Source organism: Streptomyces sp. NPDC057950 (genome assembly GCF_042887295.1).
GTDB classification, from domain to species: domain Bacteria; phylum Actinomycetota; class Actinomycetes; order Streptomycetales; family Streptomycetaceae; genus Streptomyces; species Streptomyces kaempferi.
On sequence record NZ_JBHVPP010000009.1, the window covers coordinates 1 to 90707 of the forward strand.

78 protein-coding genes and 2 pseudogenes are annotated in these 90707 nt (G+C 72.1%); 55 read left to right on the forward strand and 25 right to left on the reverse strand.

Annotated elements, in window-relative coordinates:
- Positions 1-339: 339 nt before the first annotated feature.
- Positions 340-1368 carry an aldo/keto reductase gene (locus ACFVTC_RS16435; RefSeq protein WP_390127427.1) on the reverse strand — a complete coding sequence of 343 codons (1029 nt, stop codon included), beginning with the start codon at positions 1366-1368 and terminating at the stop codon, positions 340-342.
- Between the two features lie 153 nt (positions 1369-1521).
- Between ACFVTC_RS16435 and ACFVTC_RS16440 the strand changes: the two genes are divergently transcribed.
- Complete coding sequence (locus tag ACFVTC_RS16440) at positions 1522-2193, forward strand: response regulator (protein ID WP_390127429.1); 672 nt, start codon at positions 1522-1524, stop codon at positions 2191-2193.
- Between the two features lie 44 nt (positions 2194-2237).
- Positions 2238-3410 (forward strand): cytochrome P450, encoded by a 1173-nt coding sequence (locus ACFVTC_RS16445; RefSeq protein WP_390127431.1) that lies wholly within the window; start codon positions 2238-2240, stop codon positions 3408-3410.
- Positions 3411-3589: 179 nt separating this feature from the next.
- Here ACFVTC_RS16445 and ACFVTC_RS16450 read toward each other — a convergent pair whose 3' ends face one another.
- The gene (locus ACFVTC_RS16450; protein WP_390127433.1) at positions 3590-4600 is read right to left on the reverse strand and encodes a Gfo/Idh/MocA family oxidoreductase; all 1011 of its coding nucleotides are present in this window, start codon (positions 4598-4600) and stop codon (positions 3590-3592) included.
- A gap of 128 nt (positions 4601-4728) precedes the next feature.
- Here ACFVTC_RS16450 and ACFVTC_RS16455 point away from each other — a divergent pair, with 128 nt between their 5' ends.
- From ACFVTC_RS16455 to ACFVTC_RS16495, 9 genes are all read left to right on the forward strand, one after another.
- The gene (locus ACFVTC_RS16455) at positions 4729-5466 is read left to right on the forward strand and encodes a GntR family transcriptional regulator (protein WP_390127865.1); all 738 of its coding nucleotides are present in this window, start codon (positions 4729-4731) and stop codon (positions 5464-5466) included.
- 264 nt (positions 5467-5730) lie between these two features.
- Positions 5731-6726, forward strand: a complete 996-nt coding sequence (locus tag ACFVTC_RS16460) for a sugar ABC transporter substrate-binding protein (protein WP_390127435.1) — start codon at positions 5731-5733, stop codon at positions 6724-6726.
- Between the two features lie 140 nt (positions 6727-6866).
- On the forward strand, positions 6867-7871 hold the full coding sequence (locus ACFVTC_RS16465) for a sugar ABC transporter substrate-binding protein (protein ID WP_390127436.1): 1005 nt from the start codon (positions 6867-6869) through the stop codon (positions 7869-7871).
- Entirely contained in the window at positions 7868-8923 is a 1056-nt protein-coding gene (locus ACFVTC_RS16470) for an ABC transporter permease (RefSeq protein ID WP_390127438.1), read from the forward strand. The genes ACFVTC_RS16465 and ACFVTC_RS16470 overlap by 4 nt, the downstream gene beginning before the upstream one ends.
- A complete protein-coding gene (locus ACFVTC_RS16475) occupies positions 8920-9738 on the forward strand; it encodes an ATP-binding cassette domain-containing protein (RefSeq protein ID WP_390127440.1) in 819 nt (272 codons plus the stop codon). Before ACFVTC_RS16470 ends, ACFVTC_RS16475 begins: the two co-directional genes overlap by 4 nt.
- Before the next feature lie 382 nt (positions 9739-10120).
- Complete coding sequence (locus tag ACFVTC_RS16480) at positions 10121-11266, forward strand: ROK family glucokinase (RefSeq protein WP_390127442.1); 1146 nt, start codon at positions 10121-10123, stop codon at positions 11264-11266.
- On the forward strand, positions 11263-11844 hold the full coding sequence (locus tag ACFVTC_RS16485) for a sugar kinase (RefSeq protein WP_390127444.1): 582 nt from the start codon (positions 11263-11265) through the stop codon (positions 11842-11844). The genes ACFVTC_RS16480 and ACFVTC_RS16485 overlap by 4 nt, the downstream gene beginning before the upstream one ends.
- A gap of 98 nt (positions 11845-11942) precedes the next feature.
- The gene (locus ACFVTC_RS16490; protein ID WP_390127445.1) at positions 11943-14885 is read left to right on the forward strand and encodes a DEAD/DEAH box helicase; all 2943 of its coding nucleotides are present in this window, start codon (positions 11943-11945) and stop codon (positions 14883-14885) included.
- On the forward strand, positions 14882-17461 hold the full coding sequence (locus ACFVTC_RS16495) for an SWIM zinc finger family protein (RefSeq protein ID WP_390127446.1): 2580 nt from the start codon (positions 14882-14884) through the stop codon (positions 17459-17461). Before ACFVTC_RS16490 ends, ACFVTC_RS16495 begins: the two co-directional genes overlap by 4 nt.
- A 54-nt stretch (positions 17462-17515) precedes the next feature.
- On the opposite strand, the gene ACFVTC_RS16500 is transcribed toward ACFVTC_RS16495, so the two are convergent.
- A complete protein-coding gene (locus ACFVTC_RS16500; RefSeq protein WP_390127448.1) occupies positions 17516-18403 on the reverse strand; it encodes a LysR family transcriptional regulator in 888 nt (295 codons plus the stop codon).
- A 55-nt stretch (positions 18404-18458) separates the two neighbouring features.
- Here ACFVTC_RS16500 and ACFVTC_RS16505 point away from each other — a divergent pair, with 55 nt between their 5' ends.
- The 6 genes from ACFVTC_RS16505 (at position 18459) to ACFVTC_RS16530 (ending at position 25127) form a co-directional block, all read left to right on the forward strand.
- A complete protein-coding gene (locus ACFVTC_RS16505; RefSeq protein ID WP_390127449.1) occupies positions 18459-19691 on the forward strand; it encodes a thiolase family protein in 1233 nt (410 codons plus the stop codon).
- Positions 19688-20356, forward strand: a complete 669-nt coding sequence (locus ACFVTC_RS16510) for a 3-oxoacid CoA-transferase subunit A (protein ID WP_390127451.1) — start codon at positions 19688-19690, stop codon at positions 20354-20356. The genes ACFVTC_RS16505 and ACFVTC_RS16510 overlap by 4 nt, the downstream gene beginning before the upstream one ends.
- Complete coding sequence (locus tag ACFVTC_RS16515) at positions 20353-21027, forward strand: 3-oxoacid CoA-transferase subunit B (RefSeq protein WP_390127453.1); 675 nt, start codon at positions 20353-20355, stop codon at positions 21025-21027. The genes ACFVTC_RS16510 and ACFVTC_RS16515 overlap by 4 nt, the downstream gene beginning before the upstream one ends.
- Positions 21028-21366: 339 nt before the next feature.
- Positions 21367-23160: an FAD-dependent oxidoreductase gene (locus tag ACFVTC_RS16520; protein WP_390127455.1), complete on the forward strand. Its 1794-nt coding sequence runs from the start codon at positions 21367-21369 to the stop codon at positions 23158-23160.
- A 6-nt stretch (positions 23161-23166) separates the two neighbouring features.
- Positions 23167-24222, forward strand: a complete 1056-nt coding sequence (locus tag ACFVTC_RS16525; RefSeq protein WP_390127457.1) for a maleylacetate reductase — start codon at positions 23167-23169, stop codon at positions 24220-24222.
- On the forward strand, positions 24219-25127 hold the full coding sequence (locus ACFVTC_RS16530) for a dioxygenase (RefSeq protein WP_390127459.1): 909 nt from the start codon (positions 24219-24221) through the stop codon (positions 25125-25127). Before ACFVTC_RS16525 ends, ACFVTC_RS16530 begins: the two co-directional genes overlap by 4 nt.
- 71 nt (positions 25128-25198) lie before the next feature.
- Here ACFVTC_RS16530 and ACFVTC_RS16535 read toward each other — a convergent pair whose 3' ends face one another.
- Positions 25199-26140 carry a helix-turn-helix domain-containing protein gene (locus tag ACFVTC_RS16535; protein ID WP_390127461.1) on the reverse strand — a complete coding sequence of 314 codons (942 nt, stop codon included), beginning with the start codon at positions 26138-26140 and terminating at the stop codon, positions 25199-25201.
- 235 nt (positions 26141-26375) lie between these two features.
- A complete protein-coding gene (locus ACFVTC_RS16540; RefSeq protein ID WP_390127463.1) occupies positions 26376-26891 on the reverse strand; it encodes a MarR family winged helix-turn-helix transcriptional regulator in 516 nt (171 codons plus the stop codon).
- A gap of 28 nt (positions 26892-26919) precedes the next feature.
- Between ACFVTC_RS16540 and ACFVTC_RS16545 the strand changes: the two are divergent.
- The 10 genes and pseudogenes from ACFVTC_RS16545 to ACFVTC_RS16590 form a co-directional block, all read left to right on the forward strand.
- Positions 26920-27441, forward strand: a pseudogene (locus tag ACFVTC_RS16545) (YceI family protein); the annotation flags it as partial.
- A 117-nt stretch (positions 27442-27558) separates the two neighbouring features.
- The gene (locus ACFVTC_RS16550; protein ID WP_390127867.1) at positions 27559-28122 is read left to right on the forward strand and encodes an NADPH-dependent FMN reductase; all 564 of its coding nucleotides are present in this window, start codon (positions 27559-27561) and stop codon (positions 28120-28122) included.
- Positions 28123-29294: 1172 nt separating this feature from the next.
- Entirely contained in the window at positions 29295-30593 is a 1299-nt protein-coding gene (gene pcaC, locus ACFVTC_RS16555) for a 4-carboxymuconolactone decarboxylase (protein WP_390127465.1), read from the forward strand.
- A gap of 67 nt (positions 30594-30660) precedes the next feature.
- Entirely contained in the window at positions 30661-31296 is a 636-nt protein-coding gene (locus tag ACFVTC_RS16560; RefSeq protein ID WP_390127467.1) for an MBL fold metallo-hydrolase, read from the forward strand.
- Between the two features lie 71 nt (positions 31297-31367).
- Positions 31368-32147: an exodeoxyribonuclease III gene (locus ACFVTC_RS16565; RefSeq protein ID WP_390127469.1), complete on the forward strand. Its 780-nt coding sequence runs from the start codon at positions 31368-31370 to the stop codon at positions 32145-32147.
- Positions 32148-32219: 72 nt separating this feature from the next.
- A complete protein-coding gene (locus ACFVTC_RS16570) occupies positions 32220-32660 on the forward strand; it encodes a DUF6278 family protein (protein WP_390127470.1) in 441 nt (146 codons plus the stop codon).
- Between the two features lie 158 nt (positions 32661-32818).
- Positions 32819-33562: an amino acid ABC transporter ATP-binding protein gene (locus ACFVTC_RS16575; RefSeq protein ID WP_329527760.1), complete on the forward strand. Its 744-nt coding sequence runs from the start codon at positions 32819-32821 to the stop codon at positions 33560-33562.
- A 16-nt stretch (positions 33563-33578) separates the two neighbouring features.
- Complete coding sequence (locus ACFVTC_RS16580; RefSeq protein ID WP_390127472.1) at positions 33579-34496, forward strand: glutamate ABC transporter substrate-binding protein; 918 nt, start codon at positions 33579-33581, stop codon at positions 34494-34496.
- An 11-nt stretch (positions 34497-34507) separates the two neighbouring features.
- A complete protein-coding gene (locus ACFVTC_RS16585) occupies positions 34508-35152 on the forward strand; it encodes an amino acid ABC transporter permease (RefSeq protein ID WP_329291371.1) in 645 nt (214 codons plus the stop codon).
- A 113-nt stretch (positions 35153-35265) separates the two neighbouring features.
- A complete protein-coding gene (locus ACFVTC_RS16590) occupies positions 35266-36033 on the forward strand; it encodes an amino acid ABC transporter permease (RefSeq protein WP_390127870.1) in 768 nt (255 codons plus the stop codon).
- A gap of 102 nt (positions 36034-36135) precedes the next feature.
- On the opposite strand, the gene ACFVTC_RS16595 is transcribed toward ACFVTC_RS16590, so the two are convergent.
- Positions 36136-37704, reverse strand: a complete 1569-nt coding sequence (locus tag ACFVTC_RS16595) for an alpha/beta fold hydrolase (RefSeq protein WP_390127474.1) — start codon at positions 37702-37704, stop codon at positions 36136-36138.
- A 115-nt stretch (positions 37705-37819) separates the two neighbouring features.
- Complete coding sequence (locus tag ACFVTC_RS16600) at positions 37820-38608, reverse strand: hypothetical protein (protein ID WP_390127476.1); 789 nt, start codon at positions 38606-38608, stop codon at positions 37820-37822.
- Positions 38609-38712: 104 nt separating this feature from the next.
- Between ACFVTC_RS16600 and ggt the strand changes: the two genes are divergently transcribed.
- Positions 38713-40533 carry a gamma-glutamyltransferase gene (gene ggt, locus ACFVTC_RS16605; RefSeq protein ID WP_390127478.1) on the forward strand — a complete coding sequence of 607 codons (1821 nt, stop codon included), beginning with the start codon at positions 38713-38715 and terminating at the stop codon, positions 40531-40533.
- A gap of 94 nt (positions 40534-40627) precedes the next feature.
- Here ggt and map read toward each other — a convergent pair whose 3' ends face one another.
- Positions 40628-41395, reverse strand: coding sequence for a type I methionyl aminopeptidase (map, locus tag ACFVTC_RS16610; protein WP_390127480.1), 768 nt, complete (start codon positions 41393-41395; stop codon positions 40628-40630).
- A gap of 32 nt (positions 41396-41427) precedes the next feature.
- Between map and ACFVTC_RS16615 the strand changes: the two genes are divergently transcribed.
- The 9 genes from ACFVTC_RS16615 (at position 41428) to ACFVTC_RS16655 (ending at position 53077) form a co-directional block, all read left to right on the forward strand.
- Positions 41428-41700 (forward strand): helix-turn-helix domain-containing protein, encoded by a 273-nt coding sequence (locus tag ACFVTC_RS16615; RefSeq protein WP_390127482.1) that lies wholly within the window; start codon positions 41428-41430, stop codon positions 41698-41700.
- 56 nt (positions 41701-41756) lie between these two features.
- A complete protein-coding gene (locus tag ACFVTC_RS16620) occupies positions 41757-43901 on the forward strand; it encodes a hypothetical protein (protein ID WP_390127484.1) in 2145 nt (714 codons plus the stop codon).
- A 180-nt stretch (positions 43902-44081) separates the two neighbouring features.
- Positions 44082-44924: a nitrilase-related carbon-nitrogen hydrolase gene (locus tag ACFVTC_RS16625; RefSeq protein ID WP_390127486.1), complete on the forward strand. Its 843-nt coding sequence runs from the start codon at positions 44082-44084 to the stop codon at positions 44922-44924.
- Positions 44867-46204 (forward strand): aspartate aminotransferase family protein, encoded by a 1338-nt coding sequence (locus tag ACFVTC_RS16630; protein ID WP_390127488.1) that lies wholly within the window; start codon positions 44867-44869, stop codon positions 46202-46204. Before ACFVTC_RS16625 ends, ACFVTC_RS16630 begins: the two co-directional genes overlap by 58 nt.
- 26 nt (positions 46205-46230) lie before the next feature.
- On the forward strand, positions 46231-47790 hold the full coding sequence (locus tag ACFVTC_RS16635) for a PucR family transcriptional regulator (RefSeq protein ID WP_390127490.1): 1560 nt from the start codon (positions 46231-46233) through the stop codon (positions 47788-47790).
- A gap of 145 nt (positions 47791-47935) precedes the next feature.
- Entirely contained in the window at positions 47936-48778 is an 843-nt protein-coding gene (locus ACFVTC_RS16640; RefSeq protein WP_390127492.1) for a nitrilase-related carbon-nitrogen hydrolase, read from the forward strand.
- Positions 48779-48926: 148 nt separating this feature from the next.
- Positions 48927-50327 (forward strand): dihydropyrimidinase, encoded by a 1401-nt coding sequence (gene hydA, locus ACFVTC_RS16645; RefSeq protein WP_390127494.1) that lies wholly within the window; start codon positions 48927-48929, stop codon positions 50325-50327.
- 18 nt (positions 50328-50345) lie between these two features.
- Positions 50346-51368 (forward strand): TIGR03842 family LLM class F420-dependent oxidoreductase, encoded by a 1023-nt coding sequence (locus ACFVTC_RS16650; protein ID WP_390127496.1) that lies wholly within the window; start codon positions 50346-50348, stop codon positions 51366-51368.
- 182 nt (positions 51369-51550) lie between these two features.
- On the forward strand, positions 51551-53077 hold the full coding sequence (locus tag ACFVTC_RS16655) for an NCS1 family nucleobase:cation symporter-1 (protein ID WP_390127497.1): 1527 nt from the start codon (positions 51551-51553) through the stop codon (positions 53075-53077).
- A 25-nt stretch (positions 53078-53102) separates the two neighbouring features.
- On the opposite strand, the gene ACFVTC_RS16660 is transcribed toward ACFVTC_RS16655, so the two are convergent.
- The 3 genes from ACFVTC_RS16660 to ACFVTC_RS16670 form a co-directional block, all read right to left on the reverse strand.
- Positions 53103-53774, reverse strand: a complete 672-nt coding sequence (locus ACFVTC_RS16660) for a hypothetical protein (RefSeq protein ID WP_390127498.1) — start codon at positions 53772-53774, stop codon at positions 53103-53105.
- Between the two features lie 121 nt (positions 53775-53895).
- Positions 53896-54729: a class I SAM-dependent methyltransferase gene (locus ACFVTC_RS16665; RefSeq protein ID WP_390127499.1), complete on the reverse strand. Its 834-nt coding sequence runs from the start codon at positions 54727-54729 to the stop codon at positions 53896-53898.
- A complete protein-coding gene (locus ACFVTC_RS16670) occupies positions 54726-55751 on the reverse strand; it encodes a carboxymuconolactone decarboxylase family protein (RefSeq protein ID WP_390127501.1) in 1026 nt (341 codons plus the stop codon). Before ACFVTC_RS16670 ends, ACFVTC_RS16665 begins: the two co-directional genes overlap by 4 nt.
- A gap of 211 nt (positions 55752-55962) precedes the next feature.
- Here ACFVTC_RS16670 and ACFVTC_RS16675 point away from each other — a divergent pair, with 211 nt between their 5' ends.
- The 3 genes from ACFVTC_RS16675 to ACFVTC_RS16685 are packed head-to-tail and all read left to right on the forward strand — an operon-like array spanning position 55963 to position 58339.
- Positions 55963-57075 carry a sensor histidine kinase gene (locus tag ACFVTC_RS16675; protein WP_390127503.1) on the forward strand — a complete coding sequence of 371 codons (1113 nt, stop codon included), beginning with the start codon at positions 55963-55965 and terminating at the stop codon, positions 57073-57075.
- The gene (locus tag ACFVTC_RS16680; RefSeq protein WP_390127505.1) at positions 57072-57764 is read left to right on the forward strand and encodes a response regulator; all 693 of its coding nucleotides are present in this window, start codon (positions 57072-57074) and stop codon (positions 57762-57764) included. Before ACFVTC_RS16675 ends, ACFVTC_RS16680 begins: the two co-directional genes overlap by 4 nt.
- Positions 57761-58339 carry a DUF4232 domain-containing protein gene (locus tag ACFVTC_RS16685; RefSeq protein WP_390127507.1) on the forward strand — a complete coding sequence of 193 codons (579 nt, stop codon included), beginning with the start codon at positions 57761-57763 and terminating at the stop codon, positions 58337-58339. The genes ACFVTC_RS16680 and ACFVTC_RS16685 overlap by 4 nt, the downstream gene beginning before the upstream one ends.
- A 112-nt stretch (positions 58340-58451) precedes the next feature.
- Here ACFVTC_RS16685 and ACFVTC_RS16690 read toward each other — a convergent pair whose 3' ends face one another.
- Positions 58452-59516 (reverse strand): biotin/lipoate A/B protein ligase family protein, encoded by a 1065-nt coding sequence (locus tag ACFVTC_RS16690; RefSeq protein WP_390127509.1) that lies wholly within the window; start codon positions 59514-59516, stop codon positions 58452-58454.
- Positions 59517-59691: 175 nt separating this feature from the next.
- Here ACFVTC_RS16690 and ACFVTC_RS16695 point away from each other — a divergent pair, with 175 nt between their 5' ends.
- The 6 genes from ACFVTC_RS16695 (at position 59692) to ACFVTC_RS16720 (ending at position 69161) form a co-directional block, all read left to right on the forward strand.
- On the forward strand, positions 59692-61512 hold the full coding sequence (locus tag ACFVTC_RS16695; protein ID WP_390127511.1) for a gamma-glutamyltransferase family protein: 1821 nt from the start codon (positions 59692-59694) through the stop codon (positions 61510-61512).
- Positions 61513-61666: 154 nt separating this feature from the next.
- A complete protein-coding gene (locus ACFVTC_RS16700; RefSeq protein ID WP_390127512.1) occupies positions 61667-62512 on the forward strand; it encodes an inositol monophosphatase family protein in 846 nt (281 codons plus the stop codon).
- 612 nt (positions 62513-63124) lie between these two features.
- Positions 63125-64891: an endonuclease/exonuclease/phosphatase family protein gene (locus tag ACFVTC_RS16705; protein WP_390127515.1), complete on the forward strand. Its 1767-nt coding sequence runs from the start codon at positions 63125-63127 to the stop codon at positions 64889-64891.
- Positions 64892-64920: 29 nt separating this feature from the next.
- Positions 64921-66891, forward strand: coding sequence for a phosphocholine-specific phospholipase C (locus tag ACFVTC_RS16710; protein ID WP_390127516.1), 1971 nt, complete (start codon positions 64921-64923; stop codon positions 66889-66891).
- 240 nt (positions 66892-67131) lie between these two features.
- Positions 67132-68541, forward strand: coding sequence for a phytoene desaturase family protein (locus tag ACFVTC_RS16715; RefSeq protein ID WP_390127873.1), 1410 nt, complete (start codon positions 67132-67134; stop codon positions 68539-68541).
- A 110-nt stretch (positions 68542-68651) separates the two neighbouring features.
- Entirely contained in the window at positions 68652-69161 is a 510-nt protein-coding gene (locus ACFVTC_RS16720; RefSeq protein ID WP_390127518.1) for an O-acetyl-ADP-ribose deacetylase, read from the forward strand.
- Between the two features lie 265 nt (positions 69162-69426).
- On the opposite strand, the gene ACFVTC_RS16725 is transcribed toward ACFVTC_RS16720, so the two are convergent.
- From ACFVTC_RS16725 to ACFVTC_RS16750, 6 genes are all read right to left on the reverse strand, one after another.
- Entirely contained in the window at positions 69427-71148 is a 1722-nt protein-coding gene (locus tag ACFVTC_RS16725; protein WP_390127520.1) for an MFS transporter, read from the reverse strand.
- Positions 71149-71181: 33 nt separating this feature from the next.
- Positions 71182-71637: a MarR family winged helix-turn-helix transcriptional regulator gene (locus tag ACFVTC_RS16730; protein ID WP_390127522.1), complete on the reverse strand. Its 456-nt coding sequence runs from the start codon at positions 71635-71637 to the stop codon at positions 71182-71184.
- 145 nt (positions 71638-71782) lie between these two features.
- Positions 71783-73642, reverse strand: coding sequence for a M1 family aminopeptidase (locus tag ACFVTC_RS16735; protein ID WP_390127524.1), 1860 nt, complete (start codon positions 73640-73642; stop codon positions 71783-71785).
- Between the two features lie 383 nt (positions 73643-74025).
- Positions 74026-74397 (reverse strand): YybH family protein, encoded by a 372-nt coding sequence (locus ACFVTC_RS16740; RefSeq protein ID WP_390127526.1) that lies wholly within the window; start codon positions 74395-74397, stop codon positions 74026-74028.
- A 37-nt stretch (positions 74398-74434) separates the two neighbouring features.
- Complete coding sequence (locus tag ACFVTC_RS16745) at positions 74435-75148, reverse strand: SDR family NAD(P)-dependent oxidoreductase (RefSeq protein WP_390127527.1); 714 nt, start codon at positions 75146-75148, stop codon at positions 74435-74437.
- A gap of 202 nt (positions 75149-75350) precedes the next feature.
- Positions 75351-76274, reverse strand: a complete 924-nt coding sequence (locus ACFVTC_RS16750) for a LysR family transcriptional regulator (RefSeq protein ID WP_390127529.1) — start codon at positions 76272-76274, stop codon at positions 75351-75353.
- A 233-nt stretch (positions 76275-76507) separates the two neighbouring features.
- Here ACFVTC_RS16750 and ACFVTC_RS16755 point away from each other — a divergent pair, with 233 nt between their 5' ends.
- Positions 76508-76810, forward strand: coding sequence for a muconolactone Delta-isomerase family protein (locus ACFVTC_RS16755; RefSeq protein WP_390127531.1), 303 nt, complete (start codon positions 76508-76510; stop codon positions 76808-76810).
- Between the two features lie 208 nt (positions 76811-77018).
- Positions 77019-77621, forward strand: a complete 603-nt coding sequence (locus ACFVTC_RS16760; protein WP_390127533.1) for a GPP34 family phosphoprotein — start codon at positions 77019-77021, stop codon at positions 77619-77621.
- A 107-nt stretch (positions 77622-77728) separates the two neighbouring features.
- Here ACFVTC_RS16760 and ACFVTC_RS16765 read toward each other — a convergent pair whose 3' ends face one another.
- Positions 77729-78349 carry a TetR/AcrR family transcriptional regulator gene (locus ACFVTC_RS16765; protein ID WP_390127534.1) on the reverse strand — a complete coding sequence of 207 codons (621 nt, stop codon included), beginning with the start codon at positions 78347-78349 and terminating at the stop codon, positions 77729-77731.
- 54 nt (positions 78350-78403) lie between these two features.
- Positions 78404-79765: a hypothetical protein gene (locus ACFVTC_RS16770; protein WP_390127876.1), complete on the reverse strand. Its 1362-nt coding sequence runs from the start codon at positions 79763-79765 to the stop codon at positions 78404-78406.
- Positions 79766-79914: 149 nt separating this feature from the next.
- Between ACFVTC_RS16770 and ACFVTC_RS16775 the strand changes: the two genes are divergently transcribed.
- Together ACFVTC_RS16775 and ACFVTC_RS16780 are read left to right on the forward strand one after the other, a co-directional pair.
- Positions 79915-81192, forward strand: coding sequence for a molybdopterin-dependent oxidoreductase (locus ACFVTC_RS16775; protein ID WP_390127536.1), 1278 nt, complete (start codon positions 79915-79917; stop codon positions 81190-81192).
- Entirely contained in the window at positions 81192-81686 is a 495-nt protein-coding gene (locus tag ACFVTC_RS16780; protein WP_390127538.1) for a hypothetical protein, read from the forward strand. Before ACFVTC_RS16775 ends, ACFVTC_RS16780 begins: the two co-directional genes overlap by 1 nt.
- 173 nt (positions 81687-81859) lie before the next feature.
- Here ACFVTC_RS16780 and ACFVTC_RS16785 read toward each other — a convergent pair.
- The 3 genes and pseudogenes from ACFVTC_RS16785 to ACFVTC_RS16795 all read right to left on the reverse strand — a co-directional run.
- Positions 81860-82726: pseudogene (locus ACFVTC_RS16785) on the reverse strand (class I SAM-dependent methyltransferase); the annotation flags it as partial.
- Positions 82723-83340 carry a DUF2064 domain-containing protein gene (locus ACFVTC_RS16790; protein WP_390127540.1) on the reverse strand — a complete coding sequence of 206 codons (618 nt, stop codon included), beginning with the start codon at positions 83338-83340 and terminating at the stop codon, positions 82723-82725. The gene ACFVTC_RS16790 and the pseudogene ACFVTC_RS16785, both read right to left, overlap by 4 nt.
- Positions 83337-84071 (reverse strand): glycosyltransferase family 2 protein, encoded by a 735-nt coding sequence (locus ACFVTC_RS16795; protein WP_329291417.1) that lies wholly within the window; start codon positions 84069-84071, stop codon positions 83337-83339. The genes ACFVTC_RS16790 and ACFVTC_RS16795 overlap by 4 nt, the downstream gene beginning before the upstream one ends.
- Before the next feature lie 104 nt (positions 84072-84175).
- On the opposite strand from ACFVTC_RS16795, the gene ACFVTC_RS16800 reads away from it, so the two are divergent.
- The 3 genes from ACFVTC_RS16800 (at position 84176) to ACFVTC_RS16810 (ending at position 87134) form a co-directional block, all read left to right on the forward strand.
- Complete coding sequence (locus ACFVTC_RS16800) at positions 84176-84949, forward strand: response regulator transcription factor (RefSeq protein ID WP_390127541.1); 774 nt, start codon at positions 84176-84178, stop codon at positions 84947-84949.
- A 1-nt stretch (position 84950) separates the two neighbouring features.
- Positions 84951-86078, forward strand: coding sequence for a sensor histidine kinase (locus tag ACFVTC_RS16805; RefSeq protein ID WP_390127543.1), 1128 nt, complete (start codon positions 84951-84953; stop codon positions 86076-86078).
- Between the two features lie 174 nt (positions 86079-86252).
- Positions 86253-87134, forward strand: a complete 882-nt coding sequence (locus ACFVTC_RS16810; RefSeq protein WP_390127545.1) for an alpha/beta fold hydrolase — start codon at positions 86253-86255, stop codon at positions 87132-87134.
- Between the two features lie 20 nt (positions 87135-87154).
- Here ACFVTC_RS16810 and ACFVTC_RS16815 read toward each other — a convergent pair whose 3' ends face one another.
- Together ACFVTC_RS16815 and ACFVTC_RS16820 are read right to left on the reverse strand one after the other, a co-directional pair.
- Positions 87155-88051 carry a M56 family metallopeptidase gene (locus ACFVTC_RS16815; protein WP_390127546.1) on the reverse strand — a complete coding sequence of 299 codons (897 nt, stop codon included), beginning with the start codon at positions 88049-88051 and terminating at the stop codon, positions 87155-87157.
- Positions 88048-88431: a BlaI/MecI/CopY family transcriptional regulator gene (locus tag ACFVTC_RS16820; protein WP_390127548.1), complete on the reverse strand. Its 384-nt coding sequence runs from the start codon at positions 88429-88431 to the stop codon at positions 88048-88050. The genes ACFVTC_RS16815 and ACFVTC_RS16820 overlap by 4 nt, the downstream gene beginning before the upstream one ends.
- Positions 88432-88597: 166 nt before the next feature.
- Here ACFVTC_RS16820 and ACFVTC_RS16825 point away from each other — a divergent pair, with 166 nt between their 5' ends.
- Both ACFVTC_RS16825 and ACFVTC_RS16830 read left to right on the forward strand, forming a co-directional pair.
- A complete protein-coding gene (locus tag ACFVTC_RS16825) occupies positions 88598-89506 on the forward strand; it encodes a YbhN family protein (protein ID WP_390127550.1) in 909 nt (302 codons plus the stop codon).
- Positions 89507-89592: 86 nt separating this feature from the next.
- Positions 89593-90426, forward strand: a complete 834-nt coding sequence (locus tag ACFVTC_RS16830; protein WP_390127552.1) for a hypothetical protein — start codon at positions 89593-89595, stop codon at positions 90424-90426.
- Positions 90427-90707 lie beyond the last annotated feature (281 nt).

The following is a 90707-nucleotide window of genomic DNA, read 5'->3' on the forward strand; positions in this document are numbered from 1 at the left end:
CGTGGGCCGGGTAAGGGAGCCGTTGCTCGATCCGGGCGTAAGCGACGGGCTGCGACGTACCGGCACGGCCCCTCGCGTGCGTCGCCGGGTGCGGGGGCGTGGTGGGTCGGGGCGGTGGCGCCCCTCGCGTGCGTCGCCGGGTGTGGGGGCGTGGTGGGTCGGGGCCCGGTCGGTTTCGGGCTGCGATGTACCGGCACTGCGCCTCGCGTGCGTCGTGGGGTGGTGGGCCGCGGGCCGGGTGGCTCGGTCCGGACGTGGTCGGGGGGACGTGACGGTACGGGCGGGGCGTGGGTGGGTTTGGGAGCCGCTCGCACCCGAAACGGGCAGCTCCCGGAGGTTTCAGCGCGTGCGGGGGATCACTCGGTGGCCGGCCGTTCCGTAAACCCATGTCGACGTCTCGTCGATGAAGTCGGTCGGGAACCCGGGGCGGAATCCGGTGACCTCCTCCAAGGTGGTGACCAGCTCCGCGGGCAGGGTCAGTTCGGTCGCGCCGAGGTTGTCGACGAGCTGGGTGACGTGACGGGCGCCCACGATGGGGTGGACGGCGGGGGAGCGGGCCATGGTCCAGGCGATGGCGACCTGGGCGGGAGAGGCGCCGAGTTCGTCGGCCGCAGTCCGGACGGCCTCGGCCACACTCCGCTCGAGTTCCCCGATCGCCTCCGGGGACAGCCGGGTCGCCGTGCCCGGGAGCACACCGCCCGGCCGGGTGTACTTGCCGGACAGGATGCCGTTCTGCAACGGACTCCACGCGGCGACGGACATGCCGAACGCCTCGGCCATCGGCAGGAGTTCACGCTCGGCGTCCCGGCTCAGCAGGCTGTACGGCACCTGGAGCGCGGCGAACGGCGACCAACCCCGCCACTCGGCGAGGGTGTTGGCGCGTGACACCACCCAGGCGGGGGCGTCCGAGATGCCCACGTACAGGACCTTCCCGGACCGTACGGCGTCGTCGAGCGCGCGCATCGTCTCCTCGACCGGGGTGTTCCGGTCCCAGATGTGCACCCAGTAGATGTCGATGTAGTCCGTTCCCAGCCGCCGCAGGCTCGTCTCCAGGGAGAGGGCGAGGTTCTTGCGGTGGTTCCCGGCGGCGTTCGGGTCCGCTCCGTCGCGGGAGATCGTGTACTTGGTGGACAGCACGAAGCGGTCGCGCCGCCCCTTGAGCAACTCGCCCACGATCTCTTCGCTGGCCCCGCCACGGTAGTTGACGGCGGTGTCGACCACGTTGCCGCCGGCCTCCGCGTACGCGTCGAGGATCCGCGCGCACTCCTCCTTCGGCGCGCCCACCCCGTCCTGCTCCCCGAACGTCATGGCGCCGAGGAACAGTTCGGAGACACGAAGGCCGGTCCGACCCAAGAGCCGATAGCGCACGGGGAAACTCCTCCGGAAGTCGGTCACACGCGTCACACGGTCGGCCGGCGTGGTGCGCCGGCCCCGGTCAACCGACCGTAGTCGCCGGACGTCGGCCGGGGGACGGAATCGTCACGCCGGACGCGCACCGGCGCGGTCACTACGGTAGGCACCATGAAAGCGATCCGACTGCTGCTGGTCGACGACGATCCGCTGGTGAGGGCCGGCCTGTCCTTCATGATGGGCGGCGCCGACGACATCGAGATCGTCGGCGAGGCCGCCGACGGCGGCGAGGTCGAGGCGCTCGTCGACCGCACCCGCCCGGACGTCGTCCTGATGGACATCCGGATGCCGACGGTCGACGGCCTCGCGGCCACCGAGCGGCTGCGCCGCCGTCAGGACGCCCCGCAGGTCGTGGTCCTCACCACCTTCCACGCCGACGAGCAGGTACTGCGGGCGCTGCGCGCGGGCGCCGCCGGGTTCGTCCTCAAGGACACCCCGCCGGCCGACATCGTCGACGCGGTACGCCGGGTCGCGGCCGGCGACCCGGTGCTGTCACCCACCGTCACCCGCCGGCTGATGGAGCAGGCGGCCGGCGACCTCGCCGACACCCGCCGCACCGCCGCCCGTGACCGGATCGCCGTCCTCAACGACCGTGAACGCGAGGTCGCCGTCGCCGTCGGCCGGGGCGCCTCCAACGCGGCGATCGCCGCCGAGTCGTACATGAGCGTCGCCACCGTCAAGACCCATGTCTCCCGCATCCTCGCCAAGCTCGGACTCAACAACCGCGTCCAGATCGCCCTGCTGACGTACGACGCCGGACTCCTGGAGGAGGACGGGCACTGAGCGCGGACCCCGCGCGTTGTTCGGGGCAACGGGAGGGTGGAGCCATGATCGATCTGGGTGAGTACGGCACGCGGTTCATGAAGGACCCCTATCCGGTGTACGCGGAGCTGCGCGAGCGGGGCCCCGTGCACTGGGTGCGCATGCCGGCCCCCGGGGCGTACGAGTGCTGGCTCGTCGTCGGGTACGAGGAGGCGCGCGCCGCCCTCGCCGACCCGAGACTGTCCAAGGACAGCACCAAGACGGGACTGACCTCTCTCGAGGACGAGCTGATGGGCCGCCATGTGCTCGTCACCGACCCGCCCGAGCACAGCCGGCTGCGCTCACTCGTCACGGGCGCGTTCACCATGCGCCGGGTGGCGGCGCTGCGCCCCCGCGTGCAGCAGATCACCGACGAGCTGCTGGAGGCGATGCTGCCCGCGGGGCGCGCGGACCTCGTGGACTCCTTCGCCTATCCGCTGCCGATCACCGTCATCTGCGAGCTGCTGGGGGTGCCCGACATCGACCGGGCGGCGTTCCGCAGGATGTCGAACGAGATCGTGACACCGACGGACGGCGTCGGCGAGTTCGCGGCCGTGAAGGAACTGGCCGGATATCTGGACGAGTTGATCGAGGACAAGCGCTGTACGGCCCCGGCCGGCGATCTGCTCGGCGACCTCATCCGCACCAGGGCGGAGGACGGCGACCGGCTCTCCCGCGCAGAGCTGCGCGGGATGGCGTTCATCCTGCTGGTCGCGGGCCATGAGACGACGGTCAACCTGATCACGAACGGGGTGCACACCCTGCTCGCCCACCCCGGCCAGCTCGCCGCCCTGCGCCGCGACATGACCCTGCTGGACGGGGCGGTGGAGGAGGTGCTGCGCTTCGAAGGACCGGTCGAGACGGCGACGTACCGCTACGCGGCGGAGCCGATGGAGATCGGCGGCCGGGCCATCGCGGTGGGCGACCCGGTGATGATCGGGCTCGACGCCGCCAACCGCGACGCGGCGCACTGCCCCGACCCGCACCGCTTCGACATCCGCCGCGCCCCGCGCGGCCATCTCGCCTTCGGGCACGGCGTCCACTACTGCCTGGGCGCGCCCCTGGCCCGGCTGGAGGCGCGGGTCGCGCTGCGCTCGCTGCTGGAGCGCTGCCCGGACCTCGCTCTCGACGGCCCCCCGGGCGAGCCGCTGCCCGGGATGCTGATGCGCGGTGTGCGCAGTCTGCCGGTGCGCTGGTGAGTGCTCCGGTCGTGGCCGGTGCGGCGGTGAGTGCCCGGGTCGTACAGGTGTGGTCCCGGCCCCGGCCCCGGAGCGGGGGCCGCCACTGGACGGTCCGGGTCAGGCACGGTCCGGGTCAGGCACGGTCCGGGTCCGGCACGGGACGGGGTGAGTACGGGACGGGGTGAGTGCGACCGGGCTCAGTCCCGGCCGGCCGGGATCTCCGCCAGCCGCACCGGGCGCCGTTCCAGCCGCGACAGCTCGCAGGCCTCCGCGATACGCAGCGCGTGCAGGGCCTCGCGCCCGTCGCACGGGTTGGCGCGTTCACCACGGACGACCTCGACGAACGCGCCGAGCTCGGCCTCGTACGCGGGGCCGAACCGTTCCAGGAATCCGGTCCAGGGCTTGTCGGCGGGCGGCGGCCCGGCCGGTTCGGTGGAGGTGATCGGCGTACGGTCGTCCAGGCCGACGCCGATCTGGTCCAGGTCGCCGGCCAGTTCCATGCGGATGTCGTAGCCCGCGCCGTTCATCCGGGTCGCGGTGGCCGTGGCGAGGGTTCCGTCGTCGAGGGTGAGGACGGCCGCGGCGGTGTCGATGTCCCGCGCCTCGCGGAACATCGCGGGCCCGGCGTCCGAGCCCATCGCGTACACCTCGACCACCTCGTGGCCCGTCACCCAGCGCAGCATGTCGAAGTCGTGGACCAGACAGTCACGGTAGAGACCGCCCGACAGCGGCAGATAGGCGGCGGGCGGCGGCGACTGGTCGGACGTCATCGCCCGGACGGTGTGCAGCCTGCCGAGCCGCCCCGACCTGACCGCTTCCCGCGCGGCCGTGTACCCCGCGTCGAAGCGGCGCTGGAAGCCCAGTTGCAGGACCGTTCCGGCGGCCTCGACCTCGGCGAGCGCCGCCAGTGTGCCGGGCAGGTCGAGGGCGATGGGCTTCTCGCAGAACACCGGGAGCCCGGACCGCGCCGCCCGGCCGATCAGTTCCGCGTGGGCGGCGGTGGACGCGGTGATGACCACGGCGTCCACGCCCCAGGTGAAGATCTCGTCCACGCCGGGTGCCGCCGTGGCGCCCAGACGGTCCGCGAGCTCCTGGGCCCGTGCGGGGTCCGCGTCCGTGACGATGAGGGAGCCGACTTCGCGATGGCGGTCGAGAGTGGTCGCGTGAAATGTGCCGATACGACCCGTTCCGATAAGTCCGATGCGCATGGGAACAAACTGAGGGCGCGCCAGGCGCCGTGTCAATGCTTTGTCCGGACAATCGAACTTCACAACTTCCCGTCAACATCTCCCGGAGCTACGCTCGGCGCGTGCCGAAACCAGATGTGGATCCGACCGTGTCGCTCCAGCTCAGCGTCGACCGCAGCAGTCCGGTCCCGCTGTACTTCCAGCTGTCCCAGCAGCTGGAGGCCGCGATCGAGCACGGAACCCTGACCCCGGGCAGCCTCCTCGGCAACGAGATCGAGCTGGCCGGACGGCTCGGCCTGTCCCGGCCGACCGTCCGCCAGGCCATTCAGTCACTTGTCGACAAAGGGCTGCTGGTGAGGCGCAGAGGCGTCGGCACCCAGGTCGTGCACAGCCAGGTCAAGCGTCCGCTGGAGCTCAGCAGCCTGTACGACGACCTGGAGGCGGCCGGGCAGCGCCCCGCGACCCAGGTGCGCGTCAACGCCGTCGTGCCGGCGTCCGCCGAGGTCGCGGCCGCGCTGGGCGTGGCCGAGGGCAGTGACGTCCACCGGGTGGAGCGACTCCGGCTCGCCCACGGGGAGCCGATGGCGTACCTCTGCAACTACCTGCCGCCCGCCCTGCTGGAGCTGGACAGCGCCCGGCTGGAGGCCACCGGGCTGTACCGGCTGATGCGCGCCGCGGGCATCACGCTGCACAGCGCCCGTCAGTCCGTCGGCGCCCGCGCGGCCACCGAGGAGGAGGGCGAGCGGCTCGGTGAGCCCGCCGGGGCCCCGCTGCTCACCATGCAGCGCACCACCTTCGACGACACCGGGCGTGCGGTGGAGTTCGGCACCCACACCTACCGTGCCTCCCGCTACTCCTTCGAGTTCCAGCTCCTCGTACGCCCGTGAATCCGCTTATACCGGTGAATCCGTGTACGGCGGTGAATTGTCGTACGGCCGTGGATCCTCATGTCGCTGTGAATGTTTTGATCTTCGCGGGGTGGTGAATTCCACTCGTGATCGAAAAGCTCCTGGTGGGGGCGTGAACCGGCTGGGGCTGGGCCGAATCTCAATCGTAAGAATGTTCTGACAAACCCATTGACTGGTGTGCGGACCCGGAGCTAGAACTCCCCTCAGCCGCAAAGGAGCGGCGGGAGAGAGGGTGGTCCCACCATGCGTACAGCCCGAACAGCAGCAGCGGTGATAGCTGTGATCGCGCTCGCGGCCGGGTGCAGCAGCTCCGGCGGCAAGGACTCGGAGGACAAGGCGAGTGGCAGCGGGAGCGGGAGCGGCAAGGCCGCCGGCACACCCCGTCTGAAGATCGCGATGGTGACGCACTCCGGCGAGGGCGACACCTTCTGGGACATCGTCCAGAGCGGCGCCAAGGCGGCGGCCGGCAAGGACAACGTCGACTTCCTGTACTCGAACGACAAGGAAGCCAACGGACAGGCCCAGCTCGTCCAGGCCGCGATCGACAAGAAGGTCGACGGCATCGTCGTCACGCTGGCCAAGCCCGAGGCGATGAAGGACGTTCTGGCCAAGGCCGAGGCGGCGGGCATCCCGGTCGTCACGATCAACTCCGGCGCCGAGTTCTCGAAGCAGTTCGGGGCGCTCGCGCACTTCGGCCAGGACGAGTCGGTCGCCGGTGAGGCCATCGGTGACGAACTCAACAAACGCGGTCTCAAGAAGGCCGTCTGCGTCATCCACGAGCAGGGCAACGTCTCCCTGGAGCAGCGCTGCGCCGGCGTGAAGAAGACCTTCGACGGCTCGGTCGAGAACCTCAACGTCGAGGGGACCAACGCCCCCGCCAGCCAGTCCTCCATCGAGGCGAAGCTACAGGCCACCAAGGGCATCGACGCCGTCATCACGCTGGGCGCCCCGATCGCCGCCGTCGCCGTCAAGGCCAAGGCCGACGCGGGCAGCAAGGCCGAGATCGACACCTTCGACCTGAACGCCGAAGTGGTCAAGCGGCTCAAGGCCAAGGAGGTCGGCTTCGCCGTCGACCAGCAGCCCTACCTCCAGGGCTACGAGGCCATCGACATGCTGTGGCTCTACAAGAACAACGGCGACGTGCTCGGCGGCGGCAAGACGGTCCTCACCGGCCCGGCCATCGTCACCGAGAAGGACGCGCCGCAGCTCGAGAAGTACACCGCGCGCGGGACCCGCTGATGGGATGCACGCTCCCCGTGTTCGATACTTGGGCGTTTGGGGCCGGCGAGAGGCCGGCCCCCGGGGCCTACGGAACGGCCCGTCGGGCCGCTCCGCGGGCCCCGGCGCACCAAGGAGCACAGCAAGAAGGGCACGGCCTCGTGGCACGGACTCGGACCTGGGTAAGCATCGCGCTCGCAGGGGCGCTGGGAGCGTCCCTCGCCGGATGCAGCAGCACCGGCGGGAAGCGGGCCGAGGACGCCCGCAAGGAGGCGTCCGCCCAGGGCAGGGCCGCGGTGGACACGCCCAGGTGGACCTTCGCGATGGTCACCCATTCGGGCGACGGCGACACGTTCTGGGACATCGTGCAGAACGGCGCCAAGCAGGCCGCCGTCAAGGACAACATCAACTTCCTGTACTCGCACAACGCCGAGGCGCAGCAGCAGGCGCAGCTCGTCGACGCCGCGGTGGACAAGCGGGTCGACGGCATCATCGTCACACTGGCCAAGCCGGACGCGATGAAGGCGGCCGTGGCGCGCGCGGAGAAGGCCGGCATCCCGGTGATCACGGTGAACTCCGGCTCCGAGCAGTCCAAGCAGTTCGGGGCGCTCACCCACATCGGCCAGGACGAGACCATCGCCGGCGAGGCGGTCGGCGACGAGCTGAACAAGCGGGGCCGCAAGAAGGCCCTGTGCATCCTGCACGAGCAGGGCAACGTCGGTCACGAGCAGCGCTGCGCGGGCGTCAAGAAGACCTTCCACGGCACCGTCCAGGACCTCTACGTCCAGGGCACCAGCATGCCCGACGTGCAGTCCTCCATCGGTGCCAAGCTGCAGGCGGACAAGTCCATCGACTCGGTCGTCACCCTCGGTGCCCCGTACGCGGACACCGCGGTCAAGGCCAAGAAGGACGCCGGCAGCGACGCCGAGGTCGACACCTTCGACCTGAACGCGAAGGTGGCCGCGGAGCTCAAGGACGGCACGCTCGGCTTCGCCGTCGACCAGCAGCCCTACCTCCAGGGGTACGAGGCCGTGGACCTGCTCTGGCTCTACAAGTACAACGCCGATGTCCTCGGCGGCGGCAAGCCGGTACTCACCGGACCGCAGATCATCACCAAGGATCAGGCCGCCGCGCTGGAGGAGTACACGAAGCGGGGGACCCGATGACCGCTACCGCACCCGCGCCGTCGCCCGGCACCAAGGCCGACGAGCGCCTCGTGAAGACCTCGCCGCTGCGCAAGCTCATGGGCCGGCCGGAGCTGGGCTCCGTGGTCGGCGCGATCGCGGTCTTCCTGTTCTTCGCGATCTTCGCGGACAGTTTCGTACGGGCCGCCAGCCTGAGCACGGTCCTGTACGCCTCGTCGACCATCGGCATCATGGCCGTGCCGGTCGCGCTGCTGATGATCGGCGGCGAGTTCGACCTCTCCGCGGGCGTCATGGTGACCAGCTCCGCGCTGATCTCCTCGATGCTCAGCTACCAGCTGACGGCGAACGTCTGGGTCGGCGTCCTCGTCTCGCTGGTCGTCACGCTCGGGATCGGCGTCTTCAACGGCGTCATGCTGACCCGCACCGACCCGCCCAGCTTCATCATCACGCTCGGCACCTTCCTGATGCTGACCGGTATGAACCTCGGCTTCACCAAGCTGATCAGCGACACGGTCTCCACCAAGTCGATCGCCGACATGCAGGGCTTCTCCTCGGCCAAGGACGTCTTCGCCTCGACGATCACGATCGGCGGCGTCGACTTCAAGATCACCATCCTCTGGTGGCTGGCCCTCGTCGTCGTGGCCACCTGGATCCTGCTGCGCACCCGCGTCGGCAACTGGATCTACGCCGTCGGCGGCGGCGAGATGGCCGCCCGCGCGGTCGGTGTCCCGGTCAACAAGACCAAGATCGGCCTCTACATGGGCGTCGCCTTCGGCGCCTGGATCTCCGGTCAGCACCTGCTGTTCTCGTTCGACGTCGTACAGTCCGGCGAAGGCGTCGGCAACGAGCTGATCTACATCATCGCGGCGGTCATCGGCGGCTGCCTGATCACCGGCGGCTACGGCTCCGCGGTCGGCGCGGCGGTCGGTGCGCTGATCTTCGGCATGGTGAGCAAGGGCATCGTGTTCGCCGAATGGAACCCGGACTGGTTCAAGTTCTTCCTCGGAGTGATGCTGCTCCTGGCGACCCTGCTCAACCACTGGGTCCGCAAGCGCGCGGAGGTGACGAAATGACGACGGACGCGGAAAAGACGGAAGCGGCCTCCACGGAGGGCACCGCACTCGTCGAGCTCGACGACGTCAGTAAGTACTACGGCAACATCCGCGCCCTCGAAGGTGTCTCGCTGGTGGTGCATGCCGGGGAGATCTCCTGCGTGCTCGGGGACAACGGCGCGGGCAAGTCGACCCTGATCAAGATCATCGCGGGGCTGCACCAGCACGACGCGGGCACGCTGCGCATCGAGGGCGAGGAGACCCGGCTGTCGTCCCCGCGCGAGGCGCTCGACCGCGGGATCGCCACCGTCTACCAGGACCTCGCCGTCGTCCCGCTGATGCCGGTGTGGCGGAACTTCTTCCTCGGCTCCGAGCCGTCGAAGGGCACGGGTCCCTTCAAGCGCATGGACGTCGAGTTCATGCGCAGGACCACCCACGCGGAGCTGCTGCGCATGGGCATCGACCTGCGCGACGTCGACCAGCCCATCGGCACGCTGTCCGGCGGTGAGCGCCAGTGCGTGGCCATCGCCCGCGCCGTGTACTTCGGCGCCAAGGTCCTCGTCCTGGACGAGCCCACCGCCGCGCTCGGTGTGAAGCAGTCCGGCGTCGTCCTCAAGTACGTCGCCGCCGCGAAGGACGCCGGACTGGGCGTCGTCCTGATCACCCACAACCCGCACCACGCGTACCTGGTGGGCAACCGCTTCGTCCTCCTCAAGCGCGGCGCCATGTTCGGCAGCCACACCCGCGAGGAGATCACCCTCGACGAGCTCACCCGCCAGATGGCGGGCGGCAGCGAACTCGACGACCTCCGCCACGAACTGGAACGCACGACGTAGTCGTCCCGTCGGGCGCGTCCCGCCCCGGCACGGGAGACGTTCCTTCCCGGCCGGGGTGACGTTCCTTCGCGACCGGGGTGAGGGTCCCCACCCAGGGGCGCGGGGAACCGCGCGACAAGCCAGATCGTTCCCGCACTGTGAGATCGACCCACGGATCTCGTCGGGCGGCGTCGCCTCCGGGTCGCGGCCGGCGCGTCCTTCCCCAGGGGCGCGGGGAACCGCGCGGCGGGCCACGACCCTCCCGCACCGTGAGAACGGTCCCCGGTTCCCCCGCCCCACGTCACAGCCCGCCACCACAGGTGACGGCACGCCACAGCCACCCCCCGCCCCCCACGCCTCCCCGGCGAAGCGAAGCACGGCGGCGTGAGGCAGAATCGGCCCGATGAGCACCTACCGCGACCTCGCACACCGCGGCTCCGCGCGGGCCACCGTCCTGCGGACCGTCGGGACGCGCGAGCGCCGTTCCCACCTGACGGCGCCCCGCGTCCCCACCGTCGGTATCGACATCGGCGGTACGAAGGTGATGGCGGGCGTCGTCGACGCCGACGGCAACATCCTGGAGAAGCTCCGCGCCGAGACGCCGGACAAGTCCAAGAGCCCCAAGGTCGTTGAGGACACCATCATGGAGCTGGTCCTGGACCTCTCCGACCGGCACGACGTGCACGCGGTCGGCATCGGCGCGGCAGGCTGGGTCGACGCGGAGCGCAACCGCATCCTCTTCGCCCCCCACCTCTCCTGGCGCAACGAACCCCTGCGCGACCGCCTCGCGGGCCGCCTCGCCGTACCGGTCCTCGTCGACAACGACGCCAACACCGCCGCCTGGGCGGAATGGCGCTTCGGCGCGGGCCGCGGCGAGGACAACCTGGTCATGATCACGCTCGGCACCGGCATCGGCGGCGCACTGCTCGAGGACGGCCAGGTCAGGCGCGGCAGGTTCGGCGTCGCGGGAGAGTTCGGCCACATGCAGGTGGTCCCCGGCGGTCACCGCTGCGCGTGCGGCAACCGCGGCTGCTGGGAGCAGTACAGCTCAGGCAACGCGCTGGTCCGCGAGGCCCGCGAGCTCGCCGCCGCGGACTCCCCGGTCGCGTACGGGATCATCGAGCACGTCAACGGCAACATCGCCGACATCACCGGCCCGATGATCACCGAGCTGGCCCGCGAGGGCGACGCCATGTGCATCGAGCTGCTCCAGGACATCGGCCAGTGGCTCGGCGTCGGCATCGCCAACCTGGCGGCCGCCCTCGACCCCTCCTGCTTCGTCATCGGCGGCGGTGTCAGCGCGGCCGACGACCTCCTGATCGGCCCCGCCCGCGACGCCTTCCGCCGGCACCTGACCGGCCGTGGCTACCGTCCCGAGGCCCGCATCGCCCGCGCCCAGCTCGGCCCGGAGGCCGGCATGGTCGGCGCCGCCGACCTCGCACGACTCGTCGCCCGCCGCTTCCGTCGCGCCAAGCGCCGCCGCGTGGAGCGCTACGAGCGGTACGAGCGCTACACCGAGTCCCGTCGTACGACCCAGGGCACGCCGTGACCGCCTCGCTGCCACGCCAGGCGTCGCCGCCGGACGAGCCGCGGCGGCCGCCGGAGGACCCGCGCCACAAGTTCCGCCGCCGGGCCCTGACCCTGCTGATCATCGTGCTGCTCATCGGCGTCCCGGCCGGGTACCTGGTGATCTCGGCCAACCAGAGCCGCGACAGCGGCAAGCAGAAAGAGGACAAGTACTCGGCGACCGGTCTCACGGCGGGCTGGCCGTCGAAGGTCCAGCGCCGCCTCTACCAGGTGGAGATCCCGCACCCGGCCGCCAAGGTCGCGTTCTACGAGACCAACAACTGGAAGACCAGCCGCCTCTACGCGCAGTTCCAGCTCACCAACGCGGGCCTGGACACCTTCCTCGCCGGCCTGGGAGCCGACCGGCAGGCGCTGACGAAGGACGACATCGCCATCGGCGCCCGCGACCAGAAGGTCACCGGCTGGAATTTCTCGGTCCCCGGCCAGTGGTGGGGTCTCACCCGCAAGCAGAAGGACCCGGCGCCCACCCAGGACGTCGTGGTCAACCTGGCCAATCCGACGTTCCCCATGGTGTACGTCGTCTCGCGCACGGTCCCGTGACGAACCGGTCCCGGGCCGTGGCCGGGACCCGTTGTCGGACCCCGCCCGTAGAGTCGAGGACAACTGACGCGACCGAGGGGCGGGAGGTGACCGGACACATGGGCGAGGCAGAGGCGGCCCCGAGGACCGGCATCGCCGTGCCGGTGCGGCTCGCCGCCGTGTTCCTGCCCGCACCCCTGCCGCGTGACGGACGGATCGCCTTCTGGGACCCGGACGCCGCACCACCGCCCGATCCGGAACGCGGACCACTGCCCACGCCGGACGGCGGACCGCCGTCCAGCGCGGACAAGGGAACGCCGGCCCGCCCGGACAAGGGATCGCGGCCCACCGCGGACGACGCCGCGAGCGGGCCGTCCCACGACCCGACCCGGCTCACGGTGGTACGACGGCACGGTTCGGGGGTCCGGCGGAGCATCGTCCCCGCGCTCACCCTGCCGATCGCCGAAGCCCTGCCGCTGCTCGCCGGAGCCCGCCGCGACCGCGCGGCCCACCCCGCCACGGCCTGCTGGGGCGCGGCCACCCTGCACGCCCTGCGCCTCGTCGCGCGGGGCCGACTGCTGCCCGGTCTGACACCCGAGGGCTTCGACGCCTGGCGCGCGGGCCCGCTCGACCCGGACGACATCGCGCACCTGCGCGCGCTGGCCGCGGCCCTCCCGTACGAGGGCCACGCCGTCCCCCTCCCCGGCAAGGGCCCCCTGCGGCTGCCCGACCCGGAAGCGCTGATCCGCTCCTTCCTGGACGCGGTCGCCGACACCCTGCCGCGCACCCCCGCCGCGCCCCACACCTCGGGCAAGCCCTTCGCGGCCCGCGAACCGCAGCGGCTGCCCGCCGCCCACGACTGGGCCGCGGAGGTCGCGGCGGGCATGGACGCGGGCGTACGGATCTCGCTCCGCCTGGACCTGTCGGCGTACCAGCTCTTCGACGACGGCGAGGGAGCGCGCCGCGCGGGCGCCGCCGTCGTCCAGGTGCACAGCCTCGCCGACCCCACGCTCGTCGTCGACGCCGCCGCGCTGTGGGCGGGAGAGGCCGACGCGACCTTCGGTCCCCGCGCCCGGGTGGACGCGGCACTGGCCGTACGCCGCGCGGCCCGCGTCTGGCCACCCCTGGACCGCCTCTCGGAACAGGACGTGCCCGACGTCCTCGCCCTCTTCGAGGAGGAGCTGTCCGACCTCCTCGGCGTCGCGGCGACCCGCCTCGGTGCGGCAGGCGTCGCCGTGCACTGGCCCCGGGACCTCGCCCACGACCTGAGCGCGGCCGCGGTGGTGCGCTCCGCCCCCGGATCGGCCACGGACGGCACGGGATTCTTCGAGAGCGAGGAACTCCTCCAGTTCCGCTGGCAGTTGGCGCTCGGCGGGGATCCGCTCACCGAGGCCGAGATGGACACGCTGGCCGAGGCCCACCGTCCGGTCGTCCGGCTGCGGGACCAGTGGGTGCTGGTCGACCCCGCTCTCGTCCGCAAGGCCCGTAAGCGCGAACTGGGCCTGCTGGACCCGGTCGACGCGCTCTCCGTGGCGCTGACCGGCACCGCGGAGGTCGACGGTGAGACGGTCGAGGCCGTACCGGTCGGCGCGCTCGCCGCGCTGCGGGACCGGCTGACGGCCGGCGTCATCCCCGTCGAGCCGCCACCGGGTCTCCAGGCCCGCCTGCGGGACTACCAGCTCAGGGGGCTCGCCTGGCTGGACCTCATGACCTCGCTCGGCCTCGGCGGCTGCCTCGCCGACGACATGGGTCTGGGCAAGACCATCACCCTCATCGCCCTGCATCTGCGCCGGGCCCGCGCCGAACCGACCCTGGTCGTCTGCCCGGCCTCGCTGCTGGGCAACTGGCAGCGGGAGATCACCCGCTTCGCCCCCGGTGTCCCCGTCCGCCGCTTCCACGGCCCCGACCGCACCCTCGACGACCTCGACGGAGGCTTCGTCCTCACCACCTACGGCACGATGCGCTCGGCCGCGCCCCGGCTCGCCCAGCAGGCCTGGGGCATGATCGTCGCGGACGAGGCGCAGCACGTCAAGAACCCCTACTCGGCGACGGCGAAGGCCCTGCGGACCATCCCGTCCCCCGCGCGCGTCGCCCTGACCGGCACCCCCGTGGAGAACAACCTCTCCGAGCTGTGGGCCCTCCTGGACTGGACGACCCCCGGCCTGCTCGGCCCCCTGAAGTCCTTCCGCGCCCGGCACGCACGCGCGGTGGAGAACGGCGAGGACGAGGAGGCGGTGGTCCGTCTGGGCCGGCTGATCCGTCCCTTCCTGCTCCGCCGCAAGAAGTCCGACCCCGGGATCGTCCCCGAGCTCCCGCCCAAGACGGAGACGGACCATCCGGTGGCGCTGACCCGTGAACAGGCATCGCTCTACGAGGCGGTGGTCCGTGAGTCGCTGCTCGCGATCGAGACCGCCGAGGGCATCGCCCGGCGCGGCCTCGTCCTCAAACTGCTGACCTCCCTCAAGCAGGTGTGCAACCATCCGGCGCTGTTCCTGAAGGAGGACACGCAGGCCGCCGCCCATGGGCCCGCCGCCCGTTCAGGGAAGCTGGCCCTGCTCGACGAGCTCCTGGACACCCTGCTCGCGGAGGACGGCTCGGCACTCGTCTTCACCCAGTACGTGGGGATGGCCCGCCTGATCACCGCCCACCTCGCCGCCCGCGCCGTCCCGGTGGAGCTCCTGCACGGCGGCACCCCGGTCGCCGAACGCGAACACATGGTGGACCGCTTCCAGAGCGGTGCCACCCCTGTCCTGGTGCTGTCCCTCAAGGCGGCGGGAACCGGTCTGAACCTCACCCGGGCCGGCCACGTCATCCACTTCGACCGCTGGTGGAACCCCGCGGTCGAGGAGCAGGCGACCGACCGCGCCTACCGCATCGGCCAGACCCAGCCGGTCCAGGTCCACCGCCTCATCACCGAGGGCACGGTGGAGGACCGCATCGCCGAGATGCTCGAAGCGAAGCGGGCGCTGGCCGACGCGATCCTCGGCTCCGGAGAGGCATCCCTGACCGAGCTGACCGACCGCGACCTGTCGGACCTGGTCTCACTCCGGAGGACCGAGTGAGCGCTGCCACGGACGGGGGACGGCCGGAGCCCGGCGGAACGGACGGACGGGAAGAGTCCCGCGCCGCGGGCTCCGCGCGCCCCGCGACCGAGGGCGCGCGTCCCGCCGACGCGGCCCGCCGCGCCCTGCGGGCCGCGCGGGAGCGGGAGGGACGGGGAGCGGCACCCGAGGACGCGCCGGACGCGCCGGACGCGCCGGCCGAGGCGACCCCGGTCACTCCGGTCACTCCGGTCACTCCGGTCACTCCGGTCACTTCGGGGGGCCGACCGGCCGACGCGGCCCGCCAGGCACTGCGCCGCGCCGCCGGAAGAGGGAGCGTCCCTGGTGCTGGTGCTGGTGGTGGTGTCGGCGACGGCGCGGGTGCAGTGCCGCCCGCCGACGGCATTTCCGGGCCGGCCCCGGAGCCCGCCGCGTCCGACGGACCTCTGGTGGACGGATCCGCGACCGGACCGGACCGCCAGGTAGGTACGGCCCCGGGCGTCCCGCGTCCGGGTGATGTCGCCCGCCAGGCCCTGCGCGCCGCACGCAGCGAAGCACGGCAGGCGCGGACGGACGCCGGCGACGAGGCGGCCGAGTCCCGACGCCGGTTCGCCGAGCGGACACCGCCGACCGGTTCACCTGCCCTGCGGACCCCGCGTGGCCACGACCCGGCAGCGAGGACCCGGGACGTACGGGATCTCCTCGCCGGAGCCTTCGAGCTGCCCGACACCGATCCTCGGCCCCGCACGACACGACCGCCGGTCCCCGACGCCACGCCGCGGCCGGGCGCGCGTACCGCCACGGGAGCGCAGACACCCGACGCGGGGAAACCGAACCACCGGGCCACGCCCGCGGATGCCCCCCGAGGGACCATCGCGCGGGCCGAGCCTTCCGAGCCCGCCGCGGACCCGGAGCCCGCCGGACCGACCGCCCGCGATCCGGAGCCCGCCGGACCGACCGCCCGCGATCCGGAGCCCGCCGGACCGACCGCCCGCGATCCGGAAACCGATGGGACGACGACCGACGGAGGTACGAAGCCCGCCGGACCGACCGCCCGTGACCCGGAGCCCGCCGGACCGACCGCCCGCGATCCGGAAACCGATGGGACGACGACCGACGGTGGTAGGGAGACCACCGGATCGATTGCGTGGGTCACGCGGACCGACGGGCCGATCGCCCGCGACCGGGTGACCGGACGGGCGGCCGCCGGGCGCGCCGACACCACCGAGGCGCCCCCCGGGCACACCCGGGCCACCCGGTCGACGGCGCCCGCCGAGGGCGATCGAGTCGTGCCGGGGGACCGGAGCGCACCCCGGGCGGGACGGCTGCCGCGGTCCATGGGGTCGCCGGGGCGCGACGGCGAGCTGCGCCGTACGTTCCCCACGCTCCCGGCAAGGACGCCGGACGCCGAGGCGTTCGCGCGGACGTGGTGGGGCAATGCCTGGGTGAGCGCCCTGGAGGAGGGCGCCCTCGACGCGGCGCGGCTGGCGCGGGGCCGGGCCTACGCGGACAAGGGGCGGGTCGACGCCATCACGGTCACCCCGGGGCTGGTGCTGGCGTACGTGCACGGGAGCCGTCCTCGGCCCTACCGCGTACAGGTCGCCCTGCGGACGCTGGACGACGGGGACTGGGACCGCTTCCTCGACGCGGCCGCCGAGCGGCCCGGCCACATCGCGGCGCTGCTCGACAAGGAGATGCCCCGCTCGCTCGCCGACTGCGGGGTCGACCTGCTCCCCGGCCCCGGCGACCTCGCACCGCACTGCAGCTGCCCCGACTCCGGCCACCCCTGCAAACACGCGGCGGCGCTCTGCTACGAGACGGCACGTCTGCTGGACGAGGACCCGTTCGTCCTGCTTCTGCTGCGCGGCCGGGGCGAGCGTGAGCTGCTCGACGGACTCTCCCGCCGCAACGCGGCCCGTGCGGCCCGCGCCGCCCAGGAGCAGGAGCCGGCGTCCCTTCCCGGCGTACGGGCCCGGGACGCTCTCGCCCGCCGCAGCCTGCCGCCCCTTCCGGCGCCCCTGCCGGCGCCCGCGCACCCCGAGCAGCCGCCGACCTACCCGGGCGCGCCGGGCGGTCCCGACCCGTTCGCGCTGGATCAGCTGGCCACGGACGCGGCCGCACGCGCGCACGCGTTGCTGACCGCGGGCCGCGACCCGGTCGCGGAGCTGACCCTCTGGCAGGACGCGGTCCGGCTCGCCGCCGCCCGCCCCGGTTCCGGGCTCACCGCGGCCACGCGCGCCCTCTACTCCTCGCTCGCCTCGGCCGCCGGGCGCACCCCGGCCGACCTGGCGCGTGCGGTCGCCGCCTGGCGTCAGGGCGGAATCGAGGGGCTGAGCGTGCTCGAAGAGCCGTGGGACCCGCCCGCGGGCCGCTTCGACCGAGCCCGCCCGCTCCTGCTCGCCGCCGACCTCCCCGCCTTCCGCCCCTGGCGCAATCGCCTCACGCATCCCCGCGGCCACGCCCAACTGCGCCTGGGCCACGACGGTCTGTGGTACGCGTACGAATCGGAACCGGGCCAGGACGACTGGTGGCCGCGTGGCACCCCCGACCTCGACCCCGTAGGCGCCCTCACGGGCCTCGGCGCACCCGGGGAGTAGCTTCGCCGACCGACCACTCAGGCCCGTGCCGGCGAGGGGCGCACTCGTCGCGGCTCAAGTGCGCACGCACTGTTCGATGATCGAGGCGACGTGCTGCACGGCCGGTGAGTTGCGGTGCGCCCGGCGGGCCAGGACGAGATCGATGGTCTCCGTCCCGGCGAGCGGTACGTAGGTCACGCCGTCGAGCCGCAGGCTCCGCACCGACTGGGGCACGAGCGCGACGCCGTGTCCCGCGGCCACCAGGACGACGAGGGTCGCGGTCTCACCGACCTCGATGAGGGACGAGGGCTCGAATCCGGCCCGGGCGCAGGCCGACAGGACGCGGTCGTACATGGCGGACCGCGGCTGCGAGGGGTGGACGACGAAGGGTTCGTCGGCCAGCGCGCTCAGCGCGATCCGCTCGTCGGCCGCCAGCGGATGGTGGGCGGGCAGCACGGCCATCAGGGGTTCGGTGCGCAGTGGTGTGAGGTGGACCCCCTCGACCCCGGCCGCGCCCGCACGGGACACGGCGAGGTCGTAGGTGCCGGTGAGCAGCCCTTCCACGAGCTCCGGGGTGATCAGCTCGCCGCGCAGGTCGAGGGTGAGATGAGGCAGCCGGGACCGTACGGTGCGGGCGACGCGGGGCAGGACGTCGTAGGTGGCGGTCCCGATGAACCCGACGGACACGCGGCCGACGTGGCCGGTCGCGAGCTCCGCCATGTGGACGCGGGCGCGTTCGGCCTCGGTGACCAGCGTACGGGCGTACGGGGTCAGGTGACGGCCCGCCTCGGTGAGTTCCACGTGCCGGGTCGAGCGGTGGAAGAGGGCGATGCCGAGCTCGCGCTCCAGGGCCTTGATCTGCTGCGAGAGGGCCGGCTGGGCGACGTGCAGGCGGGCCGCCGCGCGCCCGAAGTGGCACTCCTCCGCGAGAGTGAGGAAATAGCGGGCCTGACGCAGTTCCATGACACCACCTTATAAGGCCACCTTATTAATTGCTCGATACTGTGTCTTGGACGTGATGAAGCGGGCGACCTACCGTGAATACGTGACCGAAAGTTATGTGTACGCAGCGGCAAGAACACCCTTCGGACGGTTCGCCGGCGCTCTCGCCGGCATACGGCCCGACGATCTCGCGGCACTCGCCGTGAACGGAGTCCTGGCGAAGGTGCCGGGGCTCGATCCGGGCGGTATCGACGACGTGATGTGGGGGAACGCCAACGGCGCCGGCGAGGACAACCGCAACGTCGGCCGGATGGCCGTGCTCCTGGCCGGACTGCCCACCTCGGTCCCCGCCACGACCGTCAACCGGCTGTGCGGCTCCTCCCTGGACGCGGCGATCATGGCCTCCCGGGCCATCGAGACCGGTGACGCCGACATCGTCCTCACCGGTGGTGTGGAATCGATGACCCGGGCTCCGTGGGTGCTGCCCAAGCCGGAGCGCGGCTATCCCGTCGGCGACGTGACCGCCGTGTCCACGGCGGTCGGCTGGCGGCTCGTCAACGAGCGCATGCCGAAGGAGTGGACGGTCTCCCTGGGCGAGGCCAACGAGCAGTTGGCCGACCGGTTCGGCGTCTCGCGGCAGCGGCAGGACGAGTTCGCCGTCCGCTCCCACAACCTCGCCGACGCGGCCTGGGCGGCGGGCTTCTACGACGACCTGGTGACGCCGGTCGCGACCGACGGCAAAGGCGGCACGCTCGCCCGGGACGAGGGCATCAGGCCCGGGTCCACGATCGACAAGCTCGCCGCTCTCAGGCCGGCCTTCCGCCCCGACGGTGTGATCACGGCGGGCAATTCCTCGCCGCTGAACGACGGCGCGTCCGCCGTGCTGCTCGGCTCGGGGGCCGCCGCCACGCGTATCGGTGCCGAACCGCTGGCCCGCGTTGCCGGGCGGGGAGTGTTCGCACTGGAGCCGCAGATGTTCGGCTTCGCGCCGGTGGAGGCGGCGAACCGGGCCCTGAAGAGCGCCGGCATCACCTGGTCCGACGTGTCCGCGGTCGAGCTCAACGAGGCGTTCGCCGTGCAGGCACTGGCCTGCGTGGACGCCTGGCGGATCGACCCCGCGATCGTCAACGCCAAGGGCGGGGCCATCGCGCTCGGCCACCCCCTGGGCGCCTCCGGCGGCAGGCTCCTGGGCACGCTCGCCCACCGGCTCAAGGAGACCGGCGGGAGATGGGGCGTCGCGGCGATCTGCATCGGCGTGGGCCAGGCGCTCACCGTCGTGCTGGAGAACGTCACGGAGACCGGCCGATGACCATGCGGGTGTGTGCCCACGCCGACGAGGCCGTCGCCGGCGTCGAGGACGGTTCGACGGTGCTCGTCGGCGGCTTCGGGATGGCCGGGATGCCGGTCGATCTGATCGACGCGCTCATCCGCCAGGGCGCGAAGGACCTGACGGTCGTGTCCAACAACGCGGGCAACGGTGACACCGGGCTGGCCGCCCTGCTGGCGAAGGGAAGGGTCCGCAAGGTCGTCTGCTCCTTCCCGCGGCAGTCCGACTCGTACGTCTTCGACGGCCTCTACCGGGCCGGCAAGGTCGAGCTGGAAGTGGTGCCGCAGGGCAACCTCGCGGAGCGGATCAGGGCGGCCGGTGCCGGTATCGGCGCCTTCTTCTGCCCCACCGGAGCCGGGACCCTGCTCGCCGAAGGCAAGGAGACCCGCGTCATCGACGGCCGTACCTACGTCCTGGAGTACCCGATCAGGGGCGATGTCGCGTTGATCGGCGCCCACCGGGCCGATCGCATGGGCAACCTCGTCTACCGCAAGACCGCCCGCAACTTCGGGCCCGTCATGGCCACCGCCGCGACCACCGTGGTCGCACAGGTCCGCGAGATCGTCGACACCGGCATGATCGACCCCGAGACCGTGGTGACGCCGAGCATCTATGTCGACCGCGTGGTACAGGAGACGACCGCATGACCCCGATCCGACACACGGCGGACAGCGGGCGCGGCCCGCTGGGCAAGTCCGAGATCGCCGCCCTGGTGGCCCGCGACATCCCGCACGGCGCGTTCGTCAATCTCGGCATCGGTCAGCCGACGGCCGTCGCCGACCACCTGCCTGCCGACTCCGGTGTGGTGCTCCACACCGAGAACGGCATGCTCAACATGGGGCCCGCCGCCCGGGGCGAGGAGATCGACCCCGATCTCACCAACGCCGGCAAGGTTCCCGTGACCGAACCGCCCGGAGCGGCCTACTTCCACCATGCGGACTCCTTCGCCATGATGCGCGGCGGCCACCTGGACATCTGCGTCCTGGGCGCCTTCCAGGTCTCCGCGGCCGGGGACCTCGCCAACTGGCACACCGGCGCGCCCGACGCCATCCCCGCCGTCGGCGGAGCCATGGACCTCGCGATCGGTGCCAAGAAGGTCTTCGTGATGATGACGCTGTTCGCGAAGGACGGCGCCCCCAAGCTGGTTCCGCGGTGCACCTACCCACTGACCGGGCTGGGCTGCGTCGACCGCGTCTACACCGACCTCGCGGTCTTCGACATCACCCCGGCGGGCGTCTCGGTGCGGGAGACCTTCGGCATCGGCGTCGACGAGCTCGCGGGCCGCCTCGAACTGCCGCTTCTTCCCGCCGTGACCTGACACTCACTCAAAAGTCTGGCGGCACCCGACCTTTGGGGTGTCCCCGGCTGCCCGATGGCCGTGCCCGATGGCCGTGCCCGATGGTCCCGCGTCCCGGTGACCCGGACCGGAGCGCACGTCTCCGCCGGCCTCCACGGCAAGGCCGCGCGCGGGGGAGAAGGGGCCGGCCAGGGCCTCGCCGGCACACACCAGGCACGTCCCGCGGCCGGCCGTCCTTCCCGAATCCGCCACTCCTTGGCATTCCCGCCGACATCGCCGCACGCCATTCCGTGCCCGCCCACCCGGTCCCACACTGACGTTTCCGGCAGTGACGCCGGATTCACGAAAGGCCATCACGAAATGCCGGAATTCAACGACGGGACCCCAGAGACCGAACTGCCCTCCGACTCCATCGTGACCACCGAGGTCGTCGTCATAGGCTCGGGGCCGGCGGGCGCCACCGCCGCGCTGCTGCTGTCGACACTGGGCATCGACACCCTCATGATCACCAAGTACCGGTGGACCGCGAACACGCCCCGCGCGCACATCACCAACCAGCGCGCCATGGAGGTCTTCCGCGACCTCGGCATCGAGCCCCAGGTCCTCGCGGACGCCACCGAGCACGGCCTGGTCGGGGACACCGTGTTCTGCACGAGCATCACCGGCGAGGAGATCGGCCGAATCCACACCTGGGGGACCCGCCCCGACCGTGAGGCCGACTACCGGCTCGCGTCCCCCTGCCTGACCGTGGACATCCCCCAGACCTACCTCGAACCGATCCTGGTACGGAACGCGACACAGCGCGGTGCCCACACCCGGTTCTCCACCGAGTACCTCTCCCACACCCAGGATGCCGACGGCGTCACCGTCGAGGTCCTCGACCGGCTGACCGGCACGCAGTACAGCATTCGCGCCAAGTACCTGATCGGCGCCGACGGCGCCCGCTCGAAGGTGGCCGCCGACATCGGCCTGCCGTTCGAGGGTGCGATGGACATCGCCGGGTCGATGAACATCACCTTCAAGGCGGACATCTCCCGGTACGTCTCCCACCGGCCGTCCGTCCTGTACTGGGTCGTCCAGCCGGGTTCCAACGTGGGCGGCATCGGCGCGGGCCTGGTTCGCATGATCCGCCCCTGGAACGAGTGGCTGATCGTGTGGGGCTACGACATCGCCGACGAGCCCCCCGTCGTCGACGAGCAGGCGGCGATCCAGATCGTACGGAACCTCCTGGGCATGCCGGACCTGGACGTCGAGATCACGGGCACCAGCCTCTGGGGCAACAACGAGATGTACGCGAGCCGCCTGCACCTCGGCCGGGTGTTCTGCGCCGGCGACGCCGTGCACCGGCACCCGCCGAGCAACGGCCTGGGCTCCAACACCTCGGTCCAGGACGCCTACAACCTGGCCTGGAAGCTGGCCGCGGTGCTCAGGGGCCAGGCCGCTCCGGCACTGCTCGACAGCTACACCGACGAACGCGCCCCCGTCGCGGAACGCATCGTGAAGCGGGCCAACCGGTCCAGCCGGGAGTTCGTGGAAATCTTCGAGGCCCTCGGTGTCCTCGACGCGCGGACCGAGGCGGAGATGGCCGCCGCGATCGAGGAACGCAAGGACAACACCCCCGCCGGCGCCGCCAAACGGGCCGCGCTCGTACGGGCCATGGACCTGAAGAACTACGAGTTCAACGCGCACGGCGTCGAACTGGGCCAGTTCTACGCCTCCTCGGCCGTCGTGCCCGACGGGTCCACCCGCCCCGCCCCCACCCGGGACACGGACCTGTACTACGAGATGTCCACGGTTCCCGGCTCCCACCTGCCGCACGCCTGGGTCGGTGACAGCAGCCGCCGCCTGGCCCTGATGGACCTCGCCCCCTACAGCCGGTGGACGCTGCTCACCGGCATCGCCGGGGAGGCGTGGGCACAGGCCGGCGAGAAGATCGCCCAGGAACTCGGTGTCCCGCTCGAGACGGTCGTCATCGGTCCGGGCCGTGAGGTAACCGACCTGTACTACGACTGGGCGAAGCTGCGTGAGGTCGAGGAGAGCGGAGTGCTGCTGGTGCGTCCGGACAAGCACATCGCGTGGCGTGCCATGACCCTGCCCGAAGACCCCGAGGGCCGGCTGCGACAGGCCCTGCTCTCGATCCTGGGAAGGGACTGAGCCACGATGCGTTTCCTCCATGACACCCTGCCGCAGAGGGTGCACTTCGCCTCCGGGGAGGCCGCGGAGAGCCTCACGGCCGAGATCGCCTCCCTGGGCGCCCGACGTGTGATGGTGATCGCCGGCGCGGGTGAGCGCGAGATCGCCGAGCGCGTCACGAGCGGCCTGCCCGTCGTCCACCGGCACGATGACGTCGTGATGCACGTCCCCGTCGAGGTCGCCGAACGGGCCCGTACGGCAGCCGCCGCGCACGACGCCGACGTCCTGGTCAGCATCGGCGGCGGTTCGACCACCGGCCTGGCCAAAGCGGTCGCGCTCACCACCGGGCTGCCGATCGTCGCCGTTCCCACCACCTACGCCGGTTCCGAGGCCACCCCCGTCTGGGGGCTGACCGAGGGCTCGGCCAAGACCACCGGAACCGACCTCAAGGTGCTGCCGCGCGCGATCGTCTACGACGCCTCGCTGACGCTGAGCCTGCCCGCCGCCCTGAGCGCCGCGTCCGGGCTGAACGCCGTGGCGCACTGCGTCGACTCCCTGTGGGCCCCCCGCGCCGACCCCATCAACCGGGCCCTCGCCGGGGAGGGGGTCCGGGCGCTGCGCACGGGACTGCCCATGGTCGTCAAGGAACCCGACGCGCTGCCCGGCCGCGAGCAGGCGCTCTACGGCGCCTACCTGTCCGCCCTGGCCTTCGCGTCCGCCGGATCAGGGCTCCACCACAAGATCTGCCATGTCCTGGGAGGCATGTTCAACCTCCCGCACGCCGCCACCCACGCCGTCGTCCTCCCGTACGTCCTCGCCTTCAACGGGACCGCCGCCCCCGAGGCCGAGGAACGCCTCGCCGAGGCATTCGGCGCACCCACCGCCCGGGAAGGTCTCGCCCGGCTGCGCGACCAGCTCGACGCACCACGCTCGCTCCGCGAACTCGGCATGCCGTCCGACGGCATCGCCCCGGCGGCCGAAGCCGTGGTCGCCGCCGCCCCGGCCGGCAACCCGAGCCCTGTCACCCTGCCGGCGATCACCGACGTGCTCCGCACGGCCTGGGAAGGAGCCGAACCGCGATGACCCACACCGCCACCACCGAGGACGCACCCGAGGACAAACAGCGGGAGATCGAGGCCGAGGTCACACGCCGAGTCCTGGAGTCCTTCGCCGACTGCACCGACCCGCGGCTGCGGCAGGTGCTGGAGTCCCTCGTCCAGCACCTGCACGCGTTCGTCCGGGACGTCCGGCTCACCGAGAGGGAATGGGACCTGGGTATCGACTTCCTCACCCGCGCCGGTCACATCACCGACGACCGGCGCCAGGAGTTCATCCTCCTGTCGGACGTCCTCGGAGTCTCGATGCAGACCGTCGCCGTCAACAACGAGGCCTACGGCCAGGCCACGGAAGCCACCGTGTTCGGACCGTTCTTCGTCGAGGACAGCCCCGGAATCGAGCCGGGGGGCGACATGGCCTTCGGCGCCAGTGGTGAACCGTGCTGGGTCGAGGGCACCGTCACCGACACCTCGGGCAAACCGGTCGCCGGGGCACGCGTCGAGGTGTGGGAAGCCGACGAGGACGGCTTCTACGACACCCAGTACGACGACGACCGCACCGCCGCGCGAGCCCACCTGTTCACCGATCCCGACGGCCGCTACCGCTTCTGGGGGCTGACCCCCACTCCGTACGCCATCCCGCACGACGGCCCGGTCGGGCAGCTCCTGGCGGCCACCGGCAGGTCACCCATGCGTGCCTCGCACCTCCACTTCATGGTCAGTGCTCCCGCTCTGCGCACCCTCGTCACCCACATCTTCGTCCGCGGCGACGAACACCTCGACAGCGACGCCGTCTTCGGTGTGAAGGAGTCCCTCGTCAAGGACTTCCACAGGCGGGAACCAGGCAGCCCGACACCCGACGGACGTGACCTCGGTGACCGGGTCTGGTCCCGTGTGCGGTTCGACATCGTGCTCGCCCCCGACGGCACCTGACCGCCCCGACGGCCCCTGGCGGACCGCGCCGACCGGCCGCCGGCACCCCTTGCCGGCGAGCCGGCCCGCGTTCAGCCGCCGACGCGGCCACCGCGCAGGACATCGGCGGCCCCCAAGCCGTGCCGCTCCTTGAACCGGTGCGAGAAATAGGAGGCCGACCCGAAACCACAGGCCGCTCCCACCTCGGCCACGCTCCCGGGCCATCCCGCGGCGAGCAGCGCGCGGGCCCGGTCGAGACGGCGGCCGAGGAGGTACTGCGGAAGGCTTTCACCGCCCTGGGCGAACACGCGGGACAGATGCCGCTCGCTGACCCCGATGCCCCGGGCGACGTGAGCGGCGGACAGCCCCGGCTCCGTCAGGTGCTCGTCGATGTAGGCACGGGCCGTCGCGAGGTGCACGGCCGCGGTGGTCGGCGGGCGGCCCGACACCACGCTCCCGAGCAGTTCCAGCACGATGTCCTCGTCCACGGCCTCGGACGACTCCGGCAGCACCGCCCGTCCGACCATCCGGGCCAGCGCCCTGGCCTGCGCGGCGCCCTCGTCGACGTCGAAGACCATGGGCTGGGACAGCTGCGGCCCGCCGAGATCCCGCCAGATCGACCGGGGCACCTTCACCGCCAGCTCTTCCAGCCCCTGCGAGAAGCCCCGTATGAAGGGCCGGTCCGCATCGCAGACGATCAGCTGTCCGGGGTGCAGCACCCGCACGCCGTCATCATGGTAGAAGAAGGCGTCCCCGGTGAGGGCGAAGTAGCACGCGATCGCCTCCGACGGCAGGTTCCGGACGACCGAGCGGGTCCGTTCCACGACATGGGGACCGCCCGCGACACGAGCCAGGTCGACGTGCGGCAACTGGAGGTTGATCTCCGTCGCCTCGAGCGCGTCGTCGCGCAACGAGCGGCAGTGCACGCCGATGAGGGCCGCCGCGTTGTGCGCCTCCCAGAGGGCGACACGCTGCCCCTCAGGGAGGCCGACCGTGCTGAACAGAACAGGGCCGGTTCCCATCCCGCTTGTCATCCCCCCAGGGTAACGGCGTTCCGCGCCGAGACTCAGGGGCCGTCAGAAGGTGCCACACGGGGCCTTGCGTGGAGGACGTGCGAAGGGCCGCAGAGGTGTGCGGCGGTATGGGGAAGGGGATGATGGCCGGTCGGGCCGGCAGCCGGTCGGCCCGTCAGGAAGAGGTAGTCGGTGTGTCCGGTGGTGTCGCCGCCGGAGAGGACCTCGGGCGGGTGGCCGATCGGTGTGGAAGCCGTCAGGCGGTGTCCTCACCGGGGCAGCTCCGCTGGTCCTGGCGGTCGATCCTCTCGCTGATCTTCGCGGCTACGGTGCGCAGACTGTCCAGTTCGGCGGGGACCAGCCCGTCGAAGATGAGGTCGAGCACCCGGGCGACGTGTCCCGGGGCGGCTTCGGCGAGATGGGCGTGGCCCGCGTCGGTCAGGATCGCGTGGGTGTAGCGGCCGTTGGTGGGGTCGGGCTCGCGACGGACGAAACCCCGGCGTTCCAGCCTGCTGATCAGGTGGGAGAGACGGGACAGTTCGGAGTTGGCGAGGACGGCCAGGTCGCTCATGCGCATGCGGTGTCCCGGCTGGTCCGACAGTCCGGCGAGGACGTAGTACTCGACGTAACGCAGGCCCGCGTCTTGCTGCAGCTGCGTCTCCAGGGCGGCGGTCAGCCTGTGCAGCATCAGGCCGAACTGCTGCCATGTCTCCAGCTCCGCGGGGGTCAGCCAGCGGCGCTGATCGGTCGGGTGCGGAGGCTGTTCGGGCATGTCCGGAGTCTATCCGGCGTGAACGTTCATGCGTCCGGGCTCACACTTGAATCTTCATGAGTCCACCCATAGGGTGGGACGTGAAATTTCAAGCGAGAGTGAGTCCGGTGTGACTGCCGAGGGTTTTCCCCAGGGCGAGTACGTCATCGACCCGTCCTGTTCCAGCATCGATTTCTCCGCCAAACACCTGTTCGGCCTGGGGAGTGTCCGCGGCAGCTTCACGTTGCGCTCGGGGGCCGTCTCCATCGCCGAGCCCGCCACCGACTCCCGCGTGGGGGCCGTCGCCGACGCCACCAGCTTCAGCAGTGGTAGCGCGGCGCGGGACCGGAAGGTGCTGTCGCGGACGTTCCTGGACACCGACAGCCACCCGGACATCACCTTCACCTCCACTGGCGCCCATCGCGACACCGACGGCACGTGGAGGCTGGACGGCCTCCTCACGGCCCGCGGCGTCCGGGCGCCGGTCGTCTTCACCGTGACGCGGGCTCAGATGCTCGACGAGGAGCTCGAGTTGACGGCCACGGCGACAGTGGACCGATACGCGCACGACATCACAGCCATGAAAGGCATGGCAGGCCGGTTCCTGTGGCTCAGCGCCACGATCCGCGCCCGCCGCGCACCCGCCGGCCCGGCCTCGCACCGGCCCGCCCCTCAAGGAGAAGACCGCATGAGCGACCTGAAGATCGCCGTCATCCTCGGCAGCACCCGGCCCGGCCGCAACGGCAAGGCTGTCGCGGACTGGGTGGTGGACCGGTCCGGCGCCCGCACGGGTGTCGAGTACGAGCTGGTCGACCTCGCCGACTACCCGCTGCCCCACCTGGACGAGGCCATGCCGCCGGCCATGGGTCAGTACCAGGGCGAACACACCAAGACCTGGGCGGCCAAGATCGCCGAGTTCGACGGGTACGTCTTCGTGACCCCCGAGTACAACCACTCCACCTCCGGTGTGCTCAAGAACGCGATCGACTACCTGTACGGGGAGTGGAACAACAAGGCCGCCGCCTTCGTCTCCTACGGTTCCCTCGGCGGCGCTCGGGCCATCGAGCACCTCCGTGCCGTGGCGAGCGAACTGCAGCTGGCGCACGTGCGTCAGCAGCTGTCCTTCTCGCTGTTCACCGACTTCGAGAACTTCTCCGTCTTCAAGCCGGCCGAGCAGCACGACGCTGCCGCGACCGCCCTGTTCGACCAGCTGGAGTCCTGGGCCCGCGCCCTCAAGACCGTCCGGGTCTGACTTCTCGCCCCCGGAAGGCGGGCGACGGGAAGGCCGTCAGGCTGAGGTGCGGTCCCGGAACAGACTGCGGTCGGGTTCCGGGACCGCATCCGTCGTTCCGTCGTTCCGCCGTTCTGTCGTTCTGTCGTTCTGTCGTTCCGCCGTTCCACCCTTTCGCCACCGGGCCGTACGACCCGGTGGCTCCTCGCCGTGTGGTCGTCGCGCCGCCGTGGGCCGCGCGGCGAACCGCGCGCCGCGACGCGGGGCCGCTGTGGATACGCCCGGCCCCCGGCCTGCCGACGGCGAGTCACGGAGCGCGGAGACTTCCCGGCCGATTCTCCGGGTAGGGCACGGCCCGGCACGACAGTGCACGACACCACACGGCACGGCACCCGTCGAGCCGTCCCACCCGAGGATCGATTTCTGGGCAGGCGTTGTTCGGCACACGCGCGGTCGGCGAAAGCTTCGCGCCGCCCTCGGGGCCGTCTCCGTCGTCGGGCCGTGCGTCGGCAGGGCGTGCGGCCCGTCACCGATGCGGTCGGCCGCCGCCGGCCGCATCACTGGTTCGAGGCGCGCGACCGGGCGCTGCTCACCCACGCGGGCCGGACGGCCGGTACACCCGGACAGGCCGACGGCCTACGCCCCGGCGCGCCGTCGTGCGCGCTGTTCCAGCCGCCGACCGCCCCCCCGCCCGAACGCCTTGGACCCCGTCAACTCCTCCGCCGCGGCACGGATCACGGCGCTTAGCCGGCCGGGCGGGCGGGTTCGGTCGTGATGTCGACCTTCATGGTCCGTCGTGGTCGGCCGGAGTCGGATTCGGTGTGTTTCATGAGCTGGTATTGAGCATGTTCTGCGGGTCCGGGCCGCCGGCCTCCGAGTGTGAGGAGAATGGGCGGGTGTTGTCCTGCGGCGGGGTCTGACTCTTGGGATCCCCGACCGGGGTGTCCCGCTCGCGTTGTGCCGACCGCCGGCCGGGGATGGTGGGTTCGGCGGTCAAGGCCCGCGCTCAGGCGATCGACCGGGCGATCGGCCATCTCAAGGCCGTCCTCGTCAAGGCCGACCCGAGCAGGACCAGACGCGAAACCGTCCGAGGCGTCGAACGCTACGCTGCCCAGGAGGTCTTCCACCTGGTCAGGCCCATACAGCCATGCCCCGGCACAGGGGCGGTCGCGATACATGAGAGGGTCAGACGGGTGAGCGAGACACCACCGAACACCCTGCAATACCGCTTCGACGGGCCAGAAGACGCACCTGTCCTGATCCTGGGTCCCTCACTGGGCACCACCTGGCACATGTGGGACCGGCAGATCCCCGAGCTGGCGAAGAGCTGGCGGATCTTCCGTTTCGATCTGCCGGGGCACGGCGGGGCCCCCGCCTATCCCGCGGGCTCGTTCGCCGAACTCGCGGGGCGGCTGCTCGCCACACTCGACGGGCTCGGGGTGCACCGCTTCGGGTACGCGGGCTGCGCGTTCAGCGGGGCCCTCGGGATCGAACTCGCCCTGCGCCACCCGGAGCGGATCGCCTCCCTCGCGGTGATCGCCGCCTCACCCCGTTTCGGATCGGCCGACGAGTTCCGCCAGCGCGGCGTGATCGTGCGGACCAACGGACTCGACCCGATCGCCCGTACCTCGCCCGAGCGCTGGTTCACGGCCGGGTTCGCCGCGGCCCAGCCGGCCATCACCGAGTGGGCCGTGCAGATGGTGCGCACCACCGACCCCGGCTGCTACATCGCCGCCTGCGAGGCACTCGCCGCGTTCGACGTACGGGCCGAGCTGGGCCGGATCGGCGCCCCCACCCTCGTCCTCGTCGGCTCCGACGACCAGGTCACCGGGCCCGCCGAGGCCCGCACGCTGGTCGCCGGAATCCCGGACGCCCGGCTCGCGGTCGTGCCCGGTGCCTCGCACCTGGTGCCGGTGGAGCAGCCCGCCGCGGTCACCGACCTGCTGGTACGGCACTTCTCCACCGCCTGGCAGCCCGCCTACGACTCGTCGACCGGCCAGGTGGCGATCCCGGCGGGCCCGGTGAAGCCGGCGCTCGCCACACCCCCGCCCCTCGCGCCCGTCGCCGAGATCGCCCCGGCCGTCCTCGCCCAGCCCGAGATCCTGGGCAGGCCCGACCCGTACGACGCAGGGATCAAGGTCCGCCGCGAGGTGCTCGGGGACGCGCACGTGGACCGGGCACTGGCCTCGGCGGACGCGTTCTCCGGGGACTTCCAGGATTTCGTCACCCGCTACGCCTGGGGGGAGATCTGGGACCGGCCGGGCCTCGACCGGCGCTCGCGCAGCTGTGTCACGCTCACCGCGCTGGTCGCGGGCGGCCACCTCGACGAACTCGCCTTCCACACCCGCGCCGCCCTCCGCAACGGCCTCACCCCCGTCGAGATCAAGGAAGTGCTCCTCCAGGCGGCGGTGTACTGCGGTGTCCCGGCCGCGAACAGCGCGTTCAGGGTGGCGCAGGCGGTGATCCGGGAGGAGACCACCCCCCAGGAGTGATCATCCGGGCAGTGGGAGCACCAGGCTGAGCAGGCCCCGGGGCGCCCCGCGGGGGGAGGATGGACTCATGAAGCTCACGAAGAAGTCGCACGCATGCATCCGCCTGGAGAAGGACGGGCGCGCGCTCGTCATCGACCCGGGCGTCTTCAGCGAGGAGGACGCGGCCGTCGGCGCGGACGCGATCCTGATCACGCACGAGCACCCCGACCACTTCGACGAGGAGCGGCTGCGGGTCGTCCTGGAGGCCCGGCCCGCGACCGAGGTCTGGACCCTGAAGGCGGTCGCGGACCGGCTCACCGCCGCCTTCCCCGGCCGGGTGCACACCGTCGGCCACGGTGACACGTTCACCGCCGCGGGCTTCGACGTCCAGGTGCACGGCGAGCTGCACGCCGAGATCCACCCGGACATCCCGCGCATCACGAACATCGGCTATCTCGTCGACGGCGGACGTGTCTTCCACCCGGGCGACGCCCTCACCGTCCCGGACCGGCCGGTGGAGACGCTGATGCTCCCGGTGATGGCCCCCTGGAACAAGATCGCCGAAGTCATCGAATACGTCCGCGAGGTCAAGCCCCAGCGCGCGTACGACATCCACGACGCGCTTCTCACGGATCTCGCCCGCCCGATCTACGACCACCAGATCGGCGCCCTGGGCGGCGCCGAGCACCTGCGGCTCGCGCCGGGGACGTCGGCGGAGGTCTGAGCGAGGGGCGGCCCCGGGCACGGGCGGGCCACGGGGACCCGTTGTCGTACCCGCCCGGTAGGTTGTCGGGTATGCGCATCGCGACCTGGAACGTGAACTCGATCACCGCCCGCCTCCCGAGGCTGCTGGCCTGGCTGGAGAGCAGTGGCACGGACGTGGTCTGCCTCCAGGAGGCCAAGGTGGCCGCCGAGCAGTTCCCCGTCGACGAGCTGCGCGAGCTGGGTTACGAGGCGGCCGTGCACGCGACCGGCCGGTGGAACGGAGTGGCGGTGCTCTCGCGCGTAGGCCTGGAGGACGTCGTCAGGGGGCTGCCCGGCGGCCCCGGCTACGAGGGCGTCGAGGAACCCCGGGCCGTCTCCGCGACCTGTGGCCCGGTCCGCGTCTGGTCGGTGTACGTGCCCAACGGCCGCGAGGTGGGCCACCCCCACTACGCGTACAAGCTCGAGTGGTTCGAGGCCCTCAAGGCGGCGGTCGCGGGCGACGCGGCGGGCAGCAGGCCGTTCGCCGTCCTCGGGGACTACAACGTGGCGCCGACGGACGACGACGTCTGGGACATCTCCCTGTTCGACGGTGCCACGCACGTCACCCCGGCCGAGCGCGCCGCCCTGACCTCGCTGCGCGAGACGGGCCTGTCGGACGTGGTCCCGCGCCCCCTCAAGTACGACCACCCGTTCACCTACTGGGACTACCGCCAGCTCGGCTTCCCCAAGAACCGGGGCATGCGCATCGACCTGGTGTACGGCAACGAGGCGTTCTCCAAGGCGGTCGGTGACGCGTACGTCGACCGTGAGGAGCGCAAGGGCAAGGGGGCCTCGGACCACGCGCCGGTCGTGGTGGACCTCGACGTGTGACCCGTGCGCGGGCGGGTGCGTTCCGGGGCGCGCCTGTGGTGCGTCGGACGGAGGGAATGACACGCTGGGCATATGAACATCCCTTTTTTGGGCACCTGGCGCAAGAAGCACGGTCACGCCTTCGGGGTGGCCGTGTTCACCGAGGGCGACCACGATCCCGCGGGCATCGCCGAACTCCTCGCGGAGTGCGAGCTGCTGCGCTCGCAGGCGCACCAGGCGGGTGTCGAACTCGACGACTCCGCGACCTCCTTGGAGGCGCTGGACCAGCTGCTGCCGCGCTGGCGTGACGACGAGGAGAGCCTGCCCTGGCTCGGTAACGACGCGGGCCTCTACCTCGGTTCGGTCATCGTGCGCACGGTCTCCGGCGCCGTCTGGGAGATCTGGCCCAACGGCCAGCCGGTCGTACGGCTGACGTCCGGCCGCGAGATCGACGTCGTCGCCTCGGGCCACACCTGGGCCGCCAGCGGCGCTCCCGAGCTGTCCCAGCTGTACGCGGAGGTGTCGGAGGGGTGATCCGGCGGCCGCCGTGCCCGTCCCGAACTGTCGCGCCGTAAACCAGAAACTTGATAAATACGGCTAATGCCCGAAAAGTGCGTGTCGAGTATTAAGCGTCATCATGCCCGGATAGTTTGCGGCATCTGCGACACAGCTGAGAGTGGGTGGGGCCGGGCATGGCTGTCGATCCTCTGATCGAACTGCAGGGCGTGAACAAGTACTTCGGCGAGCTGCATGTCCTGCAGGACATCGACCTCACCGTCGCCAAGGGGGAGGTCGTCGTCGTCATCGGCCCGTCGGGCTCGGGCAAGTCGACGCTGTGCCGAACGATCAACCGGCTGGAGACCGTCCAGTCGGGGACCATCAGGCTGGACGGCCGGCCGCTGCCGGACGAGGGCAGGGCGCTCGCCGGGCTCCGTGCCGAGGTCGGGATGGTCTTCCAGTCCTTCAACCTCTTCGCGCACAAGACGGTCCTGCAGAACGTCTCGCTCGCCCAGATCAAGGTCCGCGGCCGGAAGCGGGAGGACGCGGACCGGCGCTCCCGCGAACTCCTGGACCGGGTGGGCCTCGCCGCACAGGCACCCAAGTACCCGGCACAGCTCTCCGGCGGCCAGCAGCAGCGCGTCGCCATCGCCCGCGCCCTCGCCATGGACCCCAAGGCACTGCTGTTCGATGAACCGACCTCGGCGCTCGACCCCGAGATGATCAACGAGGTCCTGGAAGTCATGCGGCAACTAGCGCGCGACGGCATGACCATGGTCGTCGTCACCCACGAGATGGGCTTCGCGCGCTCCGCCGCCAACCGTGTCGTCTTCATGTCCGACGGCCGCATCGTCGAGGACCGCGCCCCCGAGGAGTTCTTCACCAACCCGCGCAGCGACCGCGCCAAGGACTTCCTCTCCAAGATCCTCAAGCACTGAGCGGGGGAGTGCACCCATGATCCGTACCACACGTGTGCGCCTCGCCCTGGTGGCGATCACCGCGCTGCTCGCCACCGTCACCGGCTGCGGCAAGGAGGGCAGCCCGCCCACCAAGGGACCGGCCGCGGAGAAGCTGCCCACCTATGAGATCGCGAAGGGCTTCGAGCTCCCCGACTCGCCCACCTGGCAACGGGCGCGCAAGCGTGGCCACTTGAACGTCGGCGTCAAGGAGGACCAGCCGTACCTGGGCGAGCGTGACCCGGCGACGGGCGCCTACGCCGGCTTCGACATCGAGATCGCGCGGATGATGGCGGCCTCGCTCGGCTTCGACCCGAAGACCGTCAACTTCAGGACGGTCGCCTCGGCCAACCGCGAAACCGCCCTGCAGAACGGCCAGATCGACTACTACGTCGGCACCTACACCATCAACGACCTGCGCAAGAAGCTCGTCGGCTTCGCGGGTCCGTACTACATGGCCGGTCAGTCCCTGCTGGTCCGCAAGGACGAGAACGACATCCACGGACCCCAGGACCTGGCCGGCAAACGCGTCTGCTCGGCGGCCGGTTCAACGCCGTACCAGCGCATCAAGACGGACTATCCGAAAGCCACGCTGGTCGCCTACGACACCTACTCGGTCTGCGTCGACAACCTGCTCACCTACCAGGTCGACGCCGTCACCACCGACGACGCGATCCTGATCGGCTACGCGGCGAAGGCCCCGGGCGAACTCAAGGTCGTCGGCCGGCCGTTCTCCAAGGAGCCGTACGGCATCGGCGTCCCGCGCGGTGACAACGCGCTGCGCTACGCACTCGACGACGCGCTGGAGGCCCGGGAGAAGAACGGCGACTGGAAGAGGGCGTACGAGGCGACGCTCGGGCTCTCCGGAGTGCCCGCGCCCACCCCGCCCGCCATCGACCGCTACCCGGCGAGCTGAACGAGGCCGACGTGAACGTACTGACAGACAACTTCTCCACCTTCGCCGAGGGATTCCTCGGCACGGTCGAACTCACCGTCTACGCATCGGTGCTGGCGCTCCTGCTGGGCTTCCTGATGGCCTCGTTCAGGGTCGCGCCGGTCGCCTCCCTGCGGGCCCTCGGCACTGCCTGGGTGGCGGTGCTGCGCAACACTCCGCTCACCCTCCTGTTCTTCGCGGTCCTGCTCGGTCTGCCGCGCTTCGGACTCGTGCTGCCCTTCCAGGTGTTCGCGGTCCTGGCACTCGGCTGCTACACCTCGGCGTTCATCTGCGAGGCGCTGCGTGCCGGCATCAACACCGTGCCCAGGGAACAGGGCGAGGCGGCCCGCAGTCTCGGCATGACGTTCCGGCAGACACTCTCGCTGGTCGTCCTGCCGCAGGCATTCCGGTCCGTGATCCCGCCCATCGGCTCCACCCTCATCGCCCTCGCCAAGAACTCCGCCATCGCCGGGGCGTTCAGCGTCACCGAACTGCTCGGCACCTACAAGACGCTCAGCGAACTCGGCTACAACATCGTCTGGACCTTCGTCTGGATCGCCGTCGGGTACCTGATCATCACCCTCGCCATCAGTGCGGTCTTCAATGTCCTCGAAAAGCGCTGGGGAGTCGCCCGATGACCGCCACCGCCCACCGGTCACCCGCCCACCGGCCCCCGGCCCGCCGGTCCACCACACACCGGTCCACCGCCCTCTACGACGTCCCCGGGCCGAGGACCCGGCGACGGCACCGGATGTACGGGGTCGTGTCCACCGTCCTGATCCTCGCCCTGATCGGCTGGATCCTGTATCTCCTGTTCGACACGGGTCAGTTCACCCACACCAAGTGGATGCCCTTCGAGTACAAGGGCATCCAGGAACTCCTGCTGCGAGGACTGGGCAACACGCTCAAGGCCTTCGCACTGGCCGCCGTGTTCTCGCTGGCGCTGGGCGGGGTGCTCGCCACGGGACGCCTCTCCGACCACGGCCCGGTGCGGTGGATCTCCACGCTGGTCGTCGAGTTCTTCCGCGCCATGCCCGTACTGGTGATGATCTTCTTCATCTTCGTGGCGCTGAAGGTGCAGCCGCTGCCCGCGCTGGTCGCCGGACTGACGCTCTACAACGGCTCGGTGCTCGCCGAGGTATTCCGCTCCGGCGTCGACTCCGTCGACCGAGGCCAGCGGGAGGCCGCGTTCGCGCTCGGCATGCGCAAGACCCAGGTCATGTCCCATGTCCTCGTACCGCAGGCCGTACGGGCCATGCTGCCCGCCATCATCAGCCAGCTGGTGGTGGCGCTGAAGGACACCTCGCTCGGTTTTCTCATCACCTATGAGGAGTTCCTCCACGCCGGGAAACTGATCGCGTCCAACCTCGACTACGATTTGCCGTTCATCCCCGTGGTGATGGTGATCTCGCCGATCTACATCGGGATGTGCATGCTGCTCTCCTGGTTCGCCCAGCGGGTGTCCCGGTGGGAGCGGCGCAGTCCCAAGACCGAGGCCGTGAAGGTGGCACCGGCCTGACCAGGGACGCTGCTGCCGGGTGGGGGTCGTCCCCCCACCGCCCCGAGACAGTAGGGGGAGCAGCAGCTCACAGGGCCATGCCCGGCCGGCGGCAGCCGGAGATCACTGCTCGCGCAGGGGAATCGACACGTAGGACGGGTCGTTCGCCGGTGAGGAGAAGGTCAGCTGCGCGCCGGACGGGTTGTGCTCGATGTAGAGCGGGTCGACCGTGTCGACGACCAGGGCCAGCCGGTGCCCTGCCGGGACGTCGTAGGCCGTGGAGTACAGGTCCAGGTCGACGCCGAACGGCTTGCCGGGCGTCTGCCCGTGGAAGGTGTACGGCGCGTTGCTGACCAGCTTGCCGAGGCCGAGCGGCCCCACGTCGTACAGATAGGCGACGAGGGTGCCGCTCTCCTTGGTCGGGGTGAGCGTGGTGTGCAGCCGGGCGGTGCCGCGCACCTCTTGGGCGCTCGCGTACCGCTCCGACTGCCAGACGGCCGCCCAGCGGCGCGGCAGCAGCGGAACGGCCGCCATCGGGGGGACCCGGGCCAGCTGGTCCAGGACGCTGGAGAGGAAGATGATCCCGCCGTCCGCGCCCGAGTCGACGTTCGTGTGGATCGTGGTGGTGCCCGCCAGCGCGATCTTCCGCGTGGTGGCGCCGACCGACTTCCAGTCCGGGTAGCCCTCGTAGCCACCGGTGGAACGGGACTTGAGCTGAACCGGCTGCTCGCGGTCGATTCCGTTGTCCTCGCCCCTGAGGTAGTGGTCGAACCAGCGGCCGGTGTCCTTCCACACGTCGTTGGGGACTCCGAACAGACCGGCGAGCTCGGCGGTGGCGTGGTCGCCGGGGCGGAACTCCAGACGCTTGGGCCCGGTGAGTTCCTCGTAGAAGCGGGCGTACTGGTTGGGCGGGAAGATCGTGTCGCCCCAGGCGTTGGCCATGAAGACGGCCGGACCGTTCTTGTCGAGCTGGTCGACGTAGGTCTCGGGGGAACGCTTCCTCCCCCAGGCGATCATCTCCTGCTCCTTCGAGAGGTCCGAGGCGAAGAAGCTCTCCAGGATCTGCCGGAGTTCTGCGCTGGGGCGGCCGGTGAGGGCGCCGACGCCGCCGAGCAGGGCGGTGGCCTGGGTGTGCTCGGTGCGGCCCGAGTAGATCGAGTCGATGAGATCGGCCCAGCCGCTGAGCGCGGCGACCGCCTTGATCCGCTTGTCGTGCTCGGCGGCCAGCAGGCTGATCCCGGCCCCGTACGAGACGCCGGCCACGCCGATCCTTCGTGCGTCGGCGGGGGTGTTGGCGAGTGCCCAGTCGATCACCTTTGAGGTGTCGGCGACGTCGGGCGGGCCCGCCACTTCTATCTCGCCGCCGGACTGCCAGAAGCCGCGGACGTTGTAACCGACCACCACATAGCCGGAGTCGGCGAGTTTCTGGGCCTGCGCGAGGTACTCGACCTGGGGCAGACCCCAGCTCGTGGGCAGCACGATGAGCGGGTAGGAGCGGGTGCCGTCGGCGTCCGAGGGGGTGACGACGTTGCCCTTGAGGACCGTGCCGCCGTCCCCGGTGATGTCGACGAAGCGGACGCCGCCCGTGGCCGCCCCGGCGGTGGGAGTGAGCCCGAGGGTGCCGCCGGTGATCAGGGCCGCCGAGACGGCACCGGCGGCGGTCGTGCGCAGGGCATGGCGACGGTGTCCCACGGGCCACTCCTCACTCGTGTCGATGGAAGTGACCTGACGGTAACCTCGCACGTTTACCGGAAGTAACCCGTCGGTAAGTTACGCGCCGGTAAAGGTTGCGGGAAGGTACTGAGGGCTACGACGCGCGGCGCGAGTTGCGGGCGCGTGCCGGCGTCGGTTCAGGTTCCGGCGCGGGCGGGGGCGTGGGCAGCGGGGTCCTGGCGGCGCGGGTCACGTCCGCGACGAGTTCGACCACATCGGGACCGTACGCCTGGGAGTTCACCACCTTCAGGAGCAGGACGAAGGAGCTCCCGCCGTGTTTGCGCGCCAGACGCTCGTGGTTGCGGGCGAGGTAGCGGGTCGCGGCCTGGTTGGTGATCGCGCGCTGGCCGCAGAAGAGGAACACCGGCCGCGTCCCGCGCTCCTGGCCGGCGACCAGCCGGGCGAGGATCACGTACTCGCCCTTGCCCGACTCCAGGAGGTAGCGCTCGCCGCCGATCTGGAACGCGCCGCGGTCCGGGCCCGGTTCGGCGTCGACGTTCACGTCGACGCCCGGAAGCAGGGAGTGCAGATGCGCCGCCATCCGCCGGTTCGACGACGGGCCGCCCACGCAGAACTCCGTACGCTCCCCGAAGCCCTGCTGGGTCGCGTCGTGCGCGATGACCTGGGCGTGTGCGCCACAGTCCTTGATCAGGGCGGACAGTTCGAGCAGTGCGAACACGTCGTGCCGCATCACCGTGAGCTCCGGGCCGCCCGCCTCCCGGTTGACCACCAGTAGCGACTCGGAGTTGTCGGGCAGCCCGAAGAACGCCTGCTTGCGCCGGAGTCTGCGCTTCCACAGATACGTACGGGCGAGCCAGCCGAGGGCGGCGCTGACGCCGGCCGCCAGCACGCCGAGGACGATGTTGCGCACGTCGTCATTCATGGGCGCGCATGCTAGCCGCAATGCGCAACGGTGTTCGAGGGGGTCCTGACGGAAGGGCGGAGGTGAAGTTACGCTGCGCAGACGGCTGTTGACTGGAGGTACGGATGCGTCGCCCTGTTGCGCGAAATCTGGCGGTCTTGGCGGTTTCGGCCGCGGTGGTCTTGGTCGGCGCGGCAGCGCCCCCCGGCGCCGGGAAGGCGGCCGTGTCCGCCGCCGTCGGCACGTCGGCGAAGGTGCCGGTCGCCGTCGGGTACGGCGGCGCGGTGGCGAGCGTGGACGCCGACGCCTCCGCCGCGGGCATCGAGGTTCTCAGGAAGGGCGGCAACGCGGTGGACGCGGCGGTCGCCACGGCCGCGGCCCTCGGCGTCACCGAGCCCTACTCCTCCGGGGTGGGCGGAGGCGGCTACTTCGTCTACTACGACGCCAGGTCCCGTACGGTGCATACGATCGACGGCCGTGAGACGGCACCGCTGAGCGCCGACTCGGGCCTGTTCCTGGAGAACGGGAAGCCCCTCGCCTTCGCCGACGCCGTCACCAGCGGACTGAGCGTCGGTACGCCGGGAACGCCCGCGACCTGGCAGACCGCGCTGGACAGTTGGGGCAGCAGACGGCTGAGCAGCGTGCTCGAGCCCGCGGAACGGATCGCGCGGGACGGCTTCAAGGTCGACGCGACCTTCCGCTCCCAGACGGAGTCCAACGAGGCCCGCTTCAGGAACTTCCCGGACACCGCGAAACTCTTCCTGCCCGGCGGATCGCTCCCGGCCGTCGGCTCGACCTTCACCAACCCCGACCTCGCCCGCACCTACGAGGAACTGGGGCGCAAGGGCGTCGGCGCGATCTACCACGGCGACCTCGGCAAGGACATCGTCGCCACTGTGAACAAGCCGCCGGTGGGCACCGGTTCCGGCTACAACGCCCGGCCCGGAGAGCTGTCGCTCAAGGACCTGGGGGCGTACCGGGCGAAGAAGCAGGCGCCGACGGAGACCGCGTACCGCGGCCGCAAGGTCTACTCGATCGCGCCCTCGTCGTCGGGTGGCACCACGGTCGGCGAGGCCCTCAACATCCTGGAGAGGACCGACCTCTCCGACGCGAGCGACGTGCAGTACCTGCACCACTACATCGAGGCCAGCCGGATCGCGTTCGCCGACCGGGGGCGCTGGGTCGGCGACCCCGCCTTCGAGGACGTACCCGCGAAGGAGCTGCTGTCGCAGAGGTACGCCGACTCGCGCGCGTGCCTGGTCAAGGACGACGCGGTGCTGACCAGCCCGCTCGCGCCGGGCGACCCGCGCCACCCGGCGGCCTGCTCCACCGCGGGAACGGCCGCTGCGACGACGTACGAGGGTGAGAACACCACGCACCTCACGGTCGCCGACAAGTGGGGCGACGTGGTCTCGTACACGCTGACCATCGAGCAGACCGGCGGCAGCGGCATCACCGTCCCGGGCCGCGGCTTCCTCCTCAACAACGAGCTGACGGACCTCTCGTTCACCCCGGCCAACCCGGCCGTGCACGACCCGAACCTCCCCGGCCCCGGCAAGCGGCCGCGCTCGTCGATCTCGCCGACGATCGTGCTGGACCGGCACGACAAGCCCGTGGTGGCGCTCGGTTCGCCGGGCGGCGCGACCATCATCACCACCGTGCTGCAGACGCTCACCGGATTCCTCGACCGCGGACTGCCGCTCGTCGACGCGATCGCCGCGCCGCGTGCCAGCCAACGCAACGCGGCACAGACGGAACTCGAACCGGGCCTCTACGACAGCGCGCTCAGGACCAGGCTGGAGGCACTCGGGCACTCCTTCAAGCTCAACCCCGAGATCGGCGCGGCGACAGGCGTCCAGCGCCTTGCGGACGGCAAGTGGCTGGCCGCCGCGGAGACGGTACGGCGCGGGGGCGGCTCGGCGATGGTGGTGCGGCCCGCGTCGTAGCGGCCGACGGGTGGATCGCGCCACCCGGCCGGGCGGCGGAGGGTGAACGGCGCGGTGCCCGCGCCGTTCACGGCCGGCTCACGCGGGCCCGGGGTCAGCGCGCCGTCAGGACGCGGGGCCCCGAGTCCGTGATGGCCACCGTGTGTTCGGCGTGGGCGGCGCGGGAGCCGTCGTCCGTGCGCAGGGTCCAGCCGTCGGGCGCCGCGTGGAAGCCGTCGGTGCCGCCGCCGATGAGCATGGGCTCGATGGCGAGGACCATGCCGTGCCGCAGCGGCAGGCCGCGGCCGGGACGCCCCTCGTTGGGGACGGGCGGGTCCTCGTGCATACGGCGGCCCACGCCATGGCCGCCGAAGCCGTCCGGGATGCCGTACCCCGCCGCGCGGCAGACCGTGCCGACGGCGTGCGCGATGTCCCCGATGCGGTTGCCGACGACGGCCGCCGCGATGCCCGCCGCGAGGGCGCGGTCGGCGGTCTCGACCAGGCGGACGTCGGCGGCGCGCGGCCGGCCGACGATGAAACTGATCGCGGAGTCGCCGACCCAGCCCCCCAGTTCGGCTCCGAAGTCGATGGACACCAGGTCGCCGTCGCGCAGCCGGTAGCCGGTCGGGATGCCGTGCACGATCGCGTTGTTCACGGAGGCGCAGATGACCGCGGGGAACGGGGTGGGCGCGAAGGAGGGGCGGTAGCCGAGGAAGGGGGAGCCGGCGCCCGCGTCGCGCAGCACCTGGTGGGCGACCTCGTCCAGCTCCAGCAGCGAGACGCCCACGGCGGCCGCCTCCCGTACCGCCGTGAGCGCCCTGCCCACGACCTGTCCCGCCTCGTGCATCGCGTCGATCGACGTGTCCGTCTTGAGTTCCACCATGCCAATTACTATACCGGTATTAGAATGGGGTCATGGTGCGTACCCCGCTGACCCCCGAAGAGCGCGAACGCGGCGAGCTCCTCGGGCGGTTGCTGCGTGAGGCCCGCGGCGGCCGGAGCATGGTGGAGGTCGCGGCGGCCGCCGGTGTCTCGGCCGAGACCCTGCGCAAGATCGAGACCGGGCGGGCGCCCACGCCCGCCTTCTTCACCGTGGCGGCGCTGGCGAGGGCGCTCGGGCTGTCCATGGACGACCTCGATCACCGGACTCCGCTCCCGGCCCGAAAACTCCCCGTAGCCGTTCCGTAACACGGAGGGTGTTCGCTACCGGACCGGAGTACTTCGGTCGGGTGGGGAGTTGTGTGATGGCTTTGGATCAACTCCCCGGTGAGGTACGGGAGTTCGCCAGCTATCTGGACGGGTTGATGCGGCGGCTCGATCAGGGCGGCGGCTGGTGCGGGGTGTTCTGGCAGCGTGACCCCGACGGTATGCGGGCCTGCCTGGACGGCTGGGAGGTGCCGCCCTGGGACGTGGTCGAGGCGCTCCTGCAGGATCTCGGCGCGGAGTACGGCGGCGGGGCCGCGGAGCGGGAGGTCGGGCGGGCCCGTTCGCTGCACGGTGCCTCGCTCGCCGCGTTCGACGCCCGCCCCGGCGGGCGCGACGCGCTCGGTGACCGTCTCGACGTGATGCTCCGCGAACAGCGCTACGCGGCGGAACGCCGGACCGAGCTGAACCGGTCGCTGGCGGAGGCCGCCACACCGCGGGAGGCAGACGCGGTACGGCTGGACCTGGCCTGGGCCCGGGACGACCACGAACGGGCCACCGCCCGCTGCGCCGAACTCCGGCACCGTATGGAGACCCTCGACCGACGCGCCCTGCGGACCCACGCATCGGGCGCGCCCGGTTTTCCGGGGACCGCCGGGGGCGTAGGCCGTCCGGCGGACGGCAAGGTGCGCGGGAACCCTCCCGGCGAGCCGTGGGCCGAGAACACGTGGGCTGACGACATGGGCTCCCCGGACACGGGCTTCGAGGACATGGGCTCCCCGGACATGGGGGCCGAGGTCACGGGTTCCCAGGACATAGAGGCCGAGGCCGCGGAGGCGGCGGGTCGCCACCGTGCCGCCCTCCCCGGGCGGACGAGGAGCCGCTCGCCGCTCGCGGACGCCACCGCGTCCCCTCGATCCGAGACCGCCGATCCCGGCGCGTACGACCCGTCGGCCACCACTGCGGGGCCGGGCCCCCAAGCCTTCACCCGCACCGGTCCCGACACGTCGGACGGCCCGTCCGTCCCGAGCCGCTCCGCCGCCAGAGGGGACGGCGGCGCGGGGGGCGGAGGCCGCGCTCCTGTGCCCGGTCGTCCCGGGACGGACGCACAGGCGTTCGCGCCCGCCGGATCGGGTGCGGCCGGGAGCGGCCCCGCCCCCGGCGGGGCCGGCGTCCGAGGTGACGGCTCCACGCCGCCCCACCACGCTTCCGAGTCTTCCGTCCCCGCCGAACCGGACACGGGTGGCGGCGACTTCGAGACCGGTGGTCCCGGCGTCCGGGCCGGCACTCGCGCCGCCCGCCGCCCCGGATCCGGCGAGGCCACCGCGGATACCGGCGCCGCCGCGGGCGGCGACGGCTTCGGGCCCGGTACTCCCGCCCCCGGCACCGGGCGCGAGGCGTACGACCCCGAGGCCCGGCCGGAGGACGGCTCCGGCGCCGTACGGCCCCACGAGGAGCCCCGGCCACCGGCCGCGCGGTCCACGACCCCCGAGGCCGCCCCGGCCCCCAGGCGGCGCTCCAGGCGCCGCCCCCGGGGCAGCGCGCGGTTCGCCGGGATGATGGAGTCCGGCGCGGCCCCCGTGCCCGTCCCCGGGACGCCGGCGCCGCTGCCCGCCACCCGGGCCGCCCCGAACCGCCGCACACCCCGCGGCGCGCGTTTCGCCGGGGCCGCCGAGGAGCGGGCGGAGCCGGAGCCGCGGACGGAGCCCCTGGACGAGGACGCCCGGCGGGCCACCGCCGAGACGGTGCGGACACTGGTCCGGCTGCGCGCCGAAGGCCGCAGCGGCGAAGCGCACGCCGCACTCGTCGAGGCCGCGTACTGGCCCGCCGCCCGCTTCCCGCTGCTCGCCGCGGAGTTGCACGACGCGGGCCTCGACGCGGACTGGGCCACCCTGCTCTGGGAGGCCGCCTCGCTCCCCGCGGACCGGCTGGTCGCCGCGTCCGACGCCCTCTGCGCGGCCGGCCGTGCCACCGACGGACAGCAGATGCTGCGCCAGGGCGTCGCCCGCCCCGCACCGGAGATCGGGGCCGCCGTGCTCGGCCTCGCCGACGAGGGCCGACGGCGCGAGGTCCGGGCGCTGCTCGACGCCTACGTACGGGTCCGTACCCCCGAGGAGGCCGCCCGCAGCGCGGAGAACGATCCGGCGCGGCTCGTGCCGCTCCTGCTGGACGCCGCCCGGGAGGTCTCCGAACAACGCCACTGGGACCTGGTGCACGCCCTTCGAGTGGCCGGGTTCACCGCCTGAGTCACCCGGGCGGCCCACACCCCGGTCAGCCTCTCACCCACAGGGGTGTGAAACGTGATCGACTCAGCGGGTTAACCCCGATGGTCTTGGCAAGGCTGTCCAGGGGGCTTACTTTCGAGCCTCTACCGCCTTTGTCTACGGGCGTAGAGGCTCTCTGACGTCCCGTCGAAGGAGCAGCTCATGGCCAACGTCGTACGTGCCGCTCTGGTCCAGGCGACCTGGACCGGCGACACCGCATCCATGGTCGCCAAGCACGAGGAGCACGCCCGCGAGGCGGCCCGGCAGGGCGCGAAGGTGATCGGCTTCCAGGAAGTCTTCAACGCCCCCTATTTCTGCCAGGTCCAGGAGCCCGAGCACTACCGCTGGGCCGAACCCGTGCCCGACGGGCCCACCGTGACCCGCATGCGGGAACTCGCCCGTGAGACCGGCATGGTCATCGTCGTGCCCGTCTTCGAGGTCGAGCAGTCCGGCTTCTACTTCAACACCGCCGCCGTGATCGACGCCGACGGCACCTTCCTGGGCAAGTACCGCAAGCACCACATCCCCCAGGTCAAGGGTTTCTGGGAGAAGTACTACTTCAAACCGGGCAACCTCGGCTGGCCCGTCTTCGACACCGCGGTCGGCCGGATCGGCGTCTACATCTGCTACGACCGCCACTTCCCCGAGGGCTGGCGGCAACTCGGCCTGAACGGCGCGCAGCTCGTCTACAACCCCTCCGCCACCTCCCGCGGCCTCTCCGCCTACCTCTGGCAGCTGGAACAGCCCGCCGCGGCCGTCGCCAACGAGTACTTCATCGCCGCGATCAACCGGGTCGGACAGGAGGAGTACGGGGACAACGACTTCTACGGGACCTCGTACTTCGTCGACCCGCGCGGACAGTTCGTGGGGGAGACCGCCGACGACAAGACCGAGGAACTCGTCGTCCGGGACCTCGACTTCGGCCTGATCGACGAGGTGCGTCAGCAATGGGCGTTCTACCGCGACCGCCGTCCCGACGCGTACGAGGGGCTGGTGCGGCCGTGAGCGACCTGTACGCACGGCACAAGGCGGTACTGCCCGACTGGCTCGCCCTCTACTACCAGGACCCGCTGGAGATCACCCACGGCGAGGGCCGCCACGTCTGGGACGCCGACGGCAACAAGTACCTGGACTTCTTCGGCGGCATCCTGACGACGATGACCGCGCACGCGCTGCCCGAGGTGACCAAGGCCGTCAGCGAGCAGGCCGGGCGGATCATCCACTCCTCCACGCTCTACCTCAACCGGCCGATGGTCGAACTCGCCGAGCGCATCGCCCAGTTGTCGGGCATCCCGGACGCCCGTGTCTTCTTCACCACCTCCGGCACCGAGGCCAATGACACGGCCCTGCTGCTCGCCACCGCCCACCGGCGCAGCAACCAGATCCTGGCGATGCGCAACAGCTACCACGGCCGGTCCTTCAGCGCGGTCGGCATCACCGGCAACAAGGGCTGGTCGCCGACCTCGCTGTCGCCGCTGCAGACGCTGTACGTCCACGGCGGAGTCCGCACCCGCGGTCCCTACGCCGGCCTGTCCGACGCCGAGTTCATCGCCGCCTGCGTCGCGGACCTCAGGGACCTGCTCGGCCACGTCCGGCCGCCCGCGGCCCTGATCGCCGAACCCGTCCAGGGCGTCGGCGGTTTCACGATCCCGCCCGACGGTCTGTACGCGGCCTTCCGCGAGGTCCTCGACGAGCACGGCATCCTCTGGATCGCGGACGAGGTGCAGACCGGCTGGGGCCGCACCGGCGAGCACTTCTGGGGCTGGCAGGCGCACGACGCCGCGGGCCCGCCGGACATGCTGACCTTCGCCAAGGGCATCGGCAACGGCATGTCCATCGGCGGTGTCGTCGCCCGTGCCGAGATCATGAACTGCCTGGACTCCAACTCCATCTCGACCTTCGGCGGCTCACCGGTCACGATGGCGGCGGGGCTGGCGAACCTCACCTACCTTCTCGAACACGACCTCCAGGGCAACGCCCGGCGCGTCGGCGGGCTGCTCATCGAGCGCCTGCGGGCGATCGCCGCACAGGTCGACGGCGTACGGGAGGTCCGCGGCCGCGGACTGATGATCGGCGTCGAACTGGTGAAGCCCGGCACCGACGAGGCGCATCCCGAGGGTGCCGCCGCCGTGCTCGAGGCGGCCCGCGAGGAAGGCATGCTGATCGGCAAGGGCGGCGGTCACGACACCAGCGTGCTGCGCATCGCGCCGCCCCTGTCCCTCACCGTCGCCGAGGCGGAGGAGGGCGCGGCGATCCTCGATCGCGCGCTGAGGTGCACCCGGTAAGAGAACCTGAGCAAGGGAACGTCGCCATGACCACCGCCCCGGACACCGTCCTGTCGGTACGCCAGGTCCTCACCCTGGAACGGGTGCTCGCCGGAGAGCCCGAGGTGGTGGCGGGCGCGGGCCACCTCGACCGGCCCGTGCGCTGGGTGCACGTCGCGGAGGCCGCCGACGTGGGTGTGATGCTCAGCGGCGGCGAAATGGTGCTCACCACCGGCGTGCTGCTGGCCGGCGACCCGGACGCGCAGGCCGAGTACATCCGTTCGCTGCACCGCGCGGAGGCCGCGGCCGTCGTCCTCGGACTCGGCCGGGCCTTCCCCGCGCCGCCGGACGTGATGCGCCGGGCCGCCGAGCGGTGCGGGCTGCCCATGGTCGTACTGCACCGCCCCTTCCCCTTCGCCGAGTTGACGGAGGAAGTGCAGTCCCGGCTGGTCAGCATCAAGTTCGCGGCCGTGAGTCTGTCCGAGGCGGTACGCACCGCGCTCACCGGCCTCATCACCTCGGGCGCCCCCATGCAGCGGATCCTCGACGAGATCGCGGGCCACGCGGCCTGCCCCGTCGTCGTCACCAACCTCGCCCACCGGGTCCTCGCCACCGCGGGGGAGCGGTCCGCGGTGGACGACGTGCTGCGCGACTGGGAGCGCATCGCCCGGCAGGCGGGCGGCAGCGAGGGCGACGGGTGGATCCGGGCGGAGCTGGGCGGCCGGGGCGAGCGCTGGGGCCGCATCGTGCTGTGCGGTCACCGCGGCGACGCGGTGACCGGGCGGCTGCTCGCCGACCGGGCCGCCGAGGCCCTGGTCCTGCACCGGATGCTCGCCGGCTCCACGCACACCTGGGAGGAGGAGTCCGCGCAGAGTCTGCTCACCGACCTCGTGAGCGGGGTCGTACCGGCGCGGCAGCTGCTCCCGCGAGCGCGCGCGGCGGGGCTTCCCGTGAACCGGCGGTCGTTCGTGCCGCTGGCCGTCCGGGACGGCGACCCGGCCCAACTGGACCGTGTGCTCAGGCTGCTGGGCCTGTCCGGACTCGTCGCCGAACTCGCCGACGGGGCCACCGCCGTGCTGCTGAGCCTCGCCCGGGACCAGGACGCCGAGGCGCTGGCCGCGCACTTCGCCGTCCGGCTGCGCCACGAGACCGGCGCCCCCGCGACCGTGGCGGCCGCCTCCGCCCGTCACGCCTGGGACGACGTCCCCGGCGGCCTGCGAGAGGCCCTGCACGTCGCCGAGGCCGCCGCCGACACTCCGGTCGGCCAGGAGGACCACCCGGTGCTCGTACGGCTGCGTGACGTCCATCTGCGCGGTCTGGTGCGGCTGCTCAGGGACGACCCGCACGTCCAGTCCTTCGCCGAACGGGAGCTGGACGGGCTGCTGTGCGGGGCCGACGCGGAGTCGGAGCTGTTGCCCGTGCTGCGGACGTATCTCGCGACCGGCCGCAACAAGTCCCGTACCGCGCAGCTCCACCACGTCAGCAGGCCCGCGCTCTACCGCCGACTGGAGGCGATAGAGGCGCGCCTCGCCGTCGACCTCGACGACTTCGAACAGGCGGCCTCCGTACACATCGCGCTGCTCGCGCACGACGCCCAACAACGATGAAACACCGGATGACTCAGGTGAAACATGCGACGACGCGGGGGTGACACCGTGGAACGGCAGCGCACCTCAGACGTGACACGGTGCACCTCAAAGCCGCCCGCCGGGCTTTCTAGGCTCCTCGCACACCGAGCGACCGGAGGTCCCGATGAGCAGAGTGATCCGCGCCGCCGTCTTCCAGACCGCCTGGACCGGCGACAAGGAGTCGATGATCCAGGTCCACGAGCAGGCGGCCCGCGACGCCGCCGCGCAGGGCGCACAGGTCCTGTGTTTCCAGGAGCTCTTCTACGGGCCCTACTTCTGCCAGGTCCAGGACAAGGCGTTCTACGAGTACGCCGAGCAGATCCCCGAGGGCCCGATCGTCCGGCGCTTCCAGGCGCTCGCCGAGGAACTGGGCCTCGTCCTCGTCCTGCCGATGTACGAGGAGGAGCAGCCCGGGGTCCTGTACAACACCGCGGCGGTGATCGACGCCGACGGTTCCTACCTGGGCAAGTACCGCAAGACCCACATCCCGCAGGTGGCGGGGTTCTGGGAGAAGTTCTACTTCCGGCCGGGCAACTCCGGCTGGCCGGTCTTCGACACCGCCGTCGGCAGGATCGGCGTCTACATCTGCTACGACCGGCACTTCCCGGAGGGCTGGCGCGCACTGGGCCTCGCGGGCGCCGAGATCGTCTTCAACCCCTCGGCCACCTCGCGCGGGCTCTCCGGCTACCTGTGGCAGCTGGAGCAGCCGGCCGCGGCCGTCGCCAACGAGTACTTCGTGGGCGCGATCAACCGGGTGGGGGTCGAGGAGTACGGCGACAACGACTTCTACGGGACGAGCTACTTCGTCGACCCGGAGGCCCAGTTCGTCGGCGAGGTGGCGAGCGACAAGGAGAGCGAACTCGTCGTCCGCGACCTGGACATGGCCAGACTCCGCGAGGTGCGCGACCGGTGGCAGTTCTACCGGGACCGCGCCCCGGGCGCGTACGGGCCGCTGACGGCTCCCTGACGGACGGTCCCCGGTGGGCCCGGCCGGCGGGGGCCGGGCCCACGGGCCCTCCTTCCCATCGGGCCTCCCCGGAGGAAACAGCGTTGACCTCAGCTTCTGACAGCTTCGGAATTCCCCCAGTGCACGCACGACCGGAAGGAGAGGGAGCATGAGCCGTACCGTCATCCGTGGTGGCCTCGTCGTCACCGCGTCCGACGAGATGCACGCCGACGTCCTGATCGAGGACGGCCGGGTCGTCGCGCTCGCCGCGACGGGCACCCCGACGGCCGAGTCGTGGACGGCCGAGCGGACCGTCGACGCCGCCGGGAAGTACGTCATCCCGGGTGGCGTCGACGCCCACACCCACATGGAGCTGCCGTTCGGCGGCACCTTCGCCTCCGACACCTTCGAGACGGGCACCAGGGCGGCGGCCTGGGGTGGCACCACCACCATCGTCGACTTCGCGGTGCAGAGCGTCGGCCACTCGCTGCGTGAGGGCCTCGACGCCTGGAACGCCAAGGCCGACGGCCAGTGCGCCATCGACTACGCCTTCCACATGATCGTCTCGGACGTCAACCAGGACACGCTGAAGGAGATGGACCTGCTGGTCCAGGAGGGCGTCACCTCCTTCAAGCAGTTCATGGCCTACCCCGGCGTCTTCTACAGCGACGACGGCCAGATCCTGCGCGCCATGCAGCGCTCCGCCGAGAACGGCGGCCTGATCATGATGCACGCCGAGAACGGCATCGCGATCGACGTGCTCGTCGAGCAGGCGCTGGCCAGGGGGGAGACCGACCCGCGCTTCCACGGCGAGGTCCGCAAGGCGCTCCTGGAGGCCGAGGCCACCCACCGCGCCATCAGGCTCGCGCAGGTCGCGGGGGCGCCGCTGTACGTCGTGCACGTCTCGGCGCAGGAGGCGGTCGCCGAGATCGCACGGGCGCGTGACGAGGGCCTGAACGTCTTCGGCGAGACCTGCCCGCAGTACCTGTTCCTGTCGACCGACAACCTCGCGGAGCCGGACTTCGAGGGCTCGAAGTACGTGTGCAGCACGCCTCTTCGGCCCGAGGAGCACCAGGCCGCCCTGTGGCGGGGCCTGCGCACCAACGACCTCCAGGTGGTGTCGACCGACCACTGCCCCTTCTGCTTCGTGGGCCAGAAGGAGCTCGGCCGGGGCGACTTCTCGAAGATCCCCAACGGCCTGCCGGGCGTGGAGAACCGCATGGACCTGCTGCACCAGGCCGTCGTCGACGGGCACATCTCGCGCCGCCGCTGGATCGAGATCGCCTGCGCGACCCCGGCCCGGATGTTCGGTCTGTACCCGAAGAAGGGCACCATCGCGCCGGGCGCCGACGCCGACATCGTCATCTACGACCCGCACGCCGAGCAGGTCATGTCCGTCGAGACGCACCACATGAACGTCGACTACTCGGCGTACGAGGGCAAGCGTGTCACCGGCCGGGTCGAGACCGTGCTCTCGCGCGGCGAACCGGTGATCACCGAGCGGGAGTTCACCGGACGCGCCGGACACGGCGTCTACACCCCCCGCTCCACCTGTCAGTACCTTCTCTGAGAGCCTAGGAGTGGCGCCATGGACTTCGGACTCGTCCTGCAGACCGACCCCCCGGCCTCCCGCGTCATCGAGCTGATGAAGCGGGCCGAGGGCAACGGCTTCACGTACGGCTGGACCTTCGACTCCGCCGTGCTGTGGCAGGAACCCTTCGTGATCTACAGTCAGATCCTCGCCCATACCGAGAGGTTGACCGTCGGGCCGATGGTCACCAATCCGGGCACCCGTACCTGGGAGGTGACCGCCTCCACCTTCGCGACGCTCAACGACATGTACGGCAACCGCACCGTGTGCGGCATCGGACGGGGCGACTCGGCGATGCGCGTCGCCGGACGCAAGCCGAACACGCTCGCCCGGATCAGCGGCGCGATGAAGGTCATCCGGGCGCTCGGCCGCGGCGAGGAGGCCGACCTCGGCGGCACGGTCGTCAAGTTCCCCTGGGTCAGGCCCGGTGCCGAACTCCCGGTGTGGATGGCCGCGTACGGCCCCAAGGCACTGAAGATGACCGGCGAGGAGGCCGACGGCTTCATCCTCCAGCTCGCCGACCTCTATCTCACCGAGTACATGGTCAAGGCGGTGAAGACCGCGGCGGCAGCGGCGGGCCGGGACCCGTCCGAGGTCACGATCTGTGTGGCCGCGCCGGCCTACGTCACCGAGGACGACTCGACGGAGGCGATCGCCCACGCCCGTGAGCAGTGCCGCTGGTTCGGCGGCATGGTCGGCAACCACGTAGCCGACCTCGTCTCCAAGTACGGCGAGCACTCCGCCGCCGTGCCCGAGGAACTCACCGACTACATCAAGGCCCGCGAGGGGTACGACTACTCCCACCACGGACGCAGCGGCAACCCCGACACCACGTTCGTCCCCGACGAGATCGTCGACCGGTTCTGTCTGATCGGCACCGCCGAGCAGCACGTCGAGAAGCTGAACGCGCTGCGCGAGCTGGGTGTCGACCAGTTCGCCCTGTACGACATGCACGACGCGCAGGAGGCCACCATCGACGCCTACGGGTCGAAGGTCATTCCGGCCGTCAACGGCCGATGACCATCTGAACGACTCCTGAGATCAGGGCCGTTGAGGCCATTCGCCACTCGCCTCGCCCGCACCGCCCCCTAGTACTCCCCTTCCCGCCGTCCCGGGAAGGGGGCCAGGGCGCTCTCTTCGCGCACCCCCCATGACGCCACCCGCACGGCCTTTCCGTCACTCCTCACTTGATTGGCCTGCCCATGCCCGAGACCGTCCCCACCGACAGCCCGCCAACCACCCAGGTCACACTCGCCGACGGCCGGGTGGAGATCGCCCCCGACACTCCGGCGCCCAGCGGTCCCTACGCCAACGAGGACCTGCTGCCGGTCCCGGTCGCCAAGCGGACCTGGACCACGTACAACTTCTCGGCGCTCTGGGTCGGCATGGCCCACAACACCGCCTCCTGGACCCTGGCCTCCGGTCTGATCGCCGTGGGCATGGACTGGAAACAGGCCGTGTTCACCATCGCGCTGGCCAACCTGATCGTGCTGGTCCCGATGCTGCTCACCGGGCACGCCGGACCCAAGTACGGCATCCCCTTCCCGGTCTTCGCCCGCGCCTCCTTCGGGGTTCGCGGCGCCAACCTCCCCGCCGTCGTACGGGCGTTGGTGGCCTGCGGATGGTTCGGCATCCAGACCTGGATCGGCGGCGAGGCGATCTACTTCCTCGCCGGGAAGCTCTTCGGGGACAGCTGGGCGAACGCCTCGCACATCGGCGGCTACGCGTGGACGATGTGGCTGTCCTTCGTGATCTTCTGGGTGCTGCAGGTCGCGATCATCTACCGGGGCATGGAGACGATCCGCCGCTTCGAGAACTGGGCGGCGCCCTTCGTGCTCGTCGGCGCCGGCGTCATGCTGTGGTGGATGAGCAGCAAGGCGGGCGGCTTCGGCCCGTTGCTCGACCAGCCGTCCAAGCTCGGCTGGGGCGGCGGCTTCTGGAAGCTGTTCTGGCCCTCGCTCATGGGCATGATCGGCTTCTGGTCCACCCTGTCCCTGAACATCCCCGACTTCACCCGGTACGGCAAGAGCCAGAAGGCGCAGACCTGGGGCCAGGCGCTCGGTCTGCCCACCACGATGACGCTCTTCGCCTTCCTGTCCGTCATGGTCACCTCGGGATCGCAGGCCGTGTACGGCGAGGCGATCTGGGACCCGGTCAAGCTGGCCGCCAAGACGGACAACGTCGCCGGCATCGTCTACGCGCTGGTCACCGTGCTGGTCGCGACCCTGTCCGTGAACATCGCGGCCAACCTGGTCTCCCCAGCCTTCGACTTCTCCAACATCGCGCCCAGGAGGATCAGTTTCCGGGCCGGCGCCATGACCACCTGCGTCCTCGGTGTGCTGATCTTCCCCTGGAGGCTCTACTCCGACCCGCAGGGCTACATCTTCACCTGGCTCGGCCTGGTCGGCGGTCTGCTGGGCACGGTCGCCGGCATCCTCATCGCCGACTACTGGATCCTGCGCCGCACCAGGCTCGACCTCGCCGACCTGTACCGCGCCGGCGGACGTTACTGGTACGACGGCGGCTGGAACTGGCGGGCCGTCGTCGCCTTCGTCACCGGCGGTGTCCTGGCCGTCGGCGGCGCCGACTTCCACCCGCTGATCGACGGGCGGCCCATCCCGGCGCTGTCGTCGCTCGCCGACTACGGCTGGGCGGTGGGCCTGGGCACGTCGCTGGTGCTGTACACGGGCCTGATGCTGCTGCGGTGCCGGCCGGAGTCCGACGCCTGACACACGACCGCGCGAGGGAGGACGGTCAGCTCTTGCGGCCGTTCTCCAGCGTGGCCACCACTTCCTTGGCGGCCTTGATGGCGCCCTTGTTGATCTCGTCGGTGCCGGGCGCCTTCTTCGTCTCGAAGTCGCTTCCGTTGTAGGTGACGGCCACCAGCGCGTTGGACACGCGGGCGATCACCACACCCTCGCGGGTCTGCTGCTTGTCCTCGGTGGTGAGGTTCACGACGGAGTAGCCCCCGTCACCGAGGCCGGGCACCGCGCCCCCGCCGCTCTTCTTCGTGACGCGCTCCTGGTAGGACTTCTGGGCCGCCGCGTCCGAGCTCATGATCTCGTAGGACACGTCGAGCCAGCGGTAGTCGAACCCCTTGAGCGCGTTCCAGGAGCAGGTGCGGCGTACGGACTTGTCCGTCGAGGCGATCTCCTGGCCGGCCGTCTTGGTACCCGGGACCAGGGACGTGATCGTCTTCGTCGTGACGCTGGTGCACGGCGCGGGCGCGGCCGTGTACGTCTTCACGGCCGCCGTCGTCGAGGGCTGGGTGGGACTCCCCGAGTCCTGGGCCGAATTGTGCTCGGGTCCGGTCGGAGTCGCGGGCGCCGGAGACGAACCGGACGACATGACCCAGCCCGTGCAGGCGAGCACGGCGACCGGCAGCAGGCGCGCGGTGAGGGCGAGCGGCAGAGGAAGTGAACGCACGACGCACTTCTCGTGGGGGACGGTGCGGAGGAGTCCGCACTGCGGACGGGACGACAGTGTCACATGACTCTCCGTGGGGCGGAAGGGCGAACTCGCTCCGTACCTGTGCGGTGACTGCGGTTCACGGCCGGACGCCGGGACTCCGCTCCGCCGTCACCAGCCACACCGCCGCCCGCAACCGCACACCACGATCCGTCGCATAAGGGCGCAAAGTGTCCTCCAGGGCTTTGCGGGTGACGGTGCCGACCACCCGTCCGGGCGTACGCGAGAGGATGAAGCCGACGGCGTCGGCCGCGTCCCGTCCCCACACCGTCTCCGTGCCGACCGACGTCACACTCACCTTCTCCCAGCCCTCCAGCACCTCACGGATCCGGGCCGGGTCGGACAGCGAGGCCATCGCGGTCTGCGCCGCCACGGTGTGGGCGTCCGGCGCGTCGAGGAGCCTCGCGAAGAGACTCAGGGCGCGCGACTCCTCCAGATGCGGGCCGGCGGGCTGCGGACAGACGAACGCGAGGCGCCCTCCCGGGCGCAGCGCCCGTCCCAGGTTCCGGAACGCGGCCGCGTGGTCGGCGAAGAACATCACCCCACCCCGGCTGATCACCACGTCGTATCCGGCGGCCGGGAAGCGGTGGGTCTGGGCGTCACCGAGTTCGTACGCGACGTTCGTGACGCCCGCCGCGGCGGTGGCCGCCCGTGCCCGGTCCAGCAGGGGCGCCGAGATGTCGACACCGACCGCGTGTCCGTGCGCGGCCAGCCGGCCCGCGGTCCTGGTCGTCGCGCCGGCCCCGCAGCCGACGTCCAGGACACGGTCGCCCGCGGCGATCGCGGCACCCGCGAAGAGCGCGTCGTCGAGACCCGACACGAGGGCGTCGTAGCGGGCGTGGTGGGTGGCCCAGTGGCTGCCGAGAGGACCGTTCCACACCTGCGCCTGAACGGAGTTGGCGATCAGCGTCATGAGGGCTCCTTCGCCGTGCGCACGGGCAGCGCGCTCTCGATCCGGTCGACGGCGGCGAACGCGCCGTACGCGACGAGACGCACCAGACAGGCGTCGGTACGGTCGGGGGTGCGCCAGGCCGCCACGTCCTCCTCCGTGATCCGGTAGGGGGCGAGCGCCGCCAGGAGTGCCAGGCGGGCCCCGGGGCGGTCGCGGCCCGGAAGCCCGTCCCACGCGAGCGGCGGATGCGCGCCGTCCCAGGCGCCGAGCGTCTCCCGCAGGAGGATCCGGTCGTCGGCGTCGAGGAGTCCCTCACCCTCGCCGGCGGCGGCACGCAGCGCGGCGTAGGCGGGGCCGACCGTGGTCGCGCGCGCCCAGTCCGGTCCGGGACCCGCGTGGTCGAGGAGGGCCAGACCGGCACCGTCGAGGAGGGTCAGACCGGCACCGGGGGCGGGGTGACGGCGCACCGTCCTGGACAGGGACCGCCCGCCCAGGCTCCGTACGGCCCGGAACCGCTGCACGTTGCCCGGCAGCAACCGCTCGGTCAGCAGCGCCGACACCACACGGTTGATGAAGTGGAAGGCGAGGGCCGTGCCGATGTAGGCGGGTGCGTGCGCGGCGGGGAAGGGGTACGGGGTCAGCTCCGGAGACCCGGGGGTCCGGGTCGCCCTGCCCCATGCCAGCACCCGCGCGTGGTCCTCGTCGGCGGGCCGCTCACCACGCGCCACCCGCTCCGCGAGCGCGTGGTCGCCCGTCGCGTGCAGCAGCATTTTGTGCGCGTCCACGCAGAACGGACACCGATTGGCCTCGGACACCCCGAGCGCCGCGAGTTCCTTCCCGGTCCTGCCGCCGTCGCCCGCGATCAGCGACTCACGCATCAGCGCCCACGCGGAGGCCATGATCCCAGGGGCGGAGGACAGCACGACGAAGGTGGGCGCCCGCATGATGCCGAAGTCCCTGGCGAGCTGGGTGTAGACGGCGCGCACGGGCCCGGCGGCGGACGCGGGCTCCGGCGGAGTGGTGTGACGGAAGGGACTGGACACGGGGTTCCTCCTGGCGGGTGATGCGGTGCGCCGACGGCCACCGACACGGCAACCCTGGTCCACAGGGGGGTGCGCGGGCGTCGTACGGCCGAAGGCACTCCGGGCTACCCCACCCGGTCCGGGCGCGGCCCGGCCTACTCCGCCGGGAGTAGGCCGCGCCCCCTCCACAGGTCTGACGCGGGCGGCCGAACAGCCGTCTATCGTGCGGGACATGACGCTGGACCCGGCCGCCCGCCGACAGCTCGCCGACACCGCCCTCGCGATCGTCGTCGGCGCCCTCGTCATGACCGCGGCCGCCTTCGACGAAGGCACCACCCCGGCCGACCACGTCCTGATCGCCCTCGCCTCCCTGTCCCTCGCGGCCTACCGCCGCGCACCCCGCGAGGTCCTCGCGGTCAGTACGGCCACCACGACGGCGTACGTGGTGCACGCACATCCCGGGCCCCTCGCGGCCCTGCCCGTCCTGGCCGCCGTCCACACGGCCGCGCGCGCCGGCCACCGCGGTGCGGCCGCGCTCGCGAGTGCCGCGTTCCTGGCCGGGTTCGTCGCGACGGGCCCCACCCGGCAGGAGATCGTCGAGCGAACCCTGCTGCTGGCGGGCTGGTTCCTGTGCGCCCTGGTGACGGGCCTCGCCGACCGCAACTGGCAGGCGTATCTGCGCCAGACCGAACAGCGCGCCCTGGAGGCGGAACGCACCCGGGAAGAAGCCGCCCTGCGCCGGGCCGGCGAGGAACGGCTGCGGATCGCCCGCGAGTTGCACGACTCGCTCACCCACAGCATCTCGATCGTCAAGCTCCAGGCCGGTGTCGCCGTCCACCTCGCCCGCAAACGCGGCGAGGAGGTGCCGCCCGCGCTCCTCGCCATCCAGGCGGCGGGCGGCGAGGCGATGCGCGAACTGCGCTCGACGCTCGAGGTGTTGCGCACCGACGAGCCGACCGGCACCCCCGCGCTGCTCGTGGAGCGGGCCCGCGCCGCGGGCCTCGCCGTCGAGCTGTCGGTCAGGGGCGACGAACGGCCGTTGACGGCGACGGTGGACCGCGCCGCCTACCGCATCGTCCAGGAGGCGCTGACCAACGCCGCCCGCCACGCGGGCCCGGCCGAGGTGACCGTCCGGCTCGACTACTCGGCGGCCGAGCTGGCGATCACCGTGGACGACGACGGTGGCGCCGACCCGTCCCGCCCGCCCACGCCCGGCATCGGCCTCACCGGGATGCGGGAACGCGTCACGGCTCTCGGCGGCACCCTGCGCGCCGCCCCGCGCGTCGGGGGTGGCTTCTCCGTCCAGGCCCGACTGCCCCTGGGAGCAACGGAGGACGTGGCGTGATCAGGGTCGCGCTCGTCGACGACCAGGCACTCATGCGCGCCGGATTCCGCGCCCTGCTGGACGCCGAGGACGACCTCGAGGTGGTGGGCGAGGCCGCCGACGGGCAGCAGGGACTCGCGCTGGTGCGGGCCCAACGGCCGGACGTCGCCCTCGTCGACGTACAGATGCCCGTGATGTCGGGCATCGAGGCGACCCGGCGGATCGCCGCGGACCCGGAGTTGTCCGGCGTGCGCGTCCTCATCCTCACCAACTACGGCCTGGACGAGTACGTCTTCGAGGCGCTGCGCGCCGGGGCGAGCGGTTTCCTGCTCAAGGACACCGAGCCCGCCGACCTCCTCCAGGCCATCGAGGTCGTCGCGCGCGGAGAGGCACTGCTGTCCCCGTCCGTGACCCGCACGCTGATCGGCGAGTTCGTGGCCCGGCCCCCGGACCGGGCCACCGCGCCGGGCCTGGAGTGCCTCACCCGCCGCGAACGCGAGGTCACCGCGCTCGCCGCGCGGGGCCTCACCAACGAGGAGATCGCCGCACACATGGTCGTCAGCCCGTTCACGGCCAAGACGCACATCAGCCGCGCCATGACCAAACTGGGCGCCCGTGACCGGGCCCAACTGGTCGTGTTCGCCTACGAGTCGGGACTGGTGACGGCCAGAGGCGGCACTCAGTGGCGGCGTGCGAAGATCGGCGAATGACCGTGCCGTGCCCGAGACCGTCGTGTCCGAGACCCCTCCGCAGCGCCGTCCTCGCCGGCGCGCTGGCGCTCGCCGTGAGCGGTTGCGGCTTCTTCACCGAGCCCGAGCACCGGCCCGCGCCCGGCCCCTCGCCCGCCGTCGCGGTCCCGCGGGCCGGCGACTGCCCGCCGGCCGGTGTCCGCGTCGACGCCGGCAGCGTCGACGGGGCCATGGGGCTGCGGGCGATGAGCCTCACCCTCACCAACTGTTCCGGGCGGCCGTACCGGGTGAACGGGTACCCCTCCGTCCGCGTCCTCGACGAGAAGGGCGCCCCGCTCACCGGCGTGCGGACCGTCCGGGGCACCGACAAGGTCCCCATGGCCCCGGAGGACCCGGGGGCCGAGCCGTTCACCCTGGCCCCGGGCGAGAGCGCGCGGGCGGCCCTGTACTGGCGGATGGCGGCCGAGAACGGCACCTACCTCCGGGTCGTCCCGCAGAAGGGACGCGCCGCCGTGGACGTACGGCCACCGGAGACACTCGACATCGGACCCGAGAACACCCTCGGCACGACGGCGTGGGCGGCCTCGCCGTCCTGACGGCCGGCCTGCGGACCGCCGCCCCTGCGGACCGCCGCCCGTCCTGACGCCACCCGGGCGCGGTGGCCTGCCGGCTGCCCCGCGCCCCGCCGCATGATCCGAACGACAGGCCCTACGGGACCCGCGCCGTCCACTCGGCCGACCCGAACTTCGAGCGTGCCAACTCCTCGGCGCGGGCCAGCTCGGCGGGTGTCACCCCGCCGTCCCTGAGCCCGTAGCGGCCGCGGAAGGAGTCGATCATCCGCCCGATGACCTCCTCGCGCGCGAGCCCGGTCTGCCGGCGCAGCGGATCGACCCGCTTCTTCGCGCTCCCGATGCCCTTGTCGGAGAGCTTCTCCCGGCCGATGCGCAGCACTTCGAGCATCTTGTCGGCGTCGATGTCGTACGACATGGTCACGTGGTGGAGCACGGCACCGGCGCCGCCGCCCGGACCCAATACCCGCTTCTGGGCGGCTCCCGCGATCTTCCCCTGCTCCGTCGCGATGTCGTTCAGGGGCTGGTACCAGGCCCTGATCCCCATGTCCGCCAGCGCACCGAGCACCCAGTCGTCGAGATAGGCGTAGCTGTCCTGGAAGGACAGGCCCTGGACGAGCGCCTCCGGGACCGAGAGCGAGTAGGTGATGGTGTTGCCCGGCTCCACGAACATCGCACCACCGCCGGAGATCCGGCGCACCACCTCGATGCCGTGCCGTGCGGCGCCCTCGGCGTCGACCTCGTTGCGCAGCGACTGGAAACTGCCGATGATCACCGACGGGGCTCCCCACTCCCACACGCGCAGCGTCGGCGCGCGGCGGCCGGCCGCCACCTCCGCGGTCAGCACCTCGTCCAGCGCCATGTGCAGCGCGGGGGACTGCGGCCCCTCGTGGATCAGCTGCCAGTCGTAGTCCGTCCAGTCGGTGGCGTGCGCGAGCGCCCTGCGCACCGCGATCCCGATGCCCTCCGAGGTCAGGCCGTACATGACCGTGCCCGCCGGCAGAGCGGCGTCGACACGGGCCGCCAGGCCCGCCGTGTCGGTGTCGGCGGGGGCGCCCTCCAGCGCGCCGTTCACGGCGTCCAGCGCCTCGTCCGGTTCGAGGAAGAAATCGCCCGCCACGCGCGCGTGGCGCAGCGTCCCGTCCTCGACGTCCAGGTCCACCACGACGAGCTTGCCGCCGGGGATCTTGTACTCACCGTGCACCGATCCGCCTCCGTTCGTTCCACCGGCACCAACGCCGACCTGCGGTGATTGATTCCGGTCGGGCAGCGCGCGGTGCCTGGCTCCGCCAGGGGACGGGGCGCCCTGACCTCCGGGGGACGGCGAGTGCCATAGTCGGGCCCGAGGTTGATCGCTCCGCACAGCGAGGTGACACAGCATGTTCACGACCCGACCGACCCTCCAGGGCACCTTCGGCATGGTGTCCTCCACCCACTGGCTCGCCTCGCAGTCCGCCATGGCCGTCCTGGAGGACGGCGGCAACGCGTTCGACGCCGCCGTCGCCGCGGGTTTCGTCCTGCACGTCGTCGAGCCGCACCTCAACGGACCCGCTGGAGAGGTCCCGATCATCCTCGCCCCGGCGGGCGGCGCCATACGGGTGCTGTGCGGGCAGGGCGGGGCACCCGCCGGGGCGACGATCGCGCACTACAGGGGACTCGGTCTGGATCTCGTACCCGGCACCGGCCCGCTCGCCGCGGCCGTCCCCGGCGCCTTCGACGCGTGGATGCTGCTCCTGCGCGACCACGGCACGAAGTCGCTCGCCGACGTCCTGAAGTACGCCATCGGATACGCCGAGGACGGGCACGCGCCCGTGGAGCGTGTCGGCGAGACGGTGGAGGCCGTCCGTGAGCTGTTCGAGACGGAGTGGACCTCGTCCGCGGAGGTGTACCTGCCGGGCGGGACGGCACCGCGACCCGGTGAGCTCTTCCGCAATCCCGCGCTCGCCGCCACCTGGCGGCGGCTGCTCGCCGAAGTGTCCGCGGCGCAGGGCCGGGAGGCCGAGATCGACGCGGCGCGGGAGGTCTGGCGCACGGGATTCATCGCCGAGGCCCTGGTGCGCCAGGCCGGACGGCCCACCATGGACACCAGCGGTGAGCGCCACGCCGGCACCCTGACGGCCACCGACCTCGCCTCCTGGTCCGCGACGTACGAGGCACCGGCGACGTACGACTGGCGGGGCTGGACCCTGTGCAAGGCGGGCCCCTGGAGTCAGGGCCCGGTCCTCCTGCAGCAGCTCGCCCTGCTCCCGCCGGAACTCCCGCCGCACGGCTCCGCCGACTACGTCCACCTGCTCGTCGAGGGCTGCAAACTCGCCATGGCCGACCGGGAGGCCTGGTACGGGGACGCGGCCGAGGTGCCGCTCGACGCGCTGCTGTCGGTCGCGTACAACACGGCCCGCCGCGCCCTCATCGGCGACGGGGCCTCGTACGAGCTGCGCCCCGGCGCTCCCGGCGGGCGCACTCCGAGGATGAGCCACCACGCCCGGCGGGCGGCCTGCGGGGAGCCCGGCTTCGACGCGCCGGCCGTACCCGGCGCGGGCGAACCCACCGTGGCGAGGGCGCCCGCCGAACCCGAGGTGGCACCGGACGGCTCCACCCGCGGCGACACCTGCCACCTCGACGTCGTGGACCGCTGGGGCAACATGGTCGCGGCCACCCCCAGCGGGGGCTGGCTCCAGTCGAACCCGGTCGTCCCCGGACTGGGCTTCCCGCTCGGCACCCGGCTCCAGATGGCCTGGCTGGAGGAGGGGCTGCCCAACTCCCTGACGCCCGGCCGCCGTCCGCGCACCACCCTGACGCCGTCGCTGGCGCTGCGCGACGGGGTGCCGGTCATGGCGTTCGGCACTCCGGGCGGCGACCAGCAGGACCAGTGGCAGACCCACTTCTTCCTGGCCGTGGCCCTGCGCGACGAAGTACGCGGCGGGCTCGACCTCCAGGGCGCGATCGACGCGCCGAACTGGCACAACGACAGCTTCCCCGGCTCCTTCTACCCGCGCGGCATGCGCCCCGGCAGCCTCACCGTCGAGTCCCGCACCGACCCCGCCGTCGTCACGGAACTGCGTCGCCGAGGCCACGACGTGCAGGTGTCCGACGCATGGTCGGAGGGCCGGCTGTGCGCGGTCGCCCGGGACCCCCGCACCGGGGTGCTGTCCGCCGCGGCGAATCCGCGGGGGATGCAGGGGTACGCGGTCGGACGCTGAGCCGGGGGCCGGGTCCGGTGGCCAGGGGCCGAGGACCGCGGGCTCCGGTCCGAACCTCCCGGCCCCGGCCCGGCGCCCCGCGAATTCACCCCGAATCCACCTGAAGTGCACCGGACGGGTAGGGATTGTCAGTGACGCGTGCTGTCATGGAGCCATGATCGGACACACCGAAACCATCGACGAGTTTCTCGCCCACCGCACAGCCGATGTCGAAGAAGCGGTCCGCCACGCGGCCGCCGCCGAGATCATGCCCCGCTTCAGGCAGCTCGCCGCGCACGAGATCGACCAGAAGAGCGGCCCGCACGACCTCGTCACGGACGCCGACCGCAAGGCCGAGGAGTACCTCACCGCAACGCTCCCCAAGCTGCTGCCCGGCTCGATCGTGGTCGGCGAGGAGGCGGTCCACGCCGACCCGGCGACGTACGACGCGATCCAGGGCGCGGCACCGGTCTGGATCGTCGACCCGGTCGACGGCACCCGCCAGTTCGTCCGCGGCGAGTCCGGTTTCTGCACGCTCGTCGCCCTCACGCTGGGCGGTGTCGTCCACGCGTCCTGGACCTACGCACCGGCCCGTGGCCGGCTCGCCGTCGCCCTCCGCGGCCGGGGTGCCCACCTCGACGGACAGCCGCTGCGCTCCGGCTCGCCCGCGCCCGGCCGTGACCTGGAGATAGCCACCTCGCACCCCGACTACACGACGGACGAGCAGAAGCGAGCGCTCCTCGGCCTGAACACCGAGGGCGTCCGGCCCCGCCCGTGCGGCTCGGCCGGCCTGGAGTACCTGGCCGTCGCCCGCGGGGAGCTGGACGCGACGGCCTTCTCCTGGGAGGCGGCCTGGGACCACGCGGCGGGTCTGTTGCTGGTCGAGGAGGCGGGCGGCACCCATCTGACCCTGACGGGTGAGCCGTTCCGCGTCACCGGCGGCAACGCGCTGCCGTTCACGGCGGCCCGGGACGAGGCGACGGCCCACCGGGTGCGGGGACTGCTGGCAGCCGGAGCCTGACCGGGAGGGGCGCGGTGCCCCGTGCGACCCGCGAGGCTTCGCCGTCCGGTGGGACGAACCCGCCGACGCCGGCCGAGGCGACGACGTTCATCCGGACGGGCACGGGCGGCGGTCGGCGACCTCGCGCGATCGCGCCGGTCCGGGGGCACCGCCGCCGACGGCGCCAGGTACGCAGTCGAGTGCGAGGCGCCGCGGGACGTCGCCCTCAGGGCGGCGGTGGAGAACACCGTCCGGGGCCTGCGCGCCCTCCCCGCACGTGTGCTCGCTCGGCCCTTGGCTGTGCACAGCGGAGGTGTGACCCGGTGAAGGGCGCGACGTGTCGTATCCCTTCGGGCGCTGGAGTGAAACAACGCGGACCCGGCGGGCTCCGCGGGTTGCGCAGGCGGTTGAAAGTCTCGGAAGGCCCAGGTCAGCGGCCATTGTTGGCCGGATCCGGGCCTTTCGGCCCGCGCGGGAAAATCCCAGAGTTCCGTCTTCCTCCCAGGCGGAGGCAATCTCTCGTTCACGGGGCCGTCGCCGGGGGACGGCTTGCTATGGAGCGAAGTTATCTAGACAACTTTGCTCCCCTGGGTGTCGCCGCGGCGGTATCCGGGGCGGAGAGGACCCAACACCGTGTCATCCCTCTCACAGGCCGCCGCGTCCGGGAACAGCATCGCGATCGGCTCCCCGACGCCCCCGCCGCGCGGTACCGAACTGGCCCTCACCTGGGCGACGGACGCCCCCGACCCCAAGAACTGGATCGGCGTCTACCCCGCCGACCGGCTGCCCGCCAGCGGCAGCAGCTCGCTCGTTTGGGCCTACGTGCCCGGCGCGTCCGGGCAGACCACCCTCGACACCTCCGGTCTGAGCGGTGGGCCGTACATCGTGTATCTGCTGGCCAAGGACGGCTACGGCGTCCTCGCCAGGACGGAGCCGTTCAGCTTCACGGGAGCCTCCGTCGGCAACTCCGTCAAGCTGACGACGCCGGCCCCCCACGAAGGCGACAAGGTCTCCTTCCACTGGACGACGGACACACCCGACCCGAAGAACTGGATCGGGGTGTACGACGGCGACCGGCAGCCGGGCCACGGCTCCTCCCTCGCCTGGGAGTACACCCCGGCCGCCACCGGTGACATCACCCTCGACACCTCCGGCCTGAGCGGCGGCCCGTACACCGCCTATCTGCTGGCCAAGGACGGCTACGGCATCCTCGCCGAGACCGCCGCGTTCAGTTTCGCCGTGCGCCCCGTGATCCCGCGCCCGCACGCGGTCGTGGACGCCGTCACCACCGAGCCGCAGACCGCGGGCGAGGACTTCTCGGTGAAGCTGGGCGGTCTGTGGATCAGGCCCGAGGGCAACAGCGCGGGGAGCGCGACCTTCAAGCGGGTCGGCGGCGACTCCTGGCTTTCGGTCGCCGCGGACGGCACGGTCAGCGGCCGGGCCCCGCGCACAGCGCCGCGCAGACCCGGCCGAGTGGTGGCCGCCGTCACCGACAGCGCCGTCGGCGGTGACACCGTCACCGTCCAGGTGCCTGTGCGCTCCCCCCGGGAGCGGCTCCGCCTGAAGGTGGCCACGCTGAACCTCTGGGACGCAGGCACCCACGTCGACGGCTTCCTGGAGAAGCAGCTGCGGCTGGTCCTCACCCAGGGCCTGGACGTGGTGGCGCTCCAGGAATGCGGTGACAAGGCGGCCGAGGACCTCGCCGGGGCGCTCGGCCGGCACGTGTACCGGGCCGGCGGCCTCGGCATCGTGAGCCGTTACCCGCTCAGTGACGTCGTCGCCCCTACCGCGGCCCTCCCGGCCGCCGCAGCGACGCTGCACCTGCCCGGCGACCGCACGGTACGCCTGTGGACGGCGCAGTTGGACGAAGCCGACTACGGGCCGTACGCGCTGTCGGCGGGCCGGACGCCCGCACAGGTCGAGGCGGCGGAGAAGGAGACGGTCCGCTACCGGCAGGTACAGGCGCTGGTGGCCGCCCTGCGGCCGGAACTCGCCTCCCACACCCCCGTCGTGCTGGCGGCCGGCCTCGCCTCGCCTTCCCACCGCGACTGGACGAACCGGACCACGTCCGCGCACGGGGGAGTGGGCCGGGTCCGCTGGCCCGTCACCGAGGCGCTGGAGAAGGCGGGCCTCGTCGACGCCTACCGCGACGCCCACGCCCGCCCGGAGAAGGCGCCCGGCATCACCTGGTCCCCCGTCAGGCCGCGGCACGAGGGCGGTGACGGGGCGGAACCGCAGGACCGGATCGACCAGATCCAGTACGCGGGGCGGCTCAAGGTCCTCGAGGCACACAGCCTGTTCACCGGCTGGCCCCGGCCGGTGCCGGACGCCGCCGCCAACGGCTGGCCCTCCGACCACGCCGCCGCCGTCGTCACCTTCTCCCTGTCCGCCCGCGGCTGACCGCGAACGATCCGAAGGACCTTCCTCCCATGACCGAGATCAGCCGCCGCACCTTCATCGGCACCACCGCGGCCGGAGCCGCGATAGCCGCCGGACTCCCCGGCACCGCGGAGGCCGCGGGGCGCGGCACCGGCCACGGCGGCATCGACGACGTCAAGCACGTCGTCATCCTGATGCAGGAGAACCGCAGCTTCGACCACTACTTCGGCACCCTGAGCGGCGTACGGGGCTTCAGCGACCGCCAGGCCACCGTCCTCCCCGGCGGCGACCCGGTGTTCCGCCAGCCCGCAGTGAGCCGCGAGGAGGGCCACCTCCTGCCCTTCCGTATGGACACCACGAAGTACAACGCCCAGAACGCGGGCGGCCTCGCGCACGACTGGGACACCGGCCACTCGGCCGTCAACGCGGGCGCCATGAACAAGTGGGTCTCCGCCAAGGGCGAACGGACCATGGGGTACTTCACGCGGGCGGACATCCCCTACCAGTACGCGCTGGCCGACGCCTTCACCCTCTGCGACGGCTACTTCTGCTCGCTGAACGGCCCCACCGACCCCAACCGCCTCTACCTGTGGACCGGCACCGCGGGCCCCGGCGTGGACGGCACCACCGGCCCGTGGACCGACAACACGCCGGTCACGGACAACCCGGTGGCCGACTGGACGACGTACGCCGAACGCCTGGAGCAGGCCGGCGTCACCTGGCGCGTCTACCACAACCCCGATGGCTCCGACGACCGTTACGGCGACTACGACGACAACGCCCTGTCGTACTTCAAGCAGTTCCACGAGTTCCCCAAGGACGACCCGCGTTACGTCAACGCGATGACGAAGTGGGACCTGACGGCGTTCGACAAGCACTGCAAGGACGGCACCCTGCCCACGGTCTCCTGGCTGGTGGCGCCCTACCTGTTCTCCGAGCACCCGAACGCCGGCCCCGACTACGGCGCCCACTGGGTCGACACCGCGCTGCAGTCGCTGTTCTCCAACCCCGACGTGTGGAAGCACACCGCCTTCCTGGTCATGTACGACGAGAACGACGGCTACTTCGACCACGTCATCCCGCCGTTCCCCGAGCCCGGCACCAAGGACGAGTTCGCGGGAGGCAAGCCCATCGGCCTCGGCAGCCGGGTGCCGCTGTGGGTCGTCTCGCCGTGGTCGCGCGGCGGCTGGGTCAACTCCCAGGTGTTCGACCACACCTCGGTGCTCCGCTTCCTGGAGCGCGTCACCGGCGTGCGGGAGCCCAACATCTCCGACTGGCGGCGCACCGTCTGCGGGGACCTCACCAGCGCCTTCGACTTCACCAAGCCCGACTACAGCATCCCGGGACTGCCCGACACCGTCGCGCTGATGGCCAAGGCGGACGCCGGCAGCTCGCTGCCGGCGGTCAAGGTGCCCGACCAGCAGTCGATGCCCGCGCAGGAGGAGGGCCACAGGCCGCACCGCGCGCTGCCGTACCGCCCGTGGGCCGACGTGAAGGTCGACCGGACCACCGGCGAGGTCACCTGCACCCTGACCAACGACGGCAGCGTCGGCTACCACTTCACCGTCCTGCCGAACACCGCCCTGCCCTTCACCGGCACGCCCTTCACGGTCCCGGCGGGCTCGTCCCGCACCTATGTGTGGGACGCCGCCGGCACCGACGGCCGCTACGACTTCTCGGTGTACGGCGCCGACGGTTTCGTCCGCCGCTTCTCCGGCACCGTCGTCCGCACCGGCCAGGACGACGTGGCGGTGCCTTCGGTGACGGCGGCCCTGCGGCACCCCGGGCGTCCGGAGAACGCCTCGGTGGAGCTGGAACTGCGCAACACCGGCGGCACCGAGGTGGCGTTCACGATCACGCCGAACGACTTCGCCGGCGAGGAGCGGACCGAATGGGTCGGGGCGGGCGACCGCACCCGCGTGTCCTGGCGCACCGACGCGGGGCGGTACGACTTCACGGTCACCGCGGGCACCGGCACCCGGTTCGCCCAGCGCTACGCCGGAGCCGTCCACACCGTGTGAGCCACCGCCGGCCGGGACCGGGCACCGCCGCCGACGGCCGCCTGCCCGGCTCCGGCCCGGCGGCCGGGGCACGCCCCGTACGGGCCGTGACCGGTCCGCGGCCGGTGCGTGACCGGTCCCCGGCGGTTCGCGGCCCGCGCGGCTCGCGGATTCCCACCCCGCGCCGCCGGGCTCGTCGGCCCTCCGGCATATCCTGGTGGCCAGTGGCCGTCGGCGACAAAGGAGTCCGAGGTGCCGTCGATGCTCGATGCCGTCGTCGTGGGTGCGGGGCCGAACGGGCTGACAGCTGCCGTGGAGCTGGCCCGCCGGGGCTTCTCGGTCGCCGTCTTCGAGGCTCGGGACACGGTGGGTGGCGGCGCCCGTACCGAAGAACTGACCCTGCCCGGATTCCGGCACGACCCCTGCGCGGCCGCCCATCCGCTCGGCATCAACTCGCCCGCCTTCCGGGCGATGCCCCTGGAGCGCTACGGCCTGGAGTGGCTGCACGCCGAGCTGCCCATGGCCCATCCGTTCCCGGACGGTACGGCCGCGGTGCTCGCGCGCTCCGTCGCCGAGACGGCCGCCTCGTTCGGACCGCGCGACGCCGGCACCTACCGGCGGCTGGTCGCCCCCTTCCTCCCCAAGTGGGACACGCTGGCCCACGACTTCATGTCCCTGCCCGCGACCGCGCTGCCCCGCGACCCGGTCACCCTGGCCCGGTTCGGCCTCACCGGACTGCCACCCTCCACGTGGCTGATGCGGCGCTTCCGTGACGAGCGGGCCAAGGCCCTGTTCGCCGGGCTCGTCGCCCATGTCATCGCCCCGCTGGACGGCATCGGCACCGGAGCCGTCGGCCTGGTCTTCGCGCTGGCCGCCCACGCCCGGGGCTGGCCGGTCGCGCGCGGCGGCTCCCAGTCGATCTCCGACGCGCTCACCGCCTACCTGCGGGACCTCGGCGGCAGTGTCCACACCGACTACGAGGTCAAGCGCCTCGACGACCTGCCGCCCGCGCGCGCCTACGTCTTCGACACCTCGCCCACCGCGCTCTCCCGGATCGCGGGCTTCGGCCGGTACTACGAGAACTACCGCTACGGGGCAGGCGTCTTCAAGGTCGACTACGCGCTGGACGGTCCCGTGCCCTGGACGGCCGAGGAGGCCCGTACCGCCGGGACCGTGCAGGTGGGCGCGAGCCGCGCCGAGATCGGTGCCGCTCTGCACGCCGTCTCGCGCGAGGGCCGGGCGCCGGACGCCCCCTTCCTGATCACCGTGCAGCCCAGCGTCGTCGACCCCTCCAGGGCACCCGAGGGGAAGCAGGTCTTCTGGGCGTACGGGCACGTTCCCAACGGCTGGACGGGGGACCTCACGGACGCGATCGAGCGCCAGCTGGAGCGGTTCGCGCCCGGATTCCGCGACCGTGTGCTCGCCCGCGCGACCGCCGGCCCGGCCGAACTCGCCGCGCGCAACGCCAACTACGTGGGCGGCGACATCGCGTGCGGCGCCGCCTCCGGACTGCAGCTCCTGCTGCGTCCCAGGCTGTCCCCGTCCCCGTACGGCACGCCGCACCCGGCCGTCTTCATCTGCTCCTCGGCCACCCCGCCGGGCCCCGGCGTGCACGGCATGTCGGGGCACAACGCGGCGAAGGCCGTGTGGCGCCGCCTGCGACAGCCCTGACCACCGACCCGGTACGGACACCGGCGCGGACCGGCGGCACGGACGGCGGCGGCCCGGCGGTGCCCGGAGGACAATGCGGTGAGAACCGCGTATGAGGAGGCCGAGCCGTCATGACCGCCATCACCCTGGTCCGGGGCGACATCACCGGGCAGAGCGTCGACGCGATCGTCAACGCGGCGAACTCCTCGCTGCTCGGCGGCGGGGGCGTGGACGGGGCCATCCACCGCCGCGGGGGCCCCGCCATCCTGGCGGACTGCCGAAGGCTCCGTGCCTCGCACTACGGCAAGGGCCTGGCCACCGGCAAGGCGGTCGCGACCACCGCGGGCGACCTGGACGCGCGGTGGGTGATCCACACCGTGGGCCCGGTCTTCAGCGACACCGAGGACCGCTCGCACCTGCTGGCGTCCTGCTACCGCGAATCACTGCGCGTCGCCGACGAACTCGGCGCGCGCACGGTCGCGTTCCCCGCCGTCTCGGCCGGTGTGTACGGGTGGCCGATGGAGGACGCCGCCCGGGTCGCGGTCCGGACCGTGCGGGAAACGGAGGCGTCGGTCGAGGAGGTCAGGTTCGTCCTCTTCGACGAGCGGGCGTACGAGGCGTTCGCCGCGCAGGTCGGCTGACGGCAGGCGTCTTCCGGAAGGCCGCCGCCCGCCGGTGCCGCGCAGGGCTCCGGGTCGCGGGGCCGCGCGGCATGGGGGCCCGTGCCGCACAGCCGGTGGACCGAGGCGAGCGGTGAACCCGGCGCGGGCCGCGCGAACCCGGCGCAGAGGATGACGCGGGCCGTGCGCCCCCGGCCACCGTGCCGCACCGGGCCCACCGCTCGTCGCCCGGCCGGCCTCCGCGCCGGAGGTGACACGCACGGGTGACGCATGCCGGGCCGGTCGCTCAGGCGGAGGCGGCACGCAGTTCCGCCAGGGTGGCCGCGGTCAGTGGCCGGGGTGCGCTGTCGGGGTCGACGAGGACGACCGGGCAGGCCGCGGTGTGCGTGAGCGCGCTGGTGAAGCTCCCGTCGGCGAACTGCGCCAGCGGACCGCGGGGGGAGCGACCCACCGCGACGGTGCCGGCGTGGACCTCGGCGGCATGCCGGGCCAGGGCCCGGCCCGCGGCGGCGTGGTCGCCGACGCCGGTCAGTATCTGTCCGACGGCCGGGATGCCGCGGGCCGCGAGCCGGTCGAGGTGGGCGGTGACGGCGGAACGGGCCTGGTCCGCGGTCTCGACGTCCACGGCCTGTTCCTCGACCACGGCGGTCTGCCGGACGTGGACGACCTCGAGGGCCGTACCCGCCTCGTGGGCGAGCCGAGCCGCGGTGTCGACGATGGCGGCGGCCCTGTCGTGGGCGCCGACGGCGACGATGAGCGGTGGCCGGTCGGTGGCCGCCGCGGCGCCGACCGGCGTGAGTGTGGGTGCGACGGCTTCGCCCCGGCCCGCCGCCTGTTCGGCCCGGCGGAGCAGACGGTGGCCGCTCGCCAGGACCGGGATGGCCACGACGAAGGTCCCGGCGCCCAGGTAGAAGGGCACGCTGAGGTCGGTCGCGTCGGCGAGCCGGCCGGCGGCATAGGGGCCGAGGCCGCCGCCGATGAAGCGCAGGAAGCCGTAGGCGGAGGAGGCCACCGGCCGCTCGACGGGCGAGACGAGCATGACGGCCTGGGTGGTGAGGGTGTTGTTGATGCCGATGAAGGCGCCGCTGACGACGACCGCCACGATCACCACGCCGGGCGAGTCGACGCCGGCCGCGATGACCGCCATGACGATCCCGAGGCCGAGCAGGTTGGCGTACAGCACCGGGGCGGTCCCGTACCGGGCCTGCAGACGCGGGGCGAAGAACACGCTGAAGGCGGCCACCAGCAGGCCCCACCCGGTGAAGACCAGTCCGAGCTGGTGCGCGCTCAGCTTCATCGGGTAGGGGGCGTACCCCAGCATCGTGAAGAAGCCCCAGTTGTACAGCAGGGCCATGACGCCCATGGTCAGCAGGCCGCGGTGGCGCAGCGCCTTGAGGGGGGCGAGCGGGGTGGTGGGCCGCTCCGGCCTGGGCAGGGCCGGCACGAAGGCCAGGGTCGCGGCCAGGGCGACGGCCATCAGGACGGCGACACCGAAGAAGGGGCCGCGCCAGCTGATGGCGCCCAGCTCGCCGCCGAGCAGGGGACCCACGGCGATGCCGAGGCCGAGGGCGGTCTCGTACAGGATGATCGCGCCGCCGAAGCCGCCGCTCGCGGAGGCGACGATGACGGCGAGCGAGGTGGCGATGAACAGCGCGTTGCCCAGGCCCCAGCCGGCCCGGAAGCCGACGATGCCGTTGATGGAGTCGGTGGAGCCCGCGAGCGCGGCGAACACGACGATGACGGCCAGCCCCACCACCAGGGTGCGCTTGGCGCCGATGTGGCTGGAGACCCAGCCGACGAACAGCATGGCGACCGCGGTGACGATCAGGTAGCTGCTGAACAGCAGGGAGACCTGGCTGGGTGAGGCGTGCAGACCCTCGGCGAGGGCGGGCAGGATCGGGTCGACCAGACCGATGCCCATGAACGAGATGACGCAGGCGAACGCGACGGCCCAGACGGCCCGGGGCTGCTTGAAGGGGCCGGCGGCCCTTCCGTGCGGTTCACTCATGTGCGGTTCTCCGTGGTGTCGCAGGGAACGGGGTCAGGAGCGGGAATGGCGGTCGTCGATGACCCGGGCCAGGGCCGGCAGCGCGACCCGGACAGCCCGCTGTTCCGGTTCGGTCAGGTCCTCGATCAGCTGCCCCAGGGCGTCCGCGCGCTCGGTCCGTCGCCGGCGGAACACGTCCAGGCCGTCGTCGGTGGCTTCCACGAGCACGCCCCGGCCGTCGCTGTGGTCGGCGGTGCGCCGGACCAGGCCCGCGCGTTCCATCCGGGTGACCAGCTGCGTCATGTTCGGCTGGGAGACGTTCTCGGCCCTGGCGAGCTCGGTCAGCCGCTGCGGCCCCTCCCGGCCGAGCCGGCTCAGTGCCGAGGAGGCCGCCGTGCTCAGACCGCCGGTGACGGCGCTGCGACGGACGTATCGGACCAGCCGCTCCACGGCGATCATCAGGTCCTCGGCCGGCGCCGGTGTGCCCGTGTCCATAACCCGCTTATGCATAATCGCATCATGCATCTAGATGTAGAGGGAAACAACATCGCGTCGCGAGCGCGGGCGGGTGTGTGTTCGCGGCTCGGGTCCGCGCCGCCGTCGGTGCGCCGCGGGGGACGCCGGAAGGCGCCCGCCGCGGCGGACCGGCCGGCTGTCAGCCGTCGATGCGGTGCTGGGTCCAGAACGAGGTCAGGTCCGTGGTCGTGGCGGCCTGGGCGGCGGCCTTGAACTCGGACGTCGTCGAGACGCCGTACCAGTGCGAAGTGGCGTAGTCCTTCAGCAGTTTGGCCATGACCGTGTCGCCGAGCACGCGCCGCAGGTCGTGCAGGGCGCACTTGCCGTAGCCGTACACGACCGTGGAGTACCGGGACGAGTGGGCGTCCCAGTAGGCCATCGAGTTGGTGATCTTCTCGGCGCTCGAGGCCCAGGAGACGCTGCTCCAGCAGCTGGTGCCGGTCTTGTTCTGCGCCAGGTCGGTGGCGTAGTCGGTGAACGCCTCATCCAGCCAAGGGCTGTTGTACTCGTCGTCGCCGACGATCCCGTAGAACCACTGGTGACCGATCTCGTGGGTGAGCGCCGTGGTGCTGACCAGGTCGAGGACGAAGCCGGGGTACTCCATGCCGCCGAACCAGTAGTTGTTGTCGATCACCGCGTCGAGCTCGCCGTACGGGTACGCGCCGAAGCGCGCGGCGTGGGCGTCCACCGCGGACTTGGCGGTGGAGAGCATCGACTGGGAGTCGGAGGAGCTGATGCCGGAGACGGAGTAGATGTTGATCGCGGTGCCGGCGGGGGAGGTGCCGGAGATCTTGCTGAACGGCCCGGCGGCCCAGGCGAAGTCACGGACCTTGGCGGCCGTGGCCGTGGTGACCGTCCGGCCGCTCGATCCGGCGGTGTCGACCGAGGTGCCGGTGGCCGGGACGAGGAGGCTCGTCGGGTGGTCGAGGGTCACCTTGAAGTCGGCGGCCAGCGAGTAGAAGGACTCGCCGTTGTTGGTGTACGGGTCCAGGTGCCAGCCGGCCGCGTCCTTGACCGCCAGTACGGGCAGTGCGTTGCCGATGTTGACGAAGGCGCCGTCGTAGCCGAAGCGGTCGGCGCCGCTGGGAACGGTGATCCCCAGGTCGAAGCCGATCGTGGCGGTCTGACCCTGCGTCAGGGGTGTCGACAGGCCGATCCTCAGGGCCGTGCAGCCCACCGAGAGGGCGCCCGCCGTGCCACCGGTGACGTTGCTGACCGTGATCGGCGTCGCGGAGCAGGTGCCGTGGTAGTTGTCCCACAGCCTCAGATACACCTCGCTGAGCGCGGTGGAGGAGGCGTTGGTGAAGGTCGCGCTCTCGTGACCGGTCCAGACGGTGCCGCTGGTGTTGCTGCTCAGACTGACGGTGTACGAGGGTGCGGCCGGCGTCCGGGTGGAGTCCGCGGGCGGAGTGGTGGCGCCGGAGGTGTCGAGGGCGACGTCGTCGAGGACGAAGCTCGTCCTGAGGCTGGAGTCCTCGGTGCCGGTGAAGGCGATCGTCACGGTCTGGCCCGCGAACGCCGAGACGTCGAAGGACTTCTGCGCGTAGCCGGTGTTCTTGTTGAGGTTCGAGTACGTCGCCAGCGTCGTGCTGCCGACCTTCGCCGTCAGCTTGTCGTACGCGGTGGACGTCGTCGTCTCGGTGGTGTCGATGTGCAGCCAGAAGGTGAGGGTGGCGGAGCTGCACCCGGACGGGATGGTGACGCTCTGCGAGAGGGTGTCGGTGTGCGTGCTGCCCACACCGTCCAGCCAGGCGAAGGAGGTGCCGCCGTGGGCGGTCTGGCCGGTGCGAGAGGTGATCACGCTGGTCGACGACTGGGTCCAGGGCGAAGTGCCGCTCTCGAAACCGCCGTTGGTGACCACCTGGGCGGGGGTGCAGGCGTCTGCCGAGGGGGCGGTGGGCGGCGCGGCCGACGCCGGGGCTCCGGGGAGCAGGGCGGCGGCCAGTGCGACGACGGCGAGTGCGGCCGTCGCGAGGGCCTTGTGGGGGGTCGGTCTCACACGAACTCCTTTGAGGCGGCCGGGATTCCGGCCTGCTCGGTGGCCGCCCGCCCGGCTCGGGTGCGCCGGAGGGCAGCCGGGACTGCGCGGATCGCTCGCGCGATCGCGAGGGTGTGATTTCTGCCGCGTCCCCCTGGGGTCAGGGCGACGGCTGCCGGAAGCCTGGCAGATTTGACCGGGTCATGCCATCCGTGGTGAGTAAAAGTCGTGTCGACCGGACGTGCGGGGGCCGAGGCCCGAAAGGGGCGGGGACGCCCGCCGAGGCCCGGCGGGGACGCCGAAGGCACGGGTGCGCCGTCCTGTCTGCCCGACAGGACGGCGCACCCGTGCCTTTGCCGCGGCCCGCGCCGGCGACCGCCGCCGCGGGCCAAAGCCCTTGCGGGTCAGGCGAGTTGTGAGACCTGGTAGTGGCCGATCCGCCAGCCCTCGTCCGTGCGCTCGACCAGCACACCGAGGGTGAGGCTGACGGTGGGCCGGTCCGCGAAGGAGAAGTCCGCGGCCAGGTAGCCGAGTACGAGGTGGTCGGCGGGACGCCGGGTCTCGAGGATCCGGTACGTGACCGCCATCCCGAGCGGCTGCGAGTCGTAGTACGCGGCGACGCCCGGTCTTCCGACGCTGTACGGGCGCAGCCCCTGGAAGATCGCGTCCTCGGTGAACTGGGCGGCGACCTGCTCCGGTTCGTGGCTGTCCACGCCGGCCTTCCACCGGTCGAGGACGCCGCGCAGGATCGCCTCACTGTCCGTCGTGCTGTTCATCGGGCTCCTTCCCTCGTCGTGCCGTCGTCGTGCGGACTCAGTGGCCGGCGCTCATGCCGCCGTCGACGTGGAGGATCTCGCCCGTGACGAAGGGGGCGTTCTCGAGGTAGATGACGGCGTCGGCGATGTCGCTCTCCTCGCCCATGCGGCCGACGGGGTGCAGGGAGGCGAGGACCTCGTGGGACTCCGCGGGGTGCATGGGCGTCTTGATGGTGCCGGGGGAGACGGCGTTGACGCGGATGTTGCGGGTGGCGTACTCGATGGCGAGCGACTTGGTGGCGGACTGGAGACCGCCCTTGGTCAGGGAGGCGAGTACGGAGGGGACGTTCGAGTCGGCGTTGTCGACGAGGCTGGTGGTGATGTTGACGATGTGGCCACCGCCCTGCTCGAGCATGTGCTCGACGGCGAGCTGGGTGAGACGGAAGAGGCCGGTGAGGTTGATGCCGACGACCGTGGCGTAGTCGTCCGCGGTGTAGTCGGTGAAGGGCTTGGCGACGAAGACGCCGGCGTTGTTGACGAGGGTGTCGATGCGGCCGAAGCGTTCGATGCCGGCGGCGATGACGCGCTCGGCGGTGGCGGGGTCGGCGATGTCGCCCTGGACGGTCAGGATGCCCGCGTCGTTCGAGGGGGCGATGGTGCGCGAGGTGGCGACGACCGCGTAGCCGAGCTTGCGGTAGGCGTCGGCGATGGCGGCGCCGAGTCCCTGCGAGGCACCGGTGACGACTGCGACCTTCTGGTCCTGAGAGCTCATGATGACTTCTCCGAAACGTGTGGTGAGGGTTCCTCGACCGATCTCCGATGGCCAGTTCCATTGCTAGCCGACCGGTCGACTATTTGGACCGTAGGGTGCCCGGAGGGGGAAGTCAAAGTCCCACGGGGGTCGAGCCGGGACGGGTTTCCTCCCAGTTGGTAGGCGCAGCCTCCCAGCCCAGGTCGGAAGGGGGCGGGTGGACTCAGCGCCGGTGCGGATCGCCTTCGGGCAGCCAGCAGTCCGGGGTGTCGAGGCCGAGGTCACCGACGTCGGCGCAGAGGGCTTCGGCGGCGGCCAGGACGGCGGGCCGGTCCTCGTTCTCGCGCTGGACCAGCGACCAGGTCCAGTGGATCCGGGGCGCCACGACGGGGCGCTGGACCAGGTCGGGCGGCAGCGGAGTGGTCTGGCCCTTGGGGGAGTTGACGACCGGACGGCCGCTGCGGCGGACGTGGTCGAAGAACGCGGGTCCGGTGATGCCGCCGTCGGAGATCCGCACCGCGCGGGCCCCCGTGTCGCGGGCCAGCAGTTCGGCGTAGACGTTCCAGGACGACCAGGAGGTGGCGTCGTCGTCGAGGAGCACGGCGGTGTCCACCGCCGCCACCTCGCCGGTGTCGTCGCCCGCGGATACGGCGTAGAGCCGGTCGGCGCCGAGGAGGCGGGCTTGCAGGCCGCGTTGCCGCAGGTCCTCGGTGCGCACCCAGCACACCGCGAGGTCCAGGCTGCCGTCGGCGACCCGGGCGGCCTGGGTGTGCGAGGGGGCGATCCACGCGTCGAGGTGGAGCCGGGCCACTCCGGCGGTGCGGGCGGTCAGGTCCGGCGGGAGCCAGTTGACGTAGCCGAGTCGCACCGATTCCGATCCGGAGAGCCGCTCGGCGCAGCGCTGGAGGTCCTCGGCCCGTTCCAGCAGCGCGCGGGTGTGCGGGAGCAGGGCCGCGCCGGCCGAGGTGAGGGAGACCGAACGGCGGTCGCGATCGAACAGTCGTACGCCCAAGTCGCGCTCGAGCGCCTTGATCTGCTGCGACAGGGAGGGGCCCGCGATCAGCAGGCGTTCGGCGGCCCGGCCGAAGTTCAGCTCTTCGGCGACGGCGACGAAATACCGCAGTTGGCGCAGTTCCACGTCCGTCATGCTACGTCGCTGCGAGGCCGCGCCTCCCAGCGGGGAGGAAGCCGGTCGTGGCGCCGTCCCGACGCCGGACGGAGGATGAGGGCAGGGAGGTACGGGGTCTTGGAGCCATGGGTTCCTGGGCCCAGGGTTCCTGGAGCCACGGGTCCTGGCGTCACGGGCTCTGGAACCCGCGGGCGTCCCTTCATCCACGGCGTTCCGGTACCCGCCGGACCCCCACCGAGCGGAGCGGGATCATGCGAGAGTTCCTGGTCGAGATCACCACCACGATCCCCGAGGGCACCAGTCAGGACGAGGTCGACCGTCGGCGCGCCGCCGAAGCCGTCAGAGCCCGGGAACTGGCCGCCGCCGGCCGGCTGGCGCGGCTGTGGCGCCCGGTCGGTGAGCTGCGCAGCCTCGGCATCTGGCTGGCCGAGGACGAGGAAGAACTCCACGAGAAGGTGCTCGGCACCCTCCCGCTGCGTCCATGGATGAGCCTGAACGTCACCGCCCTGGAGTCCCACCCGAACGACCCGGGCCGTACCGCCACCGAGTCCTGACGGGGCCGCCACCGCGTCCACGGGGGCCGTGCCGCCGTGCGGGCCCCCGCGCATGCCGCCGTGCTGCGTATCGGCTTCCCGCACCACATGGTGGTAATACGGGATGCCGCCCCGTACCGGCGGGCGGGCCGTCGGTGTACGCGCGGCGCCGCCCGTGTGCCGCCGATGCCTGCCACTCGCCACCGATGTCTCTGACGTGGAGTCCGTCATGACCACACCGCAGGATCTGTTGATCATCGCCTTGGACGTCACGTCCAGCCGCGACATCGGGCAGGGCGACCTGTCGCTGGCCCTCGCGGGGGCCGAGCTGGTCGACCTCATCGAGGCCGGGGCCCTCACCCTGGACGATGACCGCATCGTGCCCGGCGCGGCATGGACCCCGGACGACGCCCTGCTGTCGGAGGCGGTGTCGTCACTCGTCCGGCAGGAACCGTACGAATCGGTCGAGGACTGGCTGTGGCGCCGGGGGCGTGACCTGTTCGCGGCCTATCGGGCCGCCGTCGAGGCGCAGACACCCCTCGCCGCCGGTCGCCGTCGCTGGAATCCGCTGCGCGGCGGGCCGGCGGAACGGGCCGACTCGCCGGCCCGGCGCCGCGCGGAGGACCGCTGGTCGAAGGGCGATCCCGTCCTCGTCGGGCTGGCGGCCGCCGTGGGCATCGAACACCCGGACGCGGAGAGCGCAGCCCCCGCCGACGAGGCGGTCGGGACGGTCCTGGACGCCGTGCACGACGCGGAGACGGAACTCGAAGCCGTACGGCAACGGCGCAGCATCGAGAACGCGGCCTTCGACAACATCTGGCGGGCCCCGTGACGACCGGGCACCGACGGCCGGTGAGCTGAAGACCGGTACGCGGAGGGCGGGACCGTGGGCCCCCCTTCAGGAGGCCCGCCTCGCGGCCGGTCGCGGGCGTGAGCGGGTCAGACCGCGGCCACGGCCTCCCGGGGCGGACGCGCGCCGAGCAGGGCCAGGCAGTTCGCCCACAGCGCGCCCAGCCGGTGCGTGTTGTTGTAGAGCTTGGCGAACAGCACCTGCCCCTCCAGCTGGGCGACCACCGCCCGCGCCGCTTCCCGGGCGTCGGCCACGACGACCTCCCCGCGCCCGAGCGACTCACCGACGACCGAGGCGACCATCTCGACCTGCTCGTCGAAGATCTCCTGCAGCCGGGTGCGGATCGCCTCGGTGTGGTTGCTCATCTCCAGGGTGAGGTTCCCGAACAGACACCCCGAGACGGTGCCGCAGCTCTGCTGCCCGGCGAGCTGGCCGGCCTCGGTCGCCTCGAACAGCAGCCACAGCCGCCGCAGCGGATCCTCGTCACCGTTCAGGATCCGCGCCCAGGCCCGCCGCTGGCCGGTCCAGTGCTCGTCGATCACGGCCAGGGCGAGCGCCTCCTTCGACTCGAAGAAGTAGTAGAAACTGCCCTTGGGCACACCGGCCGCCTTGCAGATCTCGGCCACGCCCAGGGCCGAGTAACCGCGTAGCTCGATGAGTGCTTGCGCGGTGCTGAGTATCTTCTCGCGGGCGTCGCTGGTCCGTCCCATGGAGTCAGTGTACGACCGGTCGTCTACCCGCGTCCGTCCCCCTCGGGAAAGCGGTCACCAGCCGGTCAGCAGCAGATGGTTCAGGAGCAGCGCGAGGGCGCCCTGGGCGGCGAGCCAGACACGCGGCCGGGGCAGCAGGGCGGCGGCCGGGAGCAGCCACATCGCGAAGGGCAGCCAGATGCGTTCCGTCTCCGCCTTGCTCATCCCGGAGAGGTCGGCGGCGAGCAGGGCGAGCAGGGCGGCGAGCGCGAGCAGGGCGAGACGGGGTTCGGCGGCCGGCAGCCGCAGGCAGCGGCGGACGCCCCCGCGCACCGGGGCCGCGCCGGCCCGCCGCAGGCCCGCCACCGTCGCCGGGCCCACGATCAGCACCGTGCACGCGAGGTTCGCCCACACCCAGTAGCCGTACGGTCTGACCCCGCCGACTCCCTGGTAGTAGCGCGTGACCAGCAGACGGTACGCCTCCCACCAGTCGAAGCCGAGCAAGGTGAACACCACCGGCACCACGGCGGCTCCGGCGACGACGTAGGGGAGGGGCCGCAGCCGTCGGGAGCCGAGCAGCAGCACGGCGCCGGCGATCACCGCGTACAGCACGAGCCCGTACGACAGATAAGCGGTGAGTCCGAACAGCAGCCCGGCGACGAGTCCCGTCGCCCGCGGGCGGGAGCCGGTCACCGCGAGGGCGAGGAACGCGACGGCCCAGGTGGCGACCGCCGCGAAGTACCCGTCCGCGGAGGCGCCCACCCAGACGGCGGCGGGCGCGAGGACGAGGAAGGGGGCGGCGCGGCGGGCGAGGGCCTCCCCGGCCAGCACGCGCACGGCGACCAGTACCGCGGCCGCGGCCGTCGAGCCGACGGTGACGCACCACGCGCCCGCCCAGCCCCCGCCGCCCAGACCGATCCGGTCCAGCAGCACGAAGGTGAGGGTGGCCCCGGGCGGGTGTCCGGCGATGTGCGCGGGCCAGGGCGCGGGGGACTGGCTCACGATGTGGTGGGTGAAGTCCCGCAGGGTCGCGGGGATGTCGTGGAAGCGGTCGATGACGGTGAGGTACTCGTTCGTGGTGGTCAGCCGGCCGGCGATGCCGCGCTGCCAGCCGTCCACCAGCGCGAGGGAGAACGTCCAGGCCGTCGTGGCGCCCCAGGCGACGCACAGCAGCGGGCGCCAGGACAGCCGCGCGGCGAGCGCGGGGCCGTACGCCACGACGGCGACGGCGACCACGACGGCGGCCGGGGTACCGGGGCCGACGTGCGGTTCCCACCGCGCGAACAGGGGAGGCCATCCGACGAAGAGCGAATGGTCGCGGCGTTGGACGGCGGTGCCGACCAGGGCGGCCGCCGTGACGAGCAGTGCGGCGACGAGGACCGCCGACAGGTCGAGAAGGAGATCGCGGAGCGGGCCGCACGGATGGTCGGGGGAGATGTCGCGGGGACGGTCGCGGAGAAGATCGCGGTTCACACCGGCACGGTAGGCCGCGCACACCCCGTTGATGCCGCCACAGGGATGGACGTCAGGCTTTCGTCATGGTTCGAAGACCCTTTTGGGGGCCTTCTCCGCCCTACGGTCGGGGCATGCCACGGCCTCCCCTCCTCCCCACCTCGCCCGCGTTCTGGCGCAGTCCCGTGCGCGGCCCCTGGTTCACCTCCGTGCTCGGCATCGTGCTGCTCGGCGGGATCACGGTGCTGTTCCTGACGGGACTGCTGTCGTACGCCGCCTACAACCCGGACCTGGCCCCGGTGAACGACCAGACTCCGGACAAGGGTCTCCTCGGCTTCTATCTCTTCTCGTGGCCGACCCACCCGTCGTGGCTGTACCGGCTCACCCAGGGAGTCCACGTCACGCTCGGGATCACCCTCGTCCCCGTACTCCTGGCGAAACTGTGGTCGGTGGTCCCCAAGCTGTTCGCGCTGCCGCCCGCCCGGTCCCTCGCCCACGCGCTGGAGCGCGTCTCGCTGCTCCTGCTGGTCGGCGGCGCGCTCTTCGAGTTCACGACGGGCGTGCTGAACATCCAGCTCGACTACCTGTTTCCAGGCTCCTTCTACCCGTTGCACTTCTACGGGGCCTGGGTGTTCATCGCCGCCTTCGTCGCGCACGCCGTACTGAAGACACCCGCGGCCCTGCGCAATGTGCGCCGGATGCGCGCCGAGAACGGCGAACCCGATACAACCACCGCCGAACATCCCTCGGAGCAGGACGAGTTGGTGTCACCGAACCCTGCCGAACCCACCGTGTCACGACGTGGCGCCGTGGGGCTTGTGGGCGGCGGGTCACTGCTCCTGTTCGTGACGACGGCGGGGCACAGCTTCGACGCGCCGCTGCGGCAGACCGCGGTGCTCGCCCCGCACGGCGGCTCCGAACCGGGCTCGGGGCCGGGCGGGTTCCAGATCAACAAGACGGCCCGCTACGCCGGGATCGACCCGCGCGAGACGGGTGAGGACGCCTGGCGGCTCGTCGTCGCCGGGCGCACCGGCACGGTCCGGCTGAGCCGATCCGACCTCCTGCGACTGCCCCTGCACAGCTCGGCGCTGCCCATCGCCTGCGTGGAGGGCTGGTCCACCTCCGACCAGTGGTGGCGCGGGGTGCGGCTGCGGGATCTCGCGTCACTCGTCGGCTACGAGCACGGCACGGCGCCCGACGTGCTGGTGGAGTCGCTCCAGCGGCACGGGGCGTTCCGCCGGGGCGCCCTGCGCCACAACCAGGTGCGCGATCCGCGTTCCCTGCTCGCCCTGTTCGTCAACGGCGAGGACCTGACCCCCGACCACGGCTACCCGGCGCGCGTCATCGTTCCCGCGGCGCCCGGCGTGCTCAACACCAAATGGGTGGCCCGGATGACGTTCGGAGACCTGTGATGAAGCGATACGCGACTCCCGCCGGGCGGCCGGACGCGGTCCGCCGGCCGCCTCTGGGCAGTCCGCTGCAGATCCTCCTCCTGGCCTGCTCCTTCGCGCTCGCCGGGTACGCGGGGGTGCGGCTGCTCGCCGGTGACTGGTTCGGCGTGACGCTGTGGTTCGTGGGCGCCGCGCTGCTGCACGACCTGGTGCTCGTGCCGTTGTACGCGGGCGCGGACCGGGTTCTCGCGCAGGGGCTGCGCGCGGTCGGCCGCCGGGAGTGGACGGTCTACGTCCGTGTCCCGGCGGCCTTCTCCTGCCTTCTGCTGCTGCTGTGGTTCCCGCTGATCAGCGGGCAGATGGCGGACCGCTACCGGTCCGCCACCGGCCTGGCGGGGGACGGCTTCCTGACCCGCTGGCTGCTGATCACGGCGGCGCTGTTCGGGGGTTCCGCGGTGCTGCTCGCGCTGCGGCTGCGCAGGGCGACGAAGGAGCGGCCGCCGGTCGACCAGTGACCGTCGGGGTGCCAGCCGGCGCGGCGTGCGTGCCGGAGCAGCGCCGGGGTGCCCAGGCGGGCCCAGAGGAAGGGCGTCCCGGCGGCTCCCCGGCCGTCGGCGACGCGCACCCGCACCCGTTCGTCGACATCGACGGGCACCGTCTCGACGATCAACAGCCCGCCGGGTGTCAGGAGTTGGCCCATGCGGTCGAGCAGGGCGGCGGGGTCGCCACCGATCCCGAGGTTGCCGTCGATCAGGAGCGCGGTGCCCCAGCGGCCCTCTCCGGGGACGGACTCGAAGACCGACCGGTGCAGCGCCTGTCCGCCGAGCCGGACGGTGTGTTGGACGGCGGCCTCGCTGACGTCGATGCCCAGGGCCCGCCGCCCCTGTGCCGCGAGTGCCGCGATCAGCCGGCCGGGTCCGCACCCCACGTCGAGCACGGCCCCCTCGCAGCGCCGCAGCATCTCCAGATCCGCGGTGTCGGCGCGGGCACACCACCGCTCCACCTCCAGCGGCAGCAGCCAGCCGTCGGTCCGGCGCAGATAGAGGGGGCCACGACCGACCCGCAGCGCGTCCGCGTACGGATCGCTGGACCAGGAGGCGTCCCGGTCGCCGGCCGGCGGCGCAGGGGAGGCGCCGGACGCGGCCCGCCGCGCGAGGCCATGATCGGGGACGCGTGGGAGGTGGGATCGGGGGTGGCGTGGGAGGTCCGGTGCGGGGTCGGGCGCGGGGGGCGCGGTCGGGTCGGGCTCGGGGTGCTCGGGGTGCTCGGGGTGCTCGGGTTCGGGCCGCCCCGCGAGGCCGGTTCCGGGTCGTGCCGGCGCGGCCTGCGACGCGCGGCCCGTGGGAGCCGGGGTTCGGCCCGTCGCGCCACGCGCGCCCGCGGTCGGGACCGCGGGCGCGGGCGGCGGCGTACGGCCCGCGCGGCCCGCGGTCCGGCCCTCCGTGGCATCGATGGTCCGGCCTTCCGTGGCATCGATGGTCCGGCCTTCCGTGGGACCGGCGGTGGGGCTTCCCGTGGCGCCGGGGGCAGAGGCGAGTTCGCGTGCCGTGCTCATCGCCCGGCCCCCGCTTCGAGTCGGGCGAGCTCGGCGGCGAACCGTCCGCGCGGCGCCGCGGCGGCGACGAGCCCGGCGTCGTACGCCGTGTCGACGTCCCGCAGACACGGCAGATCGCGGACACGCAGCCCCGCCGCGGTCAACCGCTCCCGCTGCGCCGCGCCGGTGGCGGCCGTCGACATCGGCACTCCCCGCACCAGGTCCGGGTCGGGGACGGCGAGCCCCAGCGCCCAGAAACCGCCGTCCTCGGCCGGCCCGAAGTACGCGTCGCAACCGGCGAAGTCCACGGTGAGGAGTTCCGGCGTCACCTGCGGGGTGTCCATGCCGATGAGCAGCGCGGGTCCGGCGCAGTCCGCGAAGGCGGCGGCCAGCCGTTCGTCCAAGTCACCCCCGCACTGCGGTACGACGTCGATGCCGGGCGGCAGCCAGGGACCCGGTGCGCCTTCGAGGACCAGCACGCGGCGTCGCGCGGGCGTCGCCGCGACCGCGAGCAGGGTGTCCACGAGTGCCGCCTCGGCGAGCGACGCCGCCTGACGGGGCGTGAACGGCGGGGTGAGCCGGGTCTTCACCCGTCCCGGCCGCGGTTCCTTGGCGATGACGAGCAGGGTGCTCACGGGGTGGTTCCTCCCGGGGACGGGGCGGGGGCGCGGGACGGGGCGGGCGGCTCGGCCAGCACGCGGCGCATGTCCCGTACCGCCTGCCAGGTGCCACGCCAGGTACCGGTGACCTTGGAGGCCCCGGTGCGCGGGAGATACGGCACGTCGTGCTCGGTGACGCGCCAGCCGGCGTCGGCGGCGCGGACGACCATCTGCAGCGGATAGCCGCTGCGGCGGTCCGTGAGGCCGAGGGCGAGCAGCGGTTCGCGGCGTGCGGCCCGCAGCGGACCGAGGTCGTGCAGGCCGAGTCCGGTACGGCGGCGGAGCATCCGGGCGAGCGCGAGGTTGCCGGCCCGCGCGTGCGCGGGCCACGCGCGCCACCCCTGCGGGCGTCGGCGCCCCAGCACCAGGTCGGCCGTGCCGTCGCGCACCTCGCGCACGAAGGGGACGAGCAGGGACGGGTCGAGGGAGGCGTCGCAGTCGCAGAAGCACACGATGTCGGCGGTGGCCGCGGTCAGTCCGGCGTGGCAGGCGGCACCGAACCCGCGGCGCGTCTCGCGCACCACGGTCGCGCCGAGGCCGCGGGCCAGTTCCGCGGAACCGTCCGTGGACCCGTTGTCCACGACCAGCGCGCGCCAGCCGGACGGAATGCGGGCGAGCACCCAGGGCAGGGCCTCGGCCTCGTTCAGACAGGGCAGCACCACATCGACTACGGGGTCCGCCGGGGGAGAGGTCGTCACGGCTCTCACCCTACGAACACGAAAGAGACATATAGGGCTTCGGCTCCTTACGAAACGCGGACGTCGAGCGGGGGAGGGCCGCACGGCGCCGGGGCGGGTGGGAGGCTGAAGCCATGCATGAGCCGTACGAATCCGCAGGTACCGGACCCGACGCGGTGCCGGGCGCCGCGACCGCCCCGGCGGGCCACGGGGGCACGGCGCGTGTCCTCGTCGTCGACGACGACCCCACCGTCGCCGAGGTCGTCTCCGGCTACCTCGACCGAGCGGGCTACCTCGTCGACCGTGCCGCGGACGGGCCCGCCGCGCTCGCCCGTGCCGCCGCGCACTGGCCCGACCTGGTGGTGCTGGACCTGATGCTGCCGGGGATGGACGGTCTCGAGGTGTGCCGGCGGATGCGCGGACGCGGTCCCGTGCCCGTCATCATGCTCACCGCGCGGGGCGACGAGGACGACCGGATCCTGGGCCTGGAGGTGGGCGCGGACGACTACGTCACCAAGCCGTTCAGCCCCCGCGAACTGGTGCTGCGCGTGGAGTCCGTACTGCGCCGGGCGCGCCCCGCCACCGCCGCGCACCCGCTGCACGCGGCCGGCCTCGGACTTGATCCGGCCGCCCGCCGCGCCACCAAGGGGAGCGTCGAACTCGCGCTCACGACAAGGGAGTTCGATCTCCTCGCCTTCTTCCTCCGCCACCCCGGACGGGTGTTCAGCCGCGAGGACCTGATGCGTGAGGTCTGGGGCTGGGACTTCGGCGACCTCTCGACGGTCACCGTGCACGTCCGGCGGCTGCGCGGGAAGGTCGAGGACGATCCGGCGAGGCCGCGGTTGATCCACACGGTGTGGGGCGTGGGCTACCGCTTCGACGCCACGAAGTCGACGGAGGCGGTCTGACATGCGTGACATGCTGCTCATCGCCCTCTGCGCCTTTCTCGGCGCCGCGGGGGCGGGCCTGCTCGGCGCGGGCACCCTGTGGCTGATCCGGCGCCGTTCGCTGACGGCGTCCCTCGCCGTGGTCGCCGCCGTGGGGGTGACCGCGATGCTCGCGGGGACACTCGCCGTGGCGTGGGCGATGTTCCTGTCCTCGCACGACCTGACCGTCGTCACGACGGTGGTGGCCATGGCGGCCGTCGTCTCGCTGGCCACCGCGCTGCTGCTGGGCCGCTGGGTCGTGGCGCGCAGCCGGGACCTGACGCTGGCCGCCCGCTCCTTCGGCGACGGCGGTGACTTCGCGGCCCCCGGCGGTCCGGCGACTGCCGAACTCGCGGCCCTTGGACGCGAGTTGGCCGCCACCAGTGTGAAGCTCGCCGAGTCACGGGACCGCGAACGGGCCCTGGAGACCTCACGCCGTGAGCTCGTCGCGTGGATCTCGCACGACCTGCGCACCCCGCTCGCCGGGCTCCGCGCGATGTCGGAGGCGCTGGAGGACGGCGTCGCCGCCGACCCGAACCGCTATCTGCGCCAGATGCGTACCGAGGTCGAACGGCTCAACGACATGGTGGGCGACCTCTTCGAACTCTCCCGCATACACGCGGGGAGCCTGGCCCTGTCCCCCTCCCGTGTCTCCGTGTACGACCTCGTGGGCGACGCACTCGCGGGTGCCGACCCGCTCGCGCGCGAGTACGGTGTGCGGCTGGTCGGCGACCGCGTCGAGCCGGTGCCGGTCGAGGTGGACGGCAAGGAGATGAGCCGTGTCCTCGGCAATCTCCTCGTCAACGCGATCCGGCGGACACCGGCCGACGGTACGGTGGCGATCGCGGCGGAGCGGTCGGACCACGGTGTGGTGCTGTCCGTCACCGACGGCTGCGGGGGCATCCCCGAGGAGGACCTGCCGCGCGTCTTCGACACCGGCTGGCGCGGCAGCCACGCGCGCACCCCGCCCGCCGGGGCGGGTCTGGGCCTGGCGATCGTGCGCGGCATCGTGGAGGCCCACCAGGGGCGGGCCGCCGTGCACAACGTCCCCGGCGGCTGCCGCTTCGAGGTCACCCTCCCGCTGGCGGGCCCGGCTCTGTCGGCGCGGTGACGCACGTGACGTGCTGTGACGTGCGGTGACATGAGGTCTCGGCCGATCCGCCACCGGACGCGCCGCCGGGCGGCGCGGACATGGCGGCAGCGCGGACACGGCGGGCACCGCGAGGGCGTCGGGCATCGCGAATACCGGGTGCGCGCGGACGGGGGGCGCTGCGACACTCACGGCATGTCGATCATCGAAGTCGCGCCCGGAGTGTCCCTCGCTTACGAGACGTTCGGCGACTCCTCGGATCCGGCGGTCCTGCTCGTGATGGGCTTCGGAGCCCAGATGATCGCCTGGCACGAGGACTTCTGCCGTGCGCTCGCGGAACGCGGCCGCCATGTGATCCGGTACGACAACCGCGACTGCGGGCTGTCCACCAGGTTCGACGACCACCCCGTCGACGTGGGCCGGTTCATCGACGCCGTGAGCTCGGGCGACATCCCGTCCGCCCTCGCGATGGTGCCCTACACCCTCCAGGACATGGCCGACGACGGCCTCGGCCTGCTCACCGCGCTCGGGATCGAACGCGCCCACGTGGTCGGCTCCTCGATGGGCGGCATGATCGCCCAGACGATGGCCATCAGCAGTCCCGCACGGGTGCTGACCCTGACGTCGATGATGTCCTCGACCGGCGAGCCCGACTACGGCCGGCCCAGCGACGAGGCCCGAGCGGCCCTCTTCGGCCCGAAGCCGGCGGACCGGGAGGGGTACGTGGCGGCCGCGGAAAGGGAACTGGTGTGGGCGTCCAGACGCTACGGCGACGTCGCACGCCTTCGTGAACTGGCCGCCGAGAGCTACGACCGCGGCCACCACCCCGCCGGAGCCGGGCGGCAGCTCGGCGCGATGATCCTCGGCGGCTCACGCGCCGACGGGCTCCGCGGCCTTCGCGTCCCGACTCTGGTGATCCACGGCCTGGACGACACCCTGATCGATCCCAGCGGCGGACAGCGCACGGCCGACCTGGTGCCCGGAGCGAGGCTCGTGCTGCTCCCCGACATGGGACACGACCGCCCCCGCGAACTCTGGCCCGAGATCATCGACGCCGTGGACGCGCACACCCGCTGAGCGCCCTGAGCGGTCGCGCCCTAGTCCGGCAGCGACTCGCCCAGCAGGCGCAGCAGATCGCCGGTGGCGTCCAGGGCGCCGAGCGCGGACAGGGCGGCGAGTGCCAGTACGGCCACGCCGATGGACCACAGGTTGGGCGGCGGAGCCGTCTGCAGCGCGGCGATCCGGCGGGTGACGGCGTGCTCCGAGAAGTTCAGCGCGCAGCCCGGCCGGGCCCGTTGGGCCACCAGGGCGGCCCGAGCGAGGGCGCGCGCGGTGGTACGTCGGTCCCCGACGCTGCGCGCGGCCTCCTCGTCGGCCCAGCGCTCCACAAGGAAGGCGACGGTGGCGCGCACCGGCTCCAGCACCGGGTTGGCCGCGGCGGCCAGGGTCACGGCGGTCGACAACGCCGAGTGCCGGTGGGTGAGATGGGCGCGTTCGTGGGCCAGCAGGACCCGCCGCTCCGCCGGTTCCAGCGCGCCGAGCATGGCGGACGTGACCAGGATCCGGCCCGGCGTCCCCGGGATCGCGAAGGCCCGCGGGGTCGAGGACGCGGCGACGACGAGTTCGCTGTCCGCGGGGTGCCCCTCGCACAGCCGTTCAAGGACGCGGCGGGTCGCGTAGTGGGTGCGCAGGGCCCGTACGAGGCGGAAGGCGATCAGCCAGAGAAGGGTGATCGCGGCGACGGCGATCGCCACCGGTACCGGCTCGGGCAGGCGCCGGCCCGCCTCGCCGGTCTCCGTGGCCACGAGCGGCGCCTCGTTGACGAGGGTGGCGGCGAGCAGGAGCAGCGCCCAGGTGGAAGCGGCCGCGGTCAGCACGGCCGCGACGGTGAGGACGCGGGCGGCCGGCGCGGGGGAGATCCGCCGGCCCACCTGTGCCGCTGCGGCCGTCAGCAGCAAGGGCAGGAAGAGGGGGATGTAGACGTCGATCCTCACGGTCCGCTCCCCCCGAGGAGATCGCGCAGGGCTTCTTCCTCCCGGGGGCTCAGCCCGGTGACGAACTGCTGGAGCGCCGCGATCGGGTCCGGCCCGCGGTCCAGTGCCTCGTGCATGGCCTCGGCGGTCAGTTCTGCCGCGTTCTTGGCGGGCCGGTACGCGCCGCGCCGGCCGTCGACGTCACGCAGCACCAGACCCTTGTCGTACAGGCGTTTGAGGATCGTGTGCACGGTGTTGTAGGCCAGGCCACCGCCGATCTCGCTCTGTATCTCGGCGGGGGTGAGGGCCTTGTCGGTGGCCCACAGGGCGGCGAGCACCTCGCTCTCCAATGCGCCGGCGCTGCGCCGTTCCGCCCTCCCGCGAGGGTCTGTGCCAGCCATGTTCGCCACCTTACAGCGCGTAGGGGTGCGGACGGTGGTGAGGACTTACGGAGTGCGCCCCCACCCGTTTCACTTCGATCTGCCCTTTTTCTCCTGCGACTTCCCTCTGTCACCCTACGTCTTGTAGGGTGGAAAACCCTACGCTCTGTAGGGTGAAAGGTGGACGATGGTCAAGACCAGGAGGGTCCTCCCGCACGCCGCGCTGACACTCGTCGTCCTGGTCGGCGCCGCGTATCTCGCGCGGTACCACTGGCCGGTGATCCGGACCGGGACGGGCCGGCTGGCCGTCGCCGACCACGGCTGGCTGTTCGTCGCGGCCGTCGCCACCGGGGGGACCTGGGTGTGCTCGGCACTCGCCCAGCAGGGCGCGGTGACCCGGCCGCTGCCCACCGGGCGGCTGGTCGCCGCCCAGTTCGCCGCGTCCGCCGCCAACCATGTGCTGCCCGCCGGTCTCGGCGCGGGCGCGGTCAACCTGCGCTTCCTGACCCGGTGCGGACTGCCGGTCGCCCGGTCGGCGACCGCGCTCGGCGTGAAGGCCACGGCCGGAGCCGTGGCGCGCGCCTTCCTGATCGCCGTGCTCGCGACGGCCTGCCCGGGCGTACTGCGCCTCCCGGGCGTCTCCGTGACCGCCGTCGCGGTCTCGGGCGCCGTGGCCGCGACCGCCGTCGTGCTCCTGCGGGGACCGCTGCGGCGGGCGGTGCGGGCCGTCCTGGCGGACGTGCGTGCCGTGCACGGGATCCCGGCCCGCGCCGCCGCGCTGTGGGGTGGCTCGCTGGCCTTCGCGGCGCTGCACGCCACCGTGGTCGTCGCGGTCGCCCAGGCCCTCGAACTGCCGCTGTCACCCGCCCGGGTGGCGCTGGCCTACCTCGCCGCGAGCAGCGCCGCCGTCCTGCTGCCCACCCCCGGCGGAATCGGCTCGCTGGACGCGGCCCTCGTCCTGGCCCTCACCCTGACCGGAGCGCCGGGCGTCGCGGCGGCGTCCGTCGTCCTCGGCTACCGGCTGCTGACGGTGTGGCTGCCACTGGTGCCGGGCCTGGTCGTGCTGGCGGTACTGGCGCGTCGCCGGGTGCTCTGAGCGCCCGGGGCGCCCTCGGCCGGGGTCCGAGTGGGCCACCGCGCAGTCAGGATGCTTTCAGGATCCCGCTGGCAGGGTCGGGTCCCATGACTGAGACTTCCGAGACGTCCGGGGCGTACGCGCACACCGGTGCCGCCCCCGGCCACCGCCTGCGCTGGAACAAGGTTCCCGAGGTCACCGCGTACTTCTGGATCATCAAGGTGCTGTGCACCACGGTCGGCGAGACCGCGGCGGACCTCCTGAACGAGAAACTGGGCATGGGCCTGACCGGCGTGTCGCTGCTGATGAGCGCACTGCTGGCGGCGGTGCTCGTGGTCCAGTTCCGCACCAAGGCATACAACCCCGGCGTCTACTGGCTCGCCGTGGCCCTCATCAGCGTCGTGGGCACCCTGATCAGCGACAACCTGACCGACAACCTGGGCGTACCGCTGACCACCAGTACCGCCGTGTTCTCCGTCGCCCTCGCGATCGTCTTCGCCGTCTGGTACCGCCGCGAGCGCACGCTGTCCATCCACAGCATCGACACCGTGTCGCGCGAGGCCTACTACTGGCTGGCGGTGCTGTTCACCTTCGCGCTGGGCACCGCGGCCGGTGACCTGGTCGCCGAGAAGATGGCCCTCGGATACTGGGTCTCGGCCGTCCTGTTCGGCCTCGCGATCGCCGCCGTGGCGGTCGCCCGCTTCGCGCTCGGTCTGAACGCCGTCCTGGCCTTCTGGATCGCCTACATCCTGACCCGGCCGCTCGGCGCCTCGATCGGCGACTACCTCTCCCAGCCCACCGGCGACGGCGGCCTGGGCTTCGGCACCGTGATCACCAGCGCGCTGTTCCTGGCCGTCATCCTGGCCCTGGTGGTGTACCTCGCGACGACGCGCAAGGACGTCACCCACGCGGAGCCGTCGCCGAGCCCCCGGGAGAGCTGACCGACCCGCCTGCGGGAAGGGCGACCGGCGGCCCCTGCGGGAACGGCGACCGGCCGGCCCTGCGGGAAGGGCGACCGGCCGGCCCTGCGGGAAGGGCGACCGGCCGGCCCTGCGGGAACGGCGACCGCCAGCCCCTGCGGGAACGGCGACCGCCGGCCCCAGCGGGAATGGCGACCGCCGGCCCCAGCGGGAATGGCGACCGCCGGCCCCAGCGGGAATGGCGACCGCCCGGCTCTCCGGAGAGGGGACTCCTGGGTGGAGAGGCGAGCCCTCAGCCCGCG

What these genes read in the sequence shown, in the direction of transcription:
- ACFVTC_RS16440 (WP_390127429.1), top strand. Translation starts at nt 1,522, where the DNA reads ATGAAAGCGATCCGACTGCTGCTGGTCGACGACGATCCGCTGGTGAGG.
- ACFVTC_RS16445 (WP_390127431.1), top strand. Translation starts at nt 2,238, where the DNA reads ATGATCGATCTGGGTGAGTACGGCACGCGGTTCATGAAGGACCCCTAT.
- ACFVTC_RS16450 (WP_390127433.1), bottom strand. Translation starts at nt 4,600, where the DNA reads ATGCGCATCGGACTTATCGGAACGGGTCGTATCGGCACATTTCACGCG.
- ACFVTC_RS16460 (WP_390127435.1), top strand. Translation starts at nt 5,731, where the DNA reads ATGCGTACAGCCCGAACAGCAGCAGCGGTGATAGCTGTGATCGCGCTC.
- ACFVTC_RS16470 (WP_390127438.1), top strand. Translation starts at nt 7,868, where the DNA reads ATGACCGCTACCGCACCCGCGCCGTCGCCCGGCACCAAGGCCGACGAG.
- ACFVTC_RS16475 (WP_390127440.1), top strand. Translation starts at nt 8,920, where the DNA reads ATGACGACGGACGCGGAAAAGACGGAAGCGGCCTCCACGGAGGGCACC.
- ACFVTC_RS16480 (WP_390127442.1), top strand. Translation starts at nt 10,121, where the DNA reads ATGAGCACCTACCGCGACCTCGCACACCGCGGCTCCGCGCGGGCCACC.
- ACFVTC_RS16490 (WP_390127445.1), top strand. Translation starts at nt 11,943, where the DNA reads ATGGGCGAGGCAGAGGCGGCCCCGAGGACCGGCATCGCCGTGCCGGTG.
- ACFVTC_RS16500 (WP_390127448.1), bottom strand. Translation starts at nt 18,403, where the DNA reads ATGGAACTGCGTCAGGCCCGCTATTTCCTCACTCTCGCGGAGGAGTGC.
- ACFVTC_RS16505 (WP_390127449.1), top strand. Translation starts at nt 18,459, where the DNA reads ATGAAGCGGGCGACCTACCGTGAATACGTGACCGAAAGTTATGTGTAC.
- ACFVTC_RS16510 (WP_390127451.1), top strand. Translation starts at nt 19,688, where the DNA reads ATGACCATGCGGGTGTGTGCCCACGCCGACGAGGCCGTCGCCGGCGTC.
- ACFVTC_RS16515 (WP_390127453.1), top strand. Translation starts at nt 20,353, where the DNA reads ATGACCCCGATCCGACACACGGCGGACAGCGGGCGCGGCCCGCTGGGC.
- ACFVTC_RS16520 (WP_390127455.1), top strand. Translation starts at nt 21,367, where the DNA reads ATGCCGGAATTCAACGACGGGACCCCAGAGACCGAACTGCCCTCCGAC.
- ACFVTC_RS16525 (WP_390127457.1), top strand. Translation starts at nt 23,167, where the DNA reads ATGCGTTTCCTCCATGACACCCTGCCGCAGAGGGTGCACTTCGCCTCC.
- ACFVTC_RS16530 (WP_390127459.1), top strand. Translation starts at nt 24,219, where the DNA reads ATGACCCACACCGCCACCACCGAGGACGCACCCGAGGACAAACAGCGG.
- ACFVTC_RS16535 (WP_390127461.1), bottom strand. Translation starts at nt 26,140, where the DNA reads ATGACAAGCGGGATGGGAACCGGCCCTGTTCTGTTCAGCACGGTCGGC.
- ACFVTC_RS16540 (WP_390127463.1), bottom strand. Translation starts at nt 26,891, where the DNA reads ATGCCCGAACAGCCTCCGCACCCGACCGATCAGCGCCGCTGGCTGACC.
- ACFVTC_RS16550 (WP_390127867.1), top strand. Translation starts at nt 27,559, where the DNA reads ATGAGCGACCTGAAGATCGCCGTCATCCTCGGCAGCACCCGGCCCGGC.
- ACFVTC_RS16560 (WP_390127467.1), top strand. Translation starts at nt 30,661, where the DNA reads ATGAAGCTCACGAAGAAGTCGCACGCATGCATCCGCCTGGAGAAGGAC.
- ACFVTC_RS16565 (WP_390127469.1), top strand. Translation starts at nt 31,368, where the DNA reads ATGCGCATCGCGACCTGGAACGTGAACTCGATCACCGCCCGCCTCCCG.
- ACFVTC_RS16570 (WP_390127470.1), top strand. Translation starts at nt 32,220, where the DNA reads ATGAACATCCCTTTTTTGGGCACCTGGCGCAAGAAGCACGGTCACGCC.
- ACFVTC_RS16575 (WP_329527760.1), top strand. Translation starts at nt 32,819, where the DNA reads ATGGCTGTCGATCCTCTGATCGAACTGCAGGGCGTGAACAAGTACTTC.
- ACFVTC_RS16580 (WP_390127472.1), top strand. Translation starts at nt 33,579, where the DNA reads ATGATCCGTACCACACGTGTGCGCCTCGCCCTGGTGGCGATCACCGCG.
- ACFVTC_RS16590 (WP_390127870.1), top strand. Translation starts at nt 35,266, where the DNA reads ATGTACGGGGTCGTGTCCACCGTCCTGATCCTCGCCCTGATCGGCTGG.
- ACFVTC_RS16600 (WP_390127476.1), bottom strand. Translation starts at nt 38,608, where the DNA reads ATGAATGACGACGTGCGCAACATCGTCCTCGGCGTGCTGGCGGCCGGC.
- ggt (WP_390127478.1), top strand. Translation starts at nt 38,713, where the DNA reads ATGCGTCGCCCTGTTGCGCGAAATCTGGCGGTCTTGGCGGTTTCGGCC.
- map (WP_390127480.1), bottom strand. Translation starts at nt 41,395, where the DNA reads ATGGTGGAACTCAAGACGGACACGTCGATCGACGCGATGCACGAGGCG.
- ACFVTC_RS16615 (WP_390127482.1), top strand. Translation starts at nt 41,428, where the DNA reads ATGGTGCGTACCCCGCTGACCCCCGAAGAGCGCGAACGCGGCGAGCTC.
- ACFVTC_RS16620 (WP_390127484.1), top strand. Translation starts at nt 41,757, where the DNA reads ATGGCTTTGGATCAACTCCCCGGTGAGGTACGGGAGTTCGCCAGCTAT.
- ACFVTC_RS16625 (WP_390127486.1), top strand. Translation starts at nt 44,082, where the DNA reads ATGGCCAACGTCGTACGTGCCGCTCTGGTCCAGGCGACCTGGACCGGC.
- ACFVTC_RS16630 (WP_390127488.1), top strand. Translation starts at nt 44,867, where the DNA reads ATGGGCGTTCTACCGCGACCGCCGTCCCGACGCGTACGAGGGGCTGGT.
- ACFVTC_RS16635 (WP_390127490.1), top strand. Translation starts at nt 46,231, where the DNA reads ATGACCACCGCCCCGGACACCGTCCTGTCGGTACGCCAGGTCCTCACC.
- ACFVTC_RS16640 (WP_390127492.1), top strand. Translation starts at nt 47,936, where the DNA reads ATGAGCAGAGTGATCCGCGCCGCCGTCTTCCAGACCGCCTGGACCGGC.
- hydA (WP_390127494.1), top strand. Translation starts at nt 48,927, where the DNA reads ATGAGCCGTACCGTCATCCGTGGTGGCCTCGTCGTCACCGCGTCCGAC.
- ACFVTC_RS16650 (WP_390127496.1), top strand. Translation starts at nt 50,346, where the DNA reads ATGGACTTCGGACTCGTCCTGCAGACCGACCCCCCGGCCTCCCGCGTC.
- ACFVTC_RS16655 (WP_390127497.1), top strand. Translation starts at nt 51,551, where the DNA reads ATGCCCGAGACCGTCCCCACCGACAGCCCGCCAACCACCCAGGTCACA.
- ACFVTC_RS16665 (WP_390127499.1), bottom strand. Translation starts at nt 54,729, where the DNA reads ATGACGCTGATCGCCAACTCCGTTCAGGCGCAGGTGTGGAACGGTCCT.
- ACFVTC_RS16675 (WP_390127503.1), top strand. Translation starts at nt 55,963, where the DNA reads ATGACGCTGGACCCGGCCGCCCGCCGACAGCTCGCCGACACCGCCCTC.
- ACFVTC_RS16685 (WP_390127507.1), top strand. Translation starts at nt 57,761, where the DNA reads ATGACCGTGCCGTGCCCGAGACCGTCGTGTCCGAGACCCCTCCGCAGC.
- ACFVTC_RS16695 (WP_390127511.1), top strand. Translation starts at nt 59,692, where the DNA reads ATGTTCACGACCCGACCGACCCTCCAGGGCACCTTCGGCATGGTGTCC.
- ACFVTC_RS16700 (WP_390127512.1), top strand. Translation starts at nt 61,667, where the DNA reads ATGATCGGACACACCGAAACCATCGACGAGTTTCTCGCCCACCGCACA.
- ACFVTC_RS16710 (WP_390127516.1), top strand. Translation starts at nt 64,921, where the DNA reads ATGACCGAGATCAGCCGCCGCACCTTCATCGGCACCACCGCGGCCGGA.
- ACFVTC_RS16715 (WP_390127873.1), top strand. Translation starts at nt 67,132, where the DNA reads ATGCTCGATGCCGTCGTCGTGGGTGCGGGGCCGAACGGGCTGACAGCT.
- ACFVTC_RS16720 (WP_390127518.1), top strand. Translation starts at nt 68,652, where the DNA reads ATGACCGCCATCACCCTGGTCCGGGGCGACATCACCGGGCAGAGCGTC.
- ACFVTC_RS16725 (WP_390127520.1), bottom strand. Translation starts at nt 71,148, where the DNA reads ATGAGTGAACCGCACGGAAGGGCCGCCGGCCCCTTCAAGCAGCCCCGG.
- ACFVTC_RS16730 (WP_390127522.1), bottom strand. Translation starts at nt 71,637, where the DNA reads ATGCATAAGCGGGTTATGGACACGGGCACACCGGCGCCGGCCGAGGAC.
- ACFVTC_RS16740 (WP_390127526.1), bottom strand. Translation starts at nt 74,397, where the DNA reads ATGAACAGCACGACGGACAGTGAGGCGATCCTGCGCGGCGTCCTCGAC.
- ACFVTC_RS16745 (WP_390127527.1), bottom strand. Translation starts at nt 75,148, where the DNA reads ATGAGCTCTCAGGACCAGAAGGTCGCAGTCGTCACCGGTGCCTCGCAG.
- ACFVTC_RS16750 (WP_390127529.1), bottom strand. Translation starts at nt 76,274, where the DNA reads ATGACGGACGTGGAACTGCGCCAACTGCGGTATTTCGTCGCCGTCGCC.
- ACFVTC_RS16755 (WP_390127531.1), top strand. Translation starts at nt 76,508, where the DNA reads ATGCGAGAGTTCCTGGTCGAGATCACCACCACGATCCCCGAGGGCACC.
- ACFVTC_RS16760 (WP_390127533.1), top strand. Translation starts at nt 77,019, where the DNA reads ATGACCACACCGCAGGATCTGTTGATCATCGCCTTGGACGTCACGTCC.
- ACFVTC_RS16765 (WP_390127534.1), bottom strand. Translation starts at nt 78,349, where the DNA reads ATGGGACGGACCAGCGACGCCCGCGAGAAGATACTCAGCACCGCGCAA.
- ACFVTC_RS16775 (WP_390127536.1), top strand. Translation starts at nt 79,915, where the DNA reads ATGCCACGGCCTCCCCTCCTCCCCACCTCGCCCGCGTTCTGGCGCAGT.
- ACFVTC_RS16780 (WP_390127538.1), top strand. Translation starts at nt 81,192, where the DNA reads ATGAAGCGATACGCGACTCCCGCCGGGCGGCCGGACGCGGTCCGCCGG.
- ACFVTC_RS16800 (WP_390127541.1), top strand. Translation starts at nt 84,176, where the DNA reads ATGCATGAGCCGTACGAATCCGCAGGTACCGGACCCGACGCGGTGCCG.
- ACFVTC_RS16805 (WP_390127543.1), top strand. Translation starts at nt 84,951, where the DNA reads ATGCGTGACATGCTGCTCATCGCCCTCTGCGCCTTTCTCGGCGCCGCG.
- ACFVTC_RS16810 (WP_390127545.1), top strand. Translation starts at nt 86,253, where the DNA reads ATGTCGATCATCGAAGTCGCGCCCGGAGTGTCCCTCGCTTACGAGACG.
- ACFVTC_RS16820 (WP_390127548.1), bottom strand. Translation starts at nt 88,431, where the DNA reads ATGGCTGGCACAGACCCTCGCGGGAGGGCGGAACGGCGCAGCGCCGGC.
- ACFVTC_RS16825 (WP_390127550.1), top strand. Translation starts at nt 88,598, where the DNA reads ATGGTCAAGACCAGGAGGGTCCTCCCGCACGCCGCGCTGACACTCGTC.
- ACFVTC_RS16830 (WP_390127552.1), top strand. Translation starts at nt 89,593, where the DNA reads ATGACTGAGACTTCCGAGACGTCCGGGGCGTACGCGCACACCGGTGCC.